This window comes from Nostoc sp. (assembly GCF_036917355.1).
In the GTDB taxonomy this organism is placed as follows: domain Bacteria; phylum Cyanobacteriota; class Cyanobacteriia; order Cyanobacteriales; family Nostocaceae; genus Nostoc.
In genome coordinates this window covers 1-115343 of record NZ_JBALDP010000005.1, presented here as the reverse complement: position 1 = coordinate 115343, position 115343 = coordinate 1, and the positions used below count along the sequence as shown (strand labels likewise).

The window sequence follows — 115343 nt, the reverse complement described above, 5'->3', positions numbered from 1 at the left end:
CTGTAAATGTCCGCAAAATCTTGTTATCTCGTGGGATAAATCAAGTATTATTAGTTACTTCGGCAATGCATATACCGCGATCGCTTCAGATTTTCCAGCGTCAAGGAATCAATGCTATTCCTGCACCTACAGACTTTCTAGTTAGTGAAGGTGAGTTGCAAGAACTCGGTAGTACTCCCAAAGCCGCGATACTAAATTTATTACCTGATACTGATAACTTACACCAATTTACCATCGCTTTAAAAGAGTATATTGGTTCTTTAGTTTATCGCTTACGCGGTTGGCTTTAATTAAAGTTAGGAGTTGTTAGAAAGTTATGAGTTATGAGTTATGAGTTATGAATTGTTAATTATGATATGTAGTAATTGCCTAAACTTCTAACTCCCAACTCCCAACTCCTAACTCCTAACTTTATTAACTTTATGTCAAAAAATTTACCTTATATTATTCCAGTTGCTCAACCCGAAGTTGAGGAAGCTTTTGCCGCTTATCAAACAACCCATCAGTTTTACCACGAAGTTCGGTCACGGTCAGAGTTTCAGCGTTATTGTGATTGGTATTATACAACAGCAGAACAAAACCGCCAAGACCTTAAAAGAATGCGCGGCGAACTGAATATTTTTCAGTGGTTTCGCCGCCGATAAGTGATTTAGATGATTTCTAACTCATTTTCACGTAAATGGGCTTTAAACTTTTTACCAAACTGGACTACAATCGGCAGATTAGCGCTTACTGGTCTGTCTCGCCATTGAGTGGCAATAGCTACTACATCGCCTTCTGTACCTTTGATGTCAAAAGGCTGATTCCGATGTTCAGGATGATGATACACCACTACCGAATCTTTAACGCGGACGCGATCGCCAACTTTCATAACAACATTTACACCTAGCATTTTCTTTTCCACAAGTATCTGCTACAAAATATATGATTAAATCGCTTAGAATTTGATTTAATCAGCTATTTCTTGACGCTTCATCGGGGTGCAACGGCTTAACCCTCTGCGTCCAGGCACGTCTTAGCAATCCGCGCGTACTTTTTTCTGTTTTTTGCCACGTTAATAAGTATCGCCCATAGCCTTTCTCTTTAACCCAAAAGCAGGGAAATGAAAGAAAATCAGGCGATATCGGATGTGCTTAGTACTTTGACAAGATATCCAACCCTTTTATCTTGACTCTAGGATGTTCCCCAGGTCAACTCTCTCACGAATTTTAGTGTATGGCAGGTGCGTTGCGATCGCTCCTTTGTATGCTATAGACTTTGACCTCTCTCCTAAAAGGTTTAACTTTTTGGTTAATTTGATAGCAGGGTTGGCTGCTTATACTTATTTTCCTAAAAAACGATCTATTGACATTTCCCCAAAAAACTTGCCTGCTTAATCCCTGCTATTTTTTAGCCCCGTCGAATTTACGTTAAGGCAATTTCAGCTTCCTCTCCAGCACTGCTTTTATTTGCTGGGCAGGGGTATTTTCAGGAAACACCCGCAGCAAATCTTTCAAATCTTGAATAGCATTTCGGATTTTCGTTTGGAAAGTGGTCTGTTCCAGTGCAGTCTGATATAACTCTTGGGCAGTTGAGAGATTGCCTGCAACGAGGTGATAGAGCGCTAGGTTGAAGGTGTTTTGGCAATTGTCAGGTTTTTCGGTGTATTCTTGTTGGGCAATTTCGATGGCAATGTTCAAATCAGCTTCGGCGGACTTGGCTTGCTGGAGAGCGAGGTAGATAAGGGCGCGAAGGTATCGGTGGAAATCATCTTTGGGGTCAAGTTCAATGGCGCGGTTGAAGTCTTGCAGCGCTTCTTCGTAGCGTTCCATTAAGCAATAGGTATAGCCTCGACGAGCGATCGCCCAATCATATTTAGGGTTAATTTCAATGACGCGGTTCAAGTCTTGCACCGCTTCCTCGTAGCGTTCCATTAAGCGATACGTATAGCCTCGACTTGCGATCGCCCAATCATCTTTGGGGTCAAGTTCAATGGCGCGGTGGAAGTCTTGCAGTGCTTCCTCGTAGCGTTCCATCAAGTGATAGGTCATGCCTCTATTTCTAATCGCCCACTCATATTTGGGATAAAGTTCAATGGCGTGGTTGAAGTCTTGCAGGGCTTCCTCGTAGCGTTCCATGAAGCAACAGGTATTTCCTCGACTTGCGATCCCAACAGCATATTTGGGATAAAGTTCAATGGTACGGTCGAAGTCTTGCAGTGCTTCCTCGTAGCGTTCCATCAAGTGATAGGTAAAGCCTCGATCTGAGATCGCCGCAACATATCGGGGGTTAAGTTCAATAGCACGATCGAAGTTTTGCAATGCTTTATCATACTGCCTCATCGCGCAGTAGCCTTCGGCGCAACGAAAGAAAACTTGAGAACTAATTAGGTGTGGATGGGTGTCGATTCTACGTTGAGCAAGAGACTGCCTCAACAAGTCATGCATAAAGCGATAGCGACCACCAACACGCTGGAGTAATAGCCGTTCTGTAGTATAGTTGAGAAAACGAGCATAGTCCCGAGGGATCGAGTTAGTGCAACACAAAGATAAACGCACTAGAAAATGGTTGATGCAGATATATCCCCCTCCCAGCCCAATCCATAGTAGCGGAGCTATGGACAAGGAAATTACCGCAATATAATTAAGAGAAGACGCTGAACGTAGTACAATACATACTATCAAGGTATGCAAGGGCACAAAAATTAAGGTAATTGGGATTGCATTTCGCCACAAGTTCCTAATTCCTTGATTTGGCACTGATAGGGTTTTAATTTTGAAGCGCCATTCTTGAAAGTTGAAACCCCATCTTGGAATAGTTAATTCATTCAATTTATGAATTAGTACGCTAATTTGAGTAGGGACTAATATATCCTTCCAAGATGACAACTTGCGTAATACTTTTTGTGGCTTAAGACTTAACAATGATATTTGGATGCCTCCCACAACTGATTCTATATGTGGCAAATTCTTTAAGACATCTATTCCACACACCAAGCCATACAAAGAGCCAATCACCAATCCGAACAAAAGACGAGGGCTTGACCCGATCTGACACAGACGAATTAATCCAATGAATTGCCACCAAAAAATTAGAGCAGCCATTAGCCCCCAGAAAATTACAGCACCGATTAGCCCCCAAAAAATTACAGCAAAAAAAGTAAATAGCCACTTTTGAAAGGGTGTTGACAGCCATGTTGCTTTAATTTGCTCAATCAAAAACTCGGTTTCTGATTCTTGCAAAAGCTCTAAGGCCAGAATTTCCAGCCACTTCTGGCTCTGTTCAGGGCTAGGAATCTTTCCCTGACGATAGGCGCGGCTAGGTGTATCCTGCGTTAGCATCCGTCGCACATAAGCATCTAACAGTAGATTTAAGCGATCGCCCGCCGAAGTCGCCCGCCGCCACTGGGTTGGCTCTAGCTCCTTATAGGCAAGTACCGCCATTGACAGTAACAACGGTCTGCGAATCAGCGCCAGTAAATTCGCATCTGCCACCAAGCTCTCTTTGAGTTCATCTCGGTTTGTCTCTGTCAAAAAAGTCTGGATTTGTTCATCAGTCAAGTCTTGGAGATAAACGGCTCCATCGAGTTCCAGCTGTTGAGAATAAGTCTTATACTGTTCGCGCCGACAGCACAACGCTACCTGCCTCGGACGCAAATCCGATTTCAACCACTGGTTAATTGCCTGCACGCAATCCTGCTGATACTCTGGACGCACTTCATCTAGTCCATCCAGCAAGGGCACCAACCGTTTTTCCTCTAGCCACTGTTTAATTTGCTGTGGCAAAAAGCCATATCTCTCTCGCACCTTGCCAGCCAGCCAATTGGCGATCGACCAGACAGGCGCTTGTTCAGGAAGAGACTCAGAGGGATTTTTCTTGGAAAACCCCGGTAATCTAGATGTAACCTCAATCCGCCTAGAAGCTGATTGAGATGCAATCGGTTGCCAATCGGAAAGATCGACCACGACGGGGATGCGCTGCTGCGGATCATCTTCTGCCCTTTCCACGAGTTCTAGAGCTAGGTCTAGCAAGCTCGTTGTTTTACCCGCCCCCGGTTCACCCAAAATTAGCAACCGCCCTGCACATTGATCAAATACCTGCCCGATCGTCGTTTCCGGTGACAGTAGCTGACTCGGTTGAGCGATCGCCACTTTCACCTCCATACCCCAAGGACGAACCTGTTGCGGCTGCGTCTCCTTCTGCAAATTCAGCCTGACGGTATGGTGTAGTTGTCCCTCAAGTCTGGATTGAACCCATTGCCTGACTGTTGCCAGCAAATCCTGTTCGGCGTTAGGGCGTACTGTCTCCTGTGGCTTGAGCAGTACATTGCCATTCACCTTCTCGATATTGATTTGATCGCGTCCCCGGTTTCCATAGCCCCGCCTACCACGTTTTCCCATGCCTATGAACCACCAATTTTGGGATTACCTTCAATTTTTTCAATATTGATTTGGTCGCGCCCATAGTTTTTATAGTCTCGATTGGAGGTGGTTTGATTTTGAATATTAATAATTTGCTGCGCTACCTGCCGTAGCTCTGTCGCAAACACAGCATCATCGACCATCGCATCATCCAAGTACACTTCCAGCTTGTTCAGCGCTGCTGGGGAATGGTCAGTTTCCACTGCTGCGATCGCCGCTTCTGCTTTTACATTTCCTTTAAACTTAGCAGTGATTTTATTTCGTAGCTCCTTTGCCAAGGAAATTGCCCCGCCCACAGTCTTCTTCGCCACTTCCCCAGCCCCCGACTTAGCAAACTCCTGAAATGCGAGGTTGAGAATTGCCCCTGCTGCGATCGTAGTTAGTGGATCAGTCATCTCAATTCCTCAAAGTCACCACTTTTCCATTATCCTACGACCTCCGTGGTGTCTATTATATTTTCAGTAAAATCATGAACATTTTATAATGGATTTAAAAAGTCTCTAATTGTGACGGTCTTGATTATCTCGGCATCTAACCTAATATAACTAAGCTGTTATCTATAGTCGTCGTTCCTGTTGGATGAAGGTCAAGTTGCAAACTAGCTTCCACGTAGGCGCAAGATGTGATGTAGAGTTGCTTATACTGCGATCGCTAACCTAGATTAACCCACTAGCGATCGCCACTTTTTTCTCCGTCACTCTCAATGTACAAGTAGTTCTTGTCAACATTGCAACATTCCTCATCAACATTACAATATCCATAAGGAACATTGTAATATTTCTCATCAACATTACAATATTCCTTATCAATGCTGGAATATTTCTCATCAACATTACAACATCTATAAGAAACATTGTAATATTCCTCATCAACATTACAATATTCCTTATCAATGCTGGAACATTTCTCATCAACATTAGAATATTCTGTCTAAGCACTACCGTCGTCTCAATAAGGATTATTAACGTCTTCCAGAAATGAGTGAAACTGCCATATATGACGTTATGACTGATTAATTTTGTATTTCTTATTCCCAGCGATCGCTTCATCTGTTAAATGCGTATTTTTATACTAAAACTGGGTATTACAAATAAGTACTTTCGATCGAATAGGTTTTCAAAGATGATTTTAAGCTTTAGAAATACTAGTAGTTCGCCAAATGAACTTGGCGGGGTAAAGGGTTTAAATCCCTTACCCTTTCCCCTTTCCCCTTTCCCCAGCCGTCACTCAGCATTTTTGGGTTGGCAGACTACTAGTGCTGTGTGTGCCGTATTTTTATTAGTCAGTGTCAGCAGCTTTCACAAGTCAGCCATAGCCAATATAAACAACCAGTCCCAATTGATAGCGCAGCAGAGTAAAACTCAGTCACACCCACTTTTTAAATCTATTCTGCCTAAATTAAAGCAAAAAACTCAGATTCGGATTCTTTTACCAAAATTTATTCCTGAGTCGGATGGGGAAAATCCAATTTACGCAACTATAGAAGCTGCTACGCAAAAAAAATATGATATTTTACTGGCTTATAGTCCAGACTGTAATGGTGCTTCTGCCTGTCGTTTAGGCGTTGTTTCTGCTGAAGCCGTAACCCGCAAAACACCCAGCCTGACTGGGAAACGTGTATCCTTAGCTAAGGGAATTACTGGCTATTTTGTAGATTTTACTTGTGGTGCTGGTTGCTCAGATGCTACCTTGACTTGGAGACAACAGGGTGTGCAATATGTTTTTGGATTGAAAGGAGGCGATCGCACTTCTTTAGTAAAAATGGCTAATTCTGCGATTAATCCTTAGCTCACGTCATTTGATTGTACTTCCCAACGAAACAGCCGCGGCAATTGAGATACATCTATAGCGTAGTTAACAATCCACATCACCAATTCAAAAATCAATACATATCGTACCCACTGCAACTCGCTTGTAGAATCCAAAAGTGTCAAACCCTCATACAACTGCCAAAAGCGGTAAGGGAGATATATATAGGGAACCATTACCCAGACGACATTTTGCAACTGCCTAAGCGTCACACTTTCAGAGATGATTTGCAACCCGAATACGATAAAATACCAACCAAGCACAATTAAGACCGTGCGATCGCCCCACCATACACCCCACAATAGCATGACCACTAATGGCGGCACTACTCCTAGCAGTATCACTGAGCCAAACCAGATTTTATACCAACCGGGAAATGGTAAAGGTAGAGTATAAGGCTTTGTGTTTTTCCACCCCCAGTTCACAACCACAATAAAAAGTGTGGCAATAAGGAAAAAGAGGAGATTTTCTAGGAACAAATAGAGGTTAATGTTTAAGGAAGTCATAAGGGTATTATTAACCTCTGATGTTTTTGTGTCATTCTGCTCAAGTAGTATTTTTGCTATTACAGTAAATAAATATACTTAATCCTTACACAAAATCCGAAAAATATTTCAACTTTTGTTTGCTCTATTTTCTTGTATCAAATGAATAATCGATGGTACTAAAGAAATAACTATAATTAATCCAATAATCGGTAACAAATACTTATCTACCTGTTCAGGTGGCAGAGATTTTCCTAAGAAAAACCCTAACAGGGTAATGCCGAATGTCCAAAGAAAGCCACCAATTAAGTTGTAAGACATAAATGTGCGATAATGCATTGCACCAATCCCGGCCACAATGGGCGCGAAAGTCCGTACAATGGGTAAAAAGCGTGCTAAAACAATCGTTTTTTTACCGTGCTGGTGATAAAAGTTTTGAGTTTTTACAAGATGTTTTTTATGAAACAGCCATGAATCTTCCTTATTAAATAGTCTTCTGCCAAATTTATGCCCAGTCACATAGCCAACATTGTCACCTAAGACTGCACAAATAAAAGCACCAATTATCAGAACCCAAATGTTCAATAAATTCTGAGATGCAACAAATCCAGCGGTGAACAATAAGCTATCCCCAGGCAGAAAAAAACCAATTAACAAGCCAGATTCAGCAAATACAATCGCCCAGACCCCAAAATAGCCGAGTGATTTAATCAGTTGTGGTAAATCCAGATGCATAAAATTTTTACTTTTCAACAATAGATCCACAACATCTTAACGTTCAGCAATTTTATTGAATAAAAAGTAATATTAAATTTATGTAAATTTATTATGTAATCTTAGGAAATGTAATGACAGATGACAGGTTTTGGGTTATTGGTGCAAGATACAAAGATGTTTGAAAGTACTAAGAATATTTTGGGGTGCTGCGATGCCTACGGCGAGCTTTGCTAACGCAGCAGAGTCGGAATATCGTGTTAACTTTTTCATAGCTACCCTTAGAGATATGAAAAGTCATCAAATTCCTCCTGGAAGCTTTGGTATACCTGTATTAGGTGAAACACTCTCCTTTCTTTTCGACCGCGATTTCGCTAAAAAGCGCTATCGCCAGTATGGGCCCATCTTCAAAACTCATCTTCTTGGCAGACCAACTGTAGTGATGGTCGGGCCGGAAGCATTAGAGTTGGTTTTGTCAAGCCAAATGGAGAATTTTTCTTGGCGCGAGGGATGGCCTGATAATTTCAAGACATTACTGGGTGAATCACTTTTTCTGCAAGATGGAGAAGAACACCGCAGAAACCGTCGCTTGATGATGCCGGCATTGCATGGTCCAGCATTGGCAAATTATGTCTCCACAATGGAAGATATTACACGCAGCTATCTGCAAAAGTGGGAGAAGCAGCAGGAATTTACTTGGTTTCAAGAATTTAAACAACTGACGTTTGATATTGCTAGTCAATTATTGTTGGGTACGCGTCCTGGCCCTGAATGCGTGCGTTTTAGCAAGTTGTTTGCAGCCATGACAAATGGACTGTTTGCGATTAATCCGTTGCCCTTGCCATTTACAACATTTGGTAAAGCTATAGCTGCTCGTAATCAGATTTTAGAACATCTAACTCATATTGTCAGAGAACGTCAGCAAAATCCAACAAAAGATGTTCTGAGTTTATTAGTGCAAGCCCAAGATGAAGAAGGGAACCGGATGAGTGAAAAAGAACTCATCGCTCAAGCGTTACTATTACTATTTGCTGGACATGAAACTACTACTTCGATGCTGACTTGGTTGTGTGTAGAGTTAGCTCGTAATCCAGAAGTAATTGAAAAAGCAAGAGTTGAACAATTGCAACTTGTAAGTAAAGGTAATTTGGATTTAGAACAATTAGGGAAAATGCCCTATTTAGAACAGGTTTTGTGGGAAGTTGAAAGATTGCATCAACCTGTCGGAGGCGGGTTTCGTGGCGTAATTAAAGACTTTGAGTTTAAAGGTTATCACGTCCCTGCTGGTTGGCAGTTATACTATTCAATTGGAGTTACTCACCGAATTGCAGAAATTTATTCTGAACCAGACCGGTTTGAGCCAGACCGTTTCAGTCACCAGCGCCAAGAACATAAAAAGTATCCTTTTAGTTTAGTTGGTTTTGGCGGTGGGCCACGCATCTGTATTGGCCTAGCCTTTGCCAAAATGGAAATGAAGATTGTTGCTGCTCATCTTCTACGCAATTATCATTGGGATATATTACCCAATCAAAGTTTAGAGGAAGTTGTGGTTCCCACTAATCGCCCGAAAGATGGATTGCGGGTTAGATTTCAACCTCGGTAAAATGTTTTATGACATTTCAAATAAACATACATTTGCCTAATCAAGTTTTACAACGCTTGCAAAATGTGAAAGATTTTGTGGGTGGAAGTGTTAACTCTCTAAGTAACTCAGCACAACAAGCTGGTGAGTCTTTGAAGACAACAGCCACTACCACAACTGATAGAGCAATTGATACAGTTACAACAAGTTTAGAGCAAACTTGGCAAACAGCAGAGCAATTTAAAAATACAACATCGGGAGCAGTTAAAGATGCAATGGCATCTTCTGCAAGTGATTGGCTGACACAACACCCGATATTTTTTCGGTTAGTTCAAATACTAGGTTGGGCGGCTAATCACCCAATTATTAGTGTAGTAATTTTGCTGTTTGCGCTTGCTCTGATTTGGAGCATCATCAAAGCAATTGTCCGCTTAATTGAGACAGCTAGTTGGTCAATACTCAAAGTTCCGTTAAAATTACTTCAGGCTTTGATTACAGTTAGTTTTGTATCTTTAACTAAACTTGGGAGTTTTGCTGTTCAAAGAATCACAGGTGCAAAAATAACTGATAATCCGCCTACTTTACTACCTGAAAGTTTTCAACCAAATAAACAACAGCGATTAGGAGAAATTTCTAATCGTTTGGAAGCAATTCAAAAGGAACAGCATGAGCTTTTACAAGAAGCAGCAGACTTGATTGCTGCCGACACAATTGATATAGATATCTCCAAAATTAAACAGCTAAAAAGCGCTGAATCACATCTTGGCTAAGTTCGGTTGTGGAACCGGAGGCGACGATACCACCTTTTTGCATAGCGTAATAGTAATCAGCTTGACGGACAAAGTGCAAATGTTGCTCTACCAATAAAACCGAAATACCTGTGGTTTGGACAATGCGACGAACTGCGGCTTCAATTTCTAGGATGATGGAGGGTTGAATACCTTCGGTAGGTTCGTCTAAGACGAGTAATTGAGGTTCTCCCATTAAAGCACGGGCGATCGCTAATTGTTGCTGCTGTCCTCCGCTTAAATCACCACCCATCCGCGAAAGCATGGTTTTTAACACCGGAAATAAACTAAAAACTTCCTCTGAAATTTCTGCTTTTTTGACTGGTTTGCGTCTAGCTTCCAACCCCAGCAGTAGATTTTCTTTAACTGTCAACCGAGGGATAATCTCTCGTCCTTGGGGGACATAACCAATTCCCAACTTTGCCCTTTGGTCTGGAGATTTGGAGTTGATTAATTCTTCAGCTAAATTAATAGTACCGCTGCGGGGTTTGAGTAAACCCATGATAGTTTTGAGTAAGGTAGTTTTTCCGACACCATTACGTCCAATTAGGCAAACCATTTGCCCCGATGGTACGCTCAAATCCACATTGCGGAGAATATGGCTTTCGCCATAATAAACGTTGAGGTTAGAAATTTTGAGCATAAAAGAATTTTTAACTGTTTAGTTTTGATATCAAGTTTTTAACTGGCGATCGCTATAATTAGTTATGATTTCCACAGTCATTGTACCCCACCCCCCAGCCCCTCCCCGCAGGCGGGGAGGGGAGACAAAGCATAGCTTTGGCGGAGTGGGGTTCTTCAGGTTTAATAAGTAATCTAGCGGACATGATATCATCCCCAGTGTCCAGAGCAATACTTATCTCTGCAAGAATCGCGATCGCTTCACAAAATGGCTTGCATTAACTAATCGAATGCGAGACGCTAAAAATAGCACCTCGCAAACCGTACCGCTTGGCGATCAAAAAGCGCTAATTCCGATTAAACAATCACAACATTATTTACGCTGAGTGACAATCCAGTAGATAGTTGGGCAAATTTTACCTGAGTAAACCCAGACCCACTGCCATCAAGGTCAAAGAACAGTCCACCTGTAGCACTGTTATAGATAAATCGTTGATTGCTTGTCGTTGCAGATGTTCCGAGGGTGAACTGACTTGTCTTAAGTGAACCTGGTGATAACCCGCCGCCAAAGCCAGCAGCCGATACCTGAATCAGTTCATTAGTCGCGTTGAAGTCATAAATACTGTCAACACCTTTATTGTAACTATTGAAAACAAAGGTATCAGTACCAGTGCCTCCATAAAGGGCGTCATTACCAAAACCACCTATCAGGATATCATTCCCAGTGCCACCATAGATTGTGTTTTTACCAAAGGCACTAGAGGCGGAGATATAATCATTGCCAGCGCCACCATCTAGTAAGTTATTACCTTTTGAATTACTAGCATTCAAGTTATCGTCCCCAGTGCCACCATTAAGAGTGTTATTTCCAGACGAGCGAGAGTCGTATGTAATGGAGACATCGCGGGGTGAGTACGGGTCGCTAGGAGTGTATTTGAAGTAGCCAGAAATGGAGAGATAATCATTGCCATCACCCCCAGAGATCAAATTATCGCCTGTTGAACCGCCAGCACTCAAGGTATCCTTACCTGCACCACCGTTGAGTGTGTTCTTACCAGACGAGCGAGAGTCGTAGTCTTGGTAGTTACCTCCTTCGTAGTAGCCAGAGATGGAGAGATTATCATTGCCATCGTCCCCAGAGAGTAAATTATTGCCTGTTGAACCGCTAGCATTCAAGTTATCGTCACCTGCGCCACCGTTGAGGGTGTTCTTATCAGACGAGCGAGAGTTGTAGTCGTAGTCTGGGTAGCTAAAGCTCTCGTAGCCAGAGATGGAGAGATAATCATTGCCATAGCCGCCAGAAAGCAGATTATTGCCAGCAAGGGAGTCATTCCCCGTACCACCAATGAGGGTATCATTTCCCGCGCCACCAATGAGGGTATCATCACCCGCACCACCTCGCAGCAAATCGTTTCCACTCAAGCCATCGATTTTGTCATTACCGCCTTGACCATTAACTACATCATTTGAGTCCTCTAACCCCGTAATGTTATTGTTGAGGTCATTGAGGAAAGTTACTGTGTTCTTGATGCCCAGGCTAGTATCAGTAGAGTTGGAATCGAGGACATTAAAGCTGTCGGTGATGACATTTTGCCCGTCAAATACGATATTACCAAGTGCTGGTTTGGCTCCAGAAGCTTTCAGATTCTCCAAGTTTTCTAGTTTGAAGTTTTGCAGGATAACTAGGGTATTAGCATTTCCTTCAAAGGAGATTTCCAGATTGTTACCATTCTGAAATAACAGTAAATTTCGAGCAGTTAATCCTGTACCCTGGAATTTGATGGTGTCTACTTCAGCAATAACTGCTGCTGTCGGGTTAGTTCCTTTACCTATGCCACCGAAATCAGTGATTGTATCAGCGCCGTCGCCCAAGTTGTAAACAAATTTATCCTTGCCACCGCCACCAGTTAAAGTATCATTCCCAGTACCACCAGTTAAAGTATCATTCCCAGTACCACCCTGTAGTAAGTCGTAGCCGCTGGTTCCAATGATATTTGCCATAATTTTTACCTATCTGATTCCATCTTTTCAGTAATTTCAGTTCTCAACGTTGAATTTAATGCTGTTTTTGGATACAAAATACTTGCCGAAGTTGACGTATACCTTAAGAATTAGGAACATTAATATTCATCAAAGATTTACCCTATGAAAAGGCTTTTCAGTAGCACTGATTTTTTCTTAAACTATCTAAGTCGAATGGCACTGTACAAATTAATCAGGGAGTAAATTCAAGTCAATAGTTAATTACTGACATAAAAGGAGATTTTTATACCCTGGTTCTGATAAATTCTGCGTGCATATCTACCTTGAAAATATAGAATATCTAAATAACCTAACACTAACCATATACTACCGTATTTACTTAGATGTCTTTGCTTCAAAACACATCTAAAGCATATTCTTCAAATGATTCACTGTTCTGTCACTCTGGCAAAAGAAAAATAAGAGCCAAATTTTCAACTGTATATAATATCAAGTTCGGGTGATTACTTATAATAAAACTTATCAATGTAAGTTGGGTTGAACGGCAGTGAAACCCAACATGAACAAGGATCAAGCGTTGGGTTTCGTTCCTCAACCCAACCTACAGATGTTATAAGTATTTAACCGAACCTGATATAAAACGGGCATTGTATATCAATACCTTCGCCAATTTACGAGGGTTCAACGGCTGTAGAAACATTATGAATCCGACCGAGAGAGGTAAGCTTGGCAAAAATCTGGGCTAATAAAATAGGCTCAGGCTGTTCTGGAAGCATTTTTAACATTTCACGAACATATTGAAAACCACGACAGTAAGCCTTAAGATCGAGAATGCCAGAGCCATGATTATCTTGACGGAACTGAGCAACTCTGGAGAGAGAATAATCCAAGCGATTAGAAATCGCGGCTACACAAACTCTTGTCCGCCTGCGCGGACTAACGCCAAAATAGGGTTTCAAATTTAATCTGACGAGAGTAATAAAAGAGCGCTAACCAACTGCACAAAATTTTTTCTTTCTTTGTATGAAACCACCCTGCCTTCTCCTTTGGGAGAAGGGGTTAGGGGATGAGGGCGTGAGGGATTTGCAAAACGCCTGTCTAATATAGTTTTCGGCTTAAGTTGACAGGTATGATAGCAGTGCTGCCCTAGCGCGTGTTGCATCCAAACGAGAACCGCTATATATATATTCCAAGACCACATCAAATTTAAGTTCATCTATGATCGCAAAGCCTTGGGATGCTCAACTTGCTTACTGGCTAATTAAACCTCTAAAACACAGTTGGGTAAACCCCAATCATCTTACTACAGTGCGACTTTTGACAGGGTTGGCGGCGGCTGCCGCCCTCGCAGTTGGTAATACCATTTGGGTTAACATTGGGGCATGGCTATTTGCTTTATCTAACTTTCTCGATCATACAGACGGTGAATTAGCCCGTTTGAGTGGTAAAAGCAGCAAATGGGGACATCAATATGACCTTGTTAGTGACGCCATCATCCATATTCTATTGTTTGTGTGTATTGGATATGGTCTTAGGGAAGGAAAATTTGGTTGGTGGGCGTTGGTGATGGGGATAGTATCTGGCGTATCTGTTGCTTGCATCTTTCATTTGCGAAACCAAATGGAACAACGTTTAGGTAAAGACGCCAGCCGTCAACCAAATTTCGCCGGCTTTGACATTGAAGACGTGCTGTATTTGTTTCCCATAGTTCCCTTGTTGAATGGACTAGAGCCGTTATTAATGGCAGCGACAATTGGAGCGCCAACCTTTGCTACATGGGTAATTTGGCAATTTTGGACACTCCCGCAGCCGGAATCAAACTAATCTAACAGGGTATTGGGTAGAAAGCTAATAAAACAGGCTTTTTAACTTTATTGAATGGTATGTTTATTTTTGCAATCCTGATATTAGGATCAAATTATCAATGGAGCTTCAAACTGAAATTGATAAAGCTATAGCAGCCATTGATTACCAGAAACTTCAAGCTGAGTTTCAAGCTCAAAATGAATTTTTGGTAGTTGAGAACTTTGTGCCTAACTCCATCATCGAGCAGTTCTTGGTGCTGTTGCCATCTTTACAACCTGCTATCAACCGCAACTATATTCCCAATCATAAAAAGGGCGGTAGTATCAGCCGCTATAGCTTAGACAACCTTGCTCCGATTTTCGGAGAGTTTTATCAACTCAGTGCCTTTTTCGAGTTCCTGAACAAAATTACGGCAGAAAAACTCCTTCCCTGTCCTGATTCAGATCCCCATACTTATGCACTGTACTATTACACTGAGCCTGGAGACCATATTCAGTATCATTACGATACCTCTTACTATCACGGGAAACGCTATACAGTGTTGCTTGGTTTGGTTGATAATTCATCCAGTAAGTTAGAATATCAACTCTACAAAGATATTCCTGAACGGGAGACACAAATGCGATCGCTCTCCTTAACTCCTGGTACTCTAGTATTATTCAACGGTGACAAACTTTACCACAGAGTTACTCCTTTAGGTGACAACGAACAGCGCATTGTCTTGACTTTGGAATACGTCACCGACACCCGTATGGGTATGCTAAAACGTTTTGTCTCAAATATGAAAGACGCGATCGCCTATTTTGGTTTTCGTCAAGTGTTTCGCCCTTAGCACCACCATTTTACATCCCTCCTGCCCGGTTGTTGAGCGTAGTCGAAACACTGCCTCCTGCCCGATCCATGTTAAGAATTAATTAACAAATATTGTCTTGAGCAAAAAACAGTCATTATAAAATACTGGGAAAATTTCCAGATTTCCTGGTGTCTAAGCTACTGTTGGTGATTTGACGATGAAGGCAATTATCTTAGCTGCTGGCGTTGGACAACGCTTAGGTAAAGACGGGCAAATCCAACCCAAATGCTTACTGAAATTTAACGGCAAATCTCTACTAGAGCGCCATTTTAACAATCTCCGTCATTACCAAATTGATGAAGTAGTGATTGCTGTGGGTTATCAAGCAGAAAGAATTCAGGATGAAATCAAAGCATTAGGAGCCGAAAATTGGGTCAGTACAATTTATAATCCTGACTACACCAAAGGCAGTACGATCAGCCTTTGGACTGTACGTCAGCATTTAGTTGCTGGCGATGACATATTATTAATGGATGCAGATGTGTTGTGCGATCGCCGCATCATCGAACGACTGGTAAAGACAAATATCCCCAACAGCTTTTTACTAGATCGGGATTTTGAACCGGGAGATGAACCCGTGAAGCTTTGTGTTAGAGATAATTATCTAGTGGAGTTTCGTAAACAAGTAGCTCCTGGTTTAGCTTATGATTTTGTCGGTGAGTCAGTGGGATTCTTTCGTTTTGAAAGTGCTGTTGCTCGCCGTCTTGCGATTCGCACAGAACAATATGTTGCAGACGAACGGGATAATGAACCTTATGAAGAAGTAATTCGGGATTTGCTCTTAGAAACTCCAGAAACATTTGGCTACGAAGACATCACTGGATTACCTTGGCTCGAAATCGATTTTCCCCAGGATATTCAACGCGCCCAAAACGAGATTTTACCTCAGATAGAAGTCGCAGAACATGTCTGAAAATATGTTTATAAAGAATTCAGGAGTCAGGAGTTTACTGAGCGTAGTCGTTCGCGCAGCGTCTCCGACAGGAGAAGTGAGTCAGAATTCAGTATGAATTATTTGCTACTAGAGTGTGAATCAAGGGGTGAAAAAGATTTAGTAGTCAAAAACATAAGGCGGGTTTGAATCTCCCACTAAATTGATTCTGAATTCTTCTTTCATTATTACTATAGGTTGAGAAAAGCAGAATAAATGCATCAAATATTTGCACCCAATGATACCTCTGCAAAATTAAATAAATGTGCCCAATTGCGGTTATTACTAGAATCGCCTCAACTTGACTTCATTATGGAAGCTCACAATGGGATTAGCGCCCGGATTGTGGAAGAGGCAGGATTTAAAGGAATTTGGGCGAGTGGATTAGCTCTTTCAGCTCAATATGGCGTTCGAGATAATAATGAAGCCAGTTGGACTCAAGTTGTAGAAATGCTAGAGTTCATGTCTGATGTCACCAGCATCCCGATTTTGTTAGATGGGGATACTGGTTATGGCAACTTTAATAATATGCGCCGCTTGGTCAAAAAGTTAGAACAGCGAGGTATTGCTGGAGTCTGTATTGAAGATAAGCTTTTTCCCAAAACCAACAGCTTTATCAACGGGAGCCGCCAAGCTTTAGCTGATATTGATGAATTCTGCGGCAAAATTAAGGCGGGTAAAGATAGTCAGACAGATCCAGATTTTTGCATCGTCGCCCGACTCGAAGCTTTGATCGCCGGCTGGGATCTTTCGGAGGCACTGCGCCGAGCTGAAGCTTACCACGCCGCCGGAGCAACCGCGATCTTGATTCACAGTAAATCATCGCGCCCCGATCAAGTGCTAGCCTTTGCTAAAGAATGGGCGGGTCGTTCCCCGTTAGTGTTTATACCGACTAAATATTACAGCACGCCTACTGATGTTTTTCGCAAAGCTGAAGTTAATTTGGTCATCTGGGCAAACCATCTGATTCGAGCTGCTGTTGCTAGTATGCAAGCGATCGCACGTGAAGTGAAAGCCAGCGAAACTTTAATCAACATTGAAGATGATATTGCTCCTGTAAAAGAAATTTTCCGGCTACAAGGGGCGGATGAACTCCAAGAAGCTGAAAAACGCTACTTTAACAATGGACGACAAAATACCCAAGCGATCGTTCTGGCTGCTAGCAGAGGCAAAGAATTAGCCGGATTGACGCAAGATAAACCAAAAGTAATGTTACCCCTTGGAGGTAAACCTTTGCTCAGGTTGTTGGTGGATAAATTTAAGAAACTTGCCATCAATGATATTACCGTTGTCGCCGGTTACAAAGCAGAAACGATCGATGTTCCGGGGACTAAAGTCATCTGTAACCCAGATTATGAAACAACGGGAGAATTAGCATCCTTAGCCTGCGCTCAAGCCAGTTTTGGCGAAGAAATGCTGGTGCTTTACGGCGATTTACTATTTAGAAGCTACATCTTGCGAGATTTATTAGAATGTCCCGGAGAAATTGTGGCTGTTGTTGATTCTGTGGCCAACAGCAAGTCTGTTAGCGGTTCACCTGACTACGCCTATTGCTCAATTCCAGACGATCTTTCTCTGTTTGGACAGGATGTCAACCTGTTGGATATTTCTAAAACCACACAAACGCAATTAGGAAAGTCTAGCGGCCGCTGGATTGGGATGCTGCGTTTGCGGAGTCAAGGTAGACAATGGGTTAGTGAAGCACTCAATGACTTGCAAAAACAACCGGAATTCAACAGTCTGGGTTTGCCAGAATTATGCAATTATTTAATCGAGCAAGGCAAACCGATCAAGGTACTTTATATTCGCGGTAACTGGTTAGATGTTAATTCTTTAGACGATCTTGACCTTGCTTTTCAATTAAAACAATAGGAGTGGGGCATTGGGCATTGGGCATGGGGAATTGTGAGGTTGAAGTTCCGAGTTCTGAGGTCGAAAGTTTGAGTTCAGAGGCTGAAGTTCCGAGTTCAGAGGTCGAAGGTTTGAGTTCTGAAGCTGAAGTTCGGAGTTCTGAAGCTGAAGTTCCGAGTTCTGAGGTCAAAGCTCCGAGTTCGGAGGCTGAAGTTCCGAGTTCTGAGGTCAAAGCTCCGAGTTCGGAGGCTGAAGTTCCGAGTTCTGAGGTCAAAGTTCCGAGTTCGGAGGTCAAAGTTCCGAGTTCGGAGGTTGAAGTTTTGAGTTCAGAGGTCGAATTAATAATCTTTCCTATCAACTCTCCAGTCCCCAATCCCCCTTCCTCACTCGCTACCGCTTACTTTCCATCCCCCATCTCTTAATATGATCCAGGCAGAAGAATTTGTAGAAGCTGCGCGTAATCTTGGCTTTGGGTGGTACACCGGTGTACCCTGTTCTTTTCTCACGCCTTTTATTAACTACGTCATCAATGATGTTCAACTTAGATATATCTCCGCAGCCAATGAGGGAGATGCGGTAGCGATCGCAGCTGGAGCCGCAATTGCTGGTAAACCAGGAGTGGTGATGATGCAAAACTCTGGTTTGGGGAATGCAGTTAACCCGCTAACCTCCCTCACTTACATCTTTAGGATTCCACTGTTGCTGATTTGTACCCTGCGAGGCGATCGCGTGTTGCAAGATGAACCGCAACATCAATTAATGGGGCAAATTACAGAGAAATTGCTGCAAACAATGACTATACCTTGGGAATTTTTTCCCACAGATGCAGCACAAATAGAACCCGTTCTGCAAAGAGCCACAGCCTATATGCAACAAGAGCGCTGTCCTTATGCTTTAATCATGCGTAAAGGAGCTATTGCACCCCATGCACTCACCCGTTCTTCTATCCCCGAACGAGAAAATAGTAGTAGCGCTCATATTCAGCAAAGCTTTTATCGGGATAACAAAGAACAACGCATTTCTCGCAGCGAAGCATTAGCTCGGATTGTGGAACTTACCGAACCAGAAAACACTGTAGTAATTGCCACCACCGGATACACGGGGCGCGAACTCTTCGCCAGTAAAGACAGCGCCAATCATCTTTATATGGTCGGATCGATGGGCTGCGTTTCCTCAATGGGATTGGGATTATCCTTAGCACGTCCAGACCTGAAGGTAGTAGTAATTGATGGCGATGGGGCAGCATTAATGCGAATGGGTAATTTTGCTACCATCGGCACTTATGGCGGTGCTAACTTGACCCATATTCTGTTAGATAATGAAGTCCACGATTCCACAGGCGCACAAGCCACTGTTTCTGCGAGTATATCTTTTGCCAAGATTGCCGAAGCCTGCGGTTACGGCGTTACATTAGCCGGAGATGACCCTTCGCTTTTAGATGCCTTATTTACCGCAGATGCTAACACTAGACCTAAATTTGCTCATTTAAAAATCCGTCCCGGAACTTTAGAAAAGCTACCCAGACCCAACCTCACCCCGGAAGCAGTTTTACAACGCTTTATGAACCATATTGGTTCTAACTGGCAACTCCTAACTCCTAACTCCTAACTTTGGTAATGATTTTACTAAATCCCGGCCCCGTTAATTTAAGCGATCGCGTTAGAAATGCCCTGTTGCATCCCGATTTGTGTCACCGTGAAGTGGAATTTTCCCAACTTCAAAGCAGAATCCGCGAACAATTACTTCAAGTCTATGGTCTTGGAAGCGGCTGGGCAGCAGTTCTCCTCACTGGTTCTGGAACCGCAGCGATGGAAGCGATGATTAGCAGTTTAGTACCCACAGACGGGAAATTGCTGGTAATTGAAAACGGTGTATATGGCGAACGACTTTCCAAAATTGCCAAAATCCACGGCATTAATTACATTACACTTTCCCATCCTTGGGATGGCGAAATAGATATCAAGGCTTTAGTCAAACTCCTGGATGAAAACACCGACATCACCCACCTTGCTGTCGTCCATCACGAAACTACTACCGGTCGCTTAAATAATTTGGCGGAACTTGCGCCAATTTGCCAAAAACGCCGCATCAAACTATTAGTAGATGCAGTCAGCAGCTTTGGTGCTGAGGAATTAAATTTTGCAGATTGGGGAATCACCGCTTGCGCTGCAACAGCCAATAAATGTCTGCATGGTGTACCGGGAACGTCTTTTGTTATCCTGCAACGGAATGCACTGCCGTCAGTAGACACGATCCCCCGCACCTTATATTTAGATTTAGCAAGCTATTACCAGCAGCAAGAACGAGGCGGCACACCTTTTACGCAATCAGTACAGACTTTTTATGCTTTAACAGAAGCTTTGCAAGAAATGACAGAAGCAGGAGGTTGGCGTGCTAGACACAGCCATTACAACCAACTTGCCAGCTTAGTCAGAGAAGGGTTAGCCTCAATCGGAATTAAACCCCTACTTCCTCTTGGCAGTTCATCCGTTGTCTTGAATGCTTACTACTTGCCAGACGGTTTCAGCTATGAAGAATTTCACGACCAACTGAAAGCACGAGATTATATAATTTATTCTGGACAGGGAAATTTAGCTCAATCAATCTTTCGAGTCTCGACAATGGGAGCCATTACCCAAGCCGACATGGAACGCTTTGTTGGTGTTGTTAAACAAATTATTGGTAATTCATAATATTCTCTCGTTCCCATAATATTCATGGGAACGAAGAACGAATATCTGGATGATTATTTGCTCCTCCTGCCCCCTGCCTCCTTCAATTTAACAAGGCATCAAAGCATCAAATCTCCCTATTACTGCCATATCTTCTTCATCTAACTCCGCCGGAATCCCACTGCGAATCAATTCCGAAAAGTCTTCATTGGGAATCATCACAGTCAACGTGTACAAGCGAGTAGAACCAGTATTTTTAATCAAATGAGTACCAGTAGGAGGCACTAATAAACTATCTCCAGCTTTGATCGTGGCACTCTTGCCGTCACATATAGCGATCGCTTCCCCTTTGAGAACGAAAAACATTTCCACCGCCCACTGATGGCGATTTGGGGGTGTTTGTCCACCAACATCAAAAATTTCTATGCAGCAAGTCAAAGAAGTATTAGCATTTGTCGAATCGAAGATAATTGCTAATCGATTAGAGGCGTCGGGACTAATGCGATATACTTGGTAATCTTTGCTAGATTTGATAACCGGAATTACACAACGAGTAGCGTACATTTATTTATCCCCTCTGAAGTTATCGATGGGTATGAAGATTCCTAAAATCCAAGTCTTGAATATTAAGTTGTTAACTGTATCTCTAAATCACAAAATCACTAATTATTCCTAACTCCTCACTCCTGACCATTTTGCAGCGCTGTTAAAATTCTTTGCGAGTCAGTGACAAAACCGAAGCATTGTTTGACATTATACAATGTCGCCTGCCAACAATATTCAGGAGAAGTTGTGGCGGTGCAGTCTTTAACCAATACGCAGTCATATCCTAAGAAGTTGGCATCACATAACGTGGTTAGCACACATTGATCGGCATTGACACCAGCAAAAAATAATGTTGTCCTTCCCAAATTCCGCAAGATACTATCTAATGGTGTATCCCAAAACCCACTCATGCGGTATTTATCCACACGAATATCTTCGGGTATCTGTTCTAGCTCGTCTACTACTGCCGCTGCCCAACTACCTGCCATGAGTACTCTAGCACCATTGCTTGGTAGTGGATCGCCCAATCCCACACCTTCCCCTGTGGGATTATAGACGTGGCGCGAACTAGCACTAATATTGAGCAAGTCGGGACGATTTCCCCAATTTACCCAAATGACTGGAACGCCAACCTCACGCAGTTCGGGAAGTAAGTTGTTTAAAGGTTCAATAGGCTGACGCGCCGGAGTTACGTCCACGCCGATATGCGCTAACCAACCATCAGGGTGACAGAAGTCGTTTTGCATATCAATGACGAGGATAGCAGTCTTTGCCAAATCTAGGCGCAGGGTTTTAGTTTCTGTTGATAAGATAACGGGTTGTGGGGTCTTTTGAGGACGAGTGATATCTGCGATCGCATCATTCACTGTCCACGCATTTGGTGCAACTCCCAATGTCCGTAATGGTAGATTCATAAAATTTCAGTACCCAACACCATTTTCTATTTTGTAACTTGAAATTCAAGTCAAAATACAATTACTTAATCAAGGTTAAATATGGTAAATTTCATTATCTAGAATATTTTGATTGCCGTCAGTGATGATTATGCAACGGTAGATGTATAGATTGTAAATGGTGCAACCGTAGCCATTTGCCCCAATCTACAAGTAATTGGCACTGTCATAGATGGCAAAAACGAGCTATTACTACCTGGCTTTTTCAACGCCCACATCCACTTAAAATGCGATCGCAAGTGAAGCAAAGTTAAAAATTGTGTTAATTCAACCAGTCCCTGTGTTTGCTGTCTTTTTTAAGCCTAAATTTGACCTACTTAATTTTATTTCTACATCATTATGATTTCCGTATAAAACGATAAGTTGTGCTTTTTTATCTGATTTTGTGGGTTTTTACGTAGTGTATTTTTGTTCTTGAATATAAGCTGGTGATGTATCAAAAAAATCATCTATCATCCAGCTTATGTAAATGATTTTTTTCACAAGTCAGAAATCTGGGTTATGGTCAAGCTAGAATGAAGTTGTATAATTTTTGATACACTACTTTTTCAGGTAATATTAATGACCTACAATCTACTATAAAAAAGCAATTACGTAGATACCCCTTAGAAAATGTTTGAAAAGTCTCCTGGTCGGTATCAAAAGTTTTAGATCCCTCTAAATCCCCACTTTTTAAGGCTAGGGGGATCTAAAAGTGCTTCAAGTCACAGGGGAACACTTTTCAAACAACCCCTTATAAAGGAACTGCATAAGGCAAAAAAGAATGGCGAATAAATCTAATGTAAGACTTACGTTTAATTTCAACGATATAAATTTAGAACCTACAGAGCAAGATGAGCAGGTTCAATGGTTCATAGCTGAACTGAAAGAGATGGATGAAATAGAAAATGTGGAGCGTGTACACGATCCCAATCCTCCAGAAGGCAATAAAGCTTTAGGTGGTTTTTTAGTAGGAATGCTAATAGCAGAATTCAATATAGATAATACAAAAAAATTATTCAGGTTTTTGGGCGATCGTCTTGGCGGAAAATCTATTCAGCTAGAGGTAGAGGCAAATGGTAAGAAATTGAAAGTATCTGCTCATAGTCGAGAAGAATTAGAGCTTGCTATTAAAGCTGCTCAGGAATTTATAGGAGATAAATAAAAGTCCTATAAAAACAGCAAATAATTTTTAGTTTTTTACCGCAATATTAAAGATATTAAAATGGCAAAAATAGCATTGTTAATTGGAGTCGATGAATACGAACCTGGATTAAGCCCTCTACCAGCAGCAGCGAAAGATATTGAAGCATTGCGTCGGGTTTTACAAGACCCCGATCTGGGAGATTTTAACGAGCTAAAGAGTTTAAAAAATCCCGATCCCCAGACAATGCAGTACGAAATTGAAGCACTTTTCTCAGAGAGAACTAAAGAAGATTTAATACTTTTCTATTTTTCTGGGCATGGCATTAAGGATGATACTGGTAATTTATACTTTGCAACTCGCGCAACAAAGAAAAACTCAAAGGGAGAATTAGTACGGTCAACTGCTGTCCCTGCAAACTTTATTCATGAAGTAATGAAACGTAGCCGTGCGAAGCGGCAAGTAATTATACTCGACTGCTGTTTTAGTGGAGCATTTGATCCAATTCTATCTGCTAAAAATGACGATTCCGTTGATTTACAAGGACAACTAGGTTCAGAAGGACGAGTAGTTCTGACATCCTCTAGTTCTACTGAGTATTCTTTTGAACAACAGGGTTCAGAACTATCTGTTTATACTCGTTATTTAGTAGAAGGCATCGAAACAGGAGCAGGCGATCTTAATAAAGATGGACAAGTATCGATATTAGAGCTTCATGAGTTTGCTACTAGCAAAATCCAAGAAGTTATTCCTAGTATGACTCCTAAAATTATTGTCCTAAGAGATAAGGGCTTTGAAATCATATTAGCGAAAGCAAAATCTATGCCCATTCCAGTTTTAGAAACAATTCAGACCAAGATTAACATCGGAGAAATTAAATTAGAATATTCTAAAAAGCTAAGTAATACTAGGTACTATAATCCTATCCCAAGCTTATTACAACCTTTTGAATCCTTTATTAGCAGATTAGCTGAACGATTAGGAGAATATTCTGTTAAATATTTATCTAATAACACTGGAGATACAGCAGCTACAGTTCAAAATTTTATTCTTGAAGTTATTAGACAAACTTCAGACGCAGATTTAGTGTTTGTAATGCATCGCGTCGAAAATCAAAATAGTTGGAATATAAAGGCACAAAGCAATTTTAGTGAAATTATTGATGATGATGCTTATGCCAACATCTTAAAAAATAAAATTCTTTCTAATATTCCAATTAATTCTATCTTTACTTCAGATCATCAGGGGATTTACAGAATTCACTATGATGAGCAAGAATCAGCATCTAAAGCTTTTATATTGATACCTTTAGATACATTAGACAATGAATTTATATTAGTCTGTGGTTTGTTAAAAGATTCTTATTTACTTAGTGATGCTTACTGTACAATCATATCTAGTTTCTACGAAGCTAGCCAGGAATTATATCTCCAACCTACAAGAGTTGAGGCAAAAATTCTTGATAACTTGAAAAAGAATTACGGCTTTGTTCCTTTTTCTTTCTATGAGAAAAGGTTTCATCTTTTTTGTGAGCGTCTAGCTAAAATTGTTATATATTTTGAACCTATTCTTGATTTAGATACATTTTCAATTAGTGGTTGGGAAGCCCTTGCTCGCGATCCAGATAGCTTAATAGCTCCTGTTGATCTGTTCTATGCTGCTGAGTTATGGGGACGTAAATTTACAATTGAGTTAGACCAAGTTCTTCTTAATCTGGCGGCTGATAGCTATAGACGAGCATTAATTGAAGCAAAACAAAGTAGATCTCATGAAATACTTCCTCTATCAGTGAATGTGTATCCAGAGTCTCTGATGCGAACTGCATATTTTGAGACTGTTCGTGAGATTGTTAAAGAAGGAACAAGCAATCACATTACAGCCAAAAAACTAATTTTAGAAATTTCCGAAAAATCTGATTTGCCAATTTATCAAGATGGAGTGAAGCTTAAATCTCCTTTAGATACATTTAAAATTAGATTGTCTAAATATGTTCAGGAGTTAAAAATTAAATTTGGGATTGATGATTTTGGAGTTGGTTATGCGTCAGTCTCTCGATTAGCAGGACTTAATCCACCTTATGTAAAAATTGACCGTGAAATTCTTTATCACGAACCAGTTAATGTTATTATCCAGTTTGTTCAACAAATAGTTGCAACAACAAATCCACTCAACCCAGCAAGTATAATTGTTGAGGGCTTAGATGAAAATTCACCTGTTACACTCAATCAATTGAAAAAATTAGGTATTAGCTATGTGCAAGGTCATATAATTGGAAAAGCCGAACCGACAATTTATCGTTTATCCCAAGAGAAAAGTGAATTTTTAAGAAAGCAGATATTAGGAGAATAATTCTGAGACGTGTTTCTCGTAAGGCCAAGATGGAGAAACTGAATCCGATCGCCTAGAGATTATATCGTGGGTGTTCAATGTTATCTTTCACCAGTTACCTTGGTCGTTTGTTGTGTGTATCTTTACATAATGGGTAAATTTCAGGATTGGTTCTGGGAAATCAATGAGTGCGGACAAGGGCCTCATTACTATTTCAACGCTACTTTTGCTCCGTCTGATGCTGAACGCCTTGCTGCTTTGGTGCGCCAGCATCCACTGTCTGGTTTTGAACACTGCCACTTTGTTGGCAAATTAATCAATGCACCATGTGGAAACTCCAATACTCCAGGTTCTTACGATTTGTATGTTGACCAGAGTAACTATGCTGAAGTTATGTCGGGTATACAAAGAGATGAACCTATAGTTACTGTTGCACACTATGTCTGGCAAATCATTGGTGTTTGCGATCGCAATTTTGGCATCGAGTCTGGTTATGGTGGCATAACTGGCATAGATAACCAAACTGATACCTCGTTGATTGTGGCGCTGGCGCAGTCACCAGAACTCACCTTAGTTGATTGGAGAATCGTTTCTGGAGGAGACGGTTACGCATCGGTGTTTTTTAGAACTGGCACATCAGCCGCAGAATTGCTTGCTTACTTGCAGATGCAGCCAGAAAAGCCTGACTTTTTACAAATAGAAAAGGAATTACGTTTAGCTTTATCAAATCCAGCATTGTCTAAAATTTATCGCTTGGGCGAGTGCAAAATCAATGGTTGGCGGCTGGAAGCGATCGTTTTGCATAATATTGAAAAAACCACAAGCTATGGTGGCGAAGGATGGGACATGACATCACACACTAGTGAGCTTTCTAAAGTCGCTCAAACTGTTAGCGATAAGTGCAAAGTTCCAGGTTGTGCAGCGGGTGCTGCACACGCGCCAAATGATTTCTACACACTCATTGGCAGCCATCTTAGCTTTGGCTACCCGCGCCAATAGGGGTAATTTTAAATTGGAATTTGAATTACAAATTCTGTCCCCTCTCCCTGCACAGAATTAACTTCCAGAGTACCGCCATGTTTTTCTACAATAATTTGCTGGGCGATCGCTAATCCTAATCCTGTACCTTTACCGACAGATTTAGTTGTAAATAAATGGTCAAAAATCTTTTGTTTGACTTCATCAGACATTCCCATCCCATTATCTTGAATGTAAATTAAAACATGATGTTTGTCTTCACTAAAACAAGTTTTAATCTCAATTTTATTATTAATATCGTGAAAACTATGTCCAATATTGGACTCCTCTAAAGCATCAATGGCATTTGCCAATAAATTCATAAATACTTGATTCAGTTGCCCAGGAAAACATTTGACTAAAGATATATCTCCATATTTTTTCACAACTTTAATCTCTGGATGTAGTTCTGATGCTTTTAAGCGATGCTTCAGAATCAAAATTGCACTGTCGATCCCATCATGAATATTAAAAGCAACTTTGTTTTCTGTATCTGCCCTAGAAAAGATTCGCAAACTGTTGCTAATACTCCGAATTCGGTCAATACCTAATTTCATCGAAGAAATCATTTTTGGCAAATCTTCTCGGATATATTCTAGGTCAATTTCGGCAATTTCTTCTTCAATTTCTATACCCGGATTTGGAAACTTTTCTTGATAAAGCTCAATGAGGTGAAACAAATCTTCAACCAAATCAACAGCAGGTTGGATATTACCTGCAATAAAGCCTACAGGATTGTTGATTTCGTGGGCTACACCTGCAACTAAATTACCTAATGCTGACATTTTCTCACTTTGTACCAGTTGTAGTTGCATGTGTTTTAAATCTGTAAGTGAGTGTTCTAATTGTTGGGCATTCTCTTGCGATCGCTGATAAAGAGAAGCATTTTCTAAGGAAATGGCAGCTTGCGAACACAATAGGTTTATTACTTGGAGTCTATCATGGGTAAATACTCCAGCAATGAGATTATTTTCTAAGTAAAGGATGCCGATTAACTTCCCTTGATGGAGAATAGGGGTACACAGTAAACTCTTGGGTTGTTGTCGGATAATGTAGGAGTCGGAGGTGAAGGAATTGTTCGCAGTCGCATCATCAATTACCAATGTTTCTAAGGTGCGTTTGACATAGTTAATTGCAGTTAGAGGGATATCTTGGCTAAACTCAATGGAAATAGATTGCAGAATAGTTGGCGCTTTCTGGAATGTTGCAATTGCTTCGATCGCCCAAATATTATCCTTGAGTAAAATTAAAGCAGATTTTTTGGCTCCGGTATTTTCCATCACCACTTGCATTAATATCGACAACAACTTCTCTAAATGAATTTCGCTAGATAGTGCTTGAGAGGCTTTGAGAACACTTGCTAAATCTAAAGCTTCGGAAATACTTGTACTACTAGATGAAATTGTTGCACCAGCATTAAAACTAGACAGAGGCATTTTATTATGGAGAGTAGATGCTATTTCTGTGGAATTGAGGCGAATTGTTTCCGATTGGAGAATCGGGGTAAGTAATTGAGGATAACGTTTTTCTAAGTCATAAACTTTGGCTTTAGCGCCCCAACGAACATAGCAGTAGTAAGCGTTTGTGAGATAGGTTTGGGCAATTTGTTCTTTACCCCATCCTAAATAAAATTTGGCGGCGAGTTCGTGAGCGAGAGCTTCTTCTTGGATATATTCGTTTTCTTTGGCTTCTTGAATGGCGCGATCGTACATTTCCATTGCTTGGATATATTCACCAAGAATGCGATAGCGTTCAGCCTCCACTAAATAAAACTTATGTAAATGATTCATCGGTGCATGATGCGCCCAATTCTGCATTTTTTCCTGATTGGCTGTAACTCGTTTCAAAATGAATCCTTGCTCGTCTTCAGAAGCATCATAATATACGGCTAATTGGCTCAGAGAATCATAAAAATGAAATAGAGGAACAATAATACTTCCAATCAGACTATCTAAAGAATTCAGTGCTATTTCAGCATTTTCAATCGCATCAGTATACTCACCAAATAAATAACAGAGAACCAATTTATTAAAATACAATGAACAAATCATGGTTTTATCATAATTTTGCTGATGAAGAGGTAGCATAGTTTCTTCATTGTAAGCATCACCAATTAAACGACAAGGATTTTCATTTCTTGAGAGTAAGTTAAGCACTGCCTGCCGATAAAGCTCATTTCTAATTAGCGATGGTTCTTGGCGAAGTTGTGCGAGTCCTTGACTATAATTTGCTATTATTTGTACTACAGAAGATAATTCTTTACCAGCCAAATATGAATTCATGGAATAAATAAATGCACAGTAACCTGCAAATTCTAAATCTCCTGTTTCTAGCCCGCTAGAATAGGCTGATTGTATAGGATACAAAAGTTCTCTAATATGATTTTTCCAAGAATTCAAAGAGCCATAAACAACCGCATAGGTCTTAGCTATGAATTCTTTAGCATTCAATTTGTCTAATAACCTGAGAGTCAGTTGACCGAATTGATAACCAGATTCGACATCTCCCAGAAAAGTATACAGAATCAATCCATAACATGAATATCCATAGAGAGAATTACCAGTATTTCCATACTTGAGAGATAAAATAACTTGTTTAAACAGTATTAAAGGATAGAGTTCGGGGATAACTAAATAAGCAGCAGCAGCAATATTTGTCAAGATATTCATAGCTGCTAACTTATCTGGCTCTGTCATTACTTTTAACTCTAGTAAGTCTTCAATGGCTTTACCCTCTAAAGCTAATTGTGTCTCCTGTAGTCCACGAGAAATATCTTCTGGTGTTGGCTGTTCTGGTAGTTCTATGTCCAATAATTTGAGAACTTGGAGTCCCGTTTTTATCGCCTCCCACATTCTGTTTTGTGCTACCTGAGATAAGATTTTAACTTCGTAGGCTTTGACTTGATCGAGCAGTGTTTTGCCATTTTCTAATATTACTTGTACCGATTGCTCCATTTGTTCAAAATCACCATTAAGATGGGCTAACTCAGCAGATGTCGAGTACAGTGCCAAAGCTAACTCATACTGATATTGCCAACAATCTTCTGTAAGTAATCTAATGCCAAAATTTGTGTATTCTATAGCAGCTTCATAAGCAGTCGAAATCTTTGCTTTATGACTTGCAGTTAGATTTAATTTTGCTAGTTCTTCTCGTTCTTCTGGCTGAGTAACTAGTTCGACTCCCAAATTTAACTGATTGACTAATTTAAAGAGATATTCTTCGCGCTGTTCAAGGGAAATATTCCTCAAAATTAATCGTCCAATTTTGAGGTGTACTGTTTGTTTTTGGTCTTCAGGAATTAGAGAATAAGCAGCTTGTTGAACGCGATCGTGTAAAAACTTATAGGAACAGGAGCCAGAATCTAGCATCCAAGAATCAGAAGCAATTAGAGATGCTCCTGGCTCCTGTTGATAAAACTTGTAAACTTCAGTTGTGGGGATGACCAAACCTTCTTGCAAAGCTTTCCATAGGTCTGCTGCTGTCTCTGATAGAGATTTTTCATGGACAATTGCGAGAGTTGCTAAGTCAAACTGATTATCAATAGAAGCTGCAAGCTGCAAAACTTTTTGAGTTGCTTCTGGTAACTTCTGCAACTGAAGCACCATAAACTCTACCAAATCATCAGTAAATGCTAATGCTCTAACTTGAGCAATATCACATTGCCAATGACCCATATCAAAGTTATAGTTAATTAACTTTTCTTCGTGCAGCGATTTGAGGAATTGATTAGTGAATAAGGGATTTCCTTGAGTTTTTTGATATACTAAATCTGTAAGATTTTGGGTAATTGATAAGTCACATTTAAGAGTATCATTAATTAGATGTTTTACATCTACGCGATTGAGATTATCTAAAATAATAGTATTAATAGTTTCTCTAGATTTATGAATTTCTTCTAATGTCAATATTAACGGATGTCCTGGATAAACTTCATTATCACGATAAGTACCAATAACTAACATATAGTGAATTTCAGCTTCACTCATCAGCAATTGCATCAACTTCAAAGATGCTGAATCTGCCCATTGTAAATCATCAAGAAACATCACTAAAGGATGCTCCTTGGTTGTGAAAACTTGGATAAATTTCTGAAACAGTAAATTGAAACGATTTTGTCCAGCAGTCCCGGAAAGTTCAGATACTGGCGGTTGTTGCCCAATAATTTTTTCTAGTTCGGGAATAACTTCGATAATTACTTGAGCATTTTCACCCAAAGCTGTGAGAATTGCGGCTTTCCATTGTTCAAGTTGAGTATCGGTTTCACTAAGTAATTGTCCCATTAAATCTCGAAATGCTTGTACAAAAGCTCCCAAGGGAATGTTGCGTTGGAATTGGTCATATTTCCCTTTGATAAAATAACCTCGTTGTCGCACAATGGGTTTATGGACTTCGTTAACAACGGCAGTTTTACCAATACCAGAGAAACCTGCTACTAAAATCATTTCAGTGTTTCCCTGTGCTACTCTATCAAATGCTGCGAGTAAGCTTTCTACTTCTGCTTGCCGACCATAGAGCTTTTCTGGGATGATGAAGCGATCGCAAATATCTCGCATTCCTAACTCAAAGACATCAATCCTGCCAGTTTCTCGCCACTGACGCCAGCAAATTTCTAAGTCATACTTCAAGCCCAATGCACTCTGATACCTCTCTTCGGCGTTTTTTGCCATCAGTTTGCCAATGATTTCAGACAGAATTGGCGGAATGTTGGGATTGAGACTATGTACCTGTGGAGAAAGCTTTGCCAAGTGACAATACACCAACTCCATCGGTTCATCAGATTTGAAAGGTAACTGTCCAGTGAGGAGTTCAAAAAAGGTGACACCCAAGGAATAAAAGTCGCTGCGATAGTCAATTCCCCGGTTCATTCGTCCAGTTTGTTCGGGAGAAAGGTATGCTAATGTCCCTTCTAGAATATTTGGATTAGTCAGAGTTTGCGTTTCTCTGGAAAGTAAGGAGGCAATACTAAAATCGATCAGTCTTATGTCTTTTGTGGTGGGGTTAATCAAAATATTGGCGGGTTTGATGTCTTTGTGAATCACCCGATTGTGATACAGTCCATCAAGAATTGAGACAATTTGCAAAGCAATGTAAAAAAATGTCTGCAACCCATCAGCAGTTGCCCCCATCCCTTTATCTCTCCACTTAGCCATCTCTTCTTGGAGAGAAATGCCACCCAAGTCTTCCATGACTAAGGCATAGCTGTTTTGATAGTTCTCCAGGCTATAAGTTTTGATAATGCCGTCAATATCTAGATTTTTCGCAATGGTGTACTGATTGCGGAATCGCACGAGTTCATAAAATGTGGGATACTCACGCCGCAACAGTTTAATTACTACTGGCTTTTGATCTGATTCTCTAATACCGCGATGTACTAGGGTTTTAGATCCCGAATAAATTAGCTCATGTATTTGATAACCGATCAGTGCCACCATAGTTCTTTTTTCCTTCCAAGGTTAATTTTTTCCTGTTTATATTGATTGTTCCTATTAATACAAATGTGCTTAAGGTTTGGGAAGACTATTTTGTAACAAGATATGAATGTGCGTAGGCGTAGCCCGCACTTCGGCTGCGCTCAGTGACCGTCGTAGACATCGCTAAATTCTTATTTACAGCATCAAAACTCTAGTAATTGATTACAAAACCCCAAAAAAAGGCAGATTTTGTGTATGCTCTGTGACTAAGTGCCTTAACAATACCTTTCCGGGAGTAAACATGGAACGCGCCATCTCTGCGTTGGGAATTTTAGTTTTTCTCAGTATATCCTACGCCTTCTCTGTTAATCGTCGTGCGGTGCGTTGGCGCATAGTCGCGTGGGGTTTGGGATTGGAGTTTGTATTTGCACTAGTGATTCTTAAAACTCCTTGGGGTTTGAATGTGTTTAAATCTCTGGGAGATATTGTCGGTCAATTTTTAGCATTTTCTGATGTTGGTGCCAAATTTGTCTTTGGAGAAAATTTTAAGGATCATTTCTTTGCGTTCCAAGTGCTGCCGACAATTATCTTTTTCTCTGCCTTCATCAGCGTCTTGTATTACTACGGCATTTTACAGCGAGTCGTAAATGTGATGGCCTGGGTAATGATGAAAACGATGAAAACATCGGGTTCTGAATCTTTATCTTGTGCAGGTAATATCTTTTTAGGGCCAACAGAGTCGGCGCTGATGGTTAAACCTTATATAGCGAATATGACGCAATCGGAACTCCATGCCTTGATGACGGGTGGTTTTGCCACAATTGCGGCGGGAGTACTAGGAGCATATCTTTCCTTTGGCATCCCAGCAGAACACCTGATTGCTGCTTTCTTTATGACTGCTCCCACATCGCTGGTGGTATCAAAATTACTTTACCCAGAAACAGAAGTATCAGAGACGCTTGGTAAGGCAAAAGCGGATGTAAAAACCAATTATGTAAATGTAATTGATGCTGCTACTACCGGAGCGCTTGACGGCGTAAAGTTAGCAGTTAACGTTGGGGTGATGATTATCGCTTTTTTAGGATTATTAGCTGCCCTAAATGCACTTTTGGGATGGTTGGGGGCATTTGTGGGCTTACAACAACTCTCACTACAGTGGATTTTGTCTTTTCTCATGGCTCCCGTGGCGTGGCTAATGGGCATACCTTGGGCTGATTGTCGGCAAGTTGGGGCTTTGTTGGGTACAAAAACAATTCTCAATGAGTTTATTGCTTTTTTGGATTTGAAGGCACTAATTGAAAGTGGTAAAATCTCTCAACGTGCAGTAATTATTACAACTTACGCATTATGTAACTTTGCAAATATCGGTTCAATTGGCATTACCATTGGCGGCATTGCGGGGATAGCACCTAATCGCCAGCATGACTTAGCTCGTATGGGTGTAAGGTCAATGATTGGCGGATTGTTAGCGGGTTTTATCACCGCTTGTATTGCTGGGGTGTTGATTTGAAAAAGTTAGAGAGACGCGATAAATCGCCGTCTCTACAGGGAATTTATCCATCAATTATTTATTGACAGACTACAACTCATCTGTAGAGTAGAACTGTTGAGCGTAAAAACGGGCATACCGTCCTTCTTGAGACAGGAGGGAAGTGTGAGTACCAGCTTCAACCACCTCTCCTTGTTCGATTACGAGAATGCAGTCAGCCCGACGAACGCTGCTCAAGCGATGGGCGATAATAAACACGGTACGATTTTGCATCACTCGTTCTAGTGCTTCTTGAACTAGTGCTTCTGATTCCGAATCGAGGGCAGAGGTGGCCTCATCCAAGATGAGAATTCGCGGATCGTTGGCAACTGCTCTGGCGATCGCTAATCTTTGGCGTTGTCCTCCCGATAGGTTAACTCCGCGTTCTCCCACCCAGGTATGATAACCCTGAGAAAACTGGGTGATAAAGGAGTGAGCGTTGGCAATCTTGGCTGCTTCCTGAATCGCTGCTAAATCTAATTCTTCTTGACCGTAACCGATATTTTCAGCGATCGTTCCTGAAAAAAGCGTAACATCTTGGGGAACAATGCCAATTTGATGGCGCAGGCTGGTAAGTGTGACATCACGGATATCTAGATCGTCGACTAGAATTTGACCCCTCTGAGGGTCATAAAAGCGAAGTAAAAGGTTAATTAACGTCGATTTGCCTGCTCCAGAAGAACCAACCAAGGCAATCACATCACCAGGAGAAGCGTTCAAGCAGAGATCCTTAAGCACTGGCTGATCGGGATTGTAGGCGAAATCGACATGACGATACTCTACCTTGCCCATAACTCGTGGCATTGCCTGAGCATTCGATTTTTCGCTGATACTAGGTTCCTTCGCCATCAGTTCAAAGATGCGTTCAACAGAAGCTTCGGTCTGTTTGTACTCGTTGTAATTGCTAATCAGCATATCGATTGGCTGAATCAGTATAGCCACAGCAGCTAAGAAACTGATAAACCCTTGAGATGTCAGTTGTCCCTGAGAAATCTGCCATCCTCCTAATAAGAACAGCAGTATAATACTAACTGCTTCCAAAAAACCGACAACGGGAAACTGAATTGATTTGAGTTGTAGAGCGCGATACTTAGCTTGGCGATTGATTTCTGCTTCTTTATTGAATCGCTTCACTTCATATTCTTGTGCTCCAAAAGCTTGAACTACACGAATCCCGCTAAATACTTCAGTTAGCATCGCCGACAAATTGGAAACTTGATTTTGGCTCTGGCGAGATAGCACGAGTAATCGCTGACCAAATTCCCCGATTAACCAAGCCATTAAAGGAGCCAAAATCAAACCCGCAAGAGTGAGCGGCCAATTCAGGTAGAGCATGTAAATGGGAATTGCAATTAACTGCAAGAAATTGGAAAGAAACTGATGGGATAACTTGTCCACAATCTCGCCGACGCGATCGATATCTTCAGTCAGGCGATAAGTCAAGTCTCCCGTCTGCGTGGTTTCAAAGTAATCTAATCCAAGTTTGTGCAGGTGAGCATAAACCCGCTTACGCAAGTTTAAAACCATGTTCAGGGCAGCAGCGATCATAAAGACATTCTGCCCGTATTGACAAAGCCCTCGAACCAAAAATACTAAAGTGGCTAGTCCGAGCCAGTAGGCAATCCGGTTTACATTTCCCTGGCCAAGATAAAAAGCGACCTGACCTGCTAAATAGGGCACTGCTAGGGTGAATAACACAAATCCTAAGATACAAGCCAATCCCCGGATTAACAGCGGCCATTGGGGCCAGAGATAAGGCAACAGTTGCCAGTAACTAGAGCGGACTTTCATAAGTAAGTAAGAATTCAGGAGTCAGGATTCAGGAGTCAGGATTCAGAATTGAGATGCATTACGGCGTTAGCCTACCACATCATGTTACCGAACCGTGCCGACTCCTGAATTCTGACGCAATTTCTACTCAGTTTCTCCTAAAGAGTTTAGTAGAAAGCGGGCAATTCTCTCAGATGCGCCGGGTGGGCCAAATCGCTCAGGACCATTTACTTTGCACTTAGCGAGGTAGTCGGAATCTTCTAAAGTTTCGACTACTCGTTTAGCTGCTTGCTTGAGAATCTCAGGGGTTGCTGGCTTAGTGCCAATGGTTTGAGCCGAAATGCCCGACAGCCGCGTTTGCGCTTCTGCAAATTGATAGGTAAATTGAGGACCCTCTCCAGGAATCTGGATGATAGGTTTCCCCATCGCTACAGCTAAATCCACTGCCAACCCTGCCATGCCAATGACGAGGGTAGAGTAATACAAGATATCACTGAAGGCATCTGAGTAACATCTCACTTCTACAAGCGGTGATTCTTCAGCAGAAGTTCCTGGAGGAAAATAGCTGAGTATGCCTTGATTCAGCTGCCAACCTTGACTTTTAGCAATTTCGTCTAATTGCTCCATCAAATTTGGTACTAAGGCGGCGCGAAACTGGAATCCTGACTTAGGCGTTATTTTGGCGATTTCTATCACCAGTTGCAACTGCAAACTGAAATTTCGCGCGGCTTCCGGCATCCGCGATCCTGGTAAGATTGCGATCGCAGGAATATCCGGTTTCAGGTACAAGTCTTTGCCAGTGGGGACAACGCGATCTAAAGCCGGAATCCCACCAAACCTAGCCTTAGCTATACCTTGCCGTTGGAGATCGGAAGCTGTATAGGAATCTCTAGTAAAAACTGCCAGACATCGGGAAGAATTAAGGTCGTGCCACAGTAGTGGATTGATACGCAATTGCCCTTCATAGAGGGCAGAAAGACAGGAAATAAAAGAAACGAAGGGACGCTTTGTTAAGTAAGCAAATGTCTGGGAGACAAAATCCCCAGTAGACATAATTAAATCGCAGTTAGGAGCATACTGCAACACCGCTTGTAATTGTCGCCACGTTAACCCAATCAATCCCGATTGAAAATCTTTGAGCATATAGAGGCGCTTCATGTAAAAGAATCCGCCAGAGGGCATTACTTGTGTGGGCCCAATAATGGGAATGTCCAAGCTGCGGTAAGCTTTTCCTTCTCCCACAATTGGCATTGCCGCCATCTCAATCGAAGGACACAATTGGCGCAGGGTCTGAATAACATGAGAGGTATGGTTGTCCTCTCCGTGGCCGTTACTGATAAACAAGATTCGCTTAGAAGGCATCTTGGGGTTTGGATAGGTCTAAAATGCTTGTTTTGTGAGATTTTTAACCTACATTGGGTGAGTAGGCTAAGAAATTGATAGTATTTTTACTATTGAGAGTTTGTAATTTTATAGACAAATCTACAAAGTTACTTTTTCAGGTGTAAACCGAAATGGAATTATTGCTAATTCCTGGTTTTGCAAATGCTAATCTATCAGAGAATACAGTATTAGGAGTACAAGCGCTACGGGTACATCCATCTGAGTTCAATTCCAATATGCAGTAATTGTTGCAACTTCTGCATTATGTAACTTCTTGGCAAATATAGGTTAAATATTCTATTTTGTTAAAATTCAAATTTTTTGTAGATACTCAGGTGGCACACAATCGACTAACCAAACACCATTAGCAGAACAATAGAAGATATAACCCGCTTGATGCATTGCCGCAGTATTTACAGCAAAAACCACTGGTTTTCCATGCCTTGCACCAACAGTTTGTGCTGTTTCTATATCCTTTGATAAATGGACATGATGTCGCGACATTTTGCAAAGTCCTGTTTGCAGAATTAACTCTACAGATTTGCGTCCTGTGCCGTGATAAAGCCGATCTGGAGGAACAACAGCTTCTAATTGTAAATCGACTTTTACACTATGTCCTTGGTTTGCACGAATAAGATTACCTGTAGAATCAAAAGAAAAGCGTTGTTTCTCGTTGAATTCAACTACCACCTGTAATTCCTGGCGGGTAATCGGAAACTTATTTTGAGCACAAGCGGTAAGTAAGTCATCAACAGCAACCCAACCACCAGGAGCAAGTTTAATGCCAATGGCATCTGGCGTATGTCGCAGATATTTGCTGAGATATTTGCTGATTTTGACGAGTCGAGAATCACTCATTTGATTAAGTAGTCATTGGTTATTAGTCATTGGTCATTAGTCATTGGTTATTAGTCATTAGTCATTTGACTCTCATGTTGCAGTTTGATTGTGGTTAATATATTTATACTACAATAGATTTTTTTGTAGTATCAGATTTTTATTGATGGTTTTATTTTGTGTAAATTGACAGAATTTGTCTTCCCATCATAGCTAATGCCACTCCAACGATCGCAATGAGTGTCACCTTTCCGCCAGGAACGAGTGGTTGATTTGTGCTATCTGAGTTTTCCCGTTGCTTCCAACTCATTAACGCCGGAATAATTCCACCTAGAACTGAAATACTAAATGTTCCAGTGTAATCTAGGGCAGTAAAAAAGATGCTGGGGTTAAGCGTTCCGAGAGTCATCGGCGGGAAAAGAACCAGGGAATAGAGGGGTAAGCGGCTAGAAAGTTGCCACTGTGCAGGTAGGAAAATATCTTTGAACAAATCCAGCAACCCGTACACAAATCCAATGAATGATGTAACGATCGCAAACTCTGAAAAAATGGATACTAGCACTCCTAACCATTGCCCCGCACTACCTCCTCGGAGAATTTGTAGTGGATCGAAAACACTTGTTCCATCGGATGTGCTATCTAGCATATCGGGACTGACGCTTCCTAAAATTACGGCATTCCAAGCCAAGAACATAATTAAAGGAATTACAGAACCAATAAAGATGGACTGACGAATTTTGCGGGCATCCCCTTCGAGTTGCGTCACAACCAATGGCACAACGTTTTGGAAAAACAGCGCCACAGACATCACTGAAATGGCACTACCAAGGGCACTCCAGTTTTGAAATAATAGTTGGGCACTCTGAATATGCCTTCCTCCTAGAAATAATAGTCCTAAGAAAGAAACGATCACAATTCCAACAAAGGCGCTGTTTAATTTCTCAATAAACTTTTCTCGCCCAAGATACATAATGCCACCAAATAAGAACGTGAAAGCCATTGTGCCCACCCACGTCGGCAATATCTGCATACCCCAGACTTTTGCCACCGCCACTCCTAAAATCTCTCCGCCTTCGGTGATGTATGCCACCAAGAGAGCATAATGCATGAATAAATATGCACCGCCAGCAATTCGCGCTCCCACCTTACCAAGGATCTTTTCAACAACTCCTAAAAAACCTATACTTGAAAGCCCTTCTGTTCGCATCGTGTTTAAGGTAACTTCTGCAACCAATAACCCTGACACTAAAGCGTAGAGCCAAACAGCAATTAGTCCAGATGTGGATGGCACAATACCCGATGGCAGGGTAACGGCTGGTAGAGCGAGAATCCCAGCCCCAACAGTGGTTCCTGCAATCAATGCACTACTTCCAAATACACTACCCGGTTGATGATTGAGTTTTTTGCCATCAAATTCGAGATGAGAAAACAACTGAGTGACTTGCTCTGAATTTTTTAGAACGGTCTTTATGGGAACCATACTGAATATCCGTACCTAAACCAAACAATATTAACATACGTAAATATTATTCGTAAAAGCCCTGATTTTCTTGGTTTTTCAAGCAAATTTTCTGCTAAATAAGCGATCGCTACTTCATTATCAACACAATTTTTGGATTACAAATGTCACTTGTAGCACTTTATTAATTAAATAGACCACGTAGAGAAAAACCCAGAGAAATTGTACCGTTAGAAGAAGACAGAACAGGAGTGCGATCGCCCACATCACCCCATCACCAGAAGTGCGACGCCGATAGCGTACTCCTTTCCTGCGGAACGCTACGCGAACGGAGAAGCAAGCTACGCGTAGCGTCTCGTAGAGAAGCGGTAGCGAGTCATCGAGCGTCATAGCCCGTCGTAGACATCGCCAAGTTTAAGAATATTCTTTGTTTACTTGCCTCTGCACAGATACAGTCATAATATGAGTTAAAGGTGATATTCTCGTGAAAATATGTATAAGTAATAATGACGTGGGAGGTAGAATTCACAAACGAGTTTGAAATGTGGTGGGTTGAGCTAGACGACAGCACCCAAGTTGCAATAGATACAGTAGTGCGACTACTTGAGGCGCGGGGGCCAGAACTTCCTTTTCCCTACAGTTCAAAAATAAACGGCTCACGTCATTCCCACATGAGAGAGTTGAGGGTGCAACACAGAGGAGAACCGTACCGAATACTCTATGCATTTGATCCAAGGAGAGTCGCCATTCTTCTTCTTGGAGGAAACAAGGGAGGAGACGATCGCTGGTACGAGGAGAATGTGCCAAAAGCAGATACGTTATTATATGACGAACATTTAGAAGAATTAAAAACAGAAGGGTTCCTATGAAGACGAAGCCATTTAATGAACTTCGCAAAAAAATGACTCCTGAACAACAAGCAGAAAGTGAGATGCAAGCAAACCTTGCATTGCTCAAATTGACACTTTCTGAACTTCGAGAGTCCCTTGGACATACTCAAAGCGATGTTGCGAAAAATATGGGAGTGGTACAATCGGCACTTTCAAAAATTGAGCATCAGGATGATATTCAAATATCCACCCTCTCTCGATACATTAAATCTCTTGGCGGAAGTCTGACAATCATAGCGCGTTTTCCCGATCGAGAGGTTGTTATTTCTCAGTTTGATTGATATTCGACTGGTGAGCGTCGCCACATCAACCCCATCACCATAAGTGCGATCGCCCCTGGTAAAGTAGCAGATGCGTAGGCGAAGCCCATCGAAGATATTGCACTGACAACTGCGCTCAATTTTTCCATCCCCGCGAGGGGTAATAAATTGAAAACTTCTCATAACGCGATTTGTGTTCTCAAACTGGGGTTTGAGTTCTCATTTGAGTATATTTAGTACGCAAAAGCTAATATTGAGTTCTCAAACTAGGGTTTGAGTTCTCATTTAAGTATATTTAGTACGCAAAAGCTAATATTGAGTTCTCAAACTGGGGTTTGAGTTCTCATTTGAGTATATTTAGTACGCAAAAGCTAATATTGAGTTCTCAAACTGGGGTTTGAGTTCTTTTTTGCGTAATTTACTGATTTATTAGTAATTCACAGTGTAATAAAAGCTAATAGAGATTTGCAGGAATTTCCTCAGGCTGATCGATACGGAAGTTTTTTAAAGTAAAGAAGCTTAAATCAGTGAATTCAAAAACTGATAACCAAATAAATAACCGCATTCAAAGGTACATTTTATGGCTAGACTAAAAAGAACTTCCCAAGTGCTAGAAAAAGCAGCACGTCGTGCAGCCAGTATCAGTTCAATTGATCCAAACTTAGATGTGAGTAATGGACTCACTTTATTTGCCTACTCAAGCCTAATTGAGACAATGCGAAATAAAGAAAATACTTACAACACTGCGCTTTCTAACCTAGATAAGATATACCGTGAAATGTTAGAAACAGAGCAGCAGTTAGCAGACATGACAGAACACATACTCATGGGCATTGGGGCTAAATATGGCAAAAGCAGTGTAGAGTATGGTATGGCGGGAGGAGTTCCTAAAAACCAACGCCGCAAGGGATTGCGAGGTGAATCGCCAATTGTTAGTAATGAGCCACCGTCAATGATTGTTGGTGTGAATAGCAATGGCAAAGTAAAAGCATAGCGTGTGTTACGGCTTTAGCCTAACGCACCATCTTCACGTCAGCCCCATTAGCAAAAGTGCGATATACGATATGAGAGTATGAATATAAAGCTTTTATCCTGCTATTAGTGTTGCTGTCTTACTCGTCGCGGTAAACCTGTTTACGATGCGCTACTTTCACAACACTAACTAGTAATACATCATCAAAAATATCGTATATAACTCCGGTAACTGCCGACTCGGATTCGATAACCATTGTCCGAATCTTCTAGCTTAACAATGCCGTTAGGGCGGGGATTATCAGCTAGATCGTCAATTTTTGTTTGTATCCTTGTCCGTACTTTTATAGGTAATTTTTTAAGTTATTTAAATGCAGCATTAGAAAATTCAATTTTATATTGATTCACTGTCTAATTCTCGTTTAACTTGCTCCCAAGGAATAGTGCCATTTTTCTTAATATCTTCCCGTTCTTCATGTAAAGCTTTAATATCCTCTTGGTCTTCTGCTTTACGAATGTCTAAAAGTTCTATGACATCCTCTAAAGTATCTTCATAAGCTTGTTCTAATCGCTCATAAATAGCTTTGATTAAAGCTTTTTTTCTCGTTGTAGTTTCCATTTTTATCTCAATTCCAACATATAGTGAGTTTTGCTTCAATAAAGTTACTATAGCCTATCAGTATAATTTTACTGTACAGCCGATCCGATAGCCGTTTAACTGAATAAATGTCCAATTTGCGTAGAAACTTTGCTGGGAATTTAACTTTTCAATCCAATCCCACAGAAAACAATTTACCAACTTGCGCCAAATCTACATTTCCACCGCTAATGATGACACCAACTCTCGCCTCTGGTGCTGTCACCACACCTTCGAGTAAGGCTGCTGCTGCAAGTACTCCCGTAGGTTCAACGACAATTTTCAGACGTTCCCACAAGAAAAACATGGTGCGAAGAATCGCCTCTTCCGATACCGTCACCATATCATCGACGTAATGCAGCACCAAGGGGAAAGTAATTTTACCAAGGCTAGGAGTTCGCGCGCCATCAGCGATGGTATTAGGATTTTTGACTGTTTGTAAGGTTTTGGTGTGAAAGGAGCGGGTAGCATCATCGGCAAGGGCTGGTTCTACCCCGATGACTTTACAATTGGGTAAAAGTGACTTGGCTGCGATCGCACATCCTGAAAGTAATCCGCCACCGCCACAACAAACTAATAGTAAGTCTAACTCACCAACTTCTTGGATTAATTCTAAAGCAGTTGTCCCCTGTCCGGCGACTACATGAGGATGATCGTAAGGGGGAATGAGTGTCAAAGAGCGCTCATCTGCTAAATTTTGGGCTAATTCTTCTCGGTTTGTTTCTTGGCGATTGTACAAAATTATCTCTGCACCATAACCACGAGTAGCAGTTTGTTTGACAGCGGGAGCATCATCAGGCATGACAATGGTGGTGGGAATATTTAGTAATTGTCCAGCTAAAGCGATCGCTTGGGCATGATTTCCCGACGAATAGGTGAGAACGCCTGTTTGTTTTTCTGCTACCGATAGTTGGGCTAGGGCGTTGTATGCGCCTCTAAATTTAAATGCCCCCGTGCGTTGAAAGTTTTCGCACTTAAAAAACACTTGGCTATTGGTGCGATCGTTAACGATTCTAGATGTTAGTACAGGTGTGCGATGGGCAATCCCTAAAATTCGCTTTTGTGCTGCTTGCACGTCACTTATAGCAACGGAATTAGGTTGTGTCATTGATGACAATATGTAAGAATTCAGGAATAAGAATAGTTAAAAAAATCAGCAAAATATTTGATAACAAATATACTAAGTATACTAGATTCTTTCTAAAATCCGACTCTTGGGTGCTGAATTCTGACAATGAGATTAAATATTCTTGCTCTTGTTTATATAGATACAGATTTTTCTATTTGCACCTAATATCCTGGATTTAAGCATACTCATTTCAGGTGGATAGCATCATTTTTTTTCACCATAAAAATAGCTACAGCAGACATTATATATTGCTGTAGCTAAATTTATAAACGTTAAATAAGAATCCAGAAGTCAGAACATATTAACGGGAAATTTAAACCAATTTAAATTACATTCTGAATTGTTATCTCCTGACTTCTGAATTCTTTTTGTTAAATTAATTAACTCAAGTTCGCCATTTTTTTAACATGAATCAAACATACGGAAGTCGGCAAAAAAGAACTGCTCTAATTACAGGAGCGGCTAGTGGTATAGGTTATCAATTAACCCAGATTTTTGCCCGTCATAATTATAATCTTGTATTAGTAGATAAGAATGAACAAAAACTTATTGAAATTGTAGATGAATTTCCCCAAAAGTTTGGCATTTTTGTCAAAATTTTTGTTAAGGATTTATCTATCCCCACATCCCCAGAAGAAATTTTTACAGAATTACAGCAAGCATCCATCAAGATTGATGTGCTAGTTAACAATGCTGGCTTTGGTACTTATGGAGCATTTAGCGAAACAGACCTCAGCACTGAATTGAAAATGCTTCAGGTAAATATGGTTAGCCTGACTCATTTAACAAAGTTGTTCCTCAAAGATATGGTCGAGCAAAACTATGGAAAAATATTAAATGTGGCCTCGGCGGCTGCTTTTCAACCGGGGCCTTTAATGGCAGTTTATTTTGCTACTAAAGCCTATGTATTATCATTTTCAGAAGCGATCGCGAATGAATTAGAGGGCACAGGTGTCAACGTAACTGTTCTTTGTCCAGGCCCAACAGCATCGGAATTCCAACAAAATGCTGCAATGGAAGATTCAAAGATTGCTAACGTTAACAGAATGATGGATACGGAAACCGTTGCTAGGATTGGTTATCGGGGCTTAATGAAAAACAAAACTGTTGTTGTTCCTGGGATGAGAAATAAGATATTAACTGAAAGCGTCAGATTTACGCCCAGAAATTTAGTTACAAAGGTTGTTAGAAGTATGCACGAACTCCAAAAAAAGAGGTAGTTGTAAATTTTATACTCTTTTCAAGAAGACCCGAACAATGAATTTTTTAGACGACATAATTTATTGTTCTGGTTTAAGCATTTGCCAAAAATCAGCTAAGATTTCGCTTTAGTAATTCCAACTAATAAATTACCCATCCTACAAAAATACAGTTAGAGACTTTTTCTTTGGAAGTCTCTAACTGTTTTACTGACTTTTCACGGTGTATAAGAAACCTGTTTTCTACTACCGAAGAGATTTCGTGTAGCCTCTATTACTTCTTCCAAGGGCCCCAGATAGCTAAAGTAATACCAGGGCTTTGAATGTTGACGAACAAAGTACGACCATCAGGTGAGAAACAGGCTCCAGCAAACTCACCTGTTTGGAGGGCATTACGTGCAAATTTGTAGATTTCACCACTGGGAGTAATACCAATCAAGAAATTGTCACCGTCTCCGTCCTCACAGAGAATCAGATCGCCAAAAGGTGCTACAACTAAGTTATCGGGCATATCGAGTTCATCTTTAGATTGAGACTCGACAAACAATTCAATTGTCTCTTCACCTGGAATGTAGCGCCATACCTGACCACCGCCTACAGGACCACCATCTGTAGCAGTAAAGTAAAATTCTCCTTTGCCTTTCTTGTCCTTCTTATCCTTGTTGTCTTCATAATAAATGCCTTCCCCACGGCTAAACTGGGCTGCACCTAAGTTGCGCCCTTGCACTCTGACATTATCTGTAGTTGTTGGGTTGGGGTCAGGAATATTCACCCAATCTACAGACAACTTCTGTCCTACTACGAAACCGGTCTTGGTGTTGACTCCTGGTCTACCTACAATCCTTAGAGCTTGAAGAATGCCTCCTTCTTTTAACCGACCAGGAACTTTCGGGATAAAACGGTAGAAGAGGCTATCTCCTTTATCTTCAGTTTGATAGACATATCCAGTTTTGGGATCTACAGCTATAGCCTCATGATTAAACCGTCCCATCGCAACTAGAGGCACTGGGTCTACAGGAGAGGTGGCGCTAGCTGGAACCTCAAAGTTATAACCGTGTAACTTTGTGACTCCATTAGTTGCACTTGGTATAGTTGTATCTTCTTCACAGCTAATCCATGAACCCCAAGGAGTTAAACCACCAGCACAGTTACGAATGGTTCCGCCGAGAGAGCTGAACTGTTTTATCAACTGGCGATCGCGTCCAACAACCAGAGTCGTAGTGCCACCTCTGCAAATGGGATCGTAGGGATTTGGTACTTGTACTCGTGTACCAGAATTGATGCTAAGTTCGTGATTGCGAACCAGAATGGTTGTGTTTTTGGGGCCAGGGAAGGCTGCCATACCATCATGATTACTAGGCTCTAGATTGCCATCGCTCATCAGGGTTCCAGTGCGAGAGATAACTTGATACTCAAATCCGCTTGGTAAATCTAACAAACGGTTGGGATCTGGTAAAAGTGGCCCATATCCTTTACCAAGTTTTTTACCAAAGGCTTTTCTGGCAAGAAGACCTTCCAAAGGAGACACCATCAAAGTGCCGACAGCAGTAGTACCTGCTACTGCAAAGAATTTACGTCTTGAGAGTGTCATGGGGATGATTTGGTTACTTAAGATAATGCTGAAGAAAAAATATTTGATTGTGATTAAGTTTGGGTAATGCTTTATTTAATTTAGGGTGAGTTAATCAAAGATGAATTTATATAAAATCTTTCCAAAATCGGCCAAATTGATGCATATAAGTTTTATCTAAACAGAATTCAGAATGAATTTTGTACGAAAAAGCGAATGAACAACAAGGTTTAAAACCCCCACCCAATCATGATTGGATGGGGGTTTATATTGGCGGGTCTGGAGCAAGACTCCGCAGGGTATCCTTCACTGAGTGCGAGTCCGCGTACCCTTAAGCGATCGCACTAGTAGTTCGCCAAGGAAACTTGGCGGGGTAAAGGGGGAAAGGGTTTAAATCCCTTAACCTTTTCCCTTTCCCCTTTTCCCAGTCCTCACTTAGCATTTTTGGGTTGGCAGACTACTAGAGCATCTTGATTCAGAATTCAACGCCCACCAATACGATCCAATACAGGTGTAGGCCAGCGATCGACTAGTTTGCCCAAGACTGACATTTCTTGAACCAAGCGGTCAAATTTCTCAGGGGTGAGAGATTGGGGGCCATCGGATAAAGCTTTTGCAGGATTCGGGTGAACTTCAATCATTAAGGCATCTGTACCAGCTGCGATCGCAGCCATTGCCATCGATGGCACATATTCAGACCTACCAGTACCATGACTGGGATCGATCGTAATTGGTAAATGGGTAAGCGATCGCAACACCGGAAGCACTGATAAATCTAAAGTATTGCGGGCATATTTACCATCAAAGGTTCTAATTCCTCGCTCGCAAAGAATCACATTGGGATTTCCAGATGCCATAATATATTCTGCCGCCATCAGCCACTCGTCAATTGTGGCAGACATACCCCGCTTCAGCAGCACTGGTTTATCTTGAGCGCCTACCTTTTTCAGCAACGAAAAGTTATGCATATTTCGCGCTCCGATTTGGATGATGTCAGCTACTCTTGCCACTGCGGATAAATCAGCAGCATCCATTAGTTCTGTAACGATACCCAAACCAGTAGCTTCCCGTGCTGCTGCTAATAAATCTAAAGCGCTTTCACCATAACCTTGAAACGCATAGGGTGAAGTACGGGGTTTGTAAGCTCCGCCACGCAGAAACTGTGCCCCAGCTGCCTTCACGCGCTTTGCCGTTTCGACAATCATCGCTTCATTTTCAACAGAACAAGGCCCGGCTACCACTACAATCGGATGATGTTCTCCGAAATAGACACGACCGTTAGGTGTCGGTACAACAACCTCGCTGGCTTCTCCATGTCGGAATTCTCGGCTTACTCGCTTGAAAGGTTGTTGCACTCGTAATACTTGCTCAATCCAAGGGCTAAATTCCTGAACCTGTAATTTATCAATGCTAGTGGTATCACCAATTAGCCCTAGTACAACTTTATGAGTGCCAACACTTTTTTCTACCGTGACTCCCCAAGTGTCACTCAGTTCTTGGCTAATGCGAGTAATTTCCTCAACAGGTGTACCGCTCTTAAGTATGATAATCATCTATTTTTCCTTCCGTATAGTTTTTGGGTGTAATATATTGACCCCTCTCCAAACCTCTCTCCGTTTCGGGGAGAGGCTTAAAAACCTTATTTTTTCATTGCTTCTATGAGGAGAGGTTCGTCTAGTGCAAAAATTCAGCCAGTTGTTCTAATTTTGTCCAAGCCGCGCCGCTTTGCAGAATTTCCTTGGCAAGGGCAATGCCTTTAACACAACCTGCTAAAACATCGGTTTCCCCATGAATAGCTTCACCAACTTGGAGTGCGAGGGCTGTATTTAAAGCAACTACATCTTGTTGCGCCTGAGTGCCTTTACCTTGCAAAACTGCCTTCAAGATTTGGGCATTTTCTTGGACATCTCCACCAGACAACGCCGCCGTTGGTGCAAAACTCAAACCAAGTTCTTGAGGATTGAGGGTCAAAGAGCGGACTTTTTTATCTTGGAGTACAGCCAAATCAGTGACATCTGCTAAACCAGCTTCATCTAAACGTTCCCGTCCGTGGAGGGCGATCGCTTGCTGACATCCCAGTTGGGATAATGCTTGAACAATTTCTTCTAGTAAAAGCGGGTCGTTGACACCAATAATTTGCCCTGTCGGTCGCATGGGATTTACTAGCGGGCCAAGCAAATTAAAAACAGTCCGCACCTTTAAAGTTTTTCGCAAAGTAGCGATCGCTTTAAGTGCAGGATGCCAGCCGGGAGCAAATAAAAAGGTGATTCCAACTTCGCCAACTGCGGCTTGCACTTTTTCAGGAGTGGCGTTGAGATTTATACCCAAAGCTTCCAGCACATCAGCAGAACCAGTCTTGCTGGATGCCGAACGATTGCCATGCTTGGCAACCTTTACCCCGGCGGCAGCGGCCACAAAGGCGACAGCAGTCGAGATATTAAAGGTTGAAGCACCATCTCCACCAGTTCCACAGGTGTCAATTAAGGGAGTTGGGAATTGGGAACACAACGACCGGCTCAGTGCATCGCTGGGAACTGGGGATTGGGATTGTAAGACGGTGGCCATGCCAACTAGTTCTTCGGCAGATACGCCTTTGGCTTGAATTGCGGCTAAAATCGCTCCTGATAGAACATGGGGAATGGCATCTGTGAGCCAACCTTGCATCAAATCCGCAGCTTGAAAAACTGTCAACGATTGCCGATTTAACAACTGTTGTAATAAAGCTGGCCAGTTGTAGAACTCAGAGGGAATGGAGATTTTATCGGGTGGAGTTTGCGTTACAGCGATCATATTTATTGGTCATTGGTAATTCACGAAGGACAAATGACGACAAGAAGAGAAAATTAAGGAATTAAGACTTTGGCGACAGTTTGCACATCTTTGTCACCTCTGCCGGAACAATTGATGATGATGCGGAGATTGCCTGTTAATTGAGGACAAAGGGTTTCTAAATATGCGATCGCATGAGCAGTTTCTAATGCTGGGATAATTCCTTCTAGCTGCGAAAGTCTTTGAAATGCGTCTAAAGCCTGTTTATCAGTCACACTGTAATATTCGGCGCGACCAAGATCCTTTAAATAACTATGCTCAGGGCCAACGCCGGGATAATCTAATCCCGCACTAATTGAATGGGCTTCGATGACTTGACCATCATCATCTTGCAATAAATAGCTCATTGCACCGTGCAATACACCTATTTTTCCTTTTGTCAAGGTAGCAGCGTGTTTTTCTGTATCTACACCTTCACCCGCTGCCTCGACTCCAATTAAACGCACCGAAGGTTCATGCATAAACTCATTGAATAAGCCGATCGCGTTGGAACCTCCACCCACGCAAGCCAGTAGAATATCTGGTAATCCTCCCCATTTCTCCTGAGCTTGAGCGCGAGTTTCTACACCAATTACCGCGTGGAAGTCACGGACAATCATCGGGTAGGGATGAGGCCCGGCAACGGAACCCAGGATGTAATGGGTTGTTTCCACGTTTGTCACCCAATCTCGAATTGCTTCCGAAGTTGCATCCTTGAGAGTTCCCGTACCTGCCTCCACTGGACTAACTTCTGCCCCCATTAATTTCATGCGAAACACGTTTAGGGCTTGGCGTTCCATATCATGAACGCCCATGTAAATCACACATTTCAAACCAAACCGCGCACATACAGTTGCAGTTGCTACGCCGTGTTGTCCTGCACCCGTTTCTGCAATCACTCGTTGCTTGCCCATGCGTTTAGCGAGTAACACTTGAGCCAACGCATTATTAATTTTGTGAGCGCCTGTATGATTTAAATCCTCGCGCTTTAAATAAATTTGCGGCCCTGTGCCATCTGGTCTAGCGTAGTTTGTTGTCAAACGTTCAGCAAAATATAATGGGCTGGGTCGTCCTACATAATCCCGCAATAAGTTTTGCAGTTCGGCTTGGAAACTCGGCTCGTTGCGATATTGATGAAATGCTGCTTCTAATTCACTTAATGCAGGCATTAAGGTTTCTGGGACGTATTTACCGCCGAACTTGCCAAACCTACCCAGAGAATCTGGTTGTTGAGTTGCAGTCTTGATGTCTTGTATGCTTACCACTGTTTAAAATCCTTTTACGTTTAAGTATTTTTTACTTTCGTTACGCCGCGTGTGACTTTCTCTTAAACCTAACCCCCAACCCCTTCCCTACCTCTCCCTAACCCTCTCCTACCAGGAGAGGGAAGCGGAAAAACTTTTGTTGCTGTCAGGGGAGTAAGAATCAAAGCCTCTCTCCCTGCGGGGGAGAGGTTTGGAGAGGGGTTCTACGCGTCTCGTTCTAACTTTTTAGAACTTATGCCACGGCTGAATCATCTTTGCGTTTTCCTTTCCCAGGTTTTATAGGTATAGCCCAGGTTTCTGTGATTCAAAACGTCTATGGGGCGCACCAAATCCTTAGAGTCAAAATTTGGTAATAGGGATAATAAATCTCCTAATGCCGTAGCTTTGGGCGTAGACATACCGCCATCCCAAGGCCACATTAGGTCTTTAAGATTGTGTCCGTAAGGCTGACCATTGGCAGGATAAAAATCGCTACCTTGATGACCGTTTTCTTGCCATTCTGCCCAAAGTCGGTCTACGTTCGCATGATGCAACCAAAACACTGGGTCATAAGGCGAACTTGGGATATTGCTCATAGTACCCAAGCCTTTAAACTTTACGGGTCTTGTGCTTGCGTCTATTTGTGCCCCACCGACTAAACCATGAATGTAATTGTGGATAAATCCTCCGGGGGTGACTTTACCCTGCTCATCTACAGAGATGAATCCTTCTAAAGCAGGGCGAAATAGAGAATAGTTATTAAGACGAAGGGCACGCTCAACATCTATTTTGGGCACAGGATAATCACTGGCTGGAGGTAGTCTGAGAAAGCGGACAAGTGATGTACCTAATGATGTTTGGGTGTCTGGGTCAATATTTAATGCTGGATTCATAACCCAGCCATTTGCAGCCGAAAAAGCCCCAGGCACAGCGCCGCCTGTAAAGTTTCCCTGATTTGGAATTTTGATGGTTACTCCTTGACCGTTAGAACCAAGAAAGTCATCATTAAAAATTACATCAAGTGCTTTGGCATCTGTCCAATCCCAGTATGGCAGAGTAACAGTTGGGTCTACTGTTTGTAAAGCTTGTTCAAATCTGCGGATATATTCTCGATGCCAGGGGAAAAATGCGGCATTTTCATGAGCAAGTTCTTGAACGGAACCATCGGAATGTCCTTTATGGTTATGAATTAAGCGTGTTGCCCCTATATGTATAGCAACGAATTGGTCGTAAATACTGACCTTGCTACCTGCGGGTATGACAGTTTTTAAGGTTTTGATAGCCTTGACGAAGGCTGTTTTCTCTACTGCTGTCAGGTCAGTTACGTTCTTTCTTACAGCTAGGTGAGCGTATTGCCCTGGAAGATTATGATTCCAATGGTATTTGTATTGTCTGTGATTAATGCGATCGTGGGCGAAAACTGTAAGCGCACACGTGCTAACTATAAGTATGCTATAAATTAATATTTTGACAGATTTCAGTAGGGATTTCATTATCTTAATGGAAGCAGAGGGGCAGGGGAGCAGAGGGGCGCTACGGTGTATACACAAGTCTGAAATAGTTTACTCACCTGGTTTTACCCCACCCTAACCCTCCCCGTATGTATTGGGGAGGGAACTAGATTTCTTGTTTACCACCTTTCTAAGGGGGAGGGAACTAGTAGTTCGCCAAGGAAACTTGGCGGGGTAAAGGGCAAGGGGGAAAGGGAAAAGAAGATGTTTACTCCTTTAACCTTTAACCTTTCCCCTTTTCCCAGCCTTCACCTAACAATTTTGGGTTGGCAGACTACTAGATTTCTTGTTTCCCCCCTTTACAAGGGGGGATTAAGGGGGGTAATTTAACTTGTGTATACACCCTAAGTCTGCGGATGGATTTATCTCACCTCTTGAAGAGATGGACTTTCTGTAATGGCTGTTTTAAGTTCTCGACAAAATTCTTCTACGGCTTGCAATCCTTCTGTTGGGCTACCTTCAGCTAAACGTTTGACAAAGGCGCTGCCAACAATCACTGCATCTGCACCCCATTCCATGACTTGATGTGCCTGTTCTGGTGCGGAGATGCCAAAACCAACGCCGATGTGTTTATCGGTGACGCTTCGCAACTCGGTAATTAAATGCTCTACGCGGTTTTGGATTTGAGGGCGGATACCTGTAACGCCTGTAACACTAACTAGATAGATAAAACCCTGAGATTGACGAGCGATCGCAACAATTCTATCTTGAGAACTGGTAGGAGCTACGAGTAAAATTACCTCAATTCCAAAAGAAGCAGCAGTCTGTATTAATTCTTCTGCTTCTTCTAAGGGTAAGTCTGGTACTACCAACCCTTGCACCCCAGCAACGGCAATTTGCGCTAAAAACGACTTAATACCCCGGTGCAAAATGGGATTGTAGTAAGCAAATAGAATTATCGGCGCTTTGAGGCTAGGAATCACTACGTGTAACATCTCTAGCACTTGCTCTAATGTCGTGCCTTTTTGTAAAGCGCGGGTTGCTGCCGCTTGAATCACAGGCCCATCTGCGAGAGGATCGGAGTAGGGAATGCCTAATTCAATAAAGTCAGCACCGTTGCGATCTAAGATACGTAAGGCTTCGGCAGTGGTTTCTAAGTTAGGATCGCCTGCTGTGATAAAAGGGATTAAAGCACACTGTTGGCGATCGCGTAAAGTTTGAAAGGAATCGGAAATAGAGGTCATGCTGAAAAATAGTTAATGATTGTTTAATAGTTTTAGAATAATTGACACTTAACAATTAGCGATGCCCATGCTAAATTTTTTGTTAATGAGTCTTTGATACTCGTGAATGAGGCTTTTATCTCCGTTAATGAGTCTTTTATCTCCGTGAACGAGTCTTTTATACTCGTGAACGAGGCTTTTATCTCCGTTAACGAGGCTTTTATACTCGTGAACGAGTCTTTTAGCTCCGTTAACGAGTCTTTTATCTCCGTGAACGAGTCTTTTATACTCGTGAATGAGTCTTTTATCTCCGTTAACGAGTCTTTGAACTCCGTCGTCGAGTATCAAAGCTTCATTTTTTAGGTTTACCTCAGCATTCAGCACTCAAAATCTCACGCACAGCTTGTTCTACATCGCTTTGTTTAACTAAAGACTCGCCAATCAAAACCGCACGTGCGCCAGCTTCAGCAACAAGAGATAAATCAGCAGGTGTATACAATCCAGATTCACTGACGACGGTGATATCCAAACTTTGTAATTGTTGTTGACGCTCTGCCAAGAGTTGCTGTGTTGTTCCTAAATCAAGGGTAAAATCTTCTAAATTGCGATTGTTGATTCCTACTAAACTTAGGTTATCAAGCTTTAGCACTCGATCCAGTTCAGCCAAGGTATGGACTTCTACCAGTGCAATCATGCCCAAATCGTGAATTACTCGCAAAAAATCTTGGAGTTCTCGATCTGATAAAATAGCTGCAATCAACAATACTGCATCTGCGCCTGCTGTCCGTGCTAAATAAATTTGATAGCGGTCAATGATGAACTCCTTGCACAGTAAGGGTAATGCAACTTGTTGACGCACATTCCGCAGATTATCAAAACCGCCCTGAAAGAACTTTTTGTCAGTCAAGACTGATAGACAAGCTGCACCGCCTCGTTCATAAGCTTGAGCAACAGCAACTGGGTCAAAATCTGCGCGGATAACCCCACGGCTAGGTGATGCCTTTTTTACTTCAGCAATTAAGCTAGGTTGGTTGGGATTATCTTGTAAAGCAGTCAAGAAATTTCGCACAGTCGGGGCTGTATTTAACTTTTGTCGCAAGGAGGCTAGAGGCAATTCTTGCTGCATTTGTGCAACTTCTTGCCTTTTATGCGACACAATTTCTTCAAGAATATGGCGGGAAGGAGCAACTTGGTTAGTCATAATTTGGAAAAGGTAGTGGAGATGGTGAAATAAGTAATTATTCTCGCATTCTTGTTATTCTCGTTTATTCCTCGTTTTCTCGTTCCCAGATTCCATCTGGGAATACATTCTGTGCAGGCTCTGCCTGCGTTGATACAATTAATCTCGATATGAAGGAGGCGGAGCCTCAAGGATGGCATTCCCACGCAGAGCATGGGAACGAGGCTAATGACCAATGACTAATGACTCTTTGACTTGCGTATATACACGCACAACATTTTTAATTATTTTCAGACCGACTTCTCCGCCTAAAGTCATGATTGATTCTGGATGAAACTGAACGGCGGCGATAGGAAGTGTCTGATGTTCAATGCCCATAATTACGTCGTCATCAGAAATCGCTGTTACTTTGAGTTCTTTTGGTAAACGTTGCGGTAGAGCAAACAATGAGTGATATCTACCGACTGCAAAGGATTCCGGTAAGTTTTTAAAGGTGACAGAATTAGAATCGGTGACGAAAATCCGTGAAGATTTTCCATGTTGAGGGTAGTTGAGAACTCCCAATTCGCCATCAAAAGCTTCAACGATGCCTTGCAATCCCAAACAAACTCCGAAAATAGGAATTTGGCGATGCAGAAGGGCGCCGACAGTCTCGGAAACCCCAAAATCACTTGGTCTACCAGGGCCAGGAGATAATACAACTAAGTCAGGGCGTTCTGTATCGAATAACGATTCCGAGAAACCATGACGCAGTGTAGTGACGCTTGCACCAGTTTGGCGAATGTAATTGGCTAGGGTATGAACAAATGAGTCTTCGTAGTCTATTAATAAGATGCGTTTGCCAGAATTTACACCTGGAATCTGTTTACTTAATTTTAGAGAACCAGACTCATCAATTTTCTGACTCGTTTGCTTTACACGGCGAATTGTCTCAAATAAAGCAGCAGCTTTAGTAATTGTTTCTTGTTCTTCTGACTGTGGTATTGAGTCATAAAGGACAGTAGCCCCAACTCGCACTTCGGCGATGCAATCTTTTAATCGAATTGTCCGCAGAATTAAGCCAGTATTTAAATTCCCGTTGAAATTTAAATAGCCGACTGCTCCACCATACCAACGTCGGGCGCTCTTTTCGTGCTGTTCAATAAAATCTATTGCTGCCTTTTTAGGTGCGCCGGTGACTGTAACCGCCCATGTATGCGAAAGAAAGGCATCTAAAGCATCGAATTGCGATCGCAGTGTACCCTCAACATGATCTACTGTATGTATCAGGTGGCTGTATAATTCAATTTGGCGACGACCAATGACTCTTACTGAACCAGGTTCGCAGATTCGGGATTTGTCATTGCGATCGACATCAGTACACATGGTCAACTCAGCTTCATCTTTGTGCGAGTTGAGTAACTGACGAATTTGCACCGCATCGTCAAGAGCATCTTGTCCCCGGCTAATAGTGCCACTAATGGGACAAGTTTCTACCCGTCTACCTTCAACCCGCACAAACATTTCTGGAGACGCACCAATCAGATATTCGCCACCTAAATTAAAAATAAACCCATAAGGACTAGGATTGATTTCCTTTAAAGTATTAAATAGTTTGCTGGGTTCGTCTTCATAGCCTTCAAAAAAGTTTTGACTAGGAACAACTTCAAATAAATCACCTCTGCGGAAATAATCGAGTGCAACCTCAACTTTTTTCGCATATTCGCCTACTTTATGGTCAGCAGTTTGATTTGGTAAAAGATGTTTGCCGCGATAATCCACAGACTCACCTGTTCTCGGAAGATTCTTGGTGTTGCCGTGCGCTGTTTTAAAATCATATTGTAGGCGAAATGCACGTTGCTGATAGTAGTCAACAACAATCAATTCATCTGGCAAATAAAGCACAAAATCGCGTTGATCTGTAGGACGTTCTAGATGTTTGGTAATTGGTTCAAACTGAAAAACTAAGTCATAACCAAACGCACCATACAAGCCCAAATGCTCGTCTTCTTGACTAGAAAAAGTATATAGAATTTCGCGGACAACTGTAAATGATGAAGGCTGTTTACTACGTTCTTCTTCAGTAAATAATTTTTTTGTAGCTTTAATAAAACCTACAATATTGTTATCTTGTTGGGTGACGTTCTCAAGTTGTTCTGACTGGGATAGTCTCTCTAAAAGGAATGGCAAAAGTACTTGACCGCGTTCATTCAATGCTATCAAAGTGAAAGCATTATCCTGTGTAGTCAACTCTAATGGTGGATTGACAAATCCGATTGCCCATCTTTTGTATCTGCCTGGATATTCGTAGCTGCTCCTTAGCAACCCTCCACGCTGAGAATTTAAATGGAACAGAATGTCATCGAGGGCAGTGCCCATCTTAACTTCAGTGATGGAGCGAGAAACACTGACACCGCCAAGAGTATTGTAGGAACGTGAATCAAAAGCCATGAGTAATTTCTCTAGAATATTTGTTAGTCAATCATTAAGCAGCAACCATTAATCCTTTTTAGTAGTTATTTTCAAACCTAGAACAGACTTAGATTATTTTCTATCGATCTAAGTCAACATATTCTTTTTAAAAGATGTAATCAAAAACTTTTTACTTCTTATTTAAGAATACTAGATATCAAGCACATAAGATATTGAATAATTTTTCGATTGGGTGTCAATTTATTCGCTTTTTATACTGCTTTTCTAGTACATTTACCAATAATCCTATTTAAAAAAATCGCCTCCCCCAAAAGTAGTAAATAATCTCAGAAAACCTCTGCGTTCCTATCCTACGGGAAGGGGTTCGCGTAGCGTCTCGTAGAGAAACGCCTATGCGCTTCCCTGACTTTTCACGGCATCTGCAAAACCTCTCTCTAAATCTCTCTCCTAAAAGGAGAGAGATTTTGAATTTTCCCCCTTCCCGCGACGTGTTGGGAGCTAGGGGGTTAGGTTTTTGGTGGACTTTTCCACATAACGTGAAAAGTCAGATGGGCTTCCCTTAGCATTCATCTACATTTAAAATTTTCCCATCAGTTCCCGCAACAGCGATATTGCTTGCCTATATAACAACAAATTCACCTCATGAACCTCAATCCTTTTGCCAATCCCTTTTAACAGCGTTAAAGTCAACTCTCCCCCTAAATGTTCGCGGAATTCAGTCAAACCTCGAAACAAACAATTAGGATCTTCTAATTGTGATAACTTGTCAGCCAGTTCTGGCACATATAACGTGAAACCCAACGCCGATAAAGTATTTAATATCCGTTGCCACTCCAAATAATCCAGCAATCCTGCTAAATAGGAATAAGTGCTATCCAAAGCAATACCGATCGCAACTGCTTCGCCATGACGCAAGCGATAATTTGTCAAATGCTCCAGTTTATGAGCCGCCCAATGTCCAAAATCCAGAGGACGAGACGAACCCATCTCAAAAGGATCGCCGCCATTGGCAATATGTTCTAAATGCAACTGAGCGCAACGATAGATAACCTCTTGCATAGTATCCATATCTCGCCGCCTCAAAGCTGCGGTGTGAGAGTGGATAAAATCAAAAAAGCTAGCATCCTTAATCAGCGCCACTTTGACTGCTTCTGCAATCCCAGAACGCCAATCGCGATCGTCTAGGGTTGTCAAGAACGCAGAATCATTTATAACTGCATAAGGTGGCGCAAATGTGCCAAGAAAGTTCTTTTTCCCAAAAGCATTGATGCCGTTTTTGACGCCAACCCCAGAATCATTTTGCCCTAACACCGTCGTCGGCACGCGAATGAGACGAATTCCCCGGTGAGCAGTTGCAGCAGCATATCCTACCAAATCCAACACCGCCCCGCCTCCGATCGCTAACACATAAGAATGGCGACATAATCCAGCGGTTTCAATCTGTTGCTGGATTTGCTCTAATAAAGTGCGATCGTTTTTGGCAGCCTCTCCTCCCGAAATTATTATCGGTTCAGCTGCGATCGCTAGTACCTCTGCATAAAACTTGGTATACGCAACTAATTGCTTCACCAATTCAGGTTGATACTTTAATATTCCTGCGTCTATGACTGCAACTAATTTCTTCGGCTTTGTCTCCTCATCCGCACCAATCACTTGGGCTAAAGTAGGATTTTTCAACTCAAATAATTTTTGAGTGAAGTAAACTTCGTAGTTAAAAGTAACCGAAACACGTTGATGAATTAATCTACTTTTTTGCTTGATGTCAACTATCATATTTTTGCAGGTATATCTAAAAGTGCAGCACGATTCAAAGTTTCCAGGAATACCTCTACCGAGTGAGAACCATTTACCTGAACTTTGTCATTGATTACGAAGAATGGCACGCTGTTGATGCCATTTAACCGAGCAAATGTTGATTCAGCAACAACTGCATCACTCAGCGCGCGATCGTTTAATTGCAACTTTAACTCGCTAGCATTCATCTGATACGCTGTACCGATGGCAACAATAACGTCAAGATTTCCAATGTTTAAACCGTCTTCAAAATAAGCTTGATAAATAGCTTCGACGACATCGTTTTTTACGTTTGCGGGTGCAAGTGCAATCAGTTGATGAGAAAGTTTAGTATTGACAGCCAAATGGATTTTGTCAAAATCTAGCTTAACTCCAGCCGCCTCACCTGCACGTTGTGTATTATCAAATATCTGTTGTATTTCTTCCGCTTTCATCCCTTTTCTATTTTGCATAAAACTGCGAAGTTCGTATCCCTCCGCAGGAACAGTATTGTCCAAAATAAAAGGATGCCAGCGGATATGTACTTCTTGTTGCCGTTGTACCAGTGCATCAAACAGATGTTTTTTACCAATTCTGCACCAAGGGCAAACGGTATCGTGAAAGATATCTATCAGCATAGCTTTTGTAACTCAAATGCTAATATTGGTGTGCATTTGTGGTTGAAAATCTCGTTGGATAGCCATTGCATTTAAAGGCTGTAGGAAAGTGTTAATTTTATCTTCAAAAAAGCTTTGAGTATTTTCAAATTCTTGAATTAAAGCATCTCTATCTTTTATTGCTACTAGCCTCGCCAAACGGCTATAAGTATCAGCTAAAAAACTAATCGCATCGCATCTCTCTTCTGTAGCTAGCATAATATCCACACATAAGTGAGGGTTTTGGGAAAATAAACGTTTAACAATGTCAATTTCTTGGCGGTAATTAGGAGTTGACATTGTTAAACTTTGCCCTATATCAATTCTTGACTGTGCTAAGAAAACACCAAGGCTAAATCTACAGAAGTGCGGCGTAGCTTGAACGATCGTCATCATGCGATCGTGTTCTTCAGGCGTGCAAGTAATTAACTCAGCACCGTTACTTTTAATCAAGTCTAAAAACCATTGAAATGAATCATCATTTCGGCCTGGACACACCACCACTTTTTGTCCAAAAAATGATTCAATATTTGGCCCAAACATCGGATGTAAACCCATGACTGGGCCAGAATGGTGTTCGAGCATTGCTTGAGTTGGCTGTGTTTTTATGCTCGTAATGTCACACAAAGCTGTAGTTGGAGCAAGGTATTTAGCTGCACGTTTGATAACATCAACTGTATGTTCAATAGGAACACTCACTAAAACTAATTCTGCCTGACTTAACAGTTTCTCTGCGTATTCCCAATCTTCATGTTCGAGAACGCTAACATTATGGCCTACTAGCGAAAGTTGCTCTTTAAATAATCTTCCCATCCTGCCGCGTCCACCGATAATCGTAATTTGTCGGGGAGCGAGATGATTTGTTGCATATTTAGGAATTAGAGTAGTATGACAACTATTTAGCACACCTGCCCAAACAGACTCAGGAATACCAGCTTGAGCGAGGAGGGGAGCGACATCAGCCAATTGTTCATCTAAAGAAGGTTGTTCTGATGCTGCTAATAATGATATGCGATCGCTCAATAAGGCGATCAACCTTTGGTCAGTTTTTTTCAGCCGATCTGAATCAGAGGATTTCAAAGGCATTTTTTCTGTCCCCAATTTTCAAATATCAACAAGTGATTCCTGAGAACTCAATTCGGGCAAGATATCCAAAGTTGTCGCCCGTTTGGAAATCACATCAGTAAATAACTCTTCATATCGATCTAGCGCTTGTTCAAATGAATAATTTTCTACCGCAAACTTTCTTCCTTCACACCCTAATTTCGCTGCTAATTCTGGTTGATTATATAAATCTAATATCGCACCTGCCAAAGCATCTGCTGATTCTGGCTCAACTACAATGCCGCCGCCACTTTGTTTAATAGCTTTAGCAGCAGTACCAATTGCAGGAACTGAACCTACAATTGGGCGACCACTGGCTAACAATAGTGGTATTTTAGAAGGCATATTGAAAGAAATTACATTGCTCTTTTGCACAATCAACCCGACATCAGCGGCGGCTAACATTTGCGGTAATTCTTCTCGTGGTTGCAATGGCAGTAGCAAAACGTTATTTGCACCACAAGCAAGACAATGTTTTTGCAACCTTCCGAGAGCTTGGGATTCGCCGGCAATGACAAAGACAATTTCTTTTAGATGACGCAAGCGAACGGCTGCTTCTATGACTGTCTCCAAACCTTGCGTTAGAGCAATATTTCCTGAATAAAGCACAACAAATTTATTATCGAGTTGATGGCTAGCTCTCCAAGAGTTATTCTCTTTTGCTAAAGGGCGGATAAAATTTAGATTCACCCAATTTGGAATGCAGGCAATTTTATGAGCAGGTACATCTTTATTTATTAAATTATCTACAAAGCCATCGGCAATTACGCTAATAGTATGTGCAGTTCGATAGGCAAATTTCTCTAAAGCTTCCAGAGCGAAAATCATCAACTTATTTTTAATTAGCCCAACACGCACGGCAGCTTCTGGGAGGATATCTTGCACGTTTAGCACTACTGGGCAATTGTATAACCAACCTATTAAGGTGGCAGGTAAGCAAACTAGTAGCGGCGGCACTGTTGAGAGAATTAAATCAGGTCGCTCACCCTTAAGAGCTTGTGGCAAACTTGTAAAAATAAAGCTCAACTCTAGCAGTAGTCTGTCTACAAGGTTAGGTTTAGACTTAATCCGCAGGTAACTACGCTGAATGGTGACACCATTTTTTTGTTCAGTAACGTATAACTTACCTCGATACCCATCGTAAATCTGGCGCTGAGGATAGTTAGGCATACCTGTAATTACCCGTACTTGATGCCCTCGCTTCGCCAGCCCTTCTGCTAGTTCAGTCATCAAAGGTGCAATACCAATTGGTTCTGGATGATAGTTGTATGAATAAATCAGAATGTGCATGAACTTGAAAGCACCTTGATAATGTTGGCTTTATTGTGTTATCCAGTTTTAATCTCCATAGTTCCGGATTTAATAACTTAAAGTTTCCGTAAAAACTTTGGTAGAGTGTGTTACCGCGAAGCCTAATGCACCGAATTTATTGAGATGGTACATTATGCCCTTGGCTAACGCACCCTACAAAACTGTTACTCAAGCATCAGAACTCAGCACTGTTTTTGCAGTTCCTTTTTTAAACTGAAGACTAGCTTTTGTTGTCCACGTTTGCGCAATGTGACGGTAGCAGCCCCAAGCCCAAGCAATGCTAAACCCAATCCTGAGCTAGGTTCCGGTACTTGCCTTCTGCCTTCTACGTTTAGCACTTGCACGCGACCTTGGAAAAAATCGCCCACATAAAGCTTGCCATCTTTGAGGCTTGTGCCACCCGTCCAGTTAAATCTACCTGGAGTCAGGTCAAGGGGATTGCCAAAGGGACCGTCAGTTAATCCTGGAGGCGGGACTAACTTGCCTGATGCATCTAGGGCTGGTTTACCGTAGGAAGTCAAGAACTTACCGTTTTTATCAAATACCTGAACGCGGCTGTTAATAGAATCAGCTACATAAACATTCTCTTGGTCGTCCACTTCGATGCCAATTGGCTGAAGAAGTTGTCCAGGCCCGCTACCTGCTGAACCAAATGCCAATAGAGATTTACCATTTGGATCGAGTACTTGAACGCGGTTGTTATACTGGTCAGCTACAAAGATATTTCCACTAACGGGGGAAATTCTTACACCTGCTACACCTTGGAATTGCCCAGGTGCAGTGCCATTGGTACCACCAATGACACCAATTTGCTGTCCGTCTGATGTGAATTTAAGGATTCTTTCGCCGTTAAAATCACCTACATAAACGTTGCCAGTTTTGTCAAATGTTACACCAGATGGCCCAAAGAAAAATCTACCTGGTACGAGAGGGGTAAATTCTCCATTTGCAAAGGATCTAATAAAGTTACCCTGAGAATCGAATTGATTGATGCGGTTGTTGTAAACATCACCTGCATACAAATCCCCTGTTACGGGATTAAAGTCTACAGTTGTTGGCTCGTCAAACTGTCCAGGTCCAGTGCCGCCGGAGCCAATTGCTCCAATATACTGACCGCTTGGACTAAATTTTTCAATTTTATTACCGAGGTTGTAGTTAGGAGTACCATCCGCCGGGTTAACACCGCGTCCGTTAGCTATGAGGGTATTCCCTTGGCTATCTATCGCTATGCCTTGGGGAACAAACAGTTGTCCAGGGCCGAAGCCAGGACTGCCGATACTTCTGTCGTAAGTTAATGTTACAGCTTTGGCTTGGGCTGCTGCTGCCAACACCATAAATCCAGTACCGAGAATACCGATTGACAAATTTTTGACTAATCCCATGAGTTTGAAGTCCTGGTTGTATGAGTGTATACTCTTTCCTAGACTAATTTTGTTCCCAGTCTCAGTTCGGGAACCCTAAAATTCGGGCTGCTGCCTCTTGTTTGAAATGCACTTTCTGTGTGAGGCAGCAGCCTATTCTGTAAGCTTTACCTGACACCAGGTAAAGAGGAATTAGACAGTCTCTATTTTGGCTAGCAATTCACCCAACTTTTCTTGGCGTTTGCGCTTAGCGAAAGCAGCAGTTGCGCCTACACTAGCAAGTGCTAGTAAGCCGACTACTGAACCAGGTTCGGGGACTTTTTCAACAACGACACCATCCACCCGAACAACCTCGCCTAGTCTTGGACCGACACCGCGATTGGTAATATAAATCTTGCCGTCAGGGCCAATATCAATTCCATCAGCCGAATCTAACCCTTGACCTGCTGCAACAAGTGTTGTGCGAGTGCCGTCAGGAGCAACTTGGATGAGAGATCCAGGTAGATTTGTAATATCACCCCCTAACTGGGAGGTGTCGCTGAACTGTAAGACGAGCAAATCACCTTTCTCATCAAAGGTTAGGTCGGTGATGTGCGTAAACCCATCCAGAAAAACTTCTGGTTTGAGATCGTCGCCAATACGGAAAATCCGTGATTTACCTTCTGGATAAGGGAAACCCGTATATTCACCAACGTATAAAGCTCCATCGGGACCAATTGCGCCACCTGTGGGTACTGATTGAATCGCTATTTTTCCTCCTGGAAGCTCCTCTAATAGCCCAGGAGGTAATTGTAATCCTGGTGGCAAATCTGACTTACTAATGGTATTTTTCGGAATTGCGATCGCGTCGGACTTACTTCCGTCAAGCTTGATTTTGTAAGCAGTGTTCCCGCCCCCATCAACCACATAAGCATTATCGCCATTAACAGTCAGGTCATAGGGATTGGTAACTACATCCCCTTTATCTGGATTTTTGGTGATTTCATTCTTGGCAAAGTCAAAAATACTGGTGAGAGCTCCCGTGTTCAAGTCAACTTTGGACAGTTGTGCTAGAAGCGGTGTATTCAAAACTTTATCAGGTGTTGATGGCGGGAAAGTCGCAAGTTGCTGTGGTGGAAGTGGGGATTTAGAACCAAGATTAAGTGTTGCTAAATCGCGGTTTCCTGGATAACCGGCAAACCCTGTCAGTAGATAAGCATTCCCTTTAGAGTCGAATTGTATATCTTGAATACCAGCGCCTTGGTTGCCGGTGGGTTGCTCTGCTAAAGACTGAAAGTTATTAAGTAGACGCTGTTTTGTGCCGTTTGGTGAAACTTTGACTAGTGAACCACTGTTACCAGCACAGATAGGCTGAAACAGTGTACTCGGAGATGGTTGGCAATTTCCGTTGCCGCCGATACCTGGCTCTGCTACGTAGAGACTGCCGTCAGGGCCAAAGCTAGCCCCTCGTGCATTACTAACTCCATCGACAATAGTTGTTAATGTTGCAGCTTGTGCAGATAGTGTTCCACAAATAGCGGTAAAACAAAATGTAAGAGATGTAAGAGCAAATGACTTGAGTTTCATACCTTTGAAGATTGAGAGTTAAATAATTTGTTTGTGGAAACTTTTATGGTTTTCAAAGACAACGAATCCTAGTCTTTAAAAAACGCAGGGCAAATAATGCCTTTATTGAGAGGCAGTGATATTGGTTTGAAACTCTGTATTTGAGCGCCACGACTCTATTTATGGGAGGTTTGGTAGCTCTCTCTTCTTATGCAACCAAGCAACGCCCAAGGCAGCGATCGCTAATACACCTAAAGCAGAATCAGGTTCAGGAATAGACTTGGTATTTTCAATTCTGAGAACTTGTCCAAGTCCTGGGCGATCGCCTCGGTTGGTGACGTATACTGCACCATCAGCACCAATAGTCAGGGCGCTAGGCGACTCCAATCCATTGCCACTCAGCAGAGTTGTGCGTGTACCATCGGCAGCTATTTTGATGACAGAACCATCAAAATTACCCTTCCAAGCTGACTGATTGGCGTACTGCAAAGCATACAAATTGCCCGCAGGATCGAATTGCAAGTCGGTGAGTTGGGTAAAACCATCGGCGAAGACTGATGTACCATCAGCACCGACTCGATAGATTTTTGCCCCACCTTCTGGGAAGGGAAATCCGGTAAATTGGCTGATGTAATAAGCACCATCAGGGCCTTTTGCCACCCCTGAAGGTACTGGTTGAGTTGCAAACTGCGATGGGCGAAGCCCCGCCGTCGGCGATCGCACGACTTCACCTTGAGATGGCACTTGCGCCGGTTCATTGGATGGGGAACCAGAAGGTGGAAAGACTGGATTGGTCAAGATGTCTTCGGGGAAGGTGGTAATAGCTTGCAAATTACTAACGTCAGTATTGACGCTGAGTAAGTCGTTTGCACTCGCATCAGCTGCAACTAACTTATTACCATCTATGACAAAACCCAAGGGATTGCTACCGACATCACCACCATCGGGATTATTGGCGAGTTCATAGTTAGCGAAATCAGCAACACTCGTCCAGGAATTGGTCTTAAAGTCGGGAGCAATGATTTTACCGAGGTCAGTGTTACCTAAATTGCGATCGCGAAAGGCTGGATTCGCCCCATACCCAATCAGAACATAAGGTTTACCTGTAGCATCAAATTGGATATCACGAGGGCCACCTGCTCCAGTCCCATCTGGTAATGCTATGGAAGAAAGTCCTGTAAGTATGCGTTCGGTTTTACCACTCTCAATTTTGGTAACTGCCCCACTTGTGCCATAGCATAGAGAATCGCCTTGACCGCTTGCTGGTGGCACACAAGCGCCACTTCCCCCGATTCCCGCCTCTGTAACATAGAGATTACCATCAGGGCCAAAACTCAGACCACCCGCATTATATAGACCGTCGGCGATTACTGAAAAGGATGCAGCTGAGGCAGCTTTCATTCCCGAAAAAGCGGCAACACAAAAAGTGAGGATAGTAATAGTAAGTGGCTTGAGTTTCATGTGTTGCAATACAGGTAATCGTGGGAAATTGAGGGGTAAAATTTAAACGCTGAAGAAGGTTGAGGTTTTAGTTGGTAACTAGTGACTCTTGAATTTTTGGTAGATAGCTCATTCCTCGGTCAAATGATTTGAGGTTGCCAGCTTTGGCTTCGAGTAAACGTTTGATGTTCATGCTCTCAGCGCCAAAATCTTCAATTTGAAGTTTGCCGTGGGTTACAGTTCCATCTGTTTTCCAGAATGTGATTCGATGCAGAATGAAACCAGAAGCTTCGGGATCGGCGAAAGCATAAGCGGTTGGAATCAGTAACGCTACAGAACGCTGATAATATTCGTAATCTGGATAAAAATGTTCTTGTTCGAGTAAGTAGTATTTACTCAAAGAATGAACTCGTACAGACACTTTTACTTTTTGGTCATATTCATCTTTGAATTCACCTGATTCAGCAGCAATCTCACCATTGGGTCGCAGTAAATGCGCCCACTCATCTACATTTTTTAAGTCTTTTAAGTATTCAATGCCAATTTCAATTGGGGCATCAACATAAATGGTGTCTGTATCAATAAAGTGGCGTCCTTTAGCCGCTGAGATAAGACCAGCTTTGCGTTCCAAATTACCTTTGAGAGAACGACATTCAGAAGTGTGTACAGTGTGAATTCCCTGCATAATCATCTGAGTCTGCCGTTTGGGATCGACAAAGCTCAACCAGTGAAAATACACGCCTTTTTCATCTGTTCCCGGTTCTATGTAGTCGGTGGGAAATAGCAAGACAGGATAAACCTGAAAATATTTCTGATACTCTAATCCACAGTGCCATTCAATGCCGTAGAAAAGTGGATTTTCTAGTTTTTTAACATGATAATAGAGATTTTTGTGATAACCAGATGCAGTTCCAAGCCAGGTATCTTCGTCAATTTGCTCTTTCATCCGGCTATAAAGCGTCCATTCATCCAAGTTCTTTAAGCTGCAAAGGTATTCAAAAGCGCTCTCTGGTGAAGTCGCAATATAAGCTGATGTTGCAAAGGTATTTTTTTCCATTTATCACTCCTTAAGATAATAACAATTAGGCTGCGATCGCTTTACTCTTGGTTCGTTTACTATTGATTCGGTCTTCTGCTAATCGTCTAGCAGCATCGTTAGTAGTAACTCCTTGCTCTTTAGCAATCTCAAAAATTGTTATTAGCGTGTCATAAATGTTATGCACTTGTTTGAAAGCTTTTTCTTCGTCATAACCAATCATTTCGTTGTAAACATTGATTAGTCCTCCAGCATTAATTACATAATCAGGGCTGTAAAGAATCCCTTTTTTAGCAAGCATTTGACTATGTAGCTGCTCATTCTCTAATTGATTATTAGCTGCACCAGCAATAATCGAAGCTTGCAGAAAAGGAATTGTGTGACTATTAAGAATTCCTCCTAAAGCACAAGGAGCGAATATATCTACATCAAGTGAGTAAATTTCGCTTGGTTCTACAACAGTTGCACCAAAAAGCCGTTTCGCTTCTTCCGCTTTTACTGGATCTATATCACTAACAAAAAGCTGGACATCATTTTCATGTAAGTGACGACAGAGATTTTTACCAACATTTCCTAAGCCTTGAACTGCAACTTTCATGCCATCAAGTCTTTTGCTCTGCCAACGAGATTCTACAGCAGCTTTAATTCCTAGAAAAACTCCTAGTGATGTTATGGGAGCAGGGCCACCAGATTTTTCTGATACCCCAACAACATATTTCGTTTCTTGGCTAATTGTCCGCACATCGTCAGGAGTAATATTGACATCTTGTCCGGTAATAAAACGTCCATTCAGGCTATCAACAAAACGTCCATAAGCTCTCAACAGATCGTCTGTTTTATTTTCAGGATTAGCGATAATGACTGCTTTTCCGCCACCAGCCGGGATGTTTGCACAGGCAGCTTTATATGTCATTCCACGGCTGAGACGAAGTGCATCTTTTAACGCAGCTTCTTCGTTGATATAAGGCAAGATTCTTGTAGCTCCCATCGCCGGACCCAAAGTTGTGTCATGGATGGCAATAATTGCCTTAATTTCGGGATTTTTACCATGACAAAAAAGAACTTGTTCGTGACCCATTTCTCTAACAGTTTCAAATAGCAGCATCTTGTCCTCTTGATATTGGTTGGAATTGTTTAGAGAAAGTAATGAACATTACAAAATGTAAATATATAGACACAAAACTACTCTCGAACATTAAGATTAGATGGAGTAAAGAAAAGACTTAAGGTTTTAAAAAAAGAAGTTTTAGATTCCAGCTTTTTGAGTGGAGTTTCTGACTAAAACAAAGCTTTTGTCCGCTTCCAAATTTATGCTTTCTCTTTTACTGAATTAACTAATCTAAACTGCGTTGTAAATTCCGCTTTATTGAAGTGTTTTAGTGTCTATAACAATTGAATGAAATTGCAAACTTTTAAAATCAAACCATTGGAAATGAAACTTGCTTGGCTGGATTTTTCGCGGCACTTGATTTAATTCCTTGTGCTGCCAAACTCTTATTACGTCCGCCAGAAGGTGCTGGGCGATCGGCATCAATCACTACATCAATAAGAAAAGGAACAGTGGATGCGATCGCTTGTTCTAATGCGGCTTCAATATCCGACTCTCTGACGACGACGATCGCTTCTGCTCCCATCCCACGAGCAATCATGGCGAAGTTTGTTGGTGGAAGTGTTGCATCTGCGCCCTTTAACCCCAAGACTTTCATCCCTTGATGGCACATGTTGTAACGCGCATCGTTAAGTACAATCCAGATTGCGGGAATTTTGTATTTCACGGCTGTGCTGATTTCGTTATTCATCAGCATTGCTCCATCGCCGACAATCCCTATAGCCTTGCTTTTGCTCGCCAGCGCTGCACCCAATACTCCGGTGACGGCGTGACCCATTGCGCCGACTCCGGTGCTGACTCGGTAACGATTGGCTTCGGAAAATTGCAGTAGATGAGTTGACCAAGTAAACGAGTTACCACACTCCGCCATGACTATGGCATCGGTATCTTCAACAACGATCTTTTGAATTGCTGCCATCAATACTTCTGGCCGCACTGGATAATCTACCTCTGTAGCAGGTTCAATTGCTTTGTGTTCTGGACGAGGTAGTAGCAAAGTCGTGGAATCAGGAGCATCTGGTAATTGCTGCAACAACTCTTCCACAAAAGCTTTGATATCAGACCTAACTGCAAAAGTTTCAACGTGGGGATAAGCTACACCTGGCACCTCCGGGTCAATATCTACGTGGACAAAACCTCCTTTTGGAACTAGCGCCGAACTCCAGAAAGAAGTCGGTTCGCCAAGACGGGTTCCTAATACGAGTGTGCGTAGTGGAGGTTGTTCTTCCATATAAGTTAAGACGGAAGCATGACCGCCTAAACCTGTGACACCCACAAATTGGGGATGATCTTCAGGGAAGATACCTTTACCACGGGGCGAACACATAACGGCTGCTCCGGTTTTTTCAGCGAGTTCAAGGATTTCCTCTGCTGCGTCACGCGCACCAAAACCAACCCAGATAGCAAAGGGACCGGATGATAATAACTCTACAGATTTAGCGATCGCTTCTTTGGAAGCAGTCATCGGAAATGGAGAAACATCTAGTTGAGGTAAGGCTATATCCTCAACTAAACTTGTCTGCACAGCGGTGGGAATACTCAAATGGGCCACAAATCCACCTGGTTGCGCCATAGCCAAAGCAAGTTTACGAAAAATCTGCGGTAGTTGAGCCGCAGATTCAATCGTGATTGCATAGTTAAATAACGCTCCTGGGGTAAAAATTCCCCCACTTGGCAATGTATAAGTGCTGGTTTCTTGAATAGCCCAACGTCCACGCTGCGGTGCTGAGGTGCAAGCCGACAACAAAATTACCTTTGCACCTTCACCACGAGCCGCAAATAACCCGGTGATGGCGTTGGTGATCCCCGGCCCTGCTGTGGTAAAAACTACAGTGGGGCGATTATTTGCAAAGTAAGCTTCGGTGGCAGCAAATGCTGCTCCGGCTTCATGGCGGAAGTTCAACACCTCTATGCTGCTATTGGATAGCGCACCCCAAATGCTTGCCATCGCGCCACCAGCGACACCAAAAGCGTAACCTACTCCCAAATTTTCCAACATCTGAGCGATCGCATCGGCAACTGAGAGCGTTGGAGCTATTTCATCGTTTAAAAAAGGCTGAATTCCCCCATTATTCTCTGATTCATCAAGCTGACGGGAGTCAGACACAGATTCTACATATCTGTTTGCTGGAAGTTCCTTGTATGGCTCAGTGGTGATGAGAGGATTTGAACCAGTATAGTTTTGACTCATTAGTTTCACGTAATTACAGAAAGTTACACAAAGGCTTTTCAGTTTACAATCACAGCGCTAGAAATATTTATTACAAACAACTCTGTTGTTTCTTGCAGCGACGATCTAGCTTGGTCGAGATTAGAAATGGCCGATCGCTGCTGATTGATGCTTGTGAGCGCAGTACCAAAAAATTTTAAAAGCATACAACAGTTGAGGTTGTGCTTCTTGTGACCAGAATAAAGGAGATAAAGATTGTTGTACAATCAAAAATCCTTTGATGTAGATGTCAAATTTTTCGCTTCTATGTGATACCTACAGTATTTAAAGTACATCAGCGGGAAAAAAGTAAGTTGTGTAAAGGTGTAGAAACTGGTAATTAACCCGAAGTTAAGCGTGTCTCATAATCTTTACAAAAATTCATATAGTTCGCTTTAATAGCACCGATCTAATTAATAAACGCTTGGTGAGTTTCTTGTCAGCTACAATAAAAACCTAATTTGCAATGAAAAATCTTTTGATATATGTGTCAATTCTTTCGCTTTTTGCATGATTGTTACATTTGCAACTTAGTCACCTGAAAGATTGATATTCTGCGTAGGCGTAGGCATCGCACAAGTGCCACATTACCAAATTTACAATAGGAAATCTTTTGATGTGGCTGTCAATTCTTTTGCTTTAGAACTTACACAACTTTTTATCCGAATTTAAGCATGAGTCGATTTAGCGGTCTTTAATATTGCCAGTAAAAACTTTTTGAGTCAATTATTTGTAACGATAAAGACATTATTTTTTAACTTTTTATAGTTCTTTTGAGGGATGATAAAGTATTCAGCATGTAAATATCTTAAAAGATGTATTTTTTTGATACGTAGATAATGAATATATACTTAGTACAGGAATGTAGTGTTTCTTGAGGATAAAACAAACACAATCATATACGGAAAAATATACGTGTTTTTTGTTACAAATGTACTTCTTACGACAGATGACTAAGCATATTCTTCTATAGTTAAATTCCTGAGAGAGTAAGTTAAGATAAATTAAGAAAATGAATTGATGAGTTGAAGTTTATTCATTTAAGCCAGGTTCAGCACTGCAAATTCATTTATGTTGCAAATCAAACGACTTTATACGAGTAGTTCGCCAAAGTCCTTGGTAGTGAAAATGTTAAAGGATAAAAATTTTTATCCTTTAACTTTTAGCAGTCGAAACCCAGGAATTTTAGGTTCCTGAACTCTTGCAAAGACGTAGCAGTACTACGTCTCTACAAGAGTTATTGATAACGCATAATTAATTTGTGGAGATGTCTATGAATTAGTTTTGGTGCAGAATGAGTTTAAATTTAAAATATCTTTTTTACTTATAGATTAAGAGTTTTGAACTCTTATCTAATAAGGCCGATTGGCTAATCTAGATTTTATTTGTCCAAATTTCGTGTTTCTATAAAAAGCTATTTAAGTCAATAATATTTAAAAAAAATCTTTAATTTTTTAGAAATATTTAGTTCAAAATTTTCCACTTTATTGGTATAATAAGTTTTGTTAAGATTATTAGTAATATTTTTGACAATCCTAACAAATTTTATTTTTTAACAGCCGAACAGTACACCAAACATTTTAGTAAGTCATGACTATTAACTCATTAATGGGAATGGTGCTGATTGATTATCAGGAGGAAGTATGAATATGAATTCTGGCGAATATACACTAGCTAGATCGAACAATCAATGGGCACTACAACCAGAAATAGAGATGAAGTTTGCTCACTTTCTAATAAATCACGCTGTAGATGCTGCCTTCTGTTTGGGAGTAAACGCGCAGTTTCTTTATGTCAACGATGCCACTTGCCTGATGACTGAGTATTCCCGTGAGGAATTACTTTCTATGAGTCTGCATGATATAGATGTAGATTTTGCTCTGCACAATTGGTCAGATATTAACTCACAGGGTTCCCTTACCTTTAAATCTCGCTATCGGACAAAAGGAGGTCGGATATTTCTGGTAGAAATATCCATGAACTATGTAAAACACCAAGATATGGAATTTGGCTGTGCCTTTGCTCGTGAGAAAACTGATGAAATAGTAGAATTAAGCGTACAAAAGTGGACTGATGGATTAAGAGATGCCAAAGATAATTTGCAACAAGAATTTTCTCAAGTCAAGGCAAAAGAAGTAGAACTAGAAACATCTCTTTCTTTACTTCGTTCTACTCTTGAGTCTACTGCCATTGGTATTGTTGCAGTTAACTTTGAGGGAGATATTCTGAGCTTGAATCAGAAATTTGTGGATATGTGGCAGATCCCAGAGTCCCTAATACTATCTAAGAAATGTCCTCAATGCAAAGCCTTTTTTGAGAACCAACTTAAAGATCCACAAACCTTTAGTCGGCTGATTTGGGAAGTATCTAGCCAATCTGATTTTGAGAGTTACGACATTCTAGAGTTAAAAGATGGAAGAGTTTTTGCACACTATTCTAAACCCCAATTGCTTGAGGGTAAAATTATTGGGAGAGTGTGGAGTATTTGGGACATTACTGAATCGAAACAGACTGAAGAAGCATTACGTCTGAACGCAACTAGATTTCGGACAATAGCCGAAACGACAGATGCCGGCACTTTTCTGATTCAAGGCAAGCGGCTTTGCTATGTAAATCCGGCTGTAGAACAACTCACTGGCTATACAAAAGAAGAACTACTAACAGGTTTCGATCTTCGCCGACTGATTAAGAGCAAAAAACGCAGGCAAGTACGTAACCCGGATGAAGCCAGTAATTTTGAATATCAGGAGATGAATATCTTAACAAAAAATGGCACGGAGCGCTGGCTAGCTTGTGCAGTTGCCAAGCTTGATGGAGGGCTGGATTTTGGGGGAAAACCAGTCGAACTGATTGCAGGCATCGATATTACCGATTACAAATATGCAGAATTAGGTCTTAACCAAGCTTTAGAACAAGCCAAACAACTTAGCGAACTTAGAGCGCGTTTTCTTTCTATGGTTTGCCATCAATTCCGAACTCCACTGAATATTGTTTCATTTTCTAATAGTTTACTTAAAGAAGAAGTAGACAAACGTACACAGAAGAAAATCCAACCATTACTCGATCACATTCAAAAAGCCACCGAACAACTGAGCCTGATGTTGGATGATATTTTGTTCTTCTCTAAAGCAGAATCAGCAAAATTAAACTTTGAACCAAAACCGCTTGAGTTAGTTCAGTTTTGTCAGGATTTAGTTGCACAAATGCAGATGATTGTTAGCAAAAAATCAATCAATTTTGTCAGTCAAGAGAAAACTCTAACAGCCTATATAGATAAAAAATTGCTAGAGCCGATTTTGAAGAATTTGCTTGATAACGCAATTAAGTATTCTCCCTCAAATCAGGCAATTAATTTAGAACTATCTTGCCAAAATGAAAAATTAATTTTCCAAGTAAAAGATAGGGGTATTGGTATTTCAGTAGTAGATCAACAACGAATATTTGAGCCATTTTACCGGGGAAGTAATATCGATCATATACCTGGTACTGGACTAGGACTATCGATTCTGAAAACTCTTGTAGATTTACATCATGGTCAAGTTTCTGTAGAAAGTGAAATTGATGTCGGCACTACATTTACTGTAATGCTGCCATTAATCAAATCAGAGTTGACCTGTTCCGAGTTATGAATGTTGATATGAAGATAGTTGTTAATTAAAAACTTAACAATCATAACTCTCGGAACGAGTTAATTAATTTCATTCCTATTTAGATTCTCACCAAAGAGTCTAGTAGTTAGCTCCTGCAACAATTGATTGTAATAGAAAATTATGTACGAATCGTCAAAGAAAATTCTCGTCATTGAAGATGATAGCGTTACCCGCAATCTTTATTTAAAGGGTCTTGAAGCTAAAGGTTTTGATATGGTAGGCGCTCAAAACGGTCGTGTTGGTATCCAACAAGCACAAAAGGATGTACCCGACTTAGTTATTTGCGATATCACAATGCCGGATATGGATGGTTATAGCGTTTTAAATACACTACGCCAAGATCCTCTGACAGCAATTATTCCTTTCATTTTTCTGACTGGCAGTAGTACTAAAGCAGATGTTCGCAAAGCTATGGAATTGGGAGCAGATGATTATCTTACCAAACCCTCGACACTAGATGAATTGCTCAGAGCGATAGTTACTCGCTTGGAAAAGCAAGCGAATCTCCAGTACTGGTGTGCGATGAAATTTGAGAAAGCTCCAAAATCATTTACAGATGATGATACTACAGCGATCGCTTCCGGTGTTGCCGTCTTCTCTGATAAAGAAGTCAAAATTTCTTCTAAGTCAATCTTTCCCTGCATTCCGCAATTAAAAGAAGTTTTCGACTTTATCGAAGCCCATTATCATGAAGGAATTACTTTGTGTGATGTGGCTGTTGCTGTTGGTTACTCATCAGCTTACTTAACTAACCGAGTAAAGGAGACAAGTGGAGAGACTGTAAACTGCTGGATTGTCAAACGCCGGATGGCGGAAGCTTGTTTTTTACTCCAAAATAATAATGAGACAGTCGAGAAGATAGCGAAAGCATTGGGCTATCAGGATGTGTCTCATTTCTCCCGCCAGTTTCGCCAACATCACGGTTTACCTCCCCAAGCTTGGCGCAAAGAGCATCAGCTTGTATCGCAAAAACAGGTGAGACTGTGGTGAAAGTAGATTTTATACAAATAGTTGTGTAAACTCGTATATTAAATCCACCCTACCTTTACGTAACATGGCTGGATCTAATCTTTCAGTAGTGTTACAAGTCATCAAAATAACTAACCGTTGCTGCATCTGAATACCAGAGTCATCAATTACACTCTGATACAAAGTGCCATCTAGCAAGCTCAAAATGTGTTCGGTTTTGTTATTGTATTGCGCTACCTCCGAAGCACGATTTTGCGCTAGATTATCAGCTTCGTTAATAACGATACAAATACGCTCTATGTAAGTCGGAGGGACAAAATTAGCGATCGCATCATGATCTAAAATAAAAATTACATACCCTAAAGGTACAAGAATTTCTTTTGCTACTGCCTGTGTCCAGACTGTTTTACCAGTACCTGGTTGTCCATGTACAACAACAGCTAACTGGTTTTGATTTAAAATCGCTTGCTGTACAGAATCAGTAAAGTTTTGGATGTCTGCGGGAAATGTCCGAATGTTAAATTGACTATGAACTTTGCCTACACGACTTTGATATCCACTCAGCATCACTGCTAAGTCGTAAGTCGCTTTGTTAATTAGTGGCGCAAGATTTTGCGCCATTAAACTATATTGTCGTCGCCCGCGATCGTAGGGATCGATTTGCAACCAAACGTCATACTTAGACCAATAAGCATAAACAGTATTAATAACGTCTAAGCGTTCCCAGCTAACGAATTTATCTATAGGAAAGTAAAAATCTCTCTCTGAGAAATACTGGGTAATAATATCAGGATTACCCAATACACCTAAAACTCGCATTACAGTAATTTCTTGCAGTCGATTAAGAACATAATCAATAGGAATATTACTACGACTGACAAATTGAACAATAGGTGTTTCCGTACTCAAAACATCTTTGTAGCGATGATCTGGTGATTGAGGATCTGGCGTGATGTAATTCCAAAATTTTTCAACTTCGTAACGGGTATTATCAGATACAACACTTAATAAATTAGCCCACCAAGCATAATTGTTTCGTCCTAAGACATCAGCAACATTACTCGCTAAATTCAAACTTTTTTGACTTAATTCGCGGGAGTCACTGTACAACAGTTCCCACAAAAAACCCCAATCTAATTCTCGATTAAACGGTCGCCAACCGCAAGCAATTAAGCTTTGCCGAGTATTATTTGTAGGAGTACCTTCGTTGCTTCTAAAATAGTCAAAAACCATATTTATCAGTTATGCAGCGTTAATGTAAGTTATTTTGTGTTAAGTAGGAAGTTTTGAAAAATTTTTCTCGTAATATCAACTAATTGCGTACAAATGGGAATTGTATTTTCACTGTAGTGGTGAGGAAGTCTTTTTAATTTAACTCATTACTATTGTAATATACTGTATTACAAAATAACTACTTGTGTCAACTTTTTTGACAAACCAATTGCTAAGTGAGTGTTTACTTTTAGCGATTGATGTACCTGCACTACTTATGCGTCTGTAGATGAGGACTGACAGGGCATTTCAAGTTGATGAAGTACACAAGCTAGTCTCAAAGCCAGGTACAAAGCTTGTTTTACTTCTGTTAGCGCAGCGTAGCTCATTCTGACTCCTGAATTCTGACTCCTGAATTCTGCTATATATCATGTCCGTGGATATTTTTCAGAAGGTTTTATTTGCTGTTTACCTAGCCAGTCTCGAAAGTTGGAATGATAGAGACTGTAATGGGTTTCTGAGGCGATTTTTTGTTGCTGTAAGAACTCTAGCCAATTTTCTAACACTTCTTCAACTTCATACTCATCAGTATCAATGATTTGTGCGATCGCTGCGGTGGTCATGTAGCTCTGTCGAAGTGCAGTCTGCGCCAAAGCTTCCACTGATATTGCTTTTTGCTGCTGTGTTAAGACATTTAACACATCTGTGCTATGTTCCGTGTCTTGTTCGGGTGGAAACATTTTGTGTAAATGCTGCTGATAATATGCTTCTAAACCAGGGGGGAGTTGATTGTATTGGAAAGGTATCGAGTAGAAATTTTCTACGTTAGCGAAGATTACCGGAGGTATCGCACTTATTACCTGACTGAGATACATAAAATTATTTTCGCTCAAAGTGGTGAGGCGATCGCTAAATTCTTCCTCATTAATCTGGTGATTACTCAGCCAAGATTTAAGATTTGACCTCTCCCCCAACCCCTCCCCTTCTAGGGGAGGGGAGTAATCTTGTCCCACCCTTCCCTCATAGGGAAGGGGGGTTAGGGGGGTTAGGTAACTTTGAATATAAGCTTGAATATCCCGCCGATTTTCTTCTGGATAATCTGCCAAATCCAGACTTTGCGACGGCGTTTCAATTAATAAACCCGACTTCTCCCGCAAAAAAGGTCTACGAGTGAGGAGGAAATAGACCTTATCCGGGAGATAGCGGGGGAGATAAAACAGATTTGTACCAGATGGTTGACTATTGCGGTCAATGCAATTCAACCCATCAATGGCAATTATCAGTTTTTGATGAGATTCTAACTCATCGCTGATTTGCTGGAGAAGACTAGAGAAAAACCAACTTCCCTCTGTGGCGTTATCAGGCAGAGAGGTGTAATTAAGCGAGTATTGATTAATGAGTTGCGTGCAGATATTTATGAGAAATTCGTCAGCACGATTTTTACCCTCAAGTTCGGCATTGTAATAAATAACTTGAGGATTGTTTGTCACATATTTGGCGAGAATGGCACTTTTACCGCTACCGGGTGCGCCAATGATAGTGAAGTAACCGTGGCGATGGCGGTCGAGAAAGTTGTTAATAGCCATGAAGACAAATTCACGACCGACAAAGTTGTGGCTTTTTTCTTGAATGATTTGCTCAAACTCCCTTGGATGTCCTCTGAGATGATTAGTAGTGGGTGGTCTGGGTGGTGAATTCATAGTTATTTTTGTACCTATTCTCCAGCCTGTTGTTTAAGCAAATTCACTAAAGTATCAGATAACCATAAACCTGCATCACGTAAAGCTTGAATTCCGGGAGATACGCTTAAAATTATGCCGCGTCGTTTTGCTAGTACTAGTAAGCCTCCTGTGCCAATAGTAGTAATGCCCAGCGATTGACCGCAACGCCTTGCGGCTCTATCATCAACAATGGCTGCACAATCTAAAGTTTCCAAAGCTAGACTTAATACTTGTGACTCTCCTAAACCCAAATCCCAAGCAGCAACTTCAGGGGTTACAGCCGTAATTTTCACTACTTGTATCCAAGAAACGCTGGGTAATTGTCTTGATGCCGCATCATCTTCTCCTGCTGAGGTAACTTCTGTAAAAACACCTTCTGGAACTATGATTTCTTTGAATAGTTGTGGGAGTAATTCTGCTTGTTTACTTTTAAACAGCACAATCAGAGGTGAAGAGTTGATAATAATGCGCTTAATCGACATTTGCGATTTCTTGGGCTAGTTCTTCTGGAGTATATTGCATAAAATCAACTCGGTAACGCGATAAAGCATTAATAAACTCTGCGCGTGTTAGTCCAGCCACTTCTGCTGCTTTTGCTTGAGATATTTCGCCTAACTCATACCATTTTACTGCGGCAGCGATTCGCATTTCTTGAACGAATTCTTCAGGGTTCTTGCGGAGTGCCGAGAATACCGTTAATGGTAATTGGATTGGTACTGTTTTCATGGAAGACTCCTATTTGCTTAATATTATGTTGAATTATGAGAAAATTAGAAGTTCTGAGCCAGTGAAAAAGAAAAAATCTCGCCACCATTGGCTAGAATATTTATCCCCATTCTCTATTTTGGAGAATAATTAAAAGATAAGGCAAGACTGGGGGTAGTCATGACTGTGCAGTTATTAAGACGTAAATTCACGGTTGAGCAATTTCATAAAATGATTGAGTCGGGGATTCTCACAGAAGATGACCGAGTGGAATTGATTCGGGGAGAGATTATTGATATGTCGCCGATTGGGACAAAACACGCTGCTTGTGTAAATCGACTAGTTAATCTGTTGGTGCAGTTGTTAGCTAAGCGCGTCATAGTTGCGGCTCAAAATCCAGTTGCATTAAACGATAACTCACAACCTCAGCCAGATGTAGCATTACTCAAACCCCGTGATGATTTTTACGCCACTGCACACCCCCAACCCCAGGATATTTTTTTACTAAATTGAAGTAGCTGATTCAACTATCGAGTATGACCGGGAAGTGAAAATTCCTTTATATGCAGAAGCAAACATAATTGAAGTTTGGTTAGTAGATATTAACGAGCAAATTGTGGAAGTTTATCAACAACCAACAGCCGCAAGATATCAGCTTATGCAAAAGTTCGCTAGCGGTCAAACTTTATCAATTAAAGCTTTCCCTAATGTAAACATTAACGTCAATGAAATCTTTGGGAGATAAAATTATTTCTCCGTTGATTCCTCTCTCATCCCTTCAAGGCGCAAAAAATGCACCCTACCTGATTCTTCACCTACCACAATTGTCATGCGATCGGGCGCAACTGCACAGCAACGAATAGGATATTCTCCTGTGAAAGTAGCAATGACTTCTCTAGTTTCCAAATTCCAAACTTTTAAAGTGAAGTCAGAGGAAGCGGAAATTACCTGTTTACTATTGGATGTTAACGCGACTGCTTTTACCCAGTTATTATGACCCTTGAGAGTAAATAGTTCTTGCCTAGTTTCTAAATTCCAAACTTTTAGAGTCTTGTCACCGCAAGCAGAAATCACTTTTTCGCCATTGGGGGTGACAGCGACTGCTTTTACCGAGGAATTTTGACAAATGAGAGTGAATTCTCTTTCCCTGGTTTCCAAATTCCACACCTTCATAGTCTTGTCATCCGAAACGGAAATTACATGTTTGCCATTGGGAGTAACAGTGATTGCATTTACTGAGGAAGTATGACCAGAGAGGGTAAATAGTTCATCCCCAGTCTCTAAATTCCAGACTTTCAGCGTCTTGTCAAAGGAAGCAGAAATTACATGTTTGCCATTGGGGGTGACTGCGACTGCTTTTACTGAGGAAGTATGACCTTTAAGGCTGAATAGTTCATCTCCAGTCTCCACATTCCAGACTTTCAGCGTCTTGTCACTGCAAGCGGAAATCATCTGTTTGCCATTAGGAGTGATGGCGACTGCATTTACCGAGGAATTATGACCAGAGAAAGTAAATAGTTCATCCTTAGTCTCCATATTCCAGAATTTGAGAGTCTTGTCATTGGAAGCGGAAATCACCTGTTTGCCATTGGGGGTAATTGCAACTGCATTAACCCAGGAATTATGGCCCTTGTTTGTGTAAAGTTTGGTAGGAAGAATAAATTCTTCCTTTCTGATTTCCAGAGTCCATACTTTGAGAGTCTTATCATTAGAAGCAGAAATCACCTGCTTGCCATTAGGAGTGATGGCGACTGCATTTACCGAGGAATTATGACCAGAGAGGGTAAATAGTTCATCCCCAGTCTCCAGATTCCAGACTTTGAGAGTCTTATCATTGGAAGCGGAAATCACCTGTTTGCCATTGGGGGTGATGGCAATTGCATCTACTGAGGAATTATGACCAGAGAGGGTAAATAGTTCTTGCCTTGTTTCTAGATTCCACACTTTTAAGGTTTTGTCATCCGAAGCAGAAATTAACTGTTTGCCATTGGGGGTGACTACAAGTGCATTGATCCAACCATTATGACCCTTGAGGGTAAATAGTTCCTCGCCAGTCTCCAAATTCCAGACTTTTATAGTAGAGTCCAAGGAAATATAAATCGCCTGTTTGCCATTGGGGGTGACAACAAGTGCATTGATCCAGCTATCATTAGGAGTGAGGGTGAATAGTTCCTTGCCAGTCTCCAAATTCCAGACTTTTATAGTAAAGTCCAAGGAAACAGAAATCACCTGTTTGCCATTGGGAGTAATAGCAACTTCATACACTGAGTCATCATGACCAGAGAGGGTAAATAGTTCTTTCCCTGTTTCTAGATTCCATACCTTCAAGGTTTTGTCATCTGAAGCAGAAATTATCTTTTTGCTATTGGGGGTAATAGCCACTGCATTGATCCAAGAATTATGACCACAGAGGGTAAATAGTTCATCCCCGGTTTCTAAATTCCAGACTTTCAGAATGAAGTTAAAGTAAACAAAAATCACCTGTTTGCTATTGGGGGTAATAGCTACTGCATCGATCCTAGTATTGTAATTTTTGAGAGTGAATAGTTCTTCCCCAGTTACCAAATTCCAGACTTTGAGAGTCTTGTCATTGGATAGGGAAATCACTTGTTGCCCATTTGGAGTAACAGCGACGGAATTAATCCAGCCATTATGACCGATGAGGGTACGGAGTAAACGTTTCCCTGGTGGCGTTAAGCTAGGTGTCAAGGAACACAGCCAAGGAATAGTTGTCTTTTGCTTTACTTGTGTCAATAATGCCTGAATTTCATCTGGCATTTTTTGATTTACTAACCGTCCATACAATTGACTCGCTATTTGCCCCTTATCGACTGCTAAAATATGCGCTGATAGTCTTAATGCTCCTTGAATCAATTTGAGACTTTTGACTTTCTCAGAGTTGTATTCTGGATAATTTAATGTCTCTACATTATCAATCAAATCATAATCTTCAATTAGCGGCTGCACCCCAAACTCAGGATAGTTAATCTTGGCAGTGATGAAATCAAAATCAGTCAAGGTTTGGTAATACTTCTCTAATTTTCCCGACTTCACCAAGCTTGGCGCTAAACTACCCAAGTAAGCACGTTGAAAAGCAGGACTTTCTACCGCTAACTTGTCAGCAAATTCTGTCATTTTACGCCATTTTCCTGATAAGGTAGTCTGCAATGCGTAGATTAACCTCTTGAAATACCTTCCGGTTGGCATCCAAAACCCGTTTTGCTTTCAAAAAGTCTAAAAAACTAGCGTGATAGATGCTATAGCAGATTTCTCCTTTGATATCCTGCTGCTTCAAATACTCAACCCACTCTTCTAAAACTAATTGCACATCATCTTCATCCTGTTTGGCAATATCTGCTATCATCTTCCAGGTAATTGGTGTGCCAATCTCCACTAAAATAAACAGGATAAATACTTTTACTTCTTGGGGCTTTGCATCCATCCCCATACGTCCCCAATGAACTTGATAATAATCCTGAAGACCATTGGGTAATTGCATTAACTTCAGGTTTTCATAGTCACCTTTAGCAATTCCTGGCAAGACATAGCGCAGGTACATGAAATTATTTTCACTCTTAGTTGCTACCTGCTCAACAAAATCCATATCATAAATATTGCGGTCTTTAATCCATTGTCTAAGTGCCTTATGATGGTCTTCATCGTAATTCAAAAAGAACCTAATATACTGTTTGATATCTTCCCGGCTCAAATTAACATAGTCATTTGCCCTTAAATCTAGCTCCTCCATCGGGACATCTGGTGCAGACAAGCGTTTTTTATCTATAGTATATGGTCGTCTAGTCAGCAGAAAATAGACACGTTCTGGTAGCGCCGTTGGTAAATCTAAAAGATTTCCCCCAGCTTCTTGCTCCACTTCATCCAAAGCATCAACTACAATTACCAGACGTTCACTAACAGGAATTTTCCTACTAACTTGTTCTAGTAAATCAGCTAAATTAGCATTATCGACATTCTGCAACTGGTAACGCTTACTTAATTGCTTGCGAATACTTTTAAGAAATAGCTCCGCTCGATTGCTATTAGTTTGGCGAATATTAAAATAGCATGGTGATTTCTTATCCCAGACGTATTTAGCAGCAATGGTACTCTTCCCCATCCCTGCATCACCCACTACTGTAAAATAACCACTGCGATTCTTATTGCAAAATTGCTTAAATGCGTCAAAAACAAACTGACGACCACAAAACAAGCGAATTTTTTCTCTAATTAACGACTTAAATTCTGTTGTATACTCATCTAAATTCCATTCAGGGAAAGGCTCAAACTCTTTCGATTTAGTTTTTTTGGCAACCTTAATAAATATTTCCCCAAACTCCTCCAATTCCAATCGCAGTTCAATTTTCATCAATCGGATATTAGATTCTAAATTCTTTCCCTGCAAAAACCTTTCTACTTCCTTGTAGAAACCCAAAGGATTATTTGAAGTATAAGCACTCCAAAAAGCATTTTTAATTTCTCTTTCTCGAAAAAGATTCAGCAGTACTTCGGGCTTATCCACACCATACTCAATTAAAGAATAAACATAAACACCATCAACATCTTTAGGCGGTTGTACTGGGTCAAAATTGAATTGTTTTAAGATTCTAACTACAGTTTCATTGCGTTGAGCTTGATTAATAACTAGAGAAGCGGCAGGTTTAGCAATACTTTTAAGTGCTTTAACTACAAGGTCAATATTCATTTTTGCTAGCAGTAGAGATAATTTTTACACCTGTAACATATCCTAACGACTGATGCCAAAATTAAGCAAATACACACATATAATAGCGATACCTTTAATAAGTTGCGCTAACGCACCCTCTCCAACTCTTCCTTTGCGCCCAGTTATTGAGCGAAGTCGAAATACTGCGCCTCTGCGGTTCGATTCTTACACTCATTGCCAAAGCACGTAGATGTAGCCCTTCGTAGACATTCCCTAGCTATTTCGAGTTTCAAAGCTCAACTTAACCTTCTGAGGCTCAACGTTGACCTTCCGAGGCTCGACTTTGACCTTCTGAGGCTCGACTTTGACCTTCCGAGGCTCGACGTTGACCTTCTGAGGCTCAACTTTGACCTTCCGAGGCTCGACGTTGACCTTCTGAGGCTCAACTTTGACCTTCTGAGGCTCAACTTTGACCTTCTGAGGCTCGATGTTGACCTTCTGAGGCTCAAATGCGGCAATATTAACCTTGCAGCCATATCAACAAGTCAAAACTCCATAAATGCTTGAACACTAAAGATAGCCATCTATGGTATAGAAATGTATAGAATCTTGTAAAGATATAAAATATAGTCGTTAAATGCACACATTTCTCGCTTCTTCCTCAATGCAGCTGTCTGTACCACCAAATCACTTTCAGCCTATGAAGATTGTCGCACTGGGGGACAGCTTAATTTATGGATTCGGCGACCCGGAAAAAGGAGGCTGGATTGAGCAACTACGGCGATGGTGGATGTTGCCGGATAGTGCCGGTCATATTCTTTATAATTTAGGGGTAAGAGGCGATCGCACGCAACAAGTAGCCCAAAGACTAGAAGTTGAATTTCGCCACCGGGGTGAACTGCGAAATCGTGTTCCTGATTTGATTATTTTATCCGTAGGCGTAAATGACTCAGCCCGGTTGGCGCGTCCCAATGGTCGAAGTTACACAGATTTTACATTGTTTGAAAAAGAAATTGCGTCTCTGCTAGATTTAGCACAGCAACTTTGTCCTGTGTTATTCGTGGGCATGGTGCCAGTGGATGAAGCCAAAATGCCATTTTTAGATTGTTTTTACTACAATCATGCCGACCAGTACCGCTACAAAGAAGCAACTCGAATTGCTTGCAGCAAACGGCAGATTCCCTATTTGGATATTTTTGAGCAATGGATGGAACGCGGTGAAACTTGGCGACTCAAACGCTTGAGTGAAGATGGACTCCATCCCAATACACTAGGTTATCAAGCTTTGTTAGAAGATGTAATCAATTGGGATGCCATACCTTCTCTACGAGACGCTACGCGAACAATGGACTTTGCCAATGCAGATTACCATTCTAAATTTGATTATCACCTAAAACCATCCTAATAATATAGATGTGTTGGTGCTTTAAAGCTAGCAGATATTCTCATATTTGCCATCCTCGCAAAAAGCACCACAATCTTTCTAATTTTTTAATGAAGTGAGTCAAAATCTATCTATAAAAACTCTAATTTCTCTATATTATTCATAACTCCTAACTCCTAACTCAGCACTCCTATGACACCAACTTTATTTGGTCGCTGGCAAACTCGATTATTATTACTGGCAACTGTCGGTGTACTCGTATCTTTGCCATTTGCAATGGGTTGGATTGGCCCTAGTGCTAACTCGGTTTATTTTTGGATACTTGCTTATGTCGCCATCTTTGGTTTAGGCTGGGATGTGCTTTATGACTATCTACAAAAATCCCGTTGGGACAGGGATTGGCCCGCAGCTTATCAACTCTTAGCTGGTATATGGGAATTGATATTTATATTTTGTGGAGTTAAGCTATTTGGCTTCTTGCCAATTCCTTTACCGAAGGAAGAACTTTCGCTAGGAGCTTTTTTATTGCACTATAGCATCGTGTGGCTAGCAGTTTTTATTAGTTCCCAAAGCCTGATGCGAATTATCTTCCCCCATTGGCGTTTCCGGGGCGGGGAGTGGTTGTAAAATCTCAAATTATCGAAACTACTTTAATTAAAAATTACATTAATTTTCAGGTCATTCAACCGTAGGGTAGGGACGTACATTTGTGCGTCCCTACAGCCGATTGTGCCTCAAATAGATGAAAAAGGTTATAAATCGCAAATTAACAAATCATAAAAAATCATATATGGCGGTTTTAGTTTGGATGCAATATGTTGTATTGACGTACAGTTGTGTGCGTTATTAAGAACAAAATGACTTTGGAAACCAAAGCAACGCATTGCTTGTTGTATCTCATCAAATTACAAACAGCTATCTTATATTTACAAAATTGGTATTTGTGCTGATGTAGTAGGTAGTTATATATGAGTAAAACAGGACAAACTTTAGAGTCTAGGGAGATTCTTCAATGCAGAGACGCAAATTAAGGAAGTGCAATGTCAAATTTTGATCTGGTTATTCAGCTATTTCTACAACTCACAGTTATTTTAACCACTTGTCGTATTGTCACGATTTTAGGACGCCGCTATCTTGGTCAAACCGATGTTGTTTGCGAAATGATCGCAGGTGTAATGCTAGGTCCATCACTTTTAGGATTGATTGCACCAGATTTTCAGCAATGGCTATTTCCTAAGCTTCCTATCATCACTGCTGTCGGACTTAAAATACCCAATCCATCGATGTCGATTTTATATGCTATCAGCCAGATTGGGTTGGTAATTTATATGTTTTTGATTGGTTTAGAGTTTAATACCAAACTCTTAAAACATCATATCAAAAGTGCAAGTTTGCTATCTGCGGCTGGGATTATCACTCCTTTTATTTTAGGAGCGATCGCATCTTTTTGGTTTTATCACAATGGCGATTTCTTTCAACCAAAAGTTATGCCTTGGTCAGCTGCTTTGTATCTGGGTGCATCGATGACAATTACAGCTTTTCCAATGTTAGCTCGTATTCTTTACGAACGCGGTCTTGCACAAACTCGCTTCGGTACTTTGGCTTTAGGTGCAGCATCAGTAGATGATGCAGTTGCTTGGTGTTTGTTGGCGATTGTGCTGGCTAGCGTGAAAAATTCTCTAAGCATTGCCATATTAGCAATTGGTGGTGGCATTTGCTATGTGCTATTTGCGATTTTTCTCGGACAACCTCTACTAAAAGCATTCACACGCATGACAAAACGCGAAGGTGTGAACAGACAAACCCTGACTTTAATGTTGATAATTTTGATGTTTTGTGCATGGTTTACCGATGTTACAGGCATCTATGCAATATTCGGGGCTTTTGTGTTGGGAGCAGTGACACCACGCGGAGAATTCGCCCAACAAATTCGCCAATATACGGAGTTTTTAACTACTTCTTTTTTGTTACCAATATTTTTTGTTTTCTCTGGACTGAACACTCAAATTGGATTGGTAAACACACCTACTTTGTGGGGAGTGACGCTGTTAATTATTGCGATCGCAATTCTCGGTAAAGGTGTTGCTTGTATGTTAGCTGCAAAATTAGCAGGGGAAAATTGGCGTGAATCTGCAACTATTGGTGCTTTAATGAATGCTCGTGGTTTGATGGAGTTAATCATCCTCAATATTGGTCTAGAACAAGGTATAATTACCCCAACTTTATTCACTATAATGGTTATTATGGCAGTCATTACTACCCTGATGGCATCACCACTGATTGCCTTTTTATTGCACGGTACAAGCTATGAAAAATCTTCTACTTAAGCAAATTTAAATATTAGATTAATTAAATATCTAGTACTTTATCAAGCTAGTTTTGAGGGTTTTTAGTAACCGCTTTAGTGCTGAGAAAATTAAGGGCTAAAGTCCTGACTACGAACTTGCTTACCCATAACGACTGCAACTAAATCGTAACAATAATTAATATAACAACGAAGCACAAATTACTCTTGGTTGTATCTAACAAGCTTGACATTTTGCAGTCTTTTAAAGAATTATCTTAGGGAAACCAGATAGTTAATTTTGAGGAAACCATGCACATAGTTATTCTCGTTCTGGTTGAGGTGCTGATTGTTATTGGGCTTTCACGGCTAGTAGGGCTAGCATTTCGTTCCATTAAGCAACCACTAGTAATTGGTGAGATTGTCGCCGGAATTATGCTTGGCCCATCTTTATTAGGTTTAGTTGCTCCCCATCTAGCAGTTAGCTTGTTTCCACCAGAAACTTTTCCTTTTCTGAATGTTTTGTCTCAGGTGGGACTAATATTTTTCATGTTTCTGATTGGGCTTGAACTAAATCCAAAATACCTCGGCGGGCAATTAGAAGTAGCAGTTTTAACTTCTCATGTCAGCATTTTGGTGCCGTTTTCTTTAGGAACATTGCTAGCGGTGATACTTTATCCCCTAGTTTCTAATGCAAGTGTATCATTCACCGCCTTTGCTTTATTTTTGGGGGCGGCAATGTCGATTACTGCCTTCCCAGTGTTAGCGCGAATCATTACTGAAAACAATTTACAAGGAACGCGTTTAGGAACGTTGGCCTTAACTTGTGCAGCAGTGGATGATGTCACAGCTTGGTGTCTATTAGCAGTAGCGATCGCAGTTGCGCGAACTGGTGACTTTGCTGGTGCTGTACCCACAATTATCGCCAGCATAGTTTACATCGGCTTGATGTTGACAGCTGGTCGTTGGTTCCTGCAACGCCTTGCCAAACATTACCTCCGTGCGGGACGACTCAGCCAATTACTGCTAGCTGGGATTTATATGGGCGTGGTTGCGTCGGCGCTAATCACCGAATTAATTGGGATTCACTTGATTTTTGGAGCATTTTTGCTGGGAGCAGCCATGCCCAAAAATGAAGATTTAGTCCGAGAGTTGGCAATCAAAACGGAAGATTTTGTCCTAATTTTCTTGCTGCCCATATTTTTTGCCTACAGTGGTTTAAAAACGCAGATTGGCTTGCTCAACCGTCCTGAATTGTGGCTTTTGTGTGCGTTGGTTTTAGCTGTGGCGATCGCAGGCAAATATGTTGGTACTTATGTAGCAGCTCGTGTCAGTGGCATTAGTAAACGGGAAGCCTCGGCACTCGGTTGGTTAATGAATACTCGCGGTTTAACCGAACTGATAGTGCTAAACATTGGTTTAGAGTTAGGAGTAATTTCCCCCTTAATATTTACCATGCTGGTAATTATGGCATTGGTAACTACCTTCATGACCTCGCCACTGCTGGAATGGACATATCCTAAAAAGCTGATCAGGTTAGATGTGGTGGAACCGGAGTTAGAAGCACAAACAGCTACCAGCGCTACTGATGCCGAAACTTACATTCGTCCTTACCGAATTTTGGTGCCAGTGGCGAATCCGAGTACCCAAAAAGGCTTGTTACAGTTGGCAGCAAATATCGCCATCAACTCCCAATATCCCGCTGTTGTAAACCCTCTGAGCTTGATTGAATTTGAAGAAGATTATGCCTTTGAAAGTACGCCAGTTGAAGCAGACCGATTAATTGCCCAGCGCCGCCAGCAACTAGAAGAATTGATTAATACGCTCGAACCAGTAGAAACACGCTCTCATGTACATCCGATCGTTCGCATATCTAGTAATGTTGCACGGGAAACTGCACAGATTGCCGCGCTCAAACAAGTTGATTTAATTCTTGTAGGATGGCATCGCCCAGCTTTTAGTAGCAATCGCTTAGGTGGAAGAGTTGGTCAAATGCTCACTACTGCGCCAGTTGATGTTGCAGTGTTTGTGGATAGGGGAAGCGAGCAATTAGAAAGCTTGTTGGTGCCTTATTCGGCAAATATTCATGATGATTTAGCGCTAATAATAGCTTTGAGACTGTTAATTAATCGTGAGACTTGTCTGTTACAAGTTTTGCAGGTTGTACCCGAAAATCAGCTTAAGGATGAATTGAGTTATGAGTTAAATACGATGATGGAGCAATTACCGACTAGTGTACGCGATCGCATCGAAATCAAAATTGTTCAAGCTCCAGATCCAATCCAAGCTGTAGTCGAAGCCTCAAAAAATGTAGACCTAACAATTGCTGGCACTAGCCGCACTTGGGGTATCGAGCGTCAAACCTTGGGAAGATATACAGATCAACTAGCCATTCAATGTTCCTCTTCCCTGCTGATCGCTCGCCGTTACAGTCAAGTCACCGCTCATCTGGCTTCTATGCTTCCTGATGTTAGTAGTCAAGAGCCAACATTGAGGAACTGAGAACATGAATCATTTCAACTTCAAATCTTTAAGTTTTTACGGAGTTGCAATAATTTCAGTGCTACTGTTGTTTAAAACTGTCACTGTTTACGGAGAAAACAAACTTAAGGCTCCTCCGCCAGTTAACGGTCGCTATCGTCTAACCCTAGCGGAGAATTTGCCTAACTGTGAAAAATCGGATACTCTGACGTTAAACATTGAGCAGTCAGGTATTTACTTAAATGCCTCTGTATTACCGGCAAACGCTAACGCCGACACTGACGAAAAGCACTCTCTGGCAGGCATCTTCAGAAATCAACAATTAAATTTATCTGGAAAAGTTGGTAAATCAATCCTTTGTAATATTCCTCGCCCCCAAAACGATCCTCTGAACTCAGTCACAATTCAAATGCAACTTGTGGATAAAGGTAATATGACAGGTCAATTAACCGTAAATGGTATTCCACAAACTCTGAAATTTACTGCTGTGCCTCAAAAAGCTAATTGACTTGGGGGATTGGTAGAGACGCGATTCATCGCGTCTACGGGATTGGAAGCGCGAAATAAACAGCAATGTAAGTGCATTGTATGGGTTTTATGGAGCAAATAAAAAGAATGGATCAGATATTAAAAACTAAGCAATCTTACCAATGGGGTAAGCAGTTATTTAGCATCAGTATATTAAGTTTTTATGCAGCGATCGCCCTTGAAACTTTCACTACTGCTGCTACACCAGGGGCAAAGCTAAATAATTGGCGTTTTTCTCCCAAGACACAGCAACTCGAAATCAATCTCTCAGCAGGCACAACCCCCCGTTATTTCTACTTAGCACAACCCTCTCGTTTGGTTGTAGATTTACCGAATACTAAGTTAGGCAAAGTTACCACGCAACAAAATTATTCAGGAGCAATCAAAAGCATTCGTATTTCTCAGCTAAACGCAAATGATACACGTATTGTCTTAGATTTAGCAGCAGGGACTGTTTTTAATCCCAAAAAGGTACAACTGCAACCTGTTTCCCGAAAAAACTCCACTCGCTGGGTATTCCGTCCGGTTATTTCTAGTAAAACTACTGCCGTAAAATCAGGAAATTCCCCTCCTTCAGCTAAGAAACAACCTCAAACACTCCAAAAGCCGCCTAGTAAACAACCCGTAACCGCTACTAATCAACAATCCCCCTTACTTACAGTTCCGCCCCCATCCAATGAACTGCCCTCAACAATTACTACTAACTCAGGGCAGCCTTTTGTCACCGTACCTGCTTTAAATCCAAATACATCCTCTCAACAACCTGCTTTGAGTCTTCCCCCTCCTTCTTTCCCGAATCGACCCAGTAATTTAAATAACATTCCTTCTTTAGGGGTGTCGGAATTTCCTGTTCCAACAATCCCCAACGATCCCGAACCCCAGGTAATCGAGTTTGGTCAACCTTTACCCAAAACTAAATAAAAATTGGGAATTGGGCATGGAGAAGAGGCAAAGATGCGGAGGGGAAAGACTTACTGCCACTTCTCCCCTACTCAATACTTGTCGGGTTTTGGGGGAAAGGGACTCATGTTAAAGGGGAAAAATCTTATATATCAAGCCTTCCAATCCTTTTACCTTTACCCTTTACCCATTACCCTTTTCCCTACAATGCCAAGAAGTCTAATGAATTACCTTTTTCCAACTAACTCCTTCACCTTGTTGATGATGCCGACTGGATCGATACCTTGATATGGGTACTGTTCCCACAAACCGCCGCAACCTTCTTTATAAGTTCCAAGATGGGCATATTTGGGAGTCAACCCTCGCTCTAGCAGCCAGGAACCGAAACGGCTGCCTAAGCCTGTACGACGGTTGAAGGCTTCTACTACAAGGACAAAAGGAGCATTACCAACTTTGGTAATCATTTCTTCATCAATGGTGTTTAAAGTTGTTTTGTTAATCAAACCAACGTCTAGTCCTTCTTGTTTGAGACGCTCGACAGCATCCAAGGAACGGTAGAGAGCATCGCCAAAACTGATAATGTAGCCTTGCGTCCCTTCTCGTATAACTTCATCTTTACCGGGAACAAATTTGTAGCCACTTCCAAAGAAGTCATTGCCGTTGCTGTCCTGAATATTGGGCACTTTGGAACGGGTAGAGAAAATAAACCGCAGTCCAGGCTCAAAAAACACAGCTTCTACACAAGCTGTCATTTGATTATTATCTGCCGGGAAGTACAACTGTGTTGGGTAGCCATCATCCAAGCCATTGTCGGCAAACATATTATTTATACCAAAGTGGCAGCTGTTATCTGCCATGTCATCTATACCCGCATGGGAAAAATGACATAGAACATTGGAATAGTTCAGCCTTGCCATCGTGATTTCTGAGATACACATTTCTAAGAAGGCGCTGAAGGTCGCAAAAATACCTTGCTTGCCCTCGTCCATCCCGAATCCAGCCGCAGCAGAGAAGTTGCTCCGTTCCATGATGCCGGAGGAAATAAATATTTCTGGGTATGTTTCATGAATTTTCTTCAAACCGCAGGAGCCTTCTAAGTCGCTATCAATGACCTTGACTTTTTCTTTACGCTCCGCCTCACTCATGCGACTGAGGACACCCACCACGGCTTCACCAAACACACTGCGGTTAGCGCCCCATTTGTCACCAGAACCCAAAAATGTATATGTTTGTTTGGGTTTCTCAATACTTTTAAGGTATTCGACAGCCGCAGTTTGTCCGCGAGATTCTAGATACTTAAGTGCTAAATCTACAGAAATTACATCATGGCCATGAATGGAACCTTCTAAACCTTCAATACCAGGACACATCGGGCGTTTATTAATCAGAGCGATCGCTCCGGGAGTATTTACAGCTTCGCAAATACGATGGTATAAATCGTCTAAGTCTTCTCCGTCTCCCTGAAGTACTTTCAAACCGTGGCCTTCTAAAGTTTTGGCGACACTAAAACCAGGTAAATACTTAGAAGGATGTCCAGCGATCGTTACATCGTTGTCATCAATAATCAGTTTGACATTGAGATGTTGAGCAACAGCCAAGCGAGCAGCTTCAGCATCGTTACCTTCTTGCTGCGAACCATCAGAACCGAGACAGAAAACAGCCTTGCCTGGATTCGCCATTGCCACACCATTGATGTAAGGCCAAATATGACCCAGGCGGCCAGAACTAAATTTCACACCAGGAGTTAGTTTTAGTTCTGGGTGTCCCGGTAAATTGGAATGTGCTTGCCGATAACGTAAAAGTTGCTCGGCAGGTAAGTCACCATGCAATGTTGCCATCAGATATTGAGTGGCAACTCGATGTCCTGCTTCATCAAAGAAAATCGGTACAAATTGCTCCGATGCTCCCCGGAAAAAGGCATCAAGAATCATTACCTCTGGCACTGTATCGTATGGGCCGCCAGTATGACCGCCGACTCCGCTAGCAGCGCCAGTCGCTGTAAAAAAGACGATCGCATCCCGGCAAAGTTGAATATTCGCTTTGAGAGTCTCTCGCTGTTCATCTGTGAGGCTCGAATTTGCTGGATTGAGCGCTAAAGGTTTGTAAGCACCGAGATCGATTGGAAATTGGGTGTTCATAATAGTCATGGTTTCTTGATTGAATAAAAAACAATTTGAACAGACGGGAAGCGCGATCCCACTACAAAAAAAATTGTTAAAACCCCCATTGGGCAACAATTATCCAAGCTCAAGCTAACCACTCGGAACCTTTGTGGAACCGTGTGATTTCATCAAATGCCAAAATCAATAAATTCAATTGTGCATGAATATGCTTGAATTCAATTGAAGTTACGGATTCCCGTACAAAGATTTGCATATCAATAAGTATAAACTCACAAACGTGCAATTTCAAGTTCAAAAACGCAATTTCAGGAAAATTAATTATGCTAACTGCTGAACGACGACAATTCATCTTAGAAATTCTACGTCGTGATAAAAAGGTACTTTCGACAGAACTTAGTGCTGTTCTGAAGGTTTCTGAGGATACGATTCGCCGGGACTTGCGAGAACTGGCAGAAACCGGACTATTGCAACGCGTTCATGGGGGAGCGCTCCTCAAATCTCCAGCTACCGCCAGTTATGCCGATCGCCAAAAGCAAGCGCCAAAAGAAAAGGAAGCGATCGCTCGCACAGCAGCAAAATTAGTTTGTACGGGACAAGTGGTGATTTTAGATGGAGGCACAACAACTCTCCAAGTAACCCGTCATTTGCCCCTAGATTTGCACGCAACAGTGATCACAAATAGTCCGCCAATAGCTGTTGCTTTAGCAGAACATCCCCATATAGAAGTTGTGATGTTAGGTGGACAACTCTACAAAAAAGCTTTGGTGAACGTGGGTACTGTCACAATTGAGACATTACGGATGATTCGTGCAGATTTGTGCATGTTGGGAGTTTGCAGTTTACATCCAGAAGTTGGGATTAGCGTACCAAACTTAGACGAAGCCCACGTCAAACGAGCCATGATTGCCGGATCGGCTGAGGTAGTAGGATTAGTCACAGCAGAAAAATTAGACACCGCTGCTCCTTATCTCGTGGAGTCTATTCATGCCCTAACTTACCTAGTAACTGCACCAACAGTTTCTAATAATATGCTGAGTGCCTATAAAGCTTTAGGTTTAACAATTATACGTGATGAGTACGAGTAATCTGATTTTGAAGATGCGATCGCTGGGAATGAAGAAGGGAATAGGGTACAGATTATTCCCTGTAACCTGTCACCTATTACCTGTCACCTATCACCTCTTCCCTAACCCCAATGCCCAAATCTAAAATCTATCCGTTTCTTGAGGTGTCCCAACTGCTCCCGGTTGAGCGGTAAAGAAGTTTTGAGCAGCTTCATTCTGATATATACATCTAATATCAGGTTTGTCACTGTCCAAGTTACCTGTGAAACCAAAGGTGTTCAGGCGATTTTTGCAATCTCTAACCTGATCGGATGTCACTAACTTACGTTGCTCTAAAAGCGCCCAGTTATTTTGTCGGATTACACATCCAGGACGCATACTAGGCTGGGCAACATACACATTAAAGGGGTTGAGAGTAACGAACAGTCTAGCGTCCATCACCATCGCGCTGGCTCCGTACTGCACACAAATTTCCGGGTTTGGAGCTTTGGTGTCAATAAATTCACGGGAAGCTACATTTGATGGAGCCAATGTGGTTGTAGAACTAAAAGCAATGCCAATCCCAATTCCCAAAATCAACACCCCTCCCATAATTGCGATGGTGGTGAAGTTAAATAGAGGGGATTGGAAAATAGAGGGTTTAGAAGTAGTAGCCGATCTACCAGTAGATTTACGTCTCATTGTTGCTTAATCACCTTCACGCCGATTTGGGAGGGAGTAGTCTAAAGTTTTTTCTCCCTCTTTCAGTATGCCTATTCTTGACTGTAATTGCCTGTGATTTTCTCTGCGATATTCTTGTTAAATGAGAAAAATACTAGTTTATCTAGATATTGAAACAAAATTTTAATACTTTTAATTGTTATCAGATATAGCTAATTTACTTTTCACAATTGAGCTAGTCAGAATGCTTAAACTATCTAACTTTTGTTGTTAATTTTCAATTTTTCGGATGAGATATTTTTGTTACCCCTAGTAATTGATGTGTAAAACAATGTAAATTAAGATTTAATGAAATTTTAATAACTAATTGAAAGCCAGTGACATCTCAAAGAGTGCTACCTTCGGGCAAGAGGTTCAAAACTTCGCAACTTCAAATCTTCCTGGCTGATAGTCTGACTATTTTTTGGGGAGATTGGTTAGATTTACGCGTAAGAATTTTACCAGTTGCTGCATCAGGCTTAATATCGCCACTGATATATATTTTAGCTTTTGGCTTGGGTTTAGGTAGTTCCATCAAACCCGGTTCGGGAATTAGTGGTAACTATGACAACTATTTGGAATTTATATTACCGGGAATGGTGGCGCTGTCGTCGATGACGGTTAGCTTTGCTGGAACGACATTTTCAATTTGTGGAGACAGACTATTTACCAAAACCTTTGAGGAATTGTTGTTAACTCCCATAAATCCCTTAGCGTTGTACATCGGTAAAATGCTGGCGGGAGTCGTGCGGGGTTTGATGACTTCCGGTTCCGTGATTTTGGTAGCGCTGCTATTTAGTGGAAACTGGAATTTTCTCAACCCACTGTTTTTACTGGTAGTAGTGCTGAATTGTGCGGTATTTGCTGGATTAGGGGTGATTGTAGGGTTGAGTGTGCGATCGCTCGAATCAGTTGGACTCTACAATAACTTTATCATTATCCCCATGTCGTTCTTAGGAGCGACTTTCTTTGACCCTGCTACATTACCAGCAGCTCTCAAAGTTTTAGTTTACCTGCTGCCACTAACCTACGCCAGTATTGGATTGCGTGCAGTTGCTCATTTACCCTTGTCTCAGTTTCCTTGGTACAGCATACCGATTTTGTTGGCGATCGCGATCGCTCTTTCTCTGTGGGGTGCTTATAAATTTGCTCATCAGCAAGATTAAAGCCTTCATTACAACCTGTGCTTTAACTGTTGAATTTTCTGTAAAACTTTTTCCCGATGCTGCGTTAGCTTGATCCATCGCGGTAGGCGACTGGCAAGACTGCCATTGTGCCAGCCTAATGAGTCATCTGGCAAGTGTTCTCGCAACCTCGATTGAACATAGCTTTCCAGGAAGTTCAAATGTGCTTTATTATATGCCCATAGTACCTGACCGCAACAAGAGATTTGTAGCCAGAGGGGCAAGCCAAAAAAATGGTCTAATATTTCATAGCTGGAATTTCTTTTATTCCCATAATTGTTCTGCCACAGTAGCAATGCGGCTTTTCGATTGCCATCTTTTGACTGTTGTTTTATATAGCTACAGTGCTGACAGGTAATTCTTTTGATGGAACTGAGACTTGATTGCTCAGAGCTTAGAGTCAATATCTTAGCAATGCGCTCGCATTGGGGACAACGTACTAAAATTTCTTGCTCAAAATCAGAAAGTCGTTTGCCATAGGCTCTAAATCTTATAACCATTTCATCTCAAACCTGCTATGTAGCATCCCATTAAGACAGCAATTAACCAATTAATTATTTATGTTTCACATGTTGTCTAATCTGTCAATGTATAAGTGATAATTTGGATTTTTTATAAAGATTGCGTGAAATTACTAGTTATCATGATAAAGCATTACAAGAATTGCTTTATAAATCAACCTATGAGTAGATATCAACTCAGTGAGCAAAAACACATTAACCACTATTTATCTAGCAGATAGATAGCAGTTTTAGAGTGAGTTTTTGCTGTTTGATTTAAACCATCCGGTATAGCATTCTGCAAATCAATATCCAAAGGACACAAATATGACTAGAATTGCCACAAAAATAGCCTTGTCTGTTCTCGGAGCAGCAGGAATTAGTTTTTTGTCTTGGACACCAGCAAGAGCCGTCATTTTTGTAGAACCCATTGTGACGACTAAAAATCAAGATGTACTCGACGCAAAAAAACCAAGAACCCTTACAGGTTTTTTACCAGGGCAAGTAATAGAATATGGTGTTCCAGATGTAGCTAATAACTTTCTAAATGCTACCGGATACGATATAAATAGCTTGGTCTTTGATTTAAAAACCCTGTCCTATAGTAATCCGAATTCTACTCCACCATTTGATAATGAAACAGTGGAGTGGGGAGATGTTAATGGAGATGGGAAGATTGGTAACTCTGCTAACCCCGATCTCAAGGATATTTTTACAGACATTACCATTGCTGGTAGTACTGTCACTTTTAGTGGTGGCGTCATCCCAAACGGAAGCTTGTTTTACAATCCATTCGCTACCCTGCCTAATCTAGCGCCAGGTGCTGGAATCATTCCACCAATTCCAGCAGAGCAAGAAGATAAAGATGGGCCGATCAGAGTGGCTTCTTATTACACGGCTGTTCCTGAATCAACTAACGTTTTGGGTGTACTGGTTTTTGGCGCTTTAGGCGTAGCTTTAAAATTAAAGCGATCGCTCTGTTAAGGGGACTGGGGAAAAAGCAAGGGAGCAGGGAGCAGGGGAGAAGTTGCAGTAAGTTTTCCCCTCTGCTCCTCTGCCCCTCCGCACCTCTGCCTCTTATGCCCATACCCTCATTCTGTAATTAACTCACGATACACTGTCATTGTTTCCTGATGGACGCGGGCAACACTCAGCCTGTCTAGGTTTTTCTTTGCCCGCTGTTTCCACTCTTGCAGCATCTCGGCATTACTCAGTAATTGCACTAAAACCCCAGCTAAAGCATGACTATCTTTTGCTGGTACTAAAAGACCTGCTCGCCCGTTGTCTAAAGCTTCAGGAATCCCGTCTACCTGAGTGCCGACGATCGCAGTTCCAGTTTCCCTAGCTTCCGAAAGTACCAAAGGGCAAGGGTCGCGGTGGGAAGCTAGCACAAATATGTCACAAGATATCAAATAGCGTTGAGGTTCTGGTTGGAAGCCTTCAAAATGAATGCGTTCTTTTACAGAAGTTGCTTGTGCCTGCGCCTCAAATAGCTGTTTATCAGGGCCATTTCCTACCAAATAAAGATGGGCTTGGGAAAAATCTGAGGCAACTTGTTCAAAGGCAGCTATTAACTCAGCAATTCCCTTGCGTTGATACATCCCGGCTACAGTGGCGATCGCTGGATGTTGTAATGGTAAAGGTAGATAATCTTGTATCTGTCTAGTGCGGGGACTGCCTAAAGTGCCGTTACATACCACCCGCAACTTGTTTTCTGGAATACCACGCCTAATCATAGAATCACATACAGCCTGACTGACAGCAATTACTCTGTCAGCTAAACCCATAAGCAGGCTGGCACGCTGAAATTCGTTGTGTACTGTAGAAACTAAAGTATATTTGTTTCCTTTAAAAATACGTGCTAATATTACCCCCGTCATCATGTGGGCATGAACAATATCCGGCTGAAATTCAGCTGCGATCGCTCGGTAACGTATAGCTGCTTTAATCGTATTTAGCGGTTTCCTGCTTTGGTCTAAGTAGTAATGTTTGACACCACAAATATCTAGTAAAGCCTCGTATTCTCCACCAGCAGAAACAACCACAACCTCATAACCAGATTTTGCCTGTAGACAAGCCAGATCCACAGCCACATTCACAATACCGTTACCTATTTCTTGAACGTGGTTCAAAATATGTATGATTCGCATAATCTTTGAGATGTATATAAAAAATAAAGATAAGTAACCGAGTGTAAATCAACCAACTTAATTATTGAGGTCTTCAGCGACAACTCAAAAGTAGTCAGTAGTGCGTAACATTAACCACTTTCTACTGATTAAGAGCGCTTATTACCAGTTACTTAGCTTAAAGACTTATTCAGTAACGGCTCGATAAATCGGGGTAAAACTTCAAAATTATGAAGACTGAATCTGTTATCTCCTGAATCTGTTATCTCAAATTTTATATTTCCCAATACCTAGTATCGAAACTCTAGTACAGCACACCAGCCAAACCAGAGAATAAAACTTTATAACAACAGCATTTTGCTTAATGATAAATAAAGAAATTAATGGTAACAAATAATTCGTTATTACTGTTAATAATTGTGTGAAAGCCCAGTAATGATAAAGCTTCAGTCATTTATTAGTTGAACTCATAACCTTAGTTTTAGGTGACAAAATGGCAACGTTACATACTCCACACTTCTAATCCAATTCCACAATTCTCGCCTCATATACACATAACCTGGTCTGATGGCAAAATATAATTTTTGCAATCAGGTACTTCTTTATTATTCTTTTTACACCTTGGTGACTTTGGATAATTTCAGTGCGACAAATCTCGTAGTTGGTAGTAACGTCCTCGTCTAGTGCTAAGAGTTCGACTGGGCGCTCACAGGCAATTCCACCAGTGGCACAGAATCTAATTCTAAATTCTGAAGACTAGCGCTTTTATTCTGGGAATTTTGCCAGACATCATAGTAAAACTCAATCAATACAAGTTTACGAACCTGAGAATTGTTTCCCTGAGAGCGGCGTGATGAAATAGCAGTTAGCAAAAACTTCCAAGACCGAGGAGAAAGTATAGATGGATCTATCATTGAAAAAAAACTTTTGAGATTTTTTTGCTTCAGTGCAACTAAAATCCAATGGAGTTTCAGGTAATTTTTTATATCCTCAAAGGCGGGAATCTTTGAGCGATGTTGCTCATTTACCAAGGCGTAAATTTTCTCCTTCATCAAAATATTTGTCGCCAACCGCCGAGGCAAAGAAAACTTTTGATTATAAGCACCCGGCCATATAGTGCGATAAGCAAGACACTGGTTGAAGAAAATAGCATCGCCAAACTGAGCAATCCGAATCCAGGAATCGATGTCATCACAGTTAGCATCGAGTGTGGAATCCCAACCACCACTTTGTAGAAAAGCATCACGTCGACAAGCTACTTGTACAGGTGTGCCAAAGGGTACAAGCTCTAAAAGCATCCCGTAGTGAATATCGGCTTGGGGGATATAAAAAGCTAAACCAGGGCCAACTTGGGGAGTGCGAGAGAGTTCAACTTCATTGCCATCCACCTGAGCCGCCACACAAGAGCAGATTACAGCATCGGGACGAAGTGCGATCGCCTTTGCCATTTCTTCTATACAGTTGGGCGCTAAATAGTCGTCATCATCTAAAAACTTAATCCAGTCGCCGCTAGCTTTAGCAACTCCAGCATTTACCGTTGCGGCATGACCAAGGTTGACTTCGTTAAGATGGTAAACAACCTTGTCCCCTAAGCTTTTGAGATAGGTTTGAGTGTCATCAGAAGAACAATCGTCAGCAACAACCACCTCACACTCCATTGTTTGGTTCCGAGCCGAATCAATTGCTCTTTTCAGCAAATTCAAGCGATTATAGGTACTGATGACGATACTAAATTTCATAAATTTTTCCTTTGTAATACGGCATTTTGCAATATAGCTTCGATATGCAGGCTGTTGTATCAGTACAATTATCAATCCTAACAAGTAGACTGAAATAGGATTATCGATTTATCATTGATGATCGTGAGTTTTTTTTAAGCAGACAGAAAGACTATGAACGCTCAAGAGATTATCCGCTCCATTGAAGCGGAACAGATAAAATCGAATCTGCCCGACATTTATGTGGGCGACACTGTAAAAGTGGGAGTGAAAATCAAAGAAGGCGAAAAATACCGCGTGCAACCCTACGAGGGAGTTGTGATTGCCAAGCGCAATGGCGGCATCAACGAAACTATTACAGTTCGTAAGGTTTTTCAAGGCGTGGGCGTTGAGCGGGTATTTCTGTTGCATTCTCCCCGGATTGACAGCATTAAGGTGTTACGTCGCGGTAAAGTGCGCCGTGCTAAACTATATTATCTCCGCGATCGCGTAGGTAAGGCAACCCGAATCAAGCAACGGTTTGACCGCCCTTTGTGATTCGTCCTTCAAAAGTATGGGAGAAATCTCAAGCTGCAAGCGGCATCTGCCGCTAACTTGTTTTCCCGACAAAATTAAGGTATGATATAAATCGCATATTGCGTTAAACTGAAATTTAGTTCAGCGCAATCACTGAATCAAAAACAGCTTGTGCGCTCTTAGTTCAGTTGGTAGAACGCAGGTCTCCAAAACCTGATGTCGGGGGTTCAAGTCCTCCAGGGCGCGCTCAAGAGCAAAAAAACAAAGCCCGAAATAATTACGCGACTGCTAATATAGCAGTTAGCGCTAATAATTTCGGGTAAACTTATTGTATTTGCAGTTGTTTTGCTTCCAGTAAGTGAAATAGAGTCGAAACTGCAAACCTAGATGACAATTAAACAGGATCTAGTATAAGAAACGGGGGATAACGGTCGTGGCCAAAAAAAGTGAAGCAGAATTGCCAGAAACCGCAAATGGGTTTAGCTTTGGCAACTTCATACAGGGAACCAAAGAAGAACTTGAAAAAGTAGTTTGGCCCAGTCGGAAACAGATAGTGAGCGAATCCGCCGCTGTGTTGTTAATGGTGGCACTTTCCGCATCTTTGATATACTTGGTCGATGGATTGTTTGCTTGGGCAGCAAAACAGGTGTTCTAATGAGTTTTGCAACAGATGAACCACGCAACTCAATGTTGCAGTCAGAAGAAACAGCAGAAGCAGAAGCAGCAGAAGCAGCGTCAAAAGAAGCACGCTGGTATGCAGTACAAGTAGCTTCAGGCTGTGAGAAGCGTGTAAAGACTAACTTAGAGCAACGCATTCAAACTTTTGATGTCGCTGACAAAATTATCCAGGTAGAAATTCCGCAGACGCCAGCGGTGAAAATCCGTAAAGATGGCAGTCGCCAGCATACAGAAGAAAAAGTTTTTCCTGGTTATGTGCTAGTGCGGATGATGATGGATGATGATACTTGGCAGGTGGTACGCAACACCTCTCATGTAATTAACTTTGTCGGTTCAGAACAAAAACGTGGTAGCAGCAAGGGTCGCGGTCATGTCAACCCCATACCACTAAGTTCTTCAGAAGTTGAACGTATATTCAAACAAACCAGCGAACAAGAAGCTGTTGTCAAAATTGACATGGCTACTGGTGATAAGATAATGGTGCTTTCTGGTCCATTTAAAGACTTTGAAGGCGAGGTAATTGAAGTCTCTCCAGAACGGAGTAAACTTAAAGCCTTGCTCTCAATTTTCGGCAGGGATACACCAGTAGAATTGGAATTTAATCAGGTAGAGAAACAGAGTTAAATACAAATGGCGAAGAAAGTAGTGGCGGTCATTAAACTGGCCCTGAATGCTGGAAAAGCCAACCCAGCACCGCCAGTTGGTCCCGCCTTGGGTCAACATGGTGTCAACATCATGATGTTTTGTAAAGAGTACAACGCCAAAACAGCAGACCAAGCTGGAATGGTGATACCTGTAGAAATCTCGGTTTTTGAAGACCGGAGTTTTACATTCGTACTCAAAACGCCACCCGCATCAGTACTGATTCGGAAGGCGGCGAAAGTTGAAAAAGGCTCGAATGAACCCAACAAAAAGAAGGTTGGGTCAATTACCAAAGCACAATTGCAAGAAATAGCCCAAACCAAACTTCCCGACCTCAATGCCAACGATATCGACGCGGCAATGAAGATTGTGGCAGGAACGGCTAAAAATATGGGTGTAACAGTTACCGATTAGTCATTGGTCACTTGTACTGAGTTTCGACTGCGCTCAACTACCGCGTTCGCGTAGCGTCTCGTAGAGAAGCCGTTGGCGTAGCCTCTCGTTAGAGAAGTATTGGTCATTAGTCATTAGTCATTAGTAACTGACGAAGGACAAAGGACAAAGTGACAAATAACAAAGGACAAATAACTAAAAATTATCGGGGGAGAGGCGAGGCTTCGGAATTACCCCAGGAGAACAAATGCCAAAAATATCGCGTCGTTTGCAGGGTCTGCAAGCAAAAGTAGAAGAAAAAGATTATCATCCGCTAGAGGCTTTAGCCCTTCTCAAAGACACAGCAACAGCTAAATTTACCGAAGCTGCGGAAGCGCATATTCGGCTGGGAATTGACCCCAAGTATACAGACCAACAGTTGCGGACAACGGTAGCACTGCCCAAAGGTACAGGACAAATCGTCCGGGTGGCGGTGATAGCCAGAGGCGAAAAGGTAAATGAAGCAAGCAATGCTGGTGCTGATATAGTCGGTTCAGAAGAACTGATTGACGAAATCCAGAAAGGTAGAATGGATTTTGACAAGCTGATTGCCACACCCGATGTGATGCCACAGGTGGCAAAGCTGGGTAAGTTGCTTGGGCCGCGTGGTTTGATGCCATCGCCCAAAGGTGGAACCGTGACATTTGATTTAGCAGGTGCGATCGCAGAATTCAAAGCTGGTAAATTAGAATTCCGGGCTGACCGAACTGGTATTGTCCATGTTATGTTTGGTAAGACAACCTTCTCGCCCGAAGATTTGTTAGTCAACCTGAAGGCATTGCAGGAGACAATTGACCGTAACCGTCCTTCAGGAGCTAAAGGTCGTTATTGGCGCACATTTTATGTGTCAGCCACTATGGGGCCATCAATTAAAGTTGATATCAGTGCCCTACGAGATTTGAAACTGAGCCAAGCAAGTTAATTTTTAGTCATTAGTCATTTGTAAAGGCAAAGGACAAATGACTAATGACAAATGACAAAATTAAATAAGCAAAGCCGGAGACAGCAGGTGCTAATAACTTAATATCCTGCCGAGGTTAAAACTCTAATTGTCAGAATTACCACCCATAAAGGTGTGATAACTATGGCGTCAAGAGTCTTACTACTCAACCCCGGCTAAGTTAGCTGGGGTTTGTTGTTTGGGTTCAGGTTGAGAAAAAACACACAACTAGGGCACTTCCCCGATTGTTTTAAGGAGGTGAGATTGGAATGGGTAGAACACTAGAAAATAAAAAAGAAATAGTAGCTGACCTCAAAGAAACTTTGAGTGCGTCAACTCTGGCACTGGTAATTGATTATCAGGGGCTAACAGTTTCAGAAATCACAGACTTACGGCGGCGGTTACGTCCCAGTGGCACTGTTTGTAAGGTGACGAAGAACACCCTAATGGGCATTGCCATCAAAGACGATGAAAAATGGCAGCCTTTGTCGGAATTGCTCAATGGTTCTTCCGCCTTTTTGCTGGTAAAAGAAGATTTTTCATCGGCAATTAAGGCATACCAAGAATTCCAAAAAGTTACCAAGAAGACAGAACTTCGCGGTGGTGTACTGGAAGGTCGCCTACTCAAAGAACCTGATGTCAAGGTACTAGGAGACTTGCCATCTAAGGAACAACTCATTGCACAAATTGCTGGGGCTATCAACGCTTTGGCTACCAAGATTGCTGTGGGTATCAACGAAGTTCCTGGTTCGCTGGCTCGTGCTTTGCAGGCTGTGGCCGACCAAGAGCAAAGTGGTGGTAGTACCGAAACTGCTGCTGTACAAGATAGCGGCACCGAAAGCACTGCTGAAGGTGATAGTAGCACTGAAACTGCTGCTGAATAGACTTCGTGGTTCATCAGTCAAAAGTCAAAAGTCTATAGTTAAAGACTAATGACCTATGACAAATAAATAATCAAAATTACAGGAGTTATATCAATGTCTGCTGCAACCGATAACATTTTAGAACAACTAAAAACTCTTTCTTTACTGGAAGCTTCTGAGTTAGTCAAGCAAATTGAAGAAGCTTTTGGTGTGAGTGCTGCTGCACCTGTTGGCGTAGCGTTCGCAGGCCCTGGTGCTACTGCTGCTCCAGCTGAAGAAGCTGTTGAGCAAACCGAGTTTGAAGTGATTCTCGAATCAGTTCCAGCTGATAAGAAGATTGCCGTGCTGAAGATTGTCCGGGAATTGACCGGTTTGGGTCTGAAAGAAGCTAAAGACTTGGTAGAAGCTGCGCCCAAGGCAGTTAAAGAAGGTGTTGCTAAGGATGCCGCTGAAGATGCTAAGAAGCGCATCGAAGAAGCAGGCGGTAAGGTGACTGTTAAGTAGTCACAATTCTTTTACCACTTTTTGATTAAGGAGCCTAACTTAGGCTCCTTTTTTTCTAGAACCACAAAGTTTTCTGTTGGATATAAAAATACTATTAAGTATTACAACGCTCATTTGTTGTAAAAAGAACAAGGGTTATATTAAGTTGGGTTTATTTGCTTTCTTACCCATTGACGAAATGCCTTAAGCGTTGGACTTCTACCTAAAGTTCGGCTTTGTTCGATAAATCGGGGAATTTCTTCAACAATTGGCAAGTTGGGAAAAGTAGAACTAATTTCAGACTCAATGTATTTACCTTCCTCAAGAATATTAATTTGTAGCTGAAAACTCTATTGGCAATGTCTCACGTTTGGCAGTCAGCCGATGGCAAGCAGTATGAAATTGCAGCAAAAGGAGCGCCGGAAGCGATCGCACCTAAGTTATATAGTTGTTAATTTATTTTAAGATCGTCGTTAGCTTGACGCAGTGCATATTGGAAGCATCTCAATGAGTGTAAAAACACGCCTGTCCTGGCGAATAGAATTCGCGGTTATACAAACAAAACCCACCTGCGTGGGTTTCAAATTCTTTGAGTCCACGTAGGCGGACTACCCTTTGGGATTTGTTCGTATTGGTATCGAACACCTACCGCTTCAAAGATACAAAGGTGGAGACTATATATAAAACAACCTTCCTTACAATAGAAGAATTAAAAACGGGAAATCCTCGAAATAAACCTGACATCAGGCATGATAGTGTCGATAAAAAAAGCTTCAGCTAAACTCTGTACAATAAATTATTAGTCCTTACCGCATCTCCTTCACCATACCAATAAATGTCAGATCAACCTGCACTCCTAATCGAACTTCTCCGTGCGGCGTACGCAGCCTTCAACGCGCGAGACATTGACGCTGCCCTTGCCCTCATGACTCCAGACGTGGCTTGGCCGAAAGCGTTCAAAGGCGGTTTTGTCCGTGGGTCTGAAGAAGTTCGCGCTTACTGGACGGAGCAATGGAGCGAGATCAATCCGCACGTCGAGCCAGTTTCCTTTTACTCGGAGGAGGCCGGGCGCATTTTGGTCGATGTGCATCAGGTCGTGCGTGACAAGGCTTACGCAGTTCTTGCCGATGAGCACGTGGGTCATCGATTCACCCTTGAACACGGCTTGATTCAAGCTATGGAAATCTGTCCACTTCCATCGTCCACCCCAAAGGCCTAACTACGCGCTCCAGCGAACAGGCATCGGCGGGCGGCCTTCTTCTGTATCCGGGGGGGGTGAAGTAAGCATCCGTACAGAAAGTTACGCGCTTGGATTTGATGAGCCGCTTTTAACCCAAGCGATCTGCCGTAGGCGGCAGCGCTTACGCAGAGCGGACGCTTACGCGAATGCTATTACCACAGAGAAACCTGTACCAATTGAAGTGTGATTTGAATTTTGCCATATGCCGCGATCGCAAATAAACTCGATCTCTGACTCTGGATTGGTTATGGATTGATATTTCTAGAAGGGTTAACTCTACTAACCTTTATAATTACACTGTCCATTAAATCTGCTTGCCCGAAAATATTCAAATTTCAAAAAGGACAATTTTGATATTTATCTTCCAAGTTGGTTAGCCAAATATACTAAATTGATCTATACATCTATTTTCATAATTATTCTTATCATTACAATTTATCAAATTCTGAATTAAAAATACTGGCGGCAATGATGACTAAACAAATTTCTCTTAATACGCTATGGAATTCTGCGATATCTAAGGATCGTGTATTTCATTCAGACGAATTAGCTCACTTGCCAGAAGCCGCAAGACGATATCTCGAACACGCGATCGCTCCTGGAACCAAAATTGCATCTGCGGTTCGATTGCAGATGCACGGCGAAATCAAATTGAAGAGTTGGATTCCATTCAAAGCAGAGCAAGTCATTTGCTGGGAGCATGGACTGATTTGGAGTGCTACGGCATGGATGAATGGTTTGCCAATTGTGGGATCGGATCGAATTATAGACGGTGTAGGTGCAATGCAATGGAAACTTTTAGGAATTTTCCCGATGATAATAGCTTCGGGTTCCGATATTACGCGGTCTGCTGTTGGTCGTCTTCAGTCTGAGTCAATCTGTTTGCCATCTGTATTTTGTGGTGATGATGTGTCATGGATAACAACTGATTCATCACATTTTCATTCCAGTTTTGTAGTACAAGGTGAGAGAGCCGAACTAGATTTCACCATCGATCAAACGGGTCGGCTGAAAACCTTCAAGCTGCCGCGCTGGAATAACCTTGATGGCTCTGAGTTTCATTATATGGACTTTGGTGGAGTTATGGAGGAAGAATGCACATTCTCTGGCTACACCATTCCCACCCGTCTGCGAATTGGATGGTACTTCGGCACTGAGCGGTTTGAGTCAGAGGGCGAGTTTTTCCGAGCCACAATCGATGATGCAATCTATCGGTAAACTCATGCACCGGGCGACTGGAAGTCGCGCGCCAGGTGCTTCAAGTCGGCGGAGCCGCCCAACGCACTGGCTTGGCTACACAGGCAAAACCCTCATGTAGAGACGCGATTTATCGCGTCTTAAAAGTGTAATGCCGATCGCGATTCACGATTCTTCAAATAAGCGATCGCCCTGATGTAAACGTTCCGCAATTTGATAAGTTTGTCCTTGAGATCGCATTGTCGGAGAATGAGCTGCTAAATACCGAGATGCAGCCACTAGTATATGAATTCCAGCCGAAGTTTGACCGAGGAAAGAATACTGACGAAAAGCGGCTTCCATTTCTTGAATGACATGAAAATCACGGTTTTCTCGCAGCATCAATTTCCCCAGTTTTGCCATCAGTCTTTCAGCACTACCACCACTGTATAAATAATTAGCAACTAATTGCCCTGTCTGGTTTACTTGCTGCTGACGGTTTAATAAATCCGGTAGCTGCTGGAGTAATTGTTCGGGATTTTCCCCGATGTCTTTGGGTTCTGGTAGTCGTGCTGGTGGAACATTCAAAAAACGATTTAAATATACACTCATCGCCGCATCAAACACACCTCTTAGTAGTTCGACTGTTGGTACTCTTCGTAAAGCTTGATGTACGGCATTTGCAAACGTAAATGGATGGTGGGCTGAATTCCAATCTCCAAAGTCATTATTAGTGTGGAAACGAGCTACTCGCAATGCTGCTGTATAAGTCACTACGCCAGCTAATTGTTCTTCAGTACAACCTGCTGCTAGTGCATTCAATAGCGAGTCTGCGATCGCTTGTGGGTCTTCACCTAATAAAATTGGTATTAGTTCATCTGGTTGTGACCAACTTCCTTGTTGAGATTTTCCCACACTTAATACAGCTGGTAATTGCTCAAAAGCCGACTCTAATATTGCTACCAAATCTACAGGGTAGCGCCATGAGTTGGATTCTTCCATCCGAGAAGCATTGGCTAAACCCGAAACTAGACTAGCCAGAATTGATTCTGCTGCTTGCCAAGCTATAGCATCAAGTGCTTCTAATGCTTTATTGATAAAATCAACTGTATGCCCAATATCAAGATAGCGCCGATCCGTGGCAGCACAGAACAGCATATCTGCTATTTGCTTTGAATTAGCTCCTGAACGAACAGCAGATACTAAACATCTTTGTGCCGCTTCCGCATCCCGTACCTGAATAAATTGGCGAAACCAGTTTTTGAGAGTCGCCAAATCTACTTTCGAGTTGGGTAATGGGTGAACAACAAACTCTGGTGGCGCACCCGCGCTATCATTAGCTACTGCCGACAGCCCGTGAAATAAAGCACGAGGTTTGTCTTCTACATCGAGATAAGGTAGTAGATTCATCATACAGGTATGGATAGTCAAACCTGTACTCCAACCCGCTTTGTTATAACGAGTGCCAAATTCTAGCCCCATGAAAAATGGTTCTGTCGGGTTCACTCCTATATCTAAAAGTGCGAGCGTTGATTTTGCAATCACTAAAGAAATATTCTGCTCTAAACCGTCTTGCAGACGTTGGCGGTGGTGAGTATGAGGGTTAACTGGTGGTGCTAAATTCACCCAAACTTCACCATCACGGACTTCTACTGGGAAACAAGGAACATCATCTGCCCACGAATCAAAAGTTCCACCACTAGCAAGGTCAAAGCGGGCATAATGCCAAGGACAGGTAACAATACCATCTTTGCAAGTGCTTCCTTGTAAGGGAAAGCCCATGTGAGGACAACGGTTATCAATTGCGTAAACTGTATTATTTGAGTAAAACAAAGCAATCGTATGTTTTTCCTTGTGGACTAACAAACTGCCTGCTGTCTGAACTTCTGCAAGTTGAGCAACACGGATATAATCGTCTGTTTTCGTCGCACCTTCAAATATTTGAGTCATTTAATTGCACGTAGGTAAATGTTAAAACCCTTATTTCTACTCTGGCAAAGTTTTTCAAATTTGAGCATTTATGCATTCTAATTTTTGTTAACTTATACCAATTCCTCAAGGGTTTTCGGCACATTTCTTATAATAAAATGCGTTCAGTCGGTGAATAGCCTAAAATTTGGTGTGTTACTCATGCTCAGACGCTTACGCAGCCGAAAAATTTCCTCAGTAGCTATGCTTGTGCTTGTTATATGCTTTACTCTGGTAGGTGTGCGTTCCTTTGGGCAAACAATTATGACATCAGCACCCCAACTACTTACCGATCCATTTTTGCAATTGCCAACTGCAACTTCAGTGCAAGTAGTTTGGTTTACTGAATTTGCTGGTGTTAATCACACAGTAACCTACGGGGAAAATCTCAAACAAACTGCTAGGGCAAGTACTACTAAACTCAGTCGCACGCGTGAAGACCAACAATCAAGAGTTGCAAACCAAACCCAAGACGGACAAGTTTATCAAAAACCCGTCCAACGGGACATTTGGCGACATGAGGCTGAGGTAACTGGGTTAACTCCTGGTGTGCGGGTTAACTATCGTGTTACGAGTGTGCAAGAACAGGGCAAAAGTGTTGACAGTGATGTTTTCAGCCTTGCAGCTACTCCCAAATCAGATACACCACTAAAAATTCTACTTACCTCAGATCATCAATTAAAGCCGATGACAGCGGCAAATCTGCAAAAGGTGGTAGAAACATTTGGACGAGTTGATGGTGTGTGGTTTGCCGGTGATTTGGTCAATGTTAGCGATCGCGCCTCAGAATGGTTTGATGATAATGTTGGTGGTGCTTTGTTTCCCGGTTTACAAGGCCGTGCTAAATATGAAATGACGCACGATGGTGTTAAAACAACCTACACTGGTGGACAAATAATTCAACACGCACCCATGTTTACTTGTATTGGCAATCATGAGGTGATGGGGCGCTTTGTCAGGACGGAAAGTTTAAATGATGAATTTGATGATACAATTCCCCGTGTCATTGCTCAAAAAATCTACCCAGATAAATCTTTAATCGATAATTCTTTTAATACTAATACCTACGAAGAGATTTTCTCTTTACCAAAAAGTAAAGAGGGTGGAAAAAGGTATTATGCAGTTAGTTTTGGTGATACGCGTTTGGTGGTACTGTACGCTACGAATATGTGGCGGACTCCCAAATTAAATGCAAAGTTTAAGGGTAGATATCGAGAAGCTGAAAAGGATTTAAATAATCCTGAAAATTGGGGTTATGGACAGGTAATTTATGAGCCAATTGCTAAAGGCAGCAAGCAATATAATTGGCTAGAGTCGGAACTTAACAGCCCTGAGTTTCAACAAGCAAAATACAAAGTTGTGATGTTCCATCACCCACCCCATACTTTGGGTGATAATATAGTTCCTGCTTATACAGAACCAGTACAGATAATTGAACGGGATAGCGGCAATATCAAAGCAGTGCGTTACGAGTATCCCAAAGACGCAGATTATATTATCCGCGATGTTGTCCCAATACTTGAAGCAGCTAACGTGCAATTAGTATTTTATGGGCATTCCCATTTGTGGAACCGCTTTATTAGTCCCAGTGGAATGCACTTTCTGGAAACATCTAATGTAGGTAATACTTACGGTGCTGCTTGGGGTGATAGAAAGCGAGAAGTACCAATTGGATATCAAGAGGATTATGTTAAGCTTGGCGATCCCAATGGTTTAGAACCGATAGTGCCAACAATTGCCCCAATGCTTGGTGAAGATGGGAAGCCAATGCCTTATATTGCGAGTAATGATATTACAGTTTTCAGTATCTTCGATACGGGAACAGGTACGATAAGTAGTTATCGTTTTGATACTCGCAAGCCTGATTTGGAAGTCTTGAAGTTTGATGAATTTAAGTTGAAATAATGGGGTAATACATCTGTCATTGGTGTCAACTTAACGTAAAAGTCATCCTAGAAACAGCTTTTAGATTGTTTCGTTCCCAGTCTCCGACTGGGAATGCCGTCCTAGAGGCTCCGCCTCTCTTGCTGGCGGCAGAGCCGCTTTTGAGTTGCATTTCCAGCCCAGAGGCTGGAAACGAGGTTTTAAAGGGATTTGGGCTTAAGTTGATATCAATGTACATCTGTGCGTCCCTACGCGTTTTATATCCAAAAAAGATGGATAAGGAGAGTAAATCATAGACTAGCGATCGCATCGGCAACTCGCCCAGAAACAAAAGGTAAAATATCGCGACTTTTAGCCTGGGCTTTCCCTTCAGTAAATACCACTAACAGGTAAGGGCGCTGTTCTGGTAACTCAATATACGCGGCATCATGGTGAACTTGACTTGTCCAACCTGCCTTTGACCAAATTTGAGCATTTTCAGGCAATCCACCGCCTAAAAAACCTGTTACCTGATCTTCGTCTCTGTCAGTGGGCAAATCGTTGAGAGGACGTTTGAGTAAAGCCATCATGGCTTGCGATCGCCCACTTGAAACCGCCACCCCACCTACAATACTATGCAGTAACCTAGCGATCGCATTTGTGGTCAACATATTACGATTTTCCAGTAACTCTCCCACAAATGCCCGTTCCCGTCCATAAGGGCCATCACTCCAAGTTTTTTGACAGACGTTTATTGTCTCCATTTCTTCCCAACCCAAAGATTGGTAATAGCGGTTAACAATATTACGCTGATATTTCCAGGTTTCAAAGGGGCCGATTGGTAATTCTGGCCCTGATGTGGTACCACTCAAAATATCCACAACCAAGCTGGTAGCATCGTTACTAGAATCGACAATCATATCCCGCAAAGCTCGCTCCAACTCCTTGGAGGTTTGACTCATGCCCTTTTCTAGCCATTCGTTTACCGCCACCAGGTAAAATAGCTTGACTACACTGGCAGGATAAATCCGCTCAACACCCCGATAAGTGAAACCACGAACTGGGTGATCCCAAAAAGCGTTGGGAGTCAGCGCCCCACCAGTATTTACTCGCACTGGTGGATCGTAAACAACCCAAGTCAAGGCAATTTGGTTACGTGCTAAGGTCGGAAATGCCGCCCAAGTTGCATCTAAAATGCCATTACCAAGATTTTCGAGTTGTTCGTCTTTATTAAAAAAAATCATTCTCTAATAATGTCCTTTAATCTAAAATCCAAAATGGTTCGACTGAGCGAAGCCGAAGTCCAAAATCCAAAATCAGGGGAGTATCAGTGTTTAGCTGACCTGAATTTATATGATTCTCCTGAATGTACGCGTTTAGCAACTCAAGCTGCATCTGGGAGACATTTGTGGGTAACATCAAATCATCAAAATTCGGCGGTTGAGGTGTATTTATGTGAAGATGACTATCCGGGATGGCTATCTCTTTCAGATTTTGATTCATTACAATCTGCTACTGTACCTTATCAGGCTGCAACATTTTCTGAATCGGAAATTAAAAAACTCCTAGCAGAAATTATCGCCTTTACCCAAAAAGCGATGCAACAATCAAATTATTACCTTTGGGGTGGTACGGTTGGGCCAAATTATGACTGTTCTGGGTTGATGCAGGCGGCGTTTGCTTCGGTGGGTATTTGGCTACCTAGAGATGCCTATCAACAGGAAGGATTCACTCAACCAATTACGATTGCAGAATTAACAGCCGGGGATCTGGTGTTTTTTGGAACTAGCCAAAAAGCCACCCATGTCGGGCTTTATTTGGCGGATGGTTATTATATCCATAGTTCTGGGAAAGAGCAGGGACGAAATGGGATCGGCATTGATATTCTCTCGGAACAGGGAGATGCGGTTAGTCAGTCGTACTATCAGCAGCTGCGAGGTGCTGGTAGAGTTTTTAAGAGTTACGAACCACAGAGACGCTGAGGGCGCACAGACTTATGAGGAGTGGATTGGTTTCCGAAAGGAGTAGTGAGGAAAATGGGGCGATTTCAGCAATTGTTCCAGATGTTTCGGTGGTAGTACCAATACATGACGAGGTGGAGAGTTTGCCACTTTTACTAGAAGCGATCGCCTCTACTTTATCTTCTAGTCAGGTAAATTATGAAATCATTTGTGTAGATGATGGTTCTACAGATGGTTCTGGGGATTTTCTCAAAGAACAGGCGCAAATCCGCACTGATTTAAAGGCGGTGATTTTGCGTCGCAACTACGGACAGACTGCGGCGATGGCTGCTGGATTTTATTATGCAGTCGGTAAAGCGATCGTTACTTTAGATGCCGATCTCCAGAACGATCCGGCTGATATCCCCATGTTATTAGCAAAGCTGGATGAGGGTTACGATTTGGTGAGTGGTTGGCGGCAAAAACGCCAAGATGGGGCTGTAAATCGATTACTTCCTTCCAAAATTGCCAATTGGCTAATTCGCCGCACTACTAGCGTGAATATTCATGACTATGGCTGTTCGCTGAAAGCCTATCGTGCAGAACTTTTGGCAGATATGAACCTCTACGGAGAATTACACCGATTTTTACCCGCTTTGGCGTACATCGAAGGAGCTAGAATTACCGAAATACCTGTACGTCATCACGCCCGCCGCTTTGGTCGTAGTAAATATGGAATTTGGCGGACATTCCGGGTATTGATGGATTTGTTAACCATTCTGTTTATGAAAAAATTCCTCACCCGTCCAATGCACGTTTTTGGGCTGTTGGGCTTGATTTCAATGTTTTCGGGCACTGCGATCGGAATTTACTTGACTTTCGTCAAATTGGCTTTAGGTGAGATGATTGGCAATCGCCCCCTGCTGATTTTAGCAGTTCTGCTGCTACTAACGGGAGTGCAGCTGTTTTGCTTCGGACTTTTAGCAGAATTGCTCATGCGTACATACCACGAATCCCAAGGACGGCCTATCTATCGCGTGCGAGAGGTGGTAGCAAAAAATGTTAAGTAACGTAACAATAGTAGTCATTAGTCATTAGTCATTAGTGATTGGTCATTAGCAAATAATTAAGAGTAAATATTTGGTTGACTCTAGACAAAGGACAAATGACAAATGACAAAAAACTAGTTAAATTGCATCTACCTTGAAAGCATTTAATACCTTTGACGCCCAACTGCGGCGCAACCTGCTGATTTTATTTACGGCAGGTTTATTATTCTGGTCGAGCCTGTCTTCGCTTTTGCCAACTCTACCGCTTTACATTGATGATGTGGGCGCAAGCAAGCAAGAAATTGGTCTTGTTATGGGCAGTTTCGCCATTGGTTTATTGCTCTCTCGCCCGATGCTGGGTCGGTTAGCCGATGAACGCGGTCGAAAAATTACCTTATTGATTGGTACGATCGTAGCTGCGATCGCACCCTTTGGTTATTTGGCAACCCAATCTCTTGGGCTATTAATTCTGGTGCGAATTTTTCATGGCATTAGTGTTGCCGCTTTTACCACTGGCTACAGTGCCTTAGTCGCAGATTTAGCGCCCGCCCAAACTCGCGGCGAAATCATTGGTTATATGACCCTAGCAACTCCCATTGGTTTAGCTATTGGCCCTGCCTTGGGTGGGTATTTAGAAGCTACAAGTGGTTACGGGATATTATTTCTGTTATCCGCCGAATTAGGTTTTGTTGCCCTCTTGGGGATTTTACAAGTTACGAATCCGCCAGTTCAAACGCGGGAGCAAACAGAGGGAGAAAATCGCAAATTTTGGCAAATTTTGGCCAGTCCACGGGTGAGAGTTCCAACTATAGTTATGTTGCTGGTTGGTTTGTCCCTTGGTGCGGTACATACCTTTGTGTCGTTGTTCCTCAAATCCGCTGAAGTAGACTTCAATGGCGGACTGTTTTTTACAGCTGCGGCAATTTCTAGTTTTAGTATCAGGATATTTGCTGGTAAGGCAAGCGATCGCTTCGGGCGAGGTTTGTTTATTACCTTTGGGATTTTTTGCTACGTTTTGGCGTTAATACTGCTATGGCAGGCTTACAGCCCGATCGTTTTCTTACTGGCTGCGATCGCTGAAGGCGCTGGTGGTGGTACACTGATCTCGATGATGATTACCATGATGGCAGACCGTTCACTGCCGCAAGAACGGGGGAAAATTTTTGCTATATGTATAGCTGGACTTGATTTGGGAATTGCGATCGCTGCTCCTCTTTTGGGTATCATCGCAGAACTTGTAGGCTACCGCGATATGTTTGGCTACGGTGCTGCGATTACTTCTCTAGCACTTGTCCTCTTCCTCACCCGTTCGAGCAAAAACTTATCCAACTCACTGCGCTTTGCACTAGGTCTAGCTCCAGATGCCTACGCTTTGAAAAACTTAAAAGTTAGGAGTGATGAAATTTAACTCATCACTCCTAACTTTAAACTCTTAACTTTTTGAAAACGGGCGAGGAGGGATTCGAACCCCCGACACCGTGGTCCGTAGCCACGTGCTCTAGTCCACTGAGCTACACGCCCTCACCGACAATCTATATTAACACGTTCTAACCAAATGGCGCAAGATAATTTTCCAGCTAATTTTGCCAACTTAACCCATCTAGATCCCCAAGGACAGGCACAGATGGTTGATGTCTCTGAAAAAGCACCCACCATTCGCCAAGCAGTAGCTGCTGCTAATGTGCGGATGCTGCCAGCCACCTTCGCTGCCATTCAAAGTGGAAATGTGCCAAAAGGCGATGTGTTGGCAACTGCAAGATTGGCTGGGATTATGGCAGCCAAGCAAACAGCCACTTTAATTCCTCTGTGTCATCCGTTGCCTTTGCAAAAAATCGCAGTCGAAATTACACCCGATCCCCAACTACCGGGTTATCAAATTCAAGCCACAGTCAAAACCAAAGCTGAAACTGGTGTAGAGATGGAAGCCTTAACTGCCGTTTCTGTCGCTGCTTTGACTTTATACGATATGGCAAAAGCTTTAGAAAAGTCGATTCAAATTGAATCGATTCGTTTAATAAGTAAGAGTGGCGGGAAATCAGGAGATTATTCACCGGTAGAGCAATAAGCTAGTTATTGGGCATTGGGCATTGGGCACAAGAGGCAGAAGTACAGAGGCGCAAAGGGAAAAACTAAACTTACTGCAACTTCTCCTCTGCCCCCCTGCTCTCCTGCTCCCCCAGGGTGGTTTCATACAAAGAAAGAAAAAACTCTATCGAGTTGGTTGGAGAGTGCGCGTTGTGCTTGAGGAATAGTTCGGAAACCGAGTTTGCG

General features: G+C 41.8%; 95 protein-coding genes, 2 tRNA genes, 4 pseudogenes and 1 other annotated feature (1 of these 102 running past the window's edge). Of the genes and pseudogenes, 49 read left to right on the top strand and 52 right to left on the bottom strand.

Features of this window, described 5'->3' with window-relative positions; genetic code table 11:
- Positions 1-290, top strand: partial view of a YdcF family protein gene (locus V7K53_RS01400; RefSeq protein WP_335195898.1) — the 3' portion only. Its footprint begins 502 nt before the window's first position; 290 of the gene's 792 nt are visible here — the last part of the coding sequence; its start codon lies beyond the left edge, outside the window; it ends in the stop codon at positions 288-290.
- Positions 291-422: 132 nt separating this feature from the next.
- Positions 423-644 carry a hypothetical protein gene (locus V7K53_RS01395; RefSeq protein WP_322662683.1) on the top strand — a complete coding sequence of 74 codons (222 nt, stop codon included), beginning with the start codon at positions 423-425 and terminating at the stop codon, positions 642-644.
- A 5-nt stretch (positions 645-649) separates the two neighbouring features.
- Here the strand turns inward: V7K53_RS01395 and V7K53_RS01390 are convergent, their stop codons facing one another.
- Positions 650-871, bottom strand: coding sequence for a ferredoxin-thioredoxin reductase variable chain (locus V7K53_RS01390; RefSeq protein WP_416211729.1), 222 nt, complete (start codon positions 869-871; stop codon positions 650-652).
- A gap of 406 nt (positions 872-1277) precedes the next feature.
- Here V7K53_RS01390 and V7K53_RS33970 point away from each other — a divergent pair.
- Positions 1278-1376: pseudogene (locus tag V7K53_RS33970) on the top strand (IS982 family transposase); the annotation flags it as partial.
- 33 nt (positions 1377-1409) lie between these two features.
- On the opposite strand, the gene V7K53_RS01385 reads toward V7K53_RS33970, so the two are convergent.
- Positions 1410-4379, bottom strand: coding sequence for a tetratricopeptide repeat protein (locus tag V7K53_RS01385; RefSeq protein ID WP_335195897.1), 2970 nt, complete (start codon positions 4377-4379; stop codon positions 1410-1412).
- Between the two features lie 2 nt (positions 4380-4381).
- A complete protein-coding gene (locus V7K53_RS01380) occupies positions 4382-4795 on the bottom strand; it encodes a hypothetical protein (RefSeq protein ID WP_069068185.1) in 414 nt (137 codons plus the stop codon).
- A 727-nt stretch (positions 4796-5522) separates the two neighbouring features.
- On the opposite strand from V7K53_RS01380, the gene V7K53_RS01375 reads away from it, so the two are divergent.
- Positions 5523-6188, top strand: coding sequence for a hypothetical protein (locus V7K53_RS01375; RefSeq protein ID WP_335195896.1), 666 nt, complete (start codon positions 5523-5525; stop codon positions 6186-6188).
- Here the strand turns inward: V7K53_RS01375 and V7K53_RS01370 are convergent.
- Together V7K53_RS01370 and V7K53_RS01365 are read right to left on the bottom strand one after the other, a co-directional pair.
- The gene (locus V7K53_RS01370; protein WP_335195895.1) at positions 6185-6715 is read right to left on the bottom strand and encodes a hypothetical protein; all 531 of its coding nucleotides are present in this window, start codon (positions 6713-6715) and stop codon (positions 6185-6187) included. The genes V7K53_RS01375 and V7K53_RS01370 overlap by 4 nt on opposite strands.
- Before the next feature lie 108 nt (positions 6716-6823).
- Positions 6824-7429 (bottom strand): DedA family protein, encoded by a 606-nt coding sequence (locus tag V7K53_RS01365; RefSeq protein WP_335195894.1) that lies wholly within the window; start codon positions 7427-7429, stop codon positions 6824-6826.
- 268 nt (positions 7430-7697) lie between these two features.
- Here V7K53_RS01365 and V7K53_RS01360 point away from each other — a divergent pair, with 268 nt between their 5' ends.
- Both V7K53_RS01360 and V7K53_RS01355 read left to right on the top strand, forming a co-directional pair.
- On the top strand, positions 7698-9011 hold the full coding sequence (locus V7K53_RS01360) for a cytochrome P450 (RefSeq protein WP_335195908.1): 1314 nt from the start codon (positions 7698-7700) through the stop codon (positions 9009-9011).
- Between the two features lie 8 nt (positions 9012-9019).
- Positions 9020-9760: a hypothetical protein gene (locus tag V7K53_RS01355; RefSeq protein ID WP_335195893.1), complete on the top strand. Its 741-nt coding sequence runs from the start codon at positions 9020-9022 to the stop codon at positions 9758-9760.
- Here V7K53_RS01355 and urtE read toward each other — a convergent pair.
- From urtE to V7K53_RS01340, 3 genes and pseudogenes are all read right to left on the bottom strand, one after another.
- On the bottom strand, positions 9723-10421 hold the full coding sequence (gene urtE / locus V7K53_RS01350; RefSeq protein ID WP_335195892.1) for an urea ABC transporter ATP-binding subunit UrtE: 699 nt from the start codon (positions 10419-10421) through the stop codon (positions 9723-9725). The genes V7K53_RS01355 and urtE overlap by 38 nt on opposite strands.
- A gap of 335 nt (positions 10422-10756) precedes the next feature.
- Positions 10757-12400, bottom strand: a pseudogene (locus tag V7K53_RS01345) (calcium-binding protein); the annotation flags it as partial.
- A 653-nt stretch (positions 12401-13053) separates the two neighbouring features.
- Positions 13054-13251, bottom strand: a pseudogene (locus tag V7K53_RS01340) (IS4 family transposase); the annotation flags it as partial.
- Between the two features lie 349 nt (positions 13252-13600).
- On the opposite strand from V7K53_RS01340, the gene V7K53_RS01335 reads away from it, so the two are divergent.
- The 7 genes from V7K53_RS01335 (at position 13601) to V7K53_RS01305 (ending at position 20516) form a co-directional block, all read left to right on the top strand.
- Positions 13601-14206, top strand: a complete 606-nt coding sequence (locus V7K53_RS01335) for a CDP-alcohol phosphatidyltransferase family protein (RefSeq protein WP_335195890.1) — start codon at positions 13601-13603, stop codon at positions 14204-14206.
- A 100-nt stretch (positions 14207-14306) separates the two neighbouring features.
- Positions 14307-15020, top strand: a complete 714-nt coding sequence (locus tag V7K53_RS01330; RefSeq protein ID WP_335195889.1) for a 2OG-Fe(II) oxygenase — start codon at positions 14307-14309, stop codon at positions 15018-15020.
- A gap of 178 nt (positions 15021-15198) precedes the next feature.
- On the top strand, positions 15199-15954 hold the full coding sequence (locus tag V7K53_RS01325; protein ID WP_335195888.1) for a phosphocholine cytidylyltransferase family protein: 756 nt from the start codon (positions 15199-15201) through the stop codon (positions 15952-15954).
- A 234-nt stretch (positions 15955-16188) separates the two neighbouring features.
- On the top strand, positions 16189-17844 hold the full coding sequence (gene aepX, locus V7K53_RS01320) for a phosphoenolpyruvate mutase (protein ID WP_335195887.1): 1656 nt from the start codon (positions 16189-16191) through the stop codon (positions 17842-17844).
- Positions 17845-17867: 23 nt separating this feature from the next.
- Complete coding sequence (locus V7K53_RS01315) at positions 17868-18245, top strand: hypothetical protein (RefSeq protein WP_335195886.1); 378 nt, start codon at positions 17868-17870, stop codon at positions 18243-18245.
- Between the two features lies 1 nt (position 18246).
- Positions 18247-19431 (top strand): phosphonopyruvate decarboxylase, encoded by a 1185-nt coding sequence (gene aepY / locus V7K53_RS01310; protein ID WP_335195885.1) that lies wholly within the window; start codon positions 18247-18249, stop codon positions 19429-19431.
- A gap of 8 nt (positions 19432-19439) precedes the next feature.
- Positions 19440-20516 carry a 2-aminoethylphosphonate aminotransferase gene (locus V7K53_RS01305; RefSeq protein WP_335195884.1) on the top strand — a complete coding sequence of 359 codons (1077 nt, stop codon included), beginning with the start codon at positions 19440-19442 and terminating at the stop codon, positions 20514-20516.
- An 87-nt stretch (positions 20517-20603) separates the two neighbouring features.
- Here V7K53_RS01305 and V7K53_RS01300 read toward each other — a convergent pair whose 3' ends face one another.
- Positions 20604-21059, bottom strand: coding sequence for a cupin domain-containing protein (locus V7K53_RS01300; RefSeq protein WP_194042486.1), 456 nt, complete (start codon positions 21057-21059; stop codon positions 20604-20606).
- 116 nt (positions 21060-21175) lie between these two features.
- On the bottom strand, positions 21176-21955 hold the full coding sequence (locus V7K53_RS01295; RefSeq protein WP_335195883.1) for a cysteine hydrolase family protein: 780 nt from the start codon (positions 21953-21955) through the stop codon (positions 21176-21178).
- A gap of 802 nt (positions 21956-22757) precedes the next feature.
- Between V7K53_RS01295 and V7K53_RS01290 the strand changes: the two genes are divergently transcribed.
- The 3 genes from V7K53_RS01290 to V7K53_RS01280 all read left to right on the top strand — a co-directional run bounded on the left by V7K53_RS01290 (position 22758) and on the right by V7K53_RS01280 (position 26444).
- Positions 22758-23138: a hypothetical protein gene (locus V7K53_RS01290; protein ID WP_335195882.1), complete on the top strand. Its 381-nt coding sequence runs from the start codon at positions 22758-22760 to the stop codon at positions 23136-23138.
- 60 nt (positions 23139-23198) lie between these two features.
- A complete protein-coding gene (locus tag V7K53_RS01285; protein ID WP_335195881.1) occupies positions 23199-25466 on the top strand; it encodes a caspase, EACC1-associated type in 2268 nt (755 codons plus the stop codon).
- 129 nt (positions 25467-25595) lie between these two features.
- Positions 25596-26444 (top strand): hypothetical protein, encoded by an 849-nt coding sequence (locus V7K53_RS01280; RefSeq protein WP_335195880.1) that lies wholly within the window; start codon positions 25596-25598, stop codon positions 26442-26444.
- Positions 26445-26452: 8 nt separating this feature from the next.
- On the opposite strand, the gene V7K53_RS01275 is transcribed toward V7K53_RS01280, so the two are convergent.
- Positions 26453-31894 carry a trifunctional serine/threonine-protein kinase/ATP-binding protein/sensor histidine kinase gene (locus tag V7K53_RS01275; RefSeq protein ID WP_335195879.1) on the bottom strand — a complete coding sequence of 1814 codons (5442 nt, stop codon included), beginning with the start codon at positions 31892-31894 and terminating at the stop codon, positions 26453-26455.
- Between the two features lie 280 nt (positions 31895-32174).
- On the opposite strand from V7K53_RS01275, the gene V7K53_RS01270 reads away from it, so the two are divergent.
- Complete coding sequence (locus V7K53_RS01270; RefSeq protein ID WP_335195907.1) at positions 32175-33383, top strand: NupC/NupG family nucleoside CNT transporter; 1209 nt, start codon at positions 32175-32177, stop codon at positions 33381-33383.
- A 69-nt stretch (positions 33384-33452) separates the two neighbouring features.
- On the opposite strand, the gene V7K53_RS01265 is transcribed toward V7K53_RS01270, so the two are convergent.
- The 5 genes from V7K53_RS01265 to V7K53_RS01245 form a co-directional block, all read right to left on the bottom strand.
- Positions 33453-35192 (bottom strand): ABC transporter ATP-binding protein, encoded by a 1740-nt coding sequence (locus V7K53_RS01265; RefSeq protein WP_335195878.1) that lies wholly within the window; start codon positions 35190-35192, stop codon positions 33453-33455.
- 123 nt (positions 35193-35315) lie between these two features.
- Entirely contained in the window at positions 35316-36533 is a 1218-nt protein-coding gene (locus V7K53_RS01260) for a lipid-A-disaccharide synthase-related protein (RefSeq protein WP_335195877.1), read from the bottom strand.
- Positions 36534-36866: 333 nt separating this feature from the next.
- Complete coding sequence (locus tag V7K53_RS01255; RefSeq protein ID WP_334899208.1) at positions 36867-37412, bottom strand: RNA 2'-phosphotransferase; 546 nt, start codon at positions 37410-37412, stop codon at positions 36867-36869.
- Positions 37413-37563: 151 nt separating this feature from the next.
- Entirely contained in the window at positions 37564-38871 is a 1308-nt protein-coding gene (locus tag V7K53_RS01250) for an amino acid permease (RefSeq protein ID WP_335195876.1), read from the bottom strand.
- A gap of 120 nt (positions 38872-38991) precedes the next feature.
- On the bottom strand, positions 38992-39240 hold the full coding sequence (locus V7K53_RS01245; protein WP_335188529.1) for a hypothetical protein: 249 nt from the start codon (positions 39238-39240) through the stop codon (positions 38992-38994).
- 116 nt (positions 39241-39356) lie between these two features.
- On the opposite strand from V7K53_RS01245, the gene V7K53_RS01240 reads away from it, so the two are divergent.
- Both V7K53_RS01240 and V7K53_RS01235 read left to right on the top strand, forming a co-directional pair.
- Entirely contained in the window at positions 39357-39719 is a 363-nt protein-coding gene (locus V7K53_RS01240) for a type II toxin-antitoxin system RelE/ParE family toxin (RefSeq protein ID WP_335195875.1), read from the top strand.
- On the top strand, positions 39716-40021 hold the full coding sequence (locus V7K53_RS01235; protein WP_335188533.1) for a helix-turn-helix domain-containing protein: 306 nt from the start codon (positions 39716-39718) through the stop codon (positions 40019-40021). Before V7K53_RS01240 ends, V7K53_RS01235 begins: the two co-directional genes overlap by 4 nt.
- Here the strand turns inward: V7K53_RS01235 and V7K53_RS01230 are convergent.
- Positions 40009-40149 carry a hypothetical protein gene (locus tag V7K53_RS01230; protein ID WP_335195874.1) on the bottom strand — a complete coding sequence of 47 codons (141 nt, stop codon included), beginning with the start codon at positions 40147-40149 and terminating at the stop codon, positions 40009-40011. The genes V7K53_RS01235 and V7K53_RS01230 overlap by 13 nt on opposite strands.
- 431 nt (positions 40150-40580) lie before the next feature.
- On the opposite strand from V7K53_RS01230, the gene V7K53_RS01225 reads away from it, so the two are divergent.
- Positions 40581-40994, top strand: coding sequence for a hypothetical protein (locus V7K53_RS01225; RefSeq protein WP_229501192.1), 414 nt, complete (start codon positions 40581-40583; stop codon positions 40992-40994).
- Positions 40995-41112: 118 nt separating this feature from the next.
- Here V7K53_RS01225 and V7K53_RS33965 read toward each other — a convergent pair whose 3' ends face one another.
- The 3 genes from V7K53_RS33965 to V7K53_RS01215 all read right to left on the bottom strand — a co-directional run bounded on the left by V7K53_RS33965 (position 41113) and on the right by V7K53_RS01215 (position 42717).
- Positions 41113-41229: a type II toxin-antitoxin system RelE family toxin gene (locus tag V7K53_RS33965; protein ID WP_442940459.1), complete on the bottom strand. Its 117-nt coding sequence runs from the start codon at positions 41227-41229 to the stop codon at positions 41113-41115.
- 137 nt (positions 41230-41366) lie between these two features.
- Positions 41367-41591: a hypothetical protein gene (locus tag V7K53_RS01220; RefSeq protein ID WP_334840469.1), complete on the bottom strand. Its 225-nt coding sequence runs from the start codon at positions 41589-41591 to the stop codon at positions 41367-41369.
- Positions 41592-41739: 148 nt separating this feature from the next.
- Positions 41740-42717, bottom strand: a complete 978-nt coding sequence (locus V7K53_RS01215) for a threo-3-hydroxy-L-aspartate ammonia-lyase (RefSeq protein ID WP_335195873.1) — start codon at positions 42715-42717, stop codon at positions 41740-41742.
- A gap of 428 nt (positions 42718-43145) precedes the next feature.
- Between V7K53_RS01215 and V7K53_RS01210 the strand changes: the two genes are divergently transcribed.
- Positions 43146-43958: an SDR family NAD(P)-dependent oxidoreductase gene (locus V7K53_RS01210; RefSeq protein WP_335195872.1), complete on the top strand. Its 813-nt coding sequence runs from the start codon at positions 43146-43148 to the stop codon at positions 43956-43958.
- A gap of 253 nt (positions 43959-44211) precedes the next feature.
- On the opposite strand, the gene V7K53_RS01205 is transcribed toward V7K53_RS01210, so the two are convergent.
- From V7K53_RS01205 to scyA, 18 genes are all read right to left on the bottom strand, one after another.
- Positions 44212-45528, bottom strand: coding sequence for an alkaline phosphatase PhoX (locus V7K53_RS01205; protein ID WP_335195871.1), 1317 nt, complete (start codon positions 45526-45528; stop codon positions 44212-44214).
- 461 nt (positions 45529-45989) lie between these two features.
- Entirely contained in the window at positions 45990-47060 is a 1071-nt protein-coding gene (aroF, locus tag V7K53_RS01200; RefSeq protein WP_335195870.1) for a 3-deoxy-7-phosphoheptulonate synthase, read from the bottom strand.
- 121 nt (positions 47061-47181) lie between these two features.
- A complete protein-coding gene (gene trpD, locus V7K53_RS01195; protein WP_335195869.1) occupies positions 47182-48297 on the bottom strand; it encodes an anthranilate phosphoribosyltransferase in 1116 nt (371 codons plus the stop codon).
- Positions 48298-48350: 53 nt separating this feature from the next.
- Positions 48351-49580 carry a tryptophan synthase subunit beta gene (gene trpB / locus V7K53_RS01190; protein WP_335195868.1) on the bottom strand — a complete coding sequence of 410 codons (1230 nt, stop codon included), beginning with the start codon at positions 49578-49580 and terminating at the stop codon, positions 48351-48353.
- A gap of 248 nt (positions 49581-49828) precedes the next feature.
- Positions 49829-51052: a tyrosinase family protein gene (locus V7K53_RS01185; protein ID WP_335195867.1), complete on the bottom strand. Its 1224-nt coding sequence runs from the start codon at positions 51050-51052 to the stop codon at positions 49829-49831.
- Between the two features lie 380 nt (positions 51053-51432).
- On the bottom strand, positions 51433-52254 hold the full coding sequence (gene trpA, locus V7K53_RS01180; RefSeq protein WP_335195866.1) for a tryptophan synthase subunit alpha: 822 nt from the start codon (positions 52252-52254) through the stop codon (positions 51433-51435).
- A 349-nt stretch (positions 52255-52603) separates the two neighbouring features.
- The gene (gene trpC, locus V7K53_RS01175) at positions 52604-53434 is read right to left on the bottom strand and encodes an indole-3-glycerol phosphate synthase TrpC (protein WP_335195865.1); all 831 of its coding nucleotides are present in this window, start codon (positions 53432-53434) and stop codon (positions 52604-52606) included.
- Between the two features lie 204 nt (positions 53435-53638).
- Positions 53639-55843, bottom strand: a complete 2205-nt coding sequence (locus tag V7K53_RS01170; RefSeq protein ID WP_335195864.1) for an anthranilate synthase — start codon at positions 55841-55843, stop codon at positions 53639-53641.
- 558 nt (positions 55844-56401) lie between these two features.
- Positions 56402-57598 carry a 3-dehydroquinate synthase gene (locus V7K53_RS01165; protein WP_335195863.1) on the bottom strand — a complete coding sequence of 399 codons (1197 nt, stop codon included), beginning with the start codon at positions 57596-57598 and terminating at the stop codon, positions 56402-56404.
- A complete protein-coding gene (locus V7K53_RS01160; protein ID WP_335195862.1) occupies positions 57595-58236 on the bottom strand; it encodes a DsbA family oxidoreductase in 642 nt (213 codons plus the stop codon). The genes V7K53_RS01165 and V7K53_RS01160 overlap by 4 nt, the downstream gene beginning before the upstream one ends.
- A gap of 12 nt (positions 58237-58248) precedes the next feature.
- Positions 58249-59340, bottom strand: coding sequence for a bifunctional chorismate mutase/prephenate dehydrogenase (gene tyrA, locus V7K53_RS01155; protein ID WP_335195861.1), 1092 nt, complete (start codon positions 59338-59340; stop codon positions 58249-58251).
- A gap of 18 nt (positions 59341-59358) precedes the next feature.
- On the bottom strand, positions 59359-60648 hold the full coding sequence (locus V7K53_RS01150; protein ID WP_335195860.1) for a glycosyltransferase family 4 protein: 1290 nt from the start codon (positions 60646-60648) through the stop codon (positions 59359-59361).
- A gap of 203 nt (positions 60649-60851) precedes the next feature.
- Positions 60852-62051, bottom strand: a complete 1200-nt coding sequence (gene scyF, locus V7K53_RS01145; RefSeq protein WP_335195859.1) for a scytonemin biosynthesis PEP-CTERM protein ScyF — start codon at positions 62049-62051, stop codon at positions 60852-60854.
- A gap of 171 nt (positions 62052-62222) precedes the next feature.
- Complete coding sequence (locus tag V7K53_RS01140; RefSeq protein WP_335195858.1) at positions 62223-63596, bottom strand: ScyD/ScyE family protein; 1374 nt, start codon at positions 63594-63596, stop codon at positions 62223-62225.
- 159 nt (positions 63597-63755) lie between these two features.
- Positions 63756-65036 carry a ScyD/ScyE family protein gene (locus V7K53_RS01135; RefSeq protein WP_335195857.1) on the bottom strand — a complete coding sequence of 427 codons (1281 nt, stop codon included), beginning with the start codon at positions 65034-65036 and terminating at the stop codon, positions 63756-63758.
- 67 nt (positions 65037-65103) lie between these two features.
- Positions 65104-66072 carry a scytonemin biosynthesis cyclase/decarboxylase ScyC gene (scyC, locus tag V7K53_RS01130; RefSeq protein ID WP_335195856.1) on the bottom strand — a complete coding sequence of 323 codons (969 nt, stop codon included), beginning with the start codon at positions 66070-66072 and terminating at the stop codon, positions 65104-65106.
- 25 nt (positions 66073-66097) lie between these two features.
- Positions 66098-67156 carry a tryptophan dehydrogenase ScyB gene (scyB, locus tag V7K53_RS01125; protein WP_335195855.1) on the bottom strand — a complete coding sequence of 353 codons (1059 nt, stop codon included), beginning with the start codon at positions 67154-67156 and terminating at the stop codon, positions 66098-66100.
- Positions 67157-67469: 313 nt separating this feature from the next.
- Positions 67470-69350, bottom strand: a complete 1881-nt coding sequence (scyA, locus tag V7K53_RS01120) for a scytonemin biosynthesis protein ScyA (RefSeq protein ID WP_335195854.1) — start codon at positions 69348-69350, stop codon at positions 67470-67472.
- A 1667-nt stretch (positions 69351-71017) separates the two neighbouring features.
- Between scyA and V7K53_RS01115 the strand changes: the two genes are divergently transcribed.
- Complete coding sequence (locus V7K53_RS01115; protein WP_335195906.1) at positions 71018-72997, top strand: scytonemin biosynthesis sensor histidine kinase; 1980 nt, start codon at positions 71018-71020, stop codon at positions 72995-72997.
- A 141-nt stretch (positions 72998-73138) separates the two neighbouring features.
- On the top strand, positions 73139-74008 hold the full coding sequence (locus tag V7K53_RS01110; protein WP_335195853.1) for a response regulator transcription factor: 870 nt from the start codon (positions 73139-73141) through the stop codon (positions 74006-74008).
- Positions 74009-74017: 9 nt separating this feature from the next.
- Here the strand turns inward: V7K53_RS01110 and V7K53_RS01105 are convergent, their stop codons facing one another.
- From V7K53_RS01105 to V7K53_RS01090, 4 genes are all read right to left on the bottom strand, one after another.
- Positions 74018-75220 (bottom strand): AAA family ATPase, encoded by a 1203-nt coding sequence (locus tag V7K53_RS01105; protein WP_334893766.1) that lies wholly within the window; start codon positions 75218-75220, stop codon positions 74018-74020.
- Positions 75221-75627: 407 nt separating this feature from the next.
- Positions 75628-76899, bottom strand: coding sequence for an ATP-binding protein (locus tag V7K53_RS01100; RefSeq protein WP_335195852.1), 1272 nt, complete (start codon positions 76897-76899; stop codon positions 75628-75630).
- 14 nt (positions 76900-76913) lie between these two features.
- Positions 76914-77402, bottom strand: coding sequence for a DUF3368 domain-containing protein (locus V7K53_RS01095; protein WP_152589737.1), 489 nt, complete (start codon positions 77400-77402; stop codon positions 76914-76916).
- The gene (locus V7K53_RS01090) at positions 77392-77646 is read right to left on the bottom strand and encodes a UPF0175 family protein (protein ID WP_335195851.1); all 255 of its coding nucleotides are present in this window, start codon (positions 77644-77646) and stop codon (positions 77392-77394) included. Before V7K53_RS01090 ends, V7K53_RS01095 begins: the two co-directional genes overlap by 11 nt.
- A 159-nt stretch (positions 77647-77805) precedes the next feature.
- Between V7K53_RS01090 and V7K53_RS01085 the strand changes: the two are divergent.
- Positions 77806-78370, top strand: a pseudogene (locus V7K53_RS01085) (Uma2 family endonuclease).
- A 2-nt stretch (positions 78371-78372) separates the two neighbouring features.
- On the opposite strand, the gene V7K53_RS01080 reads toward V7K53_RS01085, so the two are convergent.
- Complete coding sequence (locus V7K53_RS01080) at positions 78373-80760, bottom strand: WD40 repeat domain-containing protein (protein ID WP_335195850.1); 2388 nt, start codon at positions 80758-80760, stop codon at positions 78373-78375.
- Between the two features lies 1 nt (position 80761).
- The gene (locus V7K53_RS01075) at positions 80762-82327 is read right to left on the bottom strand and encodes an NACHT domain protein (protein WP_335195849.1); all 1566 of its coding nucleotides are present in this window, start codon (positions 82325-82327) and stop codon (positions 80762-80764) included.
- A 195-nt stretch (positions 82328-82522) separates the two neighbouring features.
- Here V7K53_RS01075 and V7K53_RS01070 point away from each other — a divergent pair, with 195 nt between their 5' ends.
- The 7 genes from V7K53_RS01070 (at position 82523) to V7K53_RS01040 (ending at position 89886) form a co-directional block, all read left to right on the top strand.
- Positions 82523-82855 carry a hypothetical protein gene (locus tag V7K53_RS01070; RefSeq protein ID WP_335195848.1) on the top strand — a complete coding sequence of 111 codons (333 nt, stop codon included), beginning with the start codon at positions 82523-82525 and terminating at the stop codon, positions 82853-82855.
- A 70-nt stretch (positions 82856-82925) separates the two neighbouring features.
- Positions 82926-83693: a GDSL-type esterase/lipase family protein gene (locus V7K53_RS01065; RefSeq protein ID WP_335195847.1), complete on the top strand. Its 768-nt coding sequence runs from the start codon at positions 82926-82928 to the stop codon at positions 83691-83693.
- 171 nt (positions 83694-83864) lie between these two features.
- Positions 83865-84299 carry a hypothetical protein gene (locus V7K53_RS01060; protein ID WP_335195846.1) on the top strand — a complete coding sequence of 145 codons (435 nt, stop codon included), beginning with the start codon at positions 83865-83867 and terminating at the stop codon, positions 84297-84299.
- Between the two features lie 413 nt (positions 84300-84712).
- The gene (locus tag V7K53_RS01055; RefSeq protein ID WP_335190828.1) at positions 84713-85999 is read left to right on the top strand and encodes a cation:proton antiporter; all 1287 of its coding nucleotides are present in this window, start codon (positions 84713-84715) and stop codon (positions 85997-85999) included.
- Positions 86000-86268: 269 nt separating this feature from the next.
- Positions 86269-88458 (top strand): cation:proton antiporter, encoded by a 2190-nt coding sequence (locus V7K53_RS01050; RefSeq protein ID WP_335195845.1) that lies wholly within the window; start codon positions 86269-86271, stop codon positions 88456-88458.
- A 4-nt stretch (positions 88459-88462) separates the two neighbouring features.
- Positions 88463-88945 carry a hypothetical protein gene (locus V7K53_RS01045; protein ID WP_335195844.1) on the top strand — a complete coding sequence of 161 codons (483 nt, stop codon included), beginning with the start codon at positions 88463-88465 and terminating at the stop codon, positions 88943-88945.
- 107 nt (positions 88946-89052) lie between these two features.
- Positions 89053-89886 (top strand): AMIN domain-containing protein, encoded by an 834-nt coding sequence (locus V7K53_RS01040; protein ID WP_335195843.1) that lies wholly within the window; start codon positions 89053-89055, stop codon positions 89884-89886.
- Positions 89887-90092: 206 nt separating this feature from the next.
- Here V7K53_RS01040 and V7K53_RS01035 read toward each other — a convergent pair whose 3' ends face one another.
- Positions 90093-92012 carry a transketolase C-terminal domain-containing protein gene (locus V7K53_RS01035; protein WP_335195842.1) on the bottom strand — a complete coding sequence of 640 codons (1920 nt, stop codon included), beginning with the start codon at positions 92010-92012 and terminating at the stop codon, positions 90093-90095.
- Between the two features lie 296 nt (positions 92013-92308).
- Between V7K53_RS01035 and V7K53_RS01030 the strand changes: the two genes are divergently transcribed.
- On the top strand, positions 92309-93073 hold the full coding sequence (locus V7K53_RS01030; protein ID WP_104906232.1) for a DeoR/GlpR family DNA-binding transcription regulator: 765 nt from the start codon (positions 92309-92311) through the stop codon (positions 93071-93073).
- Positions 93074-93193: 120 nt separating this feature from the next.
- Here V7K53_RS01030 and V7K53_RS01025 read toward each other — a convergent pair whose 3' ends face one another.
- Positions 93194-93733, bottom strand: a complete 540-nt coding sequence (locus V7K53_RS01025; RefSeq protein ID WP_292780086.1) for a DUF3172 domain-containing protein — start codon at positions 93731-93733, stop codon at positions 93194-93196.
- 356 nt (positions 93734-94089) lie between these two features.
- Here V7K53_RS01025 and V7K53_RS01020 point away from each other — a divergent pair, with 356 nt between their 5' ends.
- Positions 94090-94917: an ABC transporter permease gene (locus V7K53_RS01020; protein WP_335195841.1), complete on the top strand. Its 828-nt coding sequence runs from the start codon at positions 94090-94092 to the stop codon at positions 94915-94917.
- An 8-nt stretch (positions 94918-94925) separates the two neighbouring features.
- Here the strand turns inward: V7K53_RS01020 and V7K53_RS01015 are convergent, their stop codons facing one another.
- A complete protein-coding gene (locus tag V7K53_RS01015; RefSeq protein WP_335195840.1) occupies positions 94926-95435 on the bottom strand; it encodes a hypothetical protein in 510 nt (169 codons plus the stop codon).
- A 327-nt stretch (positions 95436-95762) separates the two neighbouring features.
- On the opposite strand from V7K53_RS01015, the gene V7K53_RS01010 reads away from it, so the two are divergent.
- Positions 95763-96419, top strand: coding sequence for a hypothetical protein (locus V7K53_RS01010; protein WP_335195839.1), 657 nt, complete (start codon positions 95763-95765; stop codon positions 96417-96419).
- 107 nt (positions 96420-96526) lie between these two features.
- Here the strand turns inward: V7K53_RS01010 and V7K53_RS01005 are convergent, their stop codons facing one another.
- Positions 96527-97585 carry a glycosyltransferase family 4 protein gene (locus tag V7K53_RS01005; RefSeq protein WP_335195838.1) on the bottom strand — a complete coding sequence of 353 codons (1059 nt, stop codon included), beginning with the start codon at positions 97583-97585 and terminating at the stop codon, positions 96527-96529.
- A 665-nt stretch (positions 97586-98250) separates the two neighbouring features.
- A complete protein-coding gene (locus V7K53_RS01000; protein ID WP_335195837.1) occupies positions 98251-99303 on the bottom strand; it encodes a glycosyltransferase family 2 protein in 1053 nt (350 codons plus the stop codon).
- A gap of 153 nt (positions 99304-99456) precedes the next feature.
- Between V7K53_RS01000 and rplS the strand changes: the two genes are divergently transcribed.
- From rplS to V7K53_RS00950, 10 genes are all read left to right on the top strand, one after another.
- The gene (gene rplS, locus V7K53_RS00995) at positions 99457-99819 is read left to right on the top strand and encodes a 50S ribosomal protein L19 (RefSeq protein WP_094348921.1); all 363 of its coding nucleotides are present in this window, start codon (positions 99457-99459) and stop codon (positions 99817-99819) included.
- 152 nt (positions 99820-99971) lie between these two features.
- A tRNA-Trp gene (locus V7K53_RS00990) sits at positions 99972-100044 on the top strand.
- A 187-nt stretch (positions 100045-100231) separates the two neighbouring features.
- On the top strand, positions 100232-100453 hold the full coding sequence (secE, locus tag V7K53_RS00985) for a preprotein translocase subunit SecE (RefSeq protein ID WP_322671077.1): 222 nt from the start codon (positions 100232-100234) through the stop codon (positions 100451-100453).
- Positions 100453-101100: a transcription termination/antitermination protein NusG gene (gene nusG / locus V7K53_RS00980; RefSeq protein WP_322671076.1), complete on the top strand. Its 648-nt coding sequence runs from the start codon at positions 100453-100455 to the stop codon at positions 101098-101100. Before secE ends, nusG begins: the two co-directional genes overlap by 1 nt.
- Positions 101101-101106: 6 nt before the next feature.
- Positions 101107-101532: a 50S ribosomal protein L11 gene (gene rplK, locus V7K53_RS00975; protein ID WP_094348918.1), complete on the top strand. Its 426-nt coding sequence runs from the start codon at positions 101107-101109 to the stop codon at positions 101530-101532.
- A 226-nt stretch (positions 101533-101758) separates the two neighbouring features.
- Entirely contained in the window at positions 101759-102472 is a 714-nt protein-coding gene (gene rplA / locus V7K53_RS00970; protein ID WP_335180429.1) for a 50S ribosomal protein L1, read from the top strand.
- A 56-nt stretch (positions 102473-102528) separates the two neighbouring features.
- Positions 102529-102696 (top strand) — a sequence feature (ribosomal protein L10 leader region).
- A 63-nt stretch (positions 102697-102759) separates the two neighbouring features.
- Complete coding sequence (gene rplJ, locus V7K53_RS00965; RefSeq protein WP_334900145.1) at positions 102760-103374, top strand: 50S ribosomal protein L10; 615 nt, start codon at positions 102760-102762, stop codon at positions 103372-103374.
- A 93-nt stretch (positions 103375-103467) separates the two neighbouring features.
- Positions 103468-103857 (top strand): 50S ribosomal protein L7/L12, encoded by a 390-nt coding sequence (gene rplL, locus V7K53_RS00960; protein ID WP_335195836.1) that lies wholly within the window; start codon positions 103468-103470, stop codon positions 103855-103857.
- A gap of 814 nt (positions 103858-104671) precedes the next feature.
- Positions 104672-105055, top strand: coding sequence for a nuclear transport factor 2 family protein (locus V7K53_RS00955; protein ID WP_335195835.1), 384 nt, complete (start codon positions 104672-104674; stop codon positions 105053-105055).
- Between the two features lie 489 nt (positions 105056-105544).
- On the top strand, positions 105545-106294 hold the full coding sequence (locus tag V7K53_RS00950) for a DUF6920 family protein (protein ID WP_335195834.1): 750 nt from the start codon (positions 105545-105547) through the stop codon (positions 106292-106294).
- 144 nt (positions 106295-106438) lie between these two features.
- On the opposite strand, the gene V7K53_RS00945 is transcribed toward V7K53_RS00950, so the two are convergent.
- Positions 106439-108202, bottom strand: a complete 1764-nt coding sequence (locus V7K53_RS00945) for a Rieske (2Fe-2S) protein (protein WP_335195833.1) — start codon at positions 108200-108202, stop codon at positions 106439-106441.
- Between the two features lie 282 nt (positions 108203-108484).
- Here V7K53_RS00945 and V7K53_RS00940 point away from each other — a divergent pair, with 282 nt between their 5' ends.
- On the top strand, positions 108485-110125 hold the full coding sequence (locus V7K53_RS00940; RefSeq protein WP_335195832.1) for a metallophosphoesterase family protein: 1641 nt from the start codon (positions 108485-108487) through the stop codon (positions 110123-110125).
- Positions 110126-110394: 269 nt separating this feature from the next.
- Here the strand turns inward: V7K53_RS00940 and V7K53_RS00935 are convergent, their stop codons facing one another.
- Entirely contained in the window at positions 110395-111327 is a 933-nt protein-coding gene (locus V7K53_RS00935) for a serine hydrolase (protein WP_335195831.1), read from the bottom strand.
- A gap of 9 nt (positions 111328-111336) precedes the next feature.
- Between V7K53_RS00935 and V7K53_RS00930 the strand changes: the two genes are divergently transcribed.
- From V7K53_RS00930 to V7K53_RS00920, 3 genes are all read left to right on the top strand, one after another.
- Positions 111337-112065: a C40 family peptidase gene (locus V7K53_RS00930; protein ID WP_335195830.1), complete on the top strand. Its 729-nt coding sequence runs from the start codon at positions 111337-111339 to the stop codon at positions 112063-112065.
- A 14-nt stretch (positions 112066-112079) separates the two neighbouring features.
- Entirely contained in the window at positions 112080-113093 is a 1014-nt protein-coding gene (locus V7K53_RS00925) for a glycosyltransferase family 2 protein (protein ID WP_335191659.1), read from the top strand.
- Between the two features lie 133 nt (positions 113094-113226).
- Positions 113227-114480 carry an MFS transporter gene (locus tag V7K53_RS00920; protein ID WP_335195829.1) on the top strand — a complete coding sequence of 418 codons (1254 nt, stop codon included), beginning with the start codon at positions 113227-113229 and terminating at the stop codon, positions 114478-114480.
- Positions 114481-114519: 39 nt separating this feature from the next.
- On the opposite strand, the gene V7K53_RS00915 is transcribed toward V7K53_RS00920, so the two are convergent.
- Positions 114520-114593: transfer RNA gene (locus tag V7K53_RS00915), tRNA-Arg, on the bottom strand.
- 34 nt (positions 114594-114627) lie between these two features.
- On the opposite strand from V7K53_RS00915, the gene moaC reads away from it, so the two are divergent.
- Positions 114628-115137 carry a cyclic pyranopterin monophosphate synthase MoaC gene (gene moaC / locus V7K53_RS00910; RefSeq protein ID WP_335195828.1) on the top strand — a complete coding sequence of 170 codons (510 nt, stop codon included), beginning with the start codon at positions 114628-114630 and terminating at the stop codon, positions 115135-115137.
- Positions 115138-115343 lie beyond the last annotated feature (206 nt).

Bases quoted from the DNA above. Each gene is read 5' to 3' on its own strand.
- V7K53_RS01065 (WP_335195847.1), top strand. From the start codon at position 82,926: ATGCACACATTTCTCGCTTCTTCCTCAATGCAGCTGTCTGTACCACCA.
- V7K53_RS00950 (WP_335195834.1), top strand. From the start codon at position 105,545: ATGATGACTAAACAAATTTCTCTTAATACGCTATGGAATTCTGCGATA.
- V7K53_RS01325 (WP_335195888.1), top strand. From the start codon at position 15,199: ATGAAGGCAATTATCTTAGCTGCTGGCGTTGGACAACGCTTAGGTAAA.
- V7K53_RS01105 (WP_334893766.1), bottom strand. From the start codon at position 75,220: ATGGTTTTTGACTATTTTAGAAGCAACGAAGGTACTCCTACAAATAAT.
- V7K53_RS01355 (WP_335195893.1), top strand. From the start codon at position 9,020: ATGACATTTCAAATAAACATACATTTGCCTAATCAAGTTTTACAACGC.
- V7K53_RS01100 (WP_335195852.1), bottom strand. From the start codon at position 76,899: ATGAATTCACCACCCAGACCACCCACTACTAATCATCTCAGAGGACAT.
- V7K53_RS01280 (WP_335195880.1), top strand. From the start codon at position 25,596: ATGGGTAAATTTCAGGATTGGTTCTGGGAAATCAATGAGTGCGGACAA.
- V7K53_RS00945 (WP_335195833.1), bottom strand. From the start codon at position 108,202: ATGACTCAAATATTTGAAGGTGCGACGAAAACAGACGATTATATCCGT.
- rplL (WP_335195836.1), top strand. From the start codon at position 103,468: ATGTCTGCTGCAACCGATAACATTTTAGAACAACTAAAAACTCTTTCT.
- nusG (WP_322671076.1), top strand. From the start codon at position 100,453: ATGAGTTTTGCAACAGATGAACCACGCAACTCAATGTTGCAGTCAGAA.
- aepX (WP_335195887.1), top strand. From the start codon at position 16,189: ATGCATCAAATATTTGCACCCAATGATACCTCTGCAAAATTAAATAAA.
- V7K53_RS00940 (WP_335195832.1), top strand. From the start codon at position 108,485: ATGACATCAGCACCCCAACTACTTACCGATCCATTTTTGCAATTGCCA.
- trpD (WP_335195869.1), bottom strand. From the start codon at position 48,297: ATGATCGCTGTAACGCAAACTCCACCCGATAAAATCTCCATTCCCTCT.
- V7K53_RS01090 (WP_335195851.1), bottom strand. From the start codon at position 77,646: ATGAAAACAGTACCAATCCAATTACCATTAACGGTATTCTCGGCACTC.
- V7K53_RS01300 (WP_194042486.1), bottom strand. From the start codon at position 21,059: ATGTACGCTACTCGTTGTGTAATTCCGGTTATCAAATCTAGCAAAGAT.
- urtE (WP_335195892.1), bottom strand. From the start codon at position 10,421: ATGCTCAAAATTTCTAACCTCAACGTTTATTATGGCGAAAGCCATATT.
- V7K53_RS01170 (WP_335195864.1), bottom strand. From the start codon at position 55,843: ATGGCTTTTGATTCACGTTCCTACAATACTCTTGGCGGTGTCAGTGTT.
- trpC (WP_335195865.1), bottom strand. From the start codon at position 53,434: ATGACTAACCAAGTTGCTCCTTCCCGCCATATTCTTGAAGAAATTGTG.
- V7K53_RS01055 (WP_335190828.1), top strand. From the start codon at position 84,713: ATGTCAAATTTTGATCTGGTTATTCAGCTATTTCTACAACTCACAGTT.
- scyF (WP_335195859.1), bottom strand. From the start codon at position 62,051: ATGGGATTAGTCAAAAATTTGTCAATCGGTATTCTCGGTACTGGATTT.
- V7K53_RS01370 (WP_335195895.1), bottom strand. From the start codon at position 6,715: ATGACTTCCTTAAACATTAACCTCTATTTGTTCCTAGAAAATCTCCTC.
- V7K53_RS01225 (WP_229501192.1), top strand. From the start codon at position 40,581: ATGGCTAGACTAAAAAGAACTTCCCAAGTGCTAGAAAAAGCAGCACGT.
- V7K53_RS01015 (WP_335195840.1), bottom strand. From the start codon at position 95,435: ATGGTTATAAGATTTAGAGCCTATGGCAAACGACTTTCTGATTTTGAG.
- V7K53_RS01075 (WP_335195849.1), bottom strand. From the start codon at position 82,327: ATGAATATTGACCTTGTAGTTAAAGCACTTAAAAGTATTGCTAAACCT.
- V7K53_RS00925 (WP_335191659.1), top strand. From the start codon at position 112,080: ATGAGGAGTGGATTGGTTTCCGAAAGGAGTAGTGAGGAAAATGGGGCG.
- V7K53_RS01035 (WP_335195842.1), bottom strand. From the start codon at position 92,012: ATGACTATTATGAACACCCAATTTCCAATCGATCTCGGTGCTTACAAA.
- V7K53_RS01210 (WP_335195872.1), top strand. From the start codon at position 43,146: ATGAATCAAACATACGGAAGTCGGCAAAAAAGAACTGCTCTAATTACA.
- V7K53_RS01030 (WP_104906232.1), top strand. From the start codon at position 92,309: ATGCTAACTGCTGAACGACGACAATTCATCTTAGAAATTCTACGTCGT.
- V7K53_RS01305 (WP_335195884.1), top strand. From the start codon at position 19,440: ATGATTTTACTAAATCCCGGCCCCGTTAATTTAAGCGATCGCGTTAGA.
- V7K53_RS01275 (WP_335195879.1), bottom strand. From the start codon at position 31,894: ATGGTGGCACTGATCGGTTATCAAATACATGAGCTAATTTATTCGGGA.
- V7K53_RS00955 (WP_335195835.1), top strand. From the start codon at position 104,672: ATGTCAGATCAACCTGCACTCCTAATCGAACTTCTCCGTGCGGCGTAC.
- tyrA (WP_335195861.1), bottom strand. From the start codon at position 59,340: ATGCCTTTGAAATCCTCTGATTCAGATCGGCTGAAAAAAACTGACCAA.
- scyC (WP_335195856.1), bottom strand. From the start codon at position 66,072: ATGGAAAAAAATACCTTTGCAACATCAGCTTATATTGCGACTTCACCA.
- V7K53_RS01390 (WP_416211729.1), bottom strand. From the start codon at position 871: ATGAAAGTTGGCGATCGCGTCCGCGTTAAAGATTCGGTAGTGGTGTAT.
- V7K53_RS01040 (WP_335195843.1), top strand. From the start codon at position 89,053: ATGGATCAGATATTAAAAACTAAGCAATCTTACCAATGGGGTAAGCAG.
- V7K53_RS01315 (WP_335195886.1), top strand. From the start codon at position 17,868: ATGGGGAATTGTGAGGTTGAAGTTCCGAGTTCTGAGGTCGAAAGTTTG.
- V7K53_RS01050 (WP_335195845.1), top strand. From the start codon at position 86,269: ATGCACATAGTTATTCTCGTTCTGGTTGAGGTGCTGATTGTTATTGGG.
- V7K53_RS01335 (WP_335195890.1), top strand. From the start codon at position 13,601: ATGATCGCAAAGCCTTGGGATGCTCAACTTGCTTACTGGCTAATTAAA.
- V7K53_RS01095 (WP_152589737.1), bottom strand. From the start codon at position 77,402: ATGTCGATTAAGCGCATTATTATCAACTCTTCACCTCTGATTGTGCTG.
- V7K53_RS01375 (WP_335195896.1), top strand. From the start codon at position 5,523: ATGATTTTAAGCTTTAGAAATACTAGTAGTTCGCCAAATGAACTTGGC.
- rplA (WP_335180429.1), top strand. From the start codon at position 101,759: ATGCCAAAAATATCGCGTCGTTTGCAGGGTCTGCAAGCAAAAGTAGAA.
- V7K53_RS01330 (WP_335195889.1), top strand. From the start codon at position 14,307: ATGGAGCTTCAAACTGAAATTGATAAAGCTATAGCAGCCATTGATTAC.
- V7K53_RS01160 (WP_335195862.1), bottom strand. From the start codon at position 58,236: ATGCTGATAGATATCTTTCACGATACCGTTTGCCCTTGGTGCAGAATT.
- V7K53_RS01260 (WP_335195877.1), bottom strand. From the start codon at position 36,533: ATGCCTTCTAAGCGAATCTTGTTTATCAGTAACGGCCACGGAGAGGAC.
- V7K53_RS01185 (WP_335195867.1), bottom strand. From the start codon at position 51,052: ATGAAATCCCTACTGAAATCTGTCAAAATATTAATTTATAGCATACTT.
- rplJ (WP_334900145.1), top strand. From the start codon at position 102,760: ATGGGTAGAACACTAGAAAATAAAAAAGAAATAGTAGCTGACCTCAAA.
- V7K53_RS01165 (WP_335195863.1), bottom strand. From the start codon at position 57,598: ATGATAGTTGACATCAAGCAAAAAAGTAGATTAATTCATCAACGTGTT.
- V7K53_RS01365 (WP_335195894.1), bottom strand. From the start codon at position 7,429: ATGCATCTGGATTTACCACAACTGATTAAATCACTCGGCTATTTTGGG.
- rplK (WP_094348918.1), top strand. From the start codon at position 101,107: ATGGCGAAGAAAGTAGTGGCGGTCATTAAACTGGCCCTGAATGCTGGA.
- V7K53_RS01135 (WP_335195857.1), bottom strand. From the start codon at position 65,036: ATGAAACTCAAGCCACTTACTATTACTATCCTCACTTTTTGTGTTGCC.
- scyB (WP_335195855.1), bottom strand. From the start codon at position 67,156: ATGCTGCTATTTGAAACTGTTAGAGAAATGGGTCACGAACAAGTTCTT.
- V7K53_RS01060 (WP_335195846.1), top strand. From the start codon at position 83,865: ATGACACCAACTTTATTTGGTCGCTGGCAAACTCGATTATTATTACTG.
- V7K53_RS00935 (WP_335195831.1), bottom strand. From the start codon at position 111,327: ATGATTTTTTTTAATAAAGACGAACAACTCGAAAATCTTGGTAATGGC.
- aepY (WP_335195885.1), top strand. From the start codon at position 18,247: ATGATCCAGGCAGAAGAATTTGTAGAAGCTGCGCGTAATCTTGGCTTT.
- V7K53_RS01220 (WP_334840469.1), bottom strand. From the start codon at position 41,591: ATGGAAACTACAACGAGAAAAAAAGCTTTAATCAAAGCTATTTATGAG.
- V7K53_RS01235 (WP_335188533.1), top strand. From the start codon at position 39,716: ATGAAGACGAAGCCATTTAATGAACTTCGCAAAAAAATGACTCCTGAA.
- V7K53_RS01360 (WP_335195908.1), top strand. From the start codon at position 7,698: ATGAAAAGTCATCAAATTCCTCCTGGAAGCTTTGGTATACCTGTATTA.
- V7K53_RS01010 (WP_335195839.1), top strand. From the start codon at position 95,763: ATGACTAGAATTGCCACAAAAATAGCCTTGTCTGTTCTCGGAGCAGCA.
- V7K53_RS01140 (WP_335195858.1), bottom strand. From the start codon at position 63,596: ATGAAACTCAAGTCATTTGCTCTTACATCTCTTACATTTTGTTTTACC.
- V7K53_RS01110 (WP_335195853.1), top strand. From the start codon at position 73,139: ATGTACGAATCGTCAAAGAAAATTCTCGTCATTGAAGATGATAGCGTT.
- V7K53_RS01205 (WP_335195871.1), bottom strand. From the start codon at position 45,528: ATGACACTCTCAAGACGTAAATTCTTTGCAGTAGCAGGTACTACTGCT.
- V7K53_RS00930 (WP_335195830.1), top strand. From the start codon at position 111,337: ATGTCCTTTAATCTAAAATCCAAAATGGTTCGACTGAGCGAAGCCGAA.
- V7K53_RS01285 (WP_335195881.1), top strand. From the start codon at position 23,199: ATGGCAAAAATAGCATTGTTAATTGGAGTCGATGAATACGAACCTGGA.
- V7K53_RS01380 (WP_069068185.1), bottom strand. From the start codon at position 4,795: ATGACTGATCCACTAACTACGATCGCAGCAGGGGCAATTCTCAACCTC.
- V7K53_RS01265 (WP_335195878.1), bottom strand. From the start codon at position 35,192: ATGAAAGTCCGCTCTAGTTACTGGCAACTGTTGCCTTATCTCTGGCCC.
- V7K53_RS01385 (WP_335195897.1), bottom strand. From the start codon at position 4,379: ATGGGAAAACGTGGTAGGCGGGGCTATGGAAACCGGGGACGCGATCAA.
- V7K53_RS01025 (WP_292780086.1), bottom strand. From the start codon at position 93,733: ATGAGACGTAAATCTACTGGTAGATCGGCTACTACTTCTAAACCCTCT.
- V7K53_RS01250 (WP_335195876.1), bottom strand. From the start codon at position 38,871: ATGGTTCCCATAAAGACCGTTCTAAAAAATTCAGAGCAAGTCACTCAG.
- V7K53_RS01255 (WP_334899208.1), bottom strand. From the start codon at position 37,412: ATGAGTGATTCTCGACTCGTCAAAATCAGCAAATATCTCAGCAAATAT.
- rplS (WP_094348921.1), top strand. From the start codon at position 99,457: ATGAACGCTCAAGAGATTATCCGCTCCATTGAAGCGGAACAGATAAAA.
- V7K53_RS01005 (WP_335195838.1), bottom strand. From the start codon at position 97,585: ATGCGAATCATACATATTTTGAACCACGTTCAAGAAATAGGTAACGGT.
- trpA (WP_335195866.1), bottom strand. From the start codon at position 52,254: ATGACCTCTATTTCCGATTCCTTTCAAACTTTACGCGATCGCCAACAG.
- V7K53_RS01240 (WP_335195875.1), top strand. From the start codon at position 39,357: ATGACGTGGGAGGTAGAATTCACAAACGAGTTTGAAATGTGGTGGGTT.
- V7K53_RS01230 (WP_335195874.1), bottom strand. From the start codon at position 40,149: ATGGAAAAATTGAGCGCAGTTGTCAGTGCAATATCTTCGATGGGCTTC.
- V7K53_RS01290 (WP_335195882.1), top strand. From the start codon at position 22,758: ATGGCGAATAAATCTAATGTAAGACTTACGTTTAATTTCAACGATATA.
- moaC (WP_335195828.1), top strand. From the start codon at position 114,628: ATGGCGCAAGATAATTTTCCAGCTAATTTTGCCAACTTAACCCATCTA.
- V7K53_RS01395 (WP_322662683.1), top strand. From the start codon at position 423: ATGTCAAAAAATTTACCTTATATTATTCCAGTTGCTCAACCCGAAGTT.
- V7K53_RS01295 (WP_335195883.1), bottom strand. From the start codon at position 21,955: ATGAATCTACCATTACGGACATTGGGAGTTGCACCAAATGCGTGGACA.
- V7K53_RS01270 (WP_335195907.1), top strand. From the start codon at position 32,175: ATGGAACGCGCCATCTCTGCGTTGGGAATTTTAGTTTTTCTCAGTATA.
- V7K53_RS33965 (WP_442940459.1), bottom strand. From the start codon at position 41,229: ATGGTTATCGAATCCGAGTCGGCAGTTACCGGAGTTATATACGATATT.
- V7K53_RS01080 (WP_335195850.1), bottom strand. From the start codon at position 80,760: ATGACAGAATTTGCTGACAAGTTAGCGGTAGAAAGTCCTGCTTTTCAA.
- V7K53_RS01215 (WP_335195873.1), bottom strand. From the start codon at position 42,717: ATGACACAACCTAATTCCGTTGCTATAAGTGACGTGCAAGCAGCACAA.
- scyA (WP_335195854.1), bottom strand. From the start codon at position 69,350: ATGAGTCAAAACTATACTGGTTCAAATCCTCTCATCACCACTGAGCCA.
- V7K53_RS01115 (WP_335195906.1), top strand. From the start codon at position 71,018: ATGAATTCTGGCGAATATACACTAGCTAGATCGAACAATCAATGGGCA.
- V7K53_RS01000 (WP_335195837.1), bottom strand. From the start codon at position 99,303: ATGAAATTTAGTATCGTCATCAGTACCTATAATCGCTTGAATTTGCTG.
- aroF (WP_335195870.1), bottom strand. From the start codon at position 47,060: ATGATTATCATACTTAAGAGCGGTACACCTGTTGAGGAAATTACTCGC.
- V7K53_RS01150 (WP_335195860.1), bottom strand. From the start codon at position 60,648: ATGCACATTCTGATTTATTCATACAACTATCATCCAGAACCAATTGGT.
- V7K53_RS01045 (WP_335195844.1), top strand. From the start codon at position 88,463: ATGAATCATTTCAACTTCAAATCTTTAAGTTTTTACGGAGTTGCAATA.
- V7K53_RS01245 (WP_335188529.1), bottom strand. From the start codon at position 39,240: ATGACGCTCGATGACTCGCTACCGCTTCTCTACGAGACGCTACGCGTA.